At 57.4% G+C, this 113,234-nt stretch carries 108 protein-coding genes and 7 pseudogenes (2 of these 115 only partly in view); 64 read left to right on the top strand and 51 right to left on the bottom strand.

What is annotated here, in order from left to right:
• The 8 genes from dnaE to ispD all read left to right on the top strand — a co-directional run.
• A protein-coding gene (gene dnaE, locus KDB76_RS06610; RefSeq protein WP_038408817.1) for a DNA polymerase III subunit alpha crosses the window boundary here: on the top strand, positions 1–635 show its final stretch. 2,890 nt of this gene lie to the left of the window's left edge; 635 of the gene's 3,525 nt are visible here — the last part of the coding sequence; its start codon lies beyond the left edge, outside the window; it ends in the stop codon at positions 633–635.
• Positions 636–741: 106 nt separating this feature from the next.
• Entirely contained in the window at positions 742–1,689 is a 948-nt protein-coding gene (gene accA, locus KDB76_RS06615; protein WP_013971263.1) for an acetyl-CoA carboxylase carboxyl transferase subunit alpha, read from the top strand.
• 141 nt (positions 1,690–1,830) lie between these two features.
• Positions 1,831–3,114 (top strand): tRNA lysidine(34) synthetase TilS, encoded by a 1,284-nt coding sequence (gene tilS, locus KDB76_RS06620; protein ID WP_038408819.1) that lies wholly within the window; start codon positions 1,831–1,833, stop codon positions 3,112–3,114.
• Positions 3,115–3,383: 269 nt separating this feature from the next.
• The gene (locus KDB76_RS06625; protein WP_004375437.1) at positions 3,384–5,012 is read left to right on the top strand and encodes a CTP synthase; all 1,629 of its coding nucleotides are present in this window, start codon (positions 3,384–3,386) and stop codon (positions 5,010–5,012) included.
• A 3-nt stretch (positions 5,013–5,015) separates the two neighbouring features.
• Complete coding sequence (kdsA, locus tag KDB76_RS06630; protein WP_013971265.1) at positions 5,016–5,861, top strand: 3-deoxy-8-phosphooctulonate synthase; 846 nt, start codon at positions 5,016–5,018, stop codon at positions 5,859–5,861.
• 153 nt (positions 5,862–6,014) lie between these two features.
• Positions 6,015–7,304, top strand: coding sequence for a phosphopyruvate hydratase (eno, locus tag KDB76_RS06635; protein ID WP_013971266.1), 1,290 nt, complete (start codon positions 6,015–6,017; stop codon positions 7,302–7,304).
• A gap of 167 nt (positions 7,305–7,471) precedes the next feature.
• Entirely contained in the window at positions 7,472–7,753 is a 282-nt protein-coding gene (ftsB, locus tag KDB76_RS06640) for a cell division protein FtsB (protein WP_004375443.1), read from the top strand.
• Positions 7,750–8,457, top strand: coding sequence for a 2-C-methyl-D-erythritol 4-phosphate cytidylyltransferase (gene ispD / locus KDB76_RS06645; RefSeq protein ID WP_024086399.1), 708 nt, complete (start codon positions 7,750–7,752; stop codon positions 8,455–8,457). Before ftsB ends, ispD begins: the two co-directional genes overlap by 4 nt.
• A gap of 132 nt (positions 8,458–8,589) precedes the next feature.
• Here ispD and KDB76_RS06650 read toward each other — a convergent pair whose 3' ends face one another.
• Positions 8,590–9,486, bottom strand: a complete 897-nt coding sequence (locus KDB76_RS06650) for a LysR substrate-binding domain-containing protein (protein ID WP_013971269.1) — start codon at positions 9,484–9,486, stop codon at positions 8,590–8,592.
• A 107-nt stretch (positions 9,487–9,593) separates the two neighbouring features.
• On the opposite strand from KDB76_RS06650, the gene KDB76_RS06655 reads away from it, so the two are divergent.
• The 8 genes from KDB76_RS06655 to rpoS all read left to right on the top strand — a co-directional run bounded on the left by KDB76_RS06655 (position 9,594) and on the right by rpoS (position 16,864).
• Positions 9,594–10,706, top strand: a complete 1,113-nt coding sequence (locus tag KDB76_RS06655; RefSeq protein WP_013971270.1) for an S-(hydroxymethyl)glutathione dehydrogenase/class III alcohol dehydrogenase — start codon at positions 9,594–9,596, stop codon at positions 10,704–10,706.
• Positions 10,707–10,714: 8 nt separating this feature from the next.
• Positions 10,715–11,569, top strand: coding sequence for an S-formylglutathione hydrolase (fghA, locus tag KDB76_RS06660; RefSeq protein ID WP_013971271.1), 855 nt, complete (start codon positions 10,715–10,717; stop codon positions 11,567–11,569).
• A gap of 176 nt (positions 11,570–11,745) precedes the next feature.
• Positions 11,746–12,219, top strand: coding sequence for a 2-C-methyl-D-erythritol 2,4-cyclodiphosphate synthase (gene ispF, locus KDB76_RS06665; protein WP_013971272.1), 474 nt, complete (start codon positions 11,746–11,748; stop codon positions 12,217–12,219).
• Positions 12,216–13,274, top strand: a complete 1,059-nt coding sequence (gene truD / locus KDB76_RS06670) for a tRNA pseudouridine(13) synthase TruD (protein ID WP_038408822.1) — start codon at positions 12,216–12,218, stop codon at positions 13,272–13,274. The genes ispF and truD overlap by 4 nt, the downstream gene beginning before the upstream one ends.
• Positions 13,262–14,011 carry a 5'/3'-nucleotidase SurE gene (gene surE, locus KDB76_RS06675; protein ID WP_013971274.1) on the top strand — a complete coding sequence of 250 codons (750 nt, stop codon included), beginning with the start codon at positions 13,262–13,264 and terminating at the stop codon, positions 14,009–14,011. The genes truD and surE overlap by 13 nt, the downstream gene beginning before the upstream one ends.
• Positions 14,012–14,046: 35 nt before the next feature.
• Positions 14,047–14,685 (top strand): protein-L-isoaspartate(D-aspartate) O-methyltransferase, encoded by a 639-nt coding sequence (locus KDB76_RS06680; protein WP_015269209.1) that lies wholly within the window; start codon positions 14,047–14,049, stop codon positions 14,683–14,685.
• 217 nt (positions 14,686–14,902) lie between these two features.
• The gene (locus KDB76_RS06685) at positions 14,903–15,748 is read left to right on the top strand and encodes a peptidoglycan DD-metalloendopeptidase family protein (RefSeq protein WP_038408825.1); all 846 of its coding nucleotides are present in this window, start codon (positions 14,903–14,905) and stop codon (positions 15,746–15,748) included.
• A 108-nt stretch (positions 15,749–15,856) separates the two neighbouring features.
• Positions 15,857–16,864: an RNA polymerase sigma factor RpoS gene (rpoS, locus tag KDB76_RS06690; protein WP_013971277.1), complete on the top strand. Its 1,008-nt coding sequence runs from the start codon at positions 15,857–15,859 to the stop codon at positions 16,862–16,864.
• A gap of 616 nt (positions 16,865–17,480) precedes the next feature.
• Here the strand turns inward: rpoS and fdxA are convergent.
• Entirely contained in the window at positions 17,481–17,804 is a 324-nt protein-coding gene (gene fdxA, locus KDB76_RS06695) for a ferredoxin FdxA (RefSeq protein WP_004375459.1), read from the bottom strand.
• A 140-nt stretch (positions 17,805–17,944) separates the two neighbouring features.
• Positions 17,945–20,518, bottom strand: coding sequence for a DNA mismatch repair protein MutS (gene mutS / locus KDB76_RS06700; protein WP_024086401.1), 2,574 nt, complete (start codon positions 20,516–20,518; stop codon positions 17,945–17,947).
• Between the two features lie 271 nt (positions 20,519–20,789).
• Between mutS and KDB76_RS06705 the strand changes: the two genes are divergently transcribed.
• The 3 genes and pseudogenes from KDB76_RS06705 to recA all read left to right on the top strand — a co-directional run bounded on the left by KDB76_RS06705 (position 20,790) and on the right by recA (position 23,044).
• Positions 20,790–21,272 (top strand): CinA family protein, encoded by a 483-nt coding sequence (locus KDB76_RS06705; protein WP_013971338.1) that lies wholly within the window; start codon positions 20,790–20,792, stop codon positions 21,270–21,272.
• Positions 21,273–21,375: 103 nt separating this feature from the next.
• Positions 21,376–21,873, top strand: a pseudogene (locus KDB76_RS06710) (ATPase domain-containing protein); the annotation flags it as partial.
• A gap of 124 nt (positions 21,874–21,997) precedes the next feature.
• Positions 21,998–23,044: a recombinase RecA gene (gene recA, locus KDB76_RS06715; protein ID WP_038408827.1), complete on the top strand. Its 1,047-nt coding sequence runs from the start codon at positions 21,998–22,000 to the stop codon at positions 23,042–23,044.
• An 805-nt stretch (positions 23,045–23,849) separates the two neighbouring features.
• Here the strand turns inward: recA and KDB76_RS06720 are convergent.
• The 3 genes from KDB76_RS06720 to doeB form a co-directional block, all read right to left on the bottom strand.
• Complete coding sequence (locus tag KDB76_RS06720) at positions 23,850–25,241, bottom strand: aspartate aminotransferase family protein (RefSeq protein WP_010955129.1); 1,392 nt, start codon at positions 25,239–25,241, stop codon at positions 23,850–23,852.
• A 21-nt stretch (positions 25,242–25,262) separates the two neighbouring features.
• On the bottom strand, positions 25,263–26,735 hold the full coding sequence (locus KDB76_RS06725) for an NAD-dependent succinate-semialdehyde dehydrogenase (protein ID WP_038408829.1): 1,473 nt from the start codon (positions 26,733–26,735) through the stop codon (positions 25,263–25,265).
• A gap of 259 nt (positions 26,736–26,994) precedes the next feature.
• Positions 26,995–27,990 (bottom strand): N(2)-acetyl-L-2,4-diaminobutanoate deacetylase DoeB, encoded by a 996-nt coding sequence (gene doeB, locus KDB76_RS06730; RefSeq protein WP_038408831.1) that lies wholly within the window; start codon positions 27,988–27,990, stop codon positions 26,995–26,997.
• A gap of 202 nt (positions 27,991–28,192) precedes the next feature.
• Between doeB and KDB76_RS06735 the strand changes: the two genes are divergently transcribed.
• A complete protein-coding gene (locus tag KDB76_RS06735) occupies positions 28,193–28,660 on the top strand; it encodes an Lrp/AsnC family transcriptional regulator (protein ID WP_038408833.1) in 468 nt (155 codons plus the stop codon).
• 50 nt (positions 28,661–28,710) lie between these two features.
• Here KDB76_RS06735 and ehuA read toward each other — a convergent pair whose 3' ends face one another.
• The 4 genes from ehuA to ehuB all read right to left on the bottom strand — a co-directional run bounded on the left by ehuA (position 28,711) and on the right by ehuB (position 31,814).
• A complete protein-coding gene (gene ehuA, locus KDB76_RS06740) occupies positions 28,711–29,478 on the bottom strand; it encodes an ectoine/hydroxyectoine ABC transporter ATP-binding protein EhuA (protein WP_038408834.1) in 768 nt (255 codons plus the stop codon).
• A gap of 98 nt (positions 29,479–29,576) precedes the next feature.
• A complete protein-coding gene (gene ehuD, locus KDB76_RS06745) occupies positions 29,577–30,233 on the bottom strand; it encodes an ectoine/hydroxyectoine ABC transporter permease subunit EhuD (RefSeq protein WP_038408836.1) in 657 nt (218 codons plus the stop codon).
• Positions 30,233–30,889 carry an ectoine/hydroxyectoine ABC transporter permease subunit EhuC gene (ehuC, locus tag KDB76_RS06750; RefSeq protein ID WP_038408838.1) on the bottom strand — a complete coding sequence of 219 codons (657 nt, stop codon included), beginning with the start codon at positions 30,887–30,889 and terminating at the stop codon, positions 30,233–30,235. Before ehuC ends, ehuD begins: the two co-directional genes overlap by 1 nt.
• Before the next feature lie 70 nt (positions 30,890–30,959).
• Positions 30,960–31,814, bottom strand: coding sequence for an ectoine/hydroxyectoine ABC transporter substrate-binding protein EhuB (gene ehuB / locus KDB76_RS06755; RefSeq protein ID WP_049870801.1), 855 nt, complete (start codon positions 31,812–31,814; stop codon positions 30,960–30,962).
• Between the two features lie 246 nt (positions 31,815–32,060).
• Between ehuB and KDB76_RS06760 the strand changes: the two genes are divergently transcribed.
• From KDB76_RS06760 to KDB76_RS06805, 10 genes are all read left to right on the top strand, one after another.
• Positions 32,061–33,458: a PLP-dependent aminotransferase family protein gene (locus KDB76_RS06760; protein ID WP_038410349.1), complete on the top strand. Its 1,398-nt coding sequence runs from the start codon at positions 32,061–32,063 to the stop codon at positions 33,456–33,458.
• 106 nt (positions 33,459–33,564) lie between these two features.
• Positions 33,565–34,557 carry a hydroxyectoine utilization dehydratase EutB gene (gene eutB, locus KDB76_RS06765; protein WP_038408840.1) on the top strand — a complete coding sequence of 331 codons (993 nt, stop codon included), beginning with the start codon at positions 33,565–33,567 and terminating at the stop codon, positions 34,555–34,557.
• A gap of 11 nt (positions 34,558–34,568) precedes the next feature.
• Complete coding sequence (gene eutC, locus KDB76_RS06770; RefSeq protein WP_038408842.1) at positions 34,569–35,561, top strand: ectoine utilization protein EutC; 993 nt, start codon at positions 34,569–34,571, stop codon at positions 35,559–35,561.
• A gap of 49 nt (positions 35,562–35,610) precedes the next feature.
• Positions 35,611–36,801: an ectoine hydrolase DoeA gene (doeA, locus tag KDB76_RS06775; protein WP_038408844.1), complete on the top strand. Its 1,191-nt coding sequence runs from the start codon at positions 35,611–35,613 to the stop codon at positions 36,799–36,801.
• 503 nt (positions 36,802–37,304) lie between these two features.
• Positions 37,305–38,591, top strand: coding sequence for an MFS transporter (locus tag KDB76_RS06780; protein ID WP_196996910.1), 1,287 nt, complete (start codon positions 37,305–37,307; stop codon positions 38,589–38,591).
• Between the two features lie 462 nt (positions 38,592–39,053).
• Complete coding sequence (istA, locus tag KDB76_RS06785; protein WP_038408847.1) at positions 39,054–40,568, top strand: IS21 family transposase; 1,515 nt, start codon at positions 39,054–39,056, stop codon at positions 40,566–40,568.
• Between the two features lie 17 nt (positions 40,569–40,585).
• Positions 40,586–41,341: an IS21-like element helper ATPase IstB gene (gene istB / locus KDB76_RS06790; protein ID WP_038408850.1), complete on the top strand. Its 756-nt coding sequence runs from the start codon at positions 40,586–40,588 to the stop codon at positions 41,339–41,341.
• Between the two features lie 349 nt (positions 41,342–41,690).
• Complete coding sequence (locus tag KDB76_RS06795; RefSeq protein ID WP_038408852.1) at positions 41,691–42,989, top strand: D-amino acid dehydrogenase; 1,299 nt, start codon at positions 41,691–41,693, stop codon at positions 42,987–42,989.
• Positions 42,964–43,317, top strand: a complete 354-nt coding sequence (locus KDB76_RS06800) for a RidA family protein (protein ID WP_038408854.1) — start codon at positions 42,964–42,966, stop codon at positions 43,315–43,317. The genes KDB76_RS06795 and KDB76_RS06800 overlap by 26 nt, the downstream gene beginning before the upstream one ends.
• Before the next feature lie 93 nt (positions 43,318–43,410).
• A complete protein-coding gene (locus KDB76_RS06805) occupies positions 43,411–44,586 on the top strand; it encodes a M20 aminoacylase family protein (protein WP_038408856.1) in 1,176 nt (391 codons plus the stop codon).
• A 30-nt stretch (positions 44,587–44,616) separates the two neighbouring features.
• On the opposite strand, the gene KDB76_RS06810 is transcribed toward KDB76_RS06805, so the two are convergent.
• On the bottom strand, positions 44,617–45,141 hold the full coding sequence (locus KDB76_RS06810; RefSeq protein ID WP_038408858.1) for a GNAT family N-acetyltransferase: 525 nt from the start codon (positions 45,139–45,141) through the stop codon (positions 44,617–44,619).
• A 68-nt stretch (positions 45,142–45,209) separates the two neighbouring features.
• On the opposite strand from KDB76_RS06810, the gene KDB76_RS06815 reads away from it, so the two are divergent.
• Positions 45,210–45,770 (top strand): XRE family transcriptional regulator, encoded by a 561-nt coding sequence (locus tag KDB76_RS06815; RefSeq protein ID WP_038408860.1) that lies wholly within the window; start codon positions 45,210–45,212, stop codon positions 45,768–45,770.
• A gap of 427 nt (positions 45,771–46,197) precedes the next feature.
• Here KDB76_RS06815 and KDB76_RS06820 read toward each other — a convergent pair whose 3' ends face one another.
• From KDB76_RS06820 to KDB76_RS06845, 6 genes are all read right to left on the bottom strand, one after another.
• Positions 46,198–46,563 carry a histone-like nucleoid-structuring protein, MvaT/MvaU family gene (locus tag KDB76_RS06820; protein ID WP_038408862.1) on the bottom strand — a complete coding sequence of 122 codons (366 nt, stop codon included), beginning with the start codon at positions 46,561–46,563 and terminating at the stop codon, positions 46,198–46,200.
• 84 nt (positions 46,564–46,647) lie between these two features.
• Positions 46,648–47,520 (bottom strand): restriction endonuclease, encoded by an 873-nt coding sequence (locus tag KDB76_RS06825; protein ID WP_038408865.1) that lies wholly within the window; start codon positions 47,518–47,520, stop codon positions 46,648–46,650.
• 116 nt (positions 47,521–47,636) lie between these two features.
• Positions 47,637–48,029 carry a hypothetical protein gene (locus KDB76_RS06830; protein ID WP_132579041.1) on the bottom strand — a complete coding sequence of 131 codons (393 nt, stop codon included), beginning with the start codon at positions 48,027–48,029 and terminating at the stop codon, positions 47,637–47,639.
• Positions 48,030–48,261: 232 nt separating this feature from the next.
• Positions 48,262–48,648, bottom strand: a complete 387-nt coding sequence (locus tag KDB76_RS06835) for a hypothetical protein (RefSeq protein WP_038408869.1) — start codon at positions 48,646–48,648, stop codon at positions 48,262–48,264.
• Entirely contained in the window at positions 48,645–49,121 is a 477-nt protein-coding gene (locus KDB76_RS06840; protein WP_038408871.1) for a hypothetical protein, read from the bottom strand. The genes KDB76_RS06835 and KDB76_RS06840 overlap by 4 nt, the downstream gene beginning before the upstream one ends.
• Before the next feature lie 43 nt (positions 49,122–49,164).
• A complete protein-coding gene (locus KDB76_RS06845; protein WP_038408873.1) occupies positions 49,165–49,563 on the bottom strand; it encodes a hypothetical protein in 399 nt (132 codons plus the stop codon).
• A gap of 144 nt (positions 49,564–49,707) precedes the next feature.
• On the opposite strand from KDB76_RS06845, the gene KDB76_RS06850 reads away from it, so the two are divergent.
• Positions 49,708–50,169, top strand: coding sequence for a helix-turn-helix domain-containing protein (locus KDB76_RS06850; RefSeq protein ID WP_038408875.1), 462 nt, complete (start codon positions 49,708–49,710; stop codon positions 50,167–50,169).
• A gap of 310 nt (positions 50,170–50,479) precedes the next feature.
• Here KDB76_RS06850 and KDB76_RS06855 read toward each other — a convergent pair whose 3' ends face one another.
• Positions 50,480–51,460: an IS5-like element ISPa41 family transposase gene (locus KDB76_RS06855; RefSeq protein ID WP_212632244.1), complete on the bottom strand. Its 981-nt coding sequence runs from the start codon at positions 51,458–51,460 to the stop codon at positions 50,480–50,482.
• A gap of 262 nt (positions 51,461–51,722) precedes the next feature.
• Between KDB76_RS06855 and KDB76_RS06860 the strand changes: the two genes are divergently transcribed.
• Both KDB76_RS06860 and KDB76_RS06865 read left to right on the top strand, forming a co-directional pair.
• Entirely contained in the window at positions 51,723–52,577 is an 855-nt protein-coding gene (locus KDB76_RS06860) for an IS5 family transposase (protein ID WP_212632245.1), read from the top strand.
• A gap of 9 nt (positions 52,578–52,586) precedes the next feature.
• Positions 52,587–53,174: a hypothetical protein gene (locus tag KDB76_RS06865; RefSeq protein ID WP_038409943.1), complete on the top strand. Its 588-nt coding sequence runs from the start codon at positions 52,587–52,589 to the stop codon at positions 53,172–53,174.
• A gap of 58 nt (positions 53,175–53,232) precedes the next feature.
• Here the strand turns inward: KDB76_RS06865 and KDB76_RS06870 are convergent, their stop codons facing one another.
• Both KDB76_RS06870 and KDB76_RS06875 read right to left on the bottom strand, forming a co-directional pair.
• A complete protein-coding gene (locus tag KDB76_RS06870; RefSeq protein ID WP_038409944.1) occupies positions 53,233–54,651 on the bottom strand; it encodes a heavy metal sensor histidine kinase in 1,419 nt (472 codons plus the stop codon).
• Positions 54,648–55,322: pseudogene (locus tag KDB76_RS06875) on the bottom strand (heavy metal response regulator transcription factor). The gene KDB76_RS06870 and the pseudogene KDB76_RS06875 overlap by 4 nt, the downstream one beginning before the upstream one ends.
• 689 nt (positions 55,323–56,011) lie before the next feature.
• Between KDB76_RS06875 and KDB76_RS29695 the strand changes: the two are divergent.
• The 3 genes and pseudogenes from KDB76_RS29695 to KDB76_RS06885 all read left to right on the top strand — a co-directional run.
• Positions 56,012–56,122: pseudogene (locus tag KDB76_RS29695) on the top strand (DUF2790 domain-containing protein); the annotation flags it as partial.
• Positions 56,123–56,180: 58 nt separating this feature from the next.
• Positions 56,181–57,161: an IS5-like element ISPa41 family transposase gene (locus KDB76_RS06880; RefSeq protein WP_004576175.1), complete on the top strand. Its 981-nt coding sequence runs from the start codon at positions 56,181–56,183 to the stop codon at positions 57,159–57,161.
• Positions 57,162–57,273: 112 nt separating this feature from the next.
• A complete protein-coding gene (locus KDB76_RS06885; RefSeq protein WP_212632279.1) occupies positions 57,274–58,575 on the top strand; it encodes an IS4 family transposase in 1,302 nt (433 codons plus the stop codon).
• A 176-nt stretch (positions 58,576–58,751) separates the two neighbouring features.
• Here the strand turns inward: KDB76_RS06885 and KDB76_RS06890 are convergent, their stop codons facing one another.
• The 3 genes from KDB76_RS06890 to KDB76_RS06900 all read right to left on the bottom strand — a co-directional run bounded on the left by KDB76_RS06890 (position 58,752) and on the right by KDB76_RS06900 (position 60,556).
• Complete coding sequence (locus KDB76_RS06890; protein WP_093257678.1) at positions 58,752–59,102, bottom strand: DUF3147 family protein; 351 nt, start codon at positions 59,100–59,102, stop codon at positions 58,752–58,754.
• Positions 59,103–59,257: 155 nt separating this feature from the next.
• Positions 59,258–60,163, bottom strand: a complete 906-nt coding sequence (locus KDB76_RS06895) for a cation diffusion facilitator family transporter (protein ID WP_093257676.1) — start codon at positions 60,161–60,163, stop codon at positions 59,258–59,260.
• 54 nt (positions 60,164–60,217) lie between these two features.
• Complete coding sequence (locus KDB76_RS06900) at positions 60,218–60,556, bottom strand: zinc ribbon domain-containing protein (protein ID WP_093257674.1); 339 nt, start codon at positions 60,554–60,556, stop codon at positions 60,218–60,220.
• A gap of 488 nt (positions 60,557–61,044) precedes the next feature.
• On the opposite strand from KDB76_RS06900, the gene KDB76_RS06905 reads away from it, so the two are divergent.
• Positions 61,045–62,742, top strand: a complete 1,698-nt coding sequence (locus KDB76_RS06905) for a phosphoethanolamine--lipid A transferase (RefSeq protein ID WP_093257672.1) — start codon at positions 61,045–61,047, stop codon at positions 62,740–62,742.
• Between the two features lie 26 nt (positions 62,743–62,768).
• Positions 62,769–63,776: pseudogene (locus KDB76_RS06910) on the top strand (CocE/NonD family hydrolase); the annotation flags it as partial.
• A gap of 524 nt (positions 63,777–64,300) precedes the next feature.
• On the opposite strand, the gene KDB76_RS06915 reads toward KDB76_RS06910, so the two are convergent.
• Positions 64,301–65,281, bottom strand: a complete 981-nt coding sequence (locus tag KDB76_RS06915; RefSeq protein WP_102690291.1) for an IS5 family transposase — start codon at positions 65,279–65,281, stop codon at positions 64,301–64,303.
• Between the two features lie 129 nt (positions 65,282–65,410).
• Between KDB76_RS06915 and KDB76_RS06920 the strand changes: the two genes are divergently transcribed.
• From KDB76_RS06920 to KDB76_RS06945, 6 genes are all read left to right on the top strand, one after another.
• Positions 65,411–66,391, top strand: a complete 981-nt coding sequence (locus KDB76_RS06920; protein ID WP_004576175.1) for an IS5-like element ISPa41 family transposase — start codon at positions 65,411–65,413, stop codon at positions 66,389–66,391.
• Between the two features lie 164 nt (positions 66,392–66,555).
• Complete coding sequence (locus KDB76_RS06925) at positions 66,556–66,909, top strand: co-regulatory protein PtrA N-terminal domain-containing protein (RefSeq protein WP_004575497.1); 354 nt, start codon at positions 66,556–66,558, stop codon at positions 66,907–66,909.
• A 166-nt stretch (positions 66,910–67,075) separates the two neighbouring features.
• Positions 67,076–67,612, top strand: a complete 537-nt coding sequence (locus tag KDB76_RS06930; RefSeq protein WP_004575498.1) for a plastocyanin/azurin family copper-binding protein — start codon at positions 67,076–67,078, stop codon at positions 67,610–67,612.
• A 93-nt stretch (positions 67,613–67,705) separates the two neighbouring features.
• The gene (locus tag KDB76_RS06935) at positions 67,706–67,951 is read left to right on the top strand and encodes a DUF2933 domain-containing protein (protein WP_004575499.1); all 246 of its coding nucleotides are present in this window, start codon (positions 67,706–67,708) and stop codon (positions 67,949–67,951) included.
• An 89-nt stretch (positions 67,952–68,040) separates the two neighbouring features.
• Positions 68,041–70,311: a heavy metal translocating P-type ATPase gene (locus tag KDB76_RS06940; RefSeq protein ID WP_233456943.1), complete on the top strand. Its 2,271-nt coding sequence runs from the start codon at positions 68,041–68,043 to the stop codon at positions 70,309–70,311.
• Between the two features lie 111 nt (positions 70,312–70,422).
• Positions 70,423–70,623, top strand: coding sequence for a heavy-metal-associated domain-containing protein (locus KDB76_RS06945; protein WP_080708182.1), 201 nt, complete (start codon positions 70,423–70,425; stop codon positions 70,621–70,623).
• 30 nt (positions 70,624–70,653) lie between these two features.
• On the opposite strand, the gene flgB is transcribed toward KDB76_RS06945, so the two are convergent.
• Complete coding sequence (flgB, locus tag KDB76_RS06950; protein ID WP_004575502.1) at positions 70,654–71,067, bottom strand: flagellar basal body rod protein FlgB; 414 nt, start codon at positions 71,065–71,067, stop codon at positions 70,654–70,656.
• A gap of 438 nt (positions 71,068–71,505) precedes the next feature.
• Between flgB and KDB76_RS06955 the strand changes: the two genes are divergently transcribed.
• Positions 71,506–72,444 carry a copper resistance protein B gene (locus KDB76_RS06955; RefSeq protein WP_080708181.1) on the top strand — a complete coding sequence of 313 codons (939 nt, stop codon included), beginning with the start codon at positions 71,506–71,508 and terminating at the stop codon, positions 72,442–72,444.
• 295 nt (positions 72,445–72,739) lie between these two features.
• Here KDB76_RS06955 and KDB76_RS06960 read toward each other — a convergent pair.
• The 4 genes and pseudogenes from KDB76_RS06960 to KDB76_RS06975 form a co-directional block, all read right to left on the bottom strand.
• Positions 72,740–73,087 (bottom strand): annotated as a pseudogene (locus tag KDB76_RS06960) (transposase); the annotation flags it as partial.
• 45 nt (positions 73,088–73,132) lie between these two features.
• Positions 73,133–74,665 (bottom strand): IS66-like element ISPpu15 family transposase, encoded by a 1,533-nt coding sequence (locus KDB76_RS06965; protein WP_013971142.1) that lies wholly within the window; start codon positions 74,663–74,665, stop codon positions 73,133–73,135.
• A gap of 18 nt (positions 74,666–74,683) precedes the next feature.
• On the bottom strand, positions 74,684–75,043 hold the full coding sequence (tnpB, locus tag KDB76_RS06970; protein ID WP_009687920.1) for an IS66 family insertion sequence element accessory protein TnpB: 360 nt from the start codon (positions 75,041–75,043) through the stop codon (positions 74,684–74,686).
• 87 nt (positions 75,044–75,130) lie between these two features.
• A pseudogene (locus tag KDB76_RS06975) lies at positions 75,131–75,769 on the bottom strand (IS5-like element ISPa41 family transposase); the annotation flags it as partial.
• 320 nt (positions 75,770–76,089) lie between these two features.
• On the opposite strand from KDB76_RS06975, the gene KDB76_RS06980 reads away from it, so the two are divergent.
• Genes KDB76_RS06980 through KDB76_RS06990 form a run of 3 tightly spaced genes read left to right on the top strand, consistent with a single transcriptional unit; the run spans position 76,090 to position 78,906 of the window.
• Positions 76,090–76,509, top strand: a complete 420-nt coding sequence (locus KDB76_RS06980; protein WP_212632246.1) for a GtrA family protein — start codon at positions 76,090–76,092, stop codon at positions 76,507–76,509.
• Complete coding sequence (locus KDB76_RS06985; protein ID WP_024718166.1) at positions 76,475–77,458, top strand: glycosyltransferase family 2 protein; 984 nt, start codon at positions 76,475–76,477, stop codon at positions 77,456–77,458. The genes KDB76_RS06980 and KDB76_RS06985 overlap by 35 nt, the downstream gene beginning before the upstream one ends.
• Positions 77,452–78,906 (top strand): glycosyltransferase family 39 protein, encoded by a 1,455-nt coding sequence (locus tag KDB76_RS06990; RefSeq protein WP_182363822.1) that lies wholly within the window; start codon positions 77,452–77,454, stop codon positions 78,904–78,906. Before KDB76_RS06985 ends, KDB76_RS06990 begins: the two co-directional genes overlap by 7 nt.
• 83 nt (positions 78,907–78,989) lie before the next feature.
• Here the strand turns inward: KDB76_RS06990 and KDB76_RS06995 are convergent, their stop codons facing one another.
• From KDB76_RS06995 to KDB76_RS07040, 10 genes are all read right to left on the bottom strand, one after another.
• Entirely contained in the window at positions 78,990–79,211 is a 222-nt protein-coding gene (locus KDB76_RS06995) for a hypothetical protein (RefSeq protein WP_182363824.1), read from the bottom strand.
• 253 nt (positions 79,212–79,464) lie between these two features.
• Positions 79,465–80,318, bottom strand: a protein-coding gene (locus tag KDB76_RS07000; RefSeq protein WP_212632247.1) for an IS5 family transposase whose coding sequence is annotated in 2 segments (ribosomal slippage) — positions 79,465–79,962 and positions 79,965–80,318 — 852 coding nt in all. Because the reading frame shifts where the segments join, the coding sequence is not laid out codon by codon here.
• An 80-nt stretch (positions 80,319–80,398) separates the two neighbouring features.
• Positions 80,399–80,668, bottom strand: a complete 270-nt coding sequence (locus tag KDB76_RS07005) for a hypothetical protein (protein WP_012274344.1) — start codon at positions 80,666–80,668, stop codon at positions 80,399–80,401.
• Positions 80,669–80,902: 234 nt separating this feature from the next.
• Positions 80,903–82,609: an EAL domain-containing protein gene (locus KDB76_RS07010; RefSeq protein ID WP_212632248.1), complete on the bottom strand. Its 1,707-nt coding sequence runs from the start codon at positions 82,607–82,609 to the stop codon at positions 80,903–80,905.
• 36 nt (positions 82,610–82,645) lie between these two features.
• Positions 82,646–84,211 carry a PAS domain-containing methyl-accepting chemotaxis protein gene (locus tag KDB76_RS07015; protein ID WP_038410470.1) on the bottom strand — a complete coding sequence of 522 codons (1,566 nt, stop codon included), beginning with the start codon at positions 84,209–84,211 and terminating at the stop codon, positions 82,646–82,648.
• Positions 84,212–84,375: 164 nt separating this feature from the next.
• A complete protein-coding gene (locus KDB76_RS07020) occupies positions 84,376–85,356 on the bottom strand; it encodes an IS5-like element ISPa41 family transposase (protein ID WP_003117291.1) in 981 nt (326 codons plus the stop codon).
• Between the two features lie 229 nt (positions 85,357–85,585).
• Positions 85,586–86,872 (bottom strand): site-specific integrase, encoded by a 1,287-nt coding sequence (locus KDB76_RS07025; RefSeq protein WP_038408877.1) that lies wholly within the window; start codon positions 86,870–86,872, stop codon positions 85,586–85,588.
• The gene (locus KDB76_RS07030; protein WP_038408878.1) at positions 86,869–87,408 is read right to left on the bottom strand and encodes a hypothetical protein; all 540 of its coding nucleotides are present in this window, start codon (positions 87,406–87,408) and stop codon (positions 86,869–86,871) included. Before KDB76_RS07030 ends, KDB76_RS07025 begins: the two co-directional genes overlap by 4 nt.
• A gap of 1 nt (position 87,409) precedes the next feature.
• Positions 87,410–89,269 carry a hypothetical protein gene (locus KDB76_RS07035; protein WP_144241747.1) on the bottom strand — a complete coding sequence of 620 codons (1,860 nt, stop codon included), beginning with the start codon at positions 89,267–89,269 and terminating at the stop codon, positions 87,410–87,412.
• Positions 89,262–91,001, bottom strand: coding sequence for a hypothetical protein (locus tag KDB76_RS07040; RefSeq protein ID WP_038408881.1), 1,740 nt, complete (start codon positions 90,999–91,001; stop codon positions 89,262–89,264). Before KDB76_RS07040 ends, KDB76_RS07035 begins: the two co-directional genes overlap by 8 nt.
• A gap of 146 nt (positions 91,002–91,147) precedes the next feature.
• Here KDB76_RS07040 and KDB76_RS07045 point away from each other — a divergent pair.
• Together KDB76_RS07045 and recX are read left to right on the top strand one after the other, a co-directional pair.
• A pseudogene (locus KDB76_RS07045) lies at positions 91,148–91,723 on the top strand (DNA recombination/repair protein RecA); the annotation flags it as partial.
• A gap of 21 nt (positions 91,724–91,744) precedes the next feature.
• Positions 91,745–92,215, top strand: coding sequence for a recombination regulator RecX (gene recX / locus KDB76_RS07050; protein WP_015269215.1), 471 nt, complete (start codon positions 91,745–91,747; stop codon positions 92,213–92,215).
• A 49-nt stretch (positions 92,216–92,264) separates the two neighbouring features.
• On the opposite strand, the gene KDB76_RS07055 is transcribed toward recX, so the two are convergent.
• A complete protein-coding gene (locus KDB76_RS07055; protein WP_015269216.1) occupies positions 92,265–93,383 on the bottom strand; it encodes an LOG family protein in 1,119 nt (372 codons plus the stop codon).
• 162 nt (positions 93,384–93,545) lie between these two features.
• Between KDB76_RS07055 and KDB76_RS07060 the strand changes: the two genes are divergently transcribed.
• Complete coding sequence (locus KDB76_RS07060; protein WP_013971342.1) at positions 93,546–93,755, top strand: hypothetical protein; 210 nt, start codon at positions 93,546–93,548, stop codon at positions 93,753–93,755.
• Positions 93,756–93,768: 13 nt separating this feature from the next.
• On the opposite strand, the gene KDB76_RS07065 is transcribed toward KDB76_RS07060, so the two are convergent.
• The gene (locus tag KDB76_RS07065; protein WP_013971343.1) at positions 93,769–94,188 is read right to left on the bottom strand and encodes a quorum-sensing-regulated virulence factor family protein; all 420 of its coding nucleotides are present in this window, start codon (positions 94,186–94,188) and stop codon (positions 93,769–93,771) included.
• A gap of 221 nt (positions 94,189–94,409) precedes the next feature.
• Here KDB76_RS07065 and KDB76_RS07070 point away from each other — a divergent pair, with 221 nt between their 5' ends.
• From KDB76_RS07070 to KDB76_RS07080, 3 genes are all read left to right on the top strand, one after another.
• Complete coding sequence (locus KDB76_RS07070; RefSeq protein ID WP_013971344.1) at positions 94,410–95,120, top strand: tRNA-uridine aminocarboxypropyltransferase; 711 nt, start codon at positions 94,410–94,412, stop codon at positions 95,118–95,120.
• A 78-nt stretch (positions 95,121–95,198) separates the two neighbouring features.
• The gene (gene erdR, locus KDB76_RS07075) at positions 95,199–95,849 is read left to right on the top strand and encodes a response regulator transcription factor ErdR (RefSeq protein WP_013971345.1); all 651 of its coding nucleotides are present in this window, start codon (positions 95,199–95,201) and stop codon (positions 95,847–95,849) included.
• Between the two features lie 73 nt (positions 95,850–95,922).
• Positions 95,923–96,288: a diacylglycerol kinase gene (locus KDB76_RS07080; RefSeq protein WP_004375479.1), complete on the top strand. Its 366-nt coding sequence runs from the start codon at positions 95,923–95,925 to the stop codon at positions 96,286–96,288.
• Here the strand turns inward: KDB76_RS07080 and finR are convergent.
• Positions 96,285–97,211 (bottom strand): LysR family transcriptional regulator FinR, encoded by a 927-nt coding sequence (gene finR / locus KDB76_RS07085; protein ID WP_004375481.1) that lies wholly within the window; start codon positions 97,209–97,211, stop codon positions 96,285–96,287. The two genes, KDB76_RS07080 and finR, sit on opposite strands and share 4 nt — an antisense overlap.
• Positions 97,212–97,332: 121 nt before the next feature.
• Between finR and fpr the strand changes: the two genes are divergently transcribed.
• Positions 97,333–98,112, top strand: coding sequence for a ferredoxin-NADP reductase (gene fpr, locus KDB76_RS07090; RefSeq protein ID WP_004375483.1), 780 nt, complete (start codon positions 97,333–97,335; stop codon positions 98,110–98,112).
• Between the two features lie 170 nt (positions 98,113–98,282).
• Here the strand turns inward: fpr and KDB76_RS07095 are convergent, their stop codons facing one another.
• Together KDB76_RS07095 and KDB76_RS07100 are read right to left on the bottom strand one after the other, a co-directional pair.
• A complete protein-coding gene (locus KDB76_RS07095; RefSeq protein WP_013971347.1) occupies positions 98,283–98,777 on the bottom strand; it encodes a SprT family zinc-dependent metalloprotease in 495 nt (164 codons plus the stop codon).
• Between the two features lie 132 nt (positions 98,778–98,909).
• The gene (locus KDB76_RS07100) at positions 98,910–99,509 is read right to left on the bottom strand and encodes a Yip1 family protein (RefSeq protein ID WP_003252385.1); all 600 of its coding nucleotides are present in this window, start codon (positions 99,507–99,509) and stop codon (positions 98,910–98,912) included.
• Between the two features lie 262 nt (positions 99,510–99,771).
• Here KDB76_RS07100 and ttcA point away from each other — a divergent pair, with 262 nt between their 5' ends.
• Together ttcA and KDB76_RS07110 are read left to right on the top strand one after the other, a co-directional pair.
• Positions 99,772–100,596 carry a tRNA 2-thiocytidine(32) synthetase TtcA gene (gene ttcA / locus KDB76_RS07105; protein ID WP_012270926.1) on the top strand — a complete coding sequence of 275 codons (825 nt, stop codon included), beginning with the start codon at positions 99,772–99,774 and terminating at the stop codon, positions 100,594–100,596.
• A 4-nt stretch (positions 100,597–100,600) separates the two neighbouring features.
• Positions 100,601–101,272 carry a DNA-3-methyladenine glycosylase I gene (locus KDB76_RS07110; RefSeq protein ID WP_004375485.1) on the top strand — a complete coding sequence of 224 codons (672 nt, stop codon included), beginning with the start codon at positions 100,601–100,603 and terminating at the stop codon, positions 101,270–101,272.
• 102 nt (positions 101,273–101,374) lie between these two features.
• Here KDB76_RS07110 and KDB76_RS07115 read toward each other — a convergent pair whose 3' ends face one another.
• From KDB76_RS07115 to arsC, 3 genes are read right to left on the bottom strand one after another with little or no spacing between them, the layout of a single operon-like run.
• On the bottom strand, positions 101,375–101,788 hold the full coding sequence (locus KDB76_RS07115; RefSeq protein WP_013971349.1) for a DUF2069 domain-containing protein: 414 nt from the start codon (positions 101,786–101,788) through the stop codon (positions 101,375–101,377).
• On the bottom strand, positions 101,781–102,386 hold the full coding sequence (gene wrbA / locus KDB76_RS07120) for an NAD(P)H:quinone oxidoreductase (protein WP_038408883.1): 606 nt from the start codon (positions 102,384–102,386) through the stop codon (positions 101,781–101,783). Before wrbA ends, KDB76_RS07115 begins: the two co-directional genes overlap by 8 nt.
• Positions 102,383–102,736 (bottom strand): arsenate reductase (glutaredoxin), encoded by a 354-nt coding sequence (arsC, locus tag KDB76_RS07125; RefSeq protein WP_013971351.1) that lies wholly within the window; start codon positions 102,734–102,736, stop codon positions 102,383–102,385. Before arsC ends, wrbA begins: the two co-directional genes overlap by 4 nt.
• An 85-nt stretch (positions 102,737–102,821) precedes the next feature.
• Between arsC and KDB76_RS07130 the strand changes: the two genes are divergently transcribed.
• Positions 102,822–103,286: a TlpA disulfide reductase family protein gene (locus tag KDB76_RS07130; protein ID WP_013971352.1), complete on the top strand. Its 465-nt coding sequence runs from the start codon at positions 102,822–102,824 to the stop codon at positions 103,284–103,286.
• A gap of 118 nt (positions 103,287–103,404) precedes the next feature.
• On the opposite strand, the gene KDB76_RS07135 is transcribed toward KDB76_RS07130, so the two are convergent.
• The 4 genes from KDB76_RS07135 to KDB76_RS07150 form a co-directional block, all read right to left on the bottom strand.
• Positions 103,405–103,809 carry an META domain-containing protein gene (locus tag KDB76_RS07135; protein ID WP_212632249.1) on the bottom strand — a complete coding sequence of 135 codons (405 nt, stop codon included), beginning with the start codon at positions 103,807–103,809 and terminating at the stop codon, positions 103,405–103,407.
• Positions 103,806–104,243, bottom strand: coding sequence for a hypothetical protein (locus tag KDB76_RS07140; RefSeq protein WP_013971353.1), 438 nt, complete (start codon positions 104,241–104,243; stop codon positions 103,806–103,808). Before KDB76_RS07140 ends, KDB76_RS07135 begins: the two co-directional genes overlap by 4 nt.
• Positions 104,244–104,274: 31 nt before the next feature.
• Positions 104,275–105,264 carry a 2-hydroxyacid dehydrogenase gene (locus tag KDB76_RS07145; RefSeq protein WP_038408885.1) on the bottom strand — a complete coding sequence of 330 codons (990 nt, stop codon included), beginning with the start codon at positions 105,262–105,264 and terminating at the stop codon, positions 104,275–104,277.
• 153 nt (positions 105,265–105,417) lie between these two features.
• Entirely contained in the window at positions 105,418–108,174 is a 2,757-nt protein-coding gene (locus KDB76_RS07150) for a response regulator (RefSeq protein ID WP_212632250.1), read from the bottom strand.
• A 193-nt stretch (positions 108,175–108,367) separates the two neighbouring features.
• Between KDB76_RS07150 and KDB76_RS07155 the strand changes: the two genes are divergently transcribed.
• From KDB76_RS07155 to relA, 5 genes are all read left to right on the top strand, one after another.
• Complete coding sequence (locus KDB76_RS07155) at positions 108,368–109,087, top strand: response regulator transcription factor (protein ID WP_024086407.1); 720 nt, start codon at positions 108,368–108,370, stop codon at positions 109,085–109,087.
• A gap of 3 nt (positions 109,088–109,090) precedes the next feature.
• Positions 109,091–110,482, top strand: coding sequence for a sensor histidine kinase (locus tag KDB76_RS07160; protein ID WP_023662462.1), 1,392 nt, complete (start codon positions 109,091–109,093; stop codon positions 110,480–110,482).
• Positions 110,483–110,641: 159 nt separating this feature from the next.
• Positions 110,642–111,541 carry a cysteine synthase CysM gene (cysM, locus tag KDB76_RS07165; protein WP_023662461.1) on the top strand — a complete coding sequence of 300 codons (900 nt, stop codon included), beginning with the start codon at positions 110,642–110,644 and terminating at the stop codon, positions 111,539–111,541.
• Positions 111,542–112,900 (top strand): 23S rRNA (uracil(1939)-C(5))-methyltransferase RlmD, encoded by a 1,359-nt coding sequence (gene rlmD, locus KDB76_RS07170; RefSeq protein ID WP_013971359.1) that lies wholly within the window; start codon positions 111,542–111,544, stop codon positions 112,898–112,900. It begins immediately after the preceding gene.
• A 96-nt stretch (positions 112,901–112,996) separates the two neighbouring features.
• A protein-coding gene (gene relA / locus KDB76_RS07175) for a GTP diphosphokinase (protein ID WP_015269231.1) crosses the window boundary here: on the top strand, positions 112,997–113,234 show its 5' end (the start). It continues 2,003 nt past the right edge of the window; the window shows 238 of its 2,241 coding nt (coding positions 1–238); its start codon is at positions 112,997–112,999; its stop codon lies beyond the right edge, outside the window.

The following is a 113,234-nucleotide window of genomic DNA, read 5'->3' on the forward strand; positions in this document are numbered from 1 at the left end:
TCAAGGAACGCCTGAAGGGCGAAAAGGACACCCTTGGCCTGTACCTCACCGGCCACCCGATCGACGAGTACGAGACCGAGATCCGCCGCTTCGCCCGCCAGCGCATCATCGACCTCAAGCCGTCACGCGATACCCAGACTATCGCCGGCATGATCATTGCCCTGCGGGTGATGAAGAACAAGAAGGGTGACAAGATGGGCTTCGTCACCCTGGATGACCGCTCCGGGCGCATCGAAGCATCGCTGTTTGCCGATGCCTTCATGGCGGCACAGTCCTTGCTGCAGACCGATGCCATGGTGGTTGTCGAAGGCGAGGTCAGCAACGACGATTTCTCCGGTGGCCTGCGCCTGCGGGTGAAGCAGGTGATGACCATGGAGGATGCGCGCACCAAGCTGGCCGAGAGCCTGCGCCTGAAGGTGGCACACGAAGCGCTCAAGGGCGACCGGCTGAAGTGGCTGGGCGAGTTGATTACCCGCCATCGCGGCGCTTGCCCGATCACCCTCGAATACACCGGCAGCGACGCCAAGGCCATGCTGCAGTTCGGCGAGCAGTGGGCTATCGACCCTGCCGATGGGCTGATTCAGGCGCTGCGTGACCAGTTCGGGCGTGAGAACGTCTTCCTGCAATATCGTTGAACCGACAAAAATTTAATCTCGACCTGAATGCGCCTGATCCCTTAAGGTAGGGCGCCAAACGGATCAACCGGCCGGCCGCCTGGCCGTAGACCCAAGACGGATGACTATGAACCCGAATTTTCTCGATTTCGAACAGCCGATTGCCGACCTGCAAGCCAAGATCGAAGGCCTGCGCCTGGTAGGCAACGACAACTCGCTGAACATCAGCGATGAAATTGCCCGTCTGCAAGACAAGAGCAACACCCTGACCGAAAGCATCTTCGGCAACCTGACCAGCTGGCAGATCGCCCGCCTGGCTCGTCATCCGCGTCGTCCTTACACCCTGGACTACCTGGAGCACATCTTCACCGAGTTCGAAGAGCTGCACGGCGACCGCCATTTCTCCGACGACGCTGCCATCGTCGGCGGTACTGCGCGCCTGGACGGCAAGCCGGTCATGGTCATCGGTCACCAGAAGGGCCGCGAAGTGCGCGAGAAGGTACGCCGCAACTTCGGCATGCCGCGCCCTGAAGGCTACCGCAAGGCCTGCCGCCTGATGGAAATGGCCGAGCGCTTCAAGATGCCGATCCTGACCTTCATCGACACCCCGGGCGCCTACCCGGGCATCGACGCCGAAGAGCGCAACCAGAGCGAGGCCATCGCCTGGAACCTCCGCGTGATGGCGCGCCTGAAAACCCCGATCATCGCCACCGTGATCGGTGAGGGTGGTTCCGGCGGTGCGCTGGCCATCGGTGTGTGCGACCAGTTGAACATGCTGCAGTACTCCACCTACTCGGTGATCTCGCCGGAAGGCTGCGCCTCGATCCTGTGGAAGACTGCCGACAAGGCAGCCGACGCAGCCGAAGCCATGGGCATCACCGCCGAGCGCCTGAAGAGCCTGAACATCGTCGACAAGGTCATCCAGGAGCCGCTGGGCGGCGCCCACCGTGACCCGGCGAAGATGTCGGAAAGCATCCGTGCCGACCTGGTACAGCAGCTGGACATGCTCGGCAAGCTCGACCATGACGCGCTGCTGGCCCGCCGTTACGATCGCCTGATGAGCTACGGTATCTGATAGCGAGATGAATGGCACCGGCTTCGCCGGTGTTCGCGGGTGAACCCGCTCCCACAGGTACTGCGCAGCCCTCTGAAACGGCGCGATCCCTGTGGGAGCGGGTTCACCCGCGAATGCATTCTCGAATTGAGTGCGGGTTCGATGATCAACCTCACCCCTTGGCTCAACGCCCCAGCCTGGTACATCGCCTTCTCCGGCGGCCTCGATTCCACCGTCCTCCTGCACCTGCTGGCCGACTACGCCCGCAATCACGCATCCCCTCCATTGCGCGCCATCCACGTCCACCACGGGCTGCAGCCCGCCGCCGATGCCTGGCCCGCCCACTGCCAAACCGTCTGCGACAATCTCGGCATCGAACTCCAGGTCATCCACGTCCAGGTCACCCCCGGCGCCAGCCTCGAACAGGCCGCCCGCGACGCCCGCTATGCTGCCTTCAGGCAAGCCCTCGGCCCAGGCGACATCCTGTTCACCGGCCAGCACCGCGACGACCAGGCCGAAACCCTGCTGTTCCGCCTGCTGCGCGGCGCAGGCCTGCGTGGCATGGCTGCAATGCCGGGGCAGCGGACGCTAGGGCAGGGCAGCCTGGTCAGGCCATTGCTGGGCTGTTCCCGCCAGCAACTGCAGGACCACGCCCAGGCCAATGGGCTGGCCTGGATCGAAGATCCGTCAAATGTCGACACACAATTTGCCCGCAACTACCTGCGCAGCGAAGTGTTTCCGCTGCTTCAGCAACGTTGGCCGCAGGCCAGCCAGAACCTGGCCCGCGCCGCCGAGCACCTGAGCGAAGCCCAAGGCCTGCTGGACGAGCTTGCCCAGGACGACCTGGCGCTCGCCGGGGAGGGCGCGCCGCTGGCTTGGCCGGGGCTGGACTCCCTCGATCTGGCCAACCTGGTGGCACTGTCGCCGGCCCGTCAGCGCAATGCCCTGCAGTACTGGCTGAGCCACCGTACCCGCCTGCCCGACACCCGACACTGGGCCGGCTGGGCGGACCTGCGCGATGCCGCCGCCGATGCCCGGCCCGCCTGGCAGCTTGCCGATGGGCAGTTGCTGCGCAGTCATGGCCGCATCTGGTGGTTGAGTGGTGACTGGCTGCAGCTGCCCGTCGGCGAACTGCCCTGGGCCGATCCCGCCAAGCCTTTGCTGTTGCCGGGTAACGGCAGGGTGCGTCTTGTTGGCGCAGCGCCGCTGGACGGCTTGCGCATTGCCTACCGCCAGGGCGGTGAAGTGCTGGATGTCCCCGGCCGCGGCCGACGCGACCTCAAGCGCCTGTTAAACGAACTGCAGGTGCCGCTTTTCCTGCGCCCGCGCCTGCCACTGCTGTACCAGGGCGAACGCTTGCTGGCGGTGGCCAACCTGCCCGGGCTGGTGCAGGCTGATTGCCAGCTGTCCTGGCAGTTGCCGACGAACGCGCAAGGTTTGAGCTGAAGGGTACATTCGGGTAGACTACCCTCCCTTCTTGATACAGCTTCTGTGGGTTCCGCGAAAACACAGGAGTTGCCGATTACCAAGCAGTTTTTTGCTGGGCTGATTCTGGAAATGACGAGCGAGCTCCATGCCGGGGATACCCCTGGTCTGTACAGACGCGGCAGTTTTTCGAGATGCACTGTGATTGACGCAGGTGATCGGGGGCTTCGGCCTTCCTTCGCTTTCTCCGGCGGCGCTGGCCGCCTTAACGCAGACTTCTAGGGTTTTTCATGACGCGCTACATATTCGTCACGGGCGGTGTTGTTTCTTCATTGGGGAAAGGCATTGCCTCGGCTTCCCTGGCGGCCATCCTGGAAGCGCGGGGCCTGAAGGTCACCATGCTCAAGCTGGATCCGTACATCAACGTCGATCCGGGCACCATGAGCCCGTTCCAGCACGGTGAAGTGTTCGTCACCCACGATGGCGCCGAGACCGACCTCGACCTGGGCCACTACGAGCGGTTCATCCGCACCACCATGACCCAGAACAACAACTTCACCACCGGCCGCATCTACGAGCACGTACTGCGCAAGGAACGTCGTGGTGACTATCTGGGCGCGACCATCCAGGTCATCCCGCACATCACCGATGAAATCAAGCGTCGCATCATCAAGGGCGCCGGCGATGCCGACGTGGCCCTGGTGGAAATCGGCGGTACCGTGGGTGACATCGAGTCGCAGCCGTTCCTCGAAGCCATCCGCCAGCTGCGCGTCGAAGTGGGCTCCAAGCGCGCCATGCTGATGCACCTGACCCTGGTCCCGTATATCGCCACCGCTGGCGAGACCAAGACCAAGCCGACCCAACACTCGGTCAAGGAGCTGCGCTCTATCGGCCTGCAGCCTGACGTGCTGATCTGCCGCTCCGACCACCCGGTCGATGCCTCGTCGCGTCGCAAGATCGCGCTGTTCACCAACGTTGAAGAGCGTGCGGTGATTTCGCTGGAAGACGTCGACACCATCTACAAGATCCCGGGCGTGCTGCACGCACAGGGCCTGGATGACTTCGTCGTCGAGCGTTTCGGCCTGCAGTGCAATGGCGCCGACCTGTCCGAGTGGGACAAGGTGGTCGATGCCAAGCTAAACCCTGAGCACGAAGTGACCATCGCCATGGTCGGCAAGTACATGGAGCTGCTGGATGCGTACAAGTCGCTGATCGAAGCGATGAGCCACGCCGGCATTACCAACCGCACCAAGGTCAACCTGCGCTACATCGACTCGGAAGACATCGAGAACCAGGGCACCAGCCTGCTCGAAGGTGCCGATGCCATCCTGGTGCCGGGCGGTTTCGGCCTGCGCGGCGTGGAAGGCAAGATCACCGCGGTGCAATACGCCCGTGAGAACAAGGTGCCGTACCTGGGTATCTGCCTGGGCATGCAGGTGGCCGTGATCGAATTCGCCCGTAACGTGATGGGCTGGAAGGACGCCAACTCCACCGAGTTCGACCGCAACAGCGGCCACCCGGTAGTCGGCCTGATCACCGAGTGGGCCGATGCCACCGGTGCCGTCGAAACCCGCAGCGAAGCCTCCGACCTGGGTGGCACCATGCGCCTGGGCGCACAGGATTGCCAGCTGGCGGCCGGTTCCAAGGTGCACGATTGCTACGGCAAGGACGTGATCACCGAGCGTCACCGCCATCGCTACGAAGTGAACAACAACCTGTTGCCGCAACTGATCGATGCCGGCCTGGTGGTTTCCGGCCGCTCTGAAGACGGCGCGCTGGTGGAAGTGGTCGAGTCCAAGGACCACCCATGGTTCGTCGCCTGCCAGTTCCACCCGGAATTCACCTCGACCCCGCGTGACGGCCACCCGCTGTTCAGCGGTTTCGTCAAGGCAGCCCTGGCTCAGAAGAACAAGGCCTGATCAATGACCCAGAAGATCATTCGCGTCGGTAACATCGAGATCGCCAACGACAAGCCGTTCGTCTTGTTCGGCGGCATGAACGTCCTGGAGTCCCGTGACCTGGCAATGAAGGTCTGCGAAGAGTACGTGCGGGTGACCGAGAAGCTTGGTATCCCGTACGTGTTCAAGGCCAGCTTCGACAAGGCCAACCGTTCGTCGGTAACCTCCTACCGTGGCCCTGGCATGGAAGAGGGGCTGAAGATCTTCGAAGAGATCAAGCGCACCTTCAACGTGCCGGTCATCACCGACGTACACGAGCCTTATCAGGCCGAGCCTGTAGCCAAAGTGTGCGACATCATCCAGCTGCCGGCATTCCTGTCGCGCCAGACCGATCTGGTGGTGGCCATGGCCAAGACCGGCGTAGTGATCAACATCAAGAAGGCCCAGTTTCTCGCGCCTCAGGAAATGAAACACATCCTGACCAAGTGCGAAGAAGCCGGTAACGACCAGTTGATTCTCTGCGAGCGTGGTTCGAGCTTCGGCTACAACAACCTGGTGGTGGACATGCTCGGCTTCGGCATCATGAAGCAGTTCGAGTACCCGGTGTTCTTCGACGTGACCCACGCCCTGCAGATGCCGGGTGGTCGCGCCGATTCCGCCGGTGGTCGCCGCGCCCAGGTCACCGACCTGGCCAAGGCCGGCATGAGCCAAGGCCTGGCCGGTCTGTTCCTCGAAGCCCACCCCGATCCGGACAACGCCAAGTGCGATGGCCCATGTGCCCTGCGCCTGGACAAACTGGAGCCATTCCTGGCCCAGCTCAAGCAACTGGACGACCTGGTGAAAAGTTTTCCGACGGTAGAAACCGCGTAAAGCTCGATTCTCGGGTAAAGTACCGCCCGATCCACCCCTGACCAGTCGGTCAGGGGTTCCCTTCACCCGGCCTGCCCACTGCAAGTCCGCCCGGTGAACGGCTGGAATTTCCTAAGCTAAGTTGTTTTCGTCAATTCTGGAGTGCTTACAACAATGGCAAAAATCGTCGACATCAAAGGTCGTGAAGTTCTCGATTCGCGTGGCAACCCCACCGTGGAAGCCGATGTACTGCTCGACAACGGCATCATCGGCAGCGCCTGCGCGCCGTCCGGTGCTTCCACTGGCTCGCGCGAAGCGCTGGAGCTGCGTGATGGCGACAAGAGCCGTTACCTGGGCAAGGGCGTGCTGAAGGCTGTTGCCAACATCAATGGCCCGATTCGTGACCTGCTGCTGGGCAAGGACCCTGCCGACCAGAAGGCCCTGGACCGCGCCATGATCGAGCTGGACGGTACCGAGAACAAGGCCAAGCTGGGCGCCAATGCCATCCTGGCCGTTTCCCTGGCTGCCGCCAAGGCCGCTGCCCAGGACCAGGACCTGCCGCTGTACGCGCACATCGCCAACCTGAACGGCACCCCTGGCCAGTACTCGATGCCGGTACCGATGATGAACATCATCAACGGTGGCGAGCACGCCGACAACAACGTCGACATCCAGGAGTTCATGGTACAGCCGGTTGGCGCCAAGACCTTCTCCGACGGCCTGCGCATGGGTACCGAAATCTTCCACCACCTCAAAGCCGTGCTCAAGGCCCGTGGCCTGAACACCGCCGTTGGTGACGAAGGTGGTTTCGCCCCTAACCTGGCTTCCAACGAAGACGCTCTGGGCGCCATCGCCGAAGCCGTTGAGAAAGCCGGCTACAAGCTGGGCACCGACGTGACCCTGGCCTTGGACTGCGCGGCTTCCGAGTTCTACGAAGACGGCAAGTACAACCTGTCCGGCGAAGGCAAGTCGTTCGACGCTGAAGGCTTTGCCGAGTACCTGAAAGGCCTGACCGAGCGCTTCCCGATCATCTCGATCGAAGACGGCCTGGACGAGTCCGACTGGGCTGGCTGGAAGATCCTCACCGACAAGATCGGTGCCAAGGTGCAGCTGGTTGGCGACGACCTGTTCGTGACCAACACCAAGATCCTCAAGGAAGGCATCGAGAAGGGCATCGGTAACTCGATCCTGATCAAGTTCAACCAGATCGGTTCGCTGACCGAAACCCTGGAAGCCATCCAGATGGCCAAGGCTGCTGGCTACACCGCAGTGATTTCGCACCGCTCCGGTGAAACCGAAGACTCGACCATTGCCGACCTGGCCGTGGGTACTGCTGCCGGCCAGATCAAGACTGGCTCGCTGTGCCGTTCCGACCGCGTTTCCAAGTACAACCAACTGCTGCGCATCGAAGAGCAACTGGGTGCCAAAGCGGTTTACCGCGGTCGTGCCGAGTTTCGCGGTTAAGCAAGAGATGGTAAAAAGACAGCAGCCGGAGTTGTGGGAACGTTCGTACTGAACTTTCCTACATTTCAACGGGTTTCTGTCGACGAAGCCTGGCCTCGGCCAGGCTTCGTGCTATTCGAGGCCCGGAAGTAAAAATACCCGGCAGCCTTTTTAACCTGGATAACGTGATGCGCAGTCCCTATTGGTTGTTCCTCGTCCTGCTCCTGCTGCTGGGTGGCCTGCAGTACCGCCTGTGGGTGGGTAATGGCAGCCTGGCGCAAGTGACCGAGCTGAAGCAGCAGATTGCTGAGCAGCATGCCGAAAACGAGCGCTTGCTCGAGCGCAATCGCGTGCTCGATGCCGAAGTGCTGGAGCTGAAAAAAGGCATGGAGACCGTTGAAGAGCGGGCTCGCCACGAATTGGGAATGGTCAAAGAGGGCGAAACCCTCTTCCAGTTGCCACAGAAATGATCGAAACCTTACCGGCCTTCTGGGCCGTGATTCCTGCTGCGGGCGTAGGTGCCCGCATGGCTGCCGACCGCCCCAAGCAGTACCTGGAGCTGGCCGGGCAAACCATTATCGAGCACAGCCTCGACTGTTTTCTTGGCCACCCGATGCTCAAGGGCGTGGTGGTCAGCATTGCCGAAGATGACCCGTACTGGCCTCGCCTGCGCTGCGCCAGCGACCCGCGCATCCAGCGTGCCGCGGGTGGTCGAGAGCGTGCCGACTCGGTGCTCAATGCCTTGCTGGTGCTGCATGCTCACGGGGCTGCGGACAGTGATTGGGTGCTGGTACACGATGCTGCACGACCGAACCTGGCGCGCAGCGATCTGGACAAGCTATTGTCGGAGCTGGCGGACGACCCGGTGGGTGGCCTGCTGGCGGTGCCGGCGCGCGATACCCTCAAGCGGGCCGATGCTGATGGCCGGGTGGGCGCTACCGTAGACCGCAGTACCATCTGGCAGGCCTATACACCGCAGATGTTCCGCCTTGGGGCGTTGCATCAGGCGCTGGCCGAGTGTCTTGTGTCGGATGTGCTGGTGACCGACGAGTCCTCTGCCATCGAGTGGTCCGGCCAGGCGCCGCGGCTGGTCGAAGGGCGCAGTGACAACATCAAGGTGACCCGACCGGAAGATCTGGAGTGGTTGCGCCAGCGTTGGGCAGGGCGCCGCTGAATTTCTTGCTCCTGTGCCGGCCTCTTCGCGGGTAAACCCGCTCCCACAGGTATCGCACATCCCTTCAGGTTTGCGCTGTACCTGTGGGAGCGGGTTTACCCGCGAAGAGGCCAGAGCAGCCAGCACAAGGTTTCAGTTCAAGCGATACTCCGGCAACCCCGCCAACCCTTCTTTCAGGTAATCCACCAGCCGCCGTACCTTCGGCGACAGGTGCCGCTGCTGCGGATACAGCGCCCACACCGCGGTATTCGGTGGCTGGTGCGCCTCAAGCAACGACACCAGCGCACCACTGTTCAAGTGCTCCAGCACGTAGTAATCCGGCAACTGGCACAACCCCATCCCCTGCAGCGCTGCGTCCAGCACCGCCTGCCCGCTGTTGCAACGCCAGTTGCCCTGGACTCGCTGGCTGATCTCGCGGCCGTCCTGCTGTAGCGCCCACAAATCCGAACTGCCTACCAGGCAGTTGTGCCGCGCCAGTTCCGACAGGCTGTGCGGCCGACCATAACGTTCCAGGTAGTCCGGCGAAGCACACAGGTACATGCGCCGGGGCGCCAGGCGGGTTGCCACCAATCGCGAGTCGGCCAGCCGGCCCAGGCGGATGGCCAGGTCCATGCCTTCATGCACCAGGTCGAGGGTATGGTTGCTCAGTTCCACTTCCACCCGCAGCTGCGGGTACAGCGCCATGAACCGCGTCACCAGCGGCACGATGAAACGCTCGCCGTAGGCCACCGCGCAGGTCATGCGCAGCAGCCCCTTGGGCTCGCTGGCCAGATCGCCCATGGCGCGCAGGGCTTCCTCGCGGCCATCCTGCAAGCGCTGGCAGTGCTGCAGGAACGTCTGCCCGGCCTCGCTCAGGGTCACCCGCCGGGTGCTGCGGTACAGCAGGCGCGTCTGCAGCCGTTCCTCCAGTCGGGCGATCTGCCGGCTGATGTGCGACGAGGAAACCCCCAGACGCTCTGCGGCCGCGGTGAACTGGCCCGACTCGGCCACGGCGACGAACTCGTCGATGCCTTCCCAGCGGCTGCTCATTGATTATCCCTGTATGGCAATAATGTTTTGTCTTTGGCCTGATTATTCATCAAAAAGCGGTGAATTACACTGCCAGACTGAATCGACACTCTGTCTGGAGACCTTTGATGATCAAGTCCCGTGCTGCTGTAGCTTTCGAAGCTAAGAAACCCCTGGAAATCGTCGAAGTCGACGTGGCCATGCCCAAGGCCGGTGAAGTGCTGCTGCGCGTGGTCGCCAGCGGTGTCTGCCACACCGACGCCTACACCCTGTCGGGCGCCGACCCGGAGGGCATCTTCCCGTCGATCCTCGGTCACGAAGGTGGCGCGATCGTCGAGGCGGTAGGCGAGGGCGTCACCTCGGTCGCCGTCGGTGACCACGTCATTCCGCTGTACACCCCGGAATGCGGCAAGTGCAAGTTCTGCCTCTCGGGCAAGACCAACCTTTGCCAGGCCATCCGCGCCACCCAGGGCAAGGGCCTGATGCCGGACGGCACCACGCGCTTCTCCTACAAAGGCCAGCAACTGTTCCACTACATGGGTACCTCGACCTTCTCCGAGTACACCGTGCTGCCGGAAATCTCCGTGGCCAAGATCCAGAAAGAAGCGCCGCTGGAAAAGGTCTGCCTGCTGGGTTGCGGCGTCACCACCGGTATCGGCGCGGTGCTCAACACCGCCAAGGTCAAGGCGGGTGACACCGTGGCCATCTTCGGTCTGGGCGGCATCGGCCTGTCGGCAGTGATCGGTGCGGTCAAGGCCAAGGCGTCGCGCATCATTGCCATCGATATCAACCCGGCCAAGTTCGAGATCGCCCGTCAGCTGGGTGCTACCGACTGCATCAACCCGAAAGACTACGACCGCCCGATCCAGGAAGTGATCGTCGATCTCACCGACGGCGGCGTGGACTTCTCGTTCGAGTGCATCGGCAACGTGCAGCTGATGCGTGCTGCGCTGGAATGCTGCCACAAGGGCTGGGGTGAGTCGGTGATCATCGGCGTGGCCGGTGCCGGCCAGGAAATCGCCACCCGTCCGTTCCAGCTGGTTACCGGTCGCGTATGGCGTGGTTCGGCGTTCGGTGGCGTGCGTGGTCGTAGCGAGCTGCCGAGCTACGTGGAAATGTCCGAGAAGGGCGAGATCCCGCTGGATACCTTCATCACCCACACCATGGGCCTGGAAGACATCAACAAGGCCTTCGACCTGATGCATGAAGGCAAGAGCATCCGCAGCGTCATCCACTTCTGAGGTTTGCCATGAGCCTGGATAACATCTCCTGCCAGAAGAGCTTCGGCGGCTGGCACAAGCGTTACCGGCATCACTCCAAGGTGCTGGGTTGCGACATGGTGTTCGCCGTCTACCTGCCGCCGCAGGCCGAACAGGGCGAGAAGCTGCCGGTGCTGTACTGGCTCAGCGGCCTCACCTGCACCGACGAGAACTTCATGCAGAAAGCCGGCGCCCAGCGCCTGGCTGCGGAGCTTGGGTTGATCATCGTAGCCCCCGACACCAGCCCGCGTGGTGAGCAGGTGCCGAGCGACCCGGACGGTGCCTGGGACTTCGGCCTGGGTGCCGGGTTCTACCTCAATGCCACTCAGCAGCCCTGGGCCCAGCACTACCGCATGCACGACTATGTGGTGGAGGAATTGCCCGCGTTGATCGAGGCGCACTTCCCGGCTTCGGGCGAGCGCAGCATCAGTGGCCACTCCATGGGTGGGCATGGCGCGCTGGTGTGCGCCTTGCGCAACCCGGGGCGCTACCGCTCGGTGTCGGCGTTCTCGCCGATCAGCAACCCGATGGATTGCCCGTGGGGCGAGAAAGCCTTCAGCCGCTACCTGGGTGAAGACCGGGCGCGCTGGCGCGAGTGGGATGCCAGCGTGCTGCTGGCCGAGGCTCCGGCCGGCGAATGCCCGCCGTTGCTGGTGGACCAGGGCGACCGCGACGACTTCCTCGAGAAGCAGCTTAAGCCTGAAGCCTTGGAGCAGGCGGCACGCAAAGGTGGGCATGAACTGACCCTGCGCCTGCAGCCTGGCTATGACCACAGCTACTACTTCATCGCCAGCTTCATCGAGGAGCACCTGCGTCATCATGCGGTGGCCTTGGGGCGGGTGTAAGGCGTAGCTGTGGTGCTTGCTTCATCGCTGGCAAGCCAGCTCCCACCTCGACTGCATGGCCCTCGGGCCCTGTGCCATACCTGTGGGAGCTGGCATGCCGGCGATGGGCTGCGAAGCAGCCCCAATGCCTCAAAAGCAGGTAGAATCACGCCCTGACTCATTCAGGGCGTTTTTCTATGCGTATTGGCCACGGCTACGATGTGCACCGTTTCTGCGACGGTGATTTCATTACCCTGGGCGGGGTGCGTATCCCCCACAAATACGGCCTCCTGGCCCACTCCGATGGCGACGTGCTGCTGCACGCCCTGAGCGATGCCTTGCTTGGCGCGGCAGCGCTGGGTGACATCGGCAAGCATTTCCCCGACACCGACCCGCAGTTCAAAGGCGCCAACAGCCGTGTTCTGCTGCGCCATGTGGTCGGCATCGTCCAGGCCAAGGGCTGGAAGGTCGGCAACATCGACGCCACCATCGTCGCCCAGGCGCCGAAGATGGCACCGCACATCGAAACCATGCGCAAACTGATCGCCGAAGACCTGCAGGTCGAACTCGACCAGGTCAATGTCAAGGCTACCACCACCGAGAAGCTCGGCTTCACCGGCCGCGAGGAGGGCATCGCCGTGCATTCGGTAGCCCTGTTGCTGCCAGCATGACCGAACTGGAACTGTTGGGCCCGCGTGCATCGGGCGAACCACTGGGTACCGCCGTTCTCAAGGCAGTGGCCGAAGATTTCCAAGTCGACGAAGTGCTGGACATCCCGCTGTCGGGACAGGGCGAGCACTTGTGGCTGTGGGTCGAAAAGCGTGACCTGAACACCGAGGAGGCGGCCCGCCGCCTGGCCCGTGCCGCAGGGGTGCCGGTGCGCACGATCAGCTACGCCGGCCTCAAGGACCGCCAGGCCCTGACCCGCCAGTGGTTCAGCCTGCACCTGCCCGGCAAGGCCGACCCGGACCTGTCGCGTGCCGAGGATGCCAGCCTGCGTGTGCTCAAGCAGGTGCGCCACCAGCGCAAGCTGCAGCGCGGTGCGCATTCGGCCAATGGCTTCACGCTGCGCCTGACTGCCCTGGCTGCCGATCACCAAGCGGTGGATGCGCGCCTGGAACAGCTCAAGCAGTACGGTGTGCCGAATTATTTCGGCACCCAGCGCTTCGGCCACGGTGGCGGCAACGTTCACGACGCTCTTGATTGGGCCGCACGCAATGCCCTGCCCGAACAGCGCAACGTGCGTTCGCGGTTGCTCTCGGCCGGGCGCAGCTACCTGTTCAACCAGGTGCTGGCAGCCCGTGTTGCCGACGGCAGCTGGGCGCGTGCGCAGGTGGGCGACCTGTTGGCGTTCACCACGAGTCGTAGCTTCTTTCCTGCTGGGGAGTCGGAATGTTCCGATCCTCGGCTGGCGATTCTTGACCTGCATCCGACCGGCCCGCTGTGGGGGGCAGGCGATTCGCCGGTTACGGGGAGTACCGCGCAACAAGAGGATGCGATCGCCGCACGGCAGCCGGCACTTTGCCAGTGGCTGGCCCTGGCGGGCATGGATCACGAACGACGCATTCTGCGGCTCCCTATTGGCGGTCTTACGTGGCATTATCCCGAGCCTGATATCCTGCAACTGGAATTCGTCCTTCCGGCCGGATGTTTCGCCACCGTGGTGGTGCGCGAAATCGTGGATCTGGTGTCGGCGGGGCAGACGGACAGCTCATGCGTATTCTGATTTCGAACGACGACGGTGTTACCGCACCCGGCATCGCCGCGCTGCATGCTGCGCTGGTGGATTACGCCGAGTGCGTGGTTATTGCCCCGGATCAAGACAAGAGCGGCGCCAGCAGTTCGCTGACGCTGGACCGGCCACTGCACCCGCAGACCTTGGCCAATGGCTTCATCAGCCTCAACGGCACGCCGACCGACTGCGTGCATCTGGGGCTCAATGGGCTGTTGCCACAGGCGCCGGACATGGTTGTGTCGGGGATCAACCTCGGTGCCAACCTGGGTGACGACGTGCTCTATTCGGGCACGGTCGCGGCCGCGTTGGAAGGCCGTTTCCTCGGCGGTACCTCGCTGGCGTTTTCGCTGTTGTCGCGCCAGCCGGACAACCTGCCCACCGCGGCCCACATCGCCCGCCGCCTGGTCGAGGCTCAGTCGCGCCTGGCCTTGCCACCGCGCACCGTGCTCAACGTCAATATCCCCAACCTGCCGCTGGAGCACATTCGTGGCATCCAGCTCACCCGCCTCGGTCACCGGGCGCGGGCGGCGGCGCCGACCAAGGTGGTCAACCCACGCGGCAAGGAAGGCTACTGGATCGCTGTCGCCGGGGATGCCGAGGACGGTGGCCCGGGGACCGACTTCCACGCGGTGATGCAAGGCTATGTATCGATCACTCCGCTGCAGCTCGACCGCACCTTCAGTGATGCCTTCGAGCAGCTCGACGGTTGGCTGGAGGGCCTGCTCTGATGCGTGAGGACGATATGCTGCGGCGTGGCATCGGCATGACCTCCCAGCGCACCCGGGAGCGGCTGATCCAGCGCCTGTGCGAGGAGGGCGTTTCGAACACCAAGGTGCTCGACGTCATCCGTCGTACCCCGCGCCACCTGTTCGTCGACGAGGCGCTGGCGCATCGCGCCTACGAAGACACCGCGCTGCCGATCGGCCACAACCAGACGATCTCGCAACCGTTCATGGTTGCCCACATGAGTGAACTGCTGCTCGAGGCCGGGCCGCTGGACAAGGTGCTCGAGATCGGCACCGGCTCGGGCTACCAGACGGCAATCCTGGCTCAGTTGGTCGAGCGGGTGTTCTCGGTGGAACGCATCAAGGTGTTGCAGGACCGGGCCAAGGAGCGCCTGGTGGAGCTGAACCTGCGCAACGTGGTGTTCCGCTGGGGGGATGGTTGCGAAGGCTGGCCGGCGCTGGCGCCGTACAACGGCATCATCGTCACCGCCGTAGCGCCGGAAGTGCCGCAGGCACTGCTCGACCAGCTTGCGCCGGGTGGCCGTATGGTGATCCCGGTGGGCCCAGCCGGCGAAACCCAGCAGCTGATGCTGATCGTGCGCGAGGAGCATGGATTCTCCCGCCGCGTGCTGGGGGCCGTGCGCTTCGTACCGCTGCTCAACGGCCCGCTGGCCTGAACACTGCTGGTTCGAGTCGCGCGATATTTTTGCGCCAGCACCGAATTCTTGCTGCAACGCCCTGTCTATCTGGCGGGGTGAAGCGCTAGCGCACAGCGTGTTGCAAGGCTTTGCAGCAGTCTTTCACCAACCCTGCCAATGCGGGCGGGCTTGGTTATAATTGCAATAATATTGCATTTGTTGTCATTTCGTTTTCGGCACCATGAGGGGAGCGCGGGTGGGTCACACAGTCATTCGGCAGCGCAAGGACGGGTCGGGTTTCACGCTTCTGGTGATTGCACTGGCCATGGGCACGCTACTGGTAGGTTGCTCGAGCACCAGCAGCAACAGCGCGCGGGTGGTCGACCGCAACAACACCGTGCCCAAGCGCCCGGCAGTAACCACCGGGCAGTACATCGTCAAACCTGGCGATACGCTGTTCTCCATCGCCTTCCGTTATGGCTGGGACTACAAGGAGCTGGCTGCGCGCAACGGTATCGCGGCGCCCTACACCATTCGCCCGGGGCAAGCGATTCGTTTCAGCAGCGGCTCTACCGGCAGCACCACGGTGGTGTCCAGCCCGTCGTCGTCGAGCAAGACCACGGTCATCCGGCGGCCTGTGGGAAGCACCAGCACACCTCCTGGCAACACCAGCAAACCGGCCACGCCGGCAGCCTCCAGCAGCGCCACGGTGCCTGCCGCGGAGCGTGCGGTAGGTGGCTGGACCTGGCCCGCCAACGGCGTGCTGATTGGAAAATTCGCTTCAAACGGTAGTTTGAATAAAGGCATTGATATCGCCGGTGATTTGGGACAGCCTGTTTTTGCTGCGTCTGATGGTGCAGTGGTGTACGCCGGGAGTGGCTTGAGGGGCTACGGCGAACTGATCATCATCAAGCACAGCGATACCTACGTCAGTGCCTACGGCCATAACCGCAGGCTGTTGGTTCGGGAGGGGCAGCAGGTCAAGGCAGGGCAGTCGATTGCTGAAATGGGGTCCACGGGCACAGATCGGGTGAAGCTGCATTTCGAGATTCGCCGCCAGGGCAAACCCGTCGATCCGCTCCAGTTCCTGCCACGTCGTTGACCGTTGTACCCGGCCTGTTCCTGTGATGTAGAGGGGACAGGCTCCAGCGCTGCCAAGGAGATAGGTGCCGCTCGAGTCTGAGTTCGAACTCAGCAAAGGACTATAACAATGGCTCTCAGTAAAGAAGTGCCGGAGTTTGACATCGACGATGACCTGCTTCTGATGGAGACGGGTATCGTTTTGGAAACGGATGTGGTGTCAGACGAACCTGCTGTATCTTCGGTTCGGACGAGGGCCAAGTCGGGCTCTTCGCTCAAGCAACACAAGTACATCGATTACAGCCGGGCGCTCGATGCCACCCAGTTGTATCTCAACGAGATAGGATTCTCGCCTCTGCTTTCGCCGGAAGAGGAAGTGCACTTTGCGCGCCTGTCGCAAAAGGGCGACCCTGCCGGCCGCAAGCGCATGATCGAAAGCAACCTGCGCCTGGTTGTAAAAATTGCCCGTCGTTACGTGAACCGCGGCCTGTCGCTGCTCGACCTGATCGAGGAGGGCAACCTTGGGCTGATCCGTGCGGTCGAGAAGTTCGACCCGGAGCGTGGTTTCCGGTTCTCGACTTATGCGACCTGGTGGATTCGCCAGACCATCGAACGGGCGATCATGAACCAGACCCGCACCATTCGCCTGCCGATCCACGTGGTCAAGGAACTGAACGTCTACCTGCGCGCTGCGCGCGAGCTGACCCAGAAACTGGACCACGAACCCTCGCCAGAAGAAATAGCCACGCTGCTGGAGAAGCCGGTCGCCGAGGTCAAGCGTATGCTGGGCCTGAACGAGCGGGTGTCTTCGGTGGATGTGTCGCTCGGCCCAGACTCGGACAAGACCCTGCTCGATACCTTGACCGACGACCGCCCGACCGACCCATGCGAACTGCTGCAGGATGATGACCTGTCGCAGAGTATCGACCAGTGGCTGGGCGAGTTGACCGACAAGCAGCGTGAAGTGGTGGTGCGCCGCTTTGGCTTGCGCGGGCATGAAAGCAGCACCCTGGAAGATGTTGGACTGGAGATTGGCCTGACCCGCGAACGGGTGCGGCAGATCCAGGTCGAGGGGCTCAAGCGTTTGCGTGAGATTCTCGAGAAGAACGGCCTGTCCAGTGAGTCGTTGTTCCAGTAGCGGAAGTCTGTAACACAAAGCGCCCCGATGATTTCGGGGCGTTTTTGTATGTGGCGATCAGAGGTGTCCCATTCAAAATTGCGGGGGCGCTTTGCGCCCCTTTCGCGACACAAGGCCGCTCCCACAGGTATTTCATCGCCTTTGAATGCACCACTATCCTGTGGGAGCGGCCTTGTGTCGCGAAAGGGCTGCAAAGCAGCCCCAAGACATTATGTACTGCGCTACCCCAATAACATCGCGTGTAAGCCTTTGCTTACTTGTTCTGTAAGCCTTTTATGCACGCTTCAGTAAATCATTGTCGTATCCAGATCCTGCGTTTTCCCAACTCATTGAAAATCCGGACTTATTCAGCTGTGAGGAGATGTGTCACCTGCAACACCCTGTGAGGTTTCGCGGTTGCCGGCCAGGCTCAAGTCGCTAGTATTCGAACTGTGCACAGGGACATGCACAGGCTTTCAGGAGGAAAGCCAGGGACATCGCAAGACGCGATTTCATCAGGATGATGTTTGGGACAAACAGGGACTACGGAAAAAATGTGGGCGGGTCAAACCGCCCCTTTTTTTGCCCGCAGAAAACAAAAAAGGCCCCAAAGGGCCTTTTTAGTGTCCGGACGCTATCAGCGCTCCAGATCGGCAATCTTGCCAGTCTTGCCATCCCATTCCTCAGCGTCCGGCAGGGCGTCCTTACGCTCGGTGATGTTCGGCCAGATTTCCGCCAGTTCGGCGTTCAGCTCGATGAAGTTTTCCATGCCCGCAGGCACTTCGTCTTCCGAGAAGATGGCTTGCGCTGGGCATTCCGGCTCGCACAGGGCACAGTCGATGCACTCGTCCGGGTGGATGACCAGGAAGTTCGGGCCTTCGTAGAAGCAGTCCACCGGACAGACTTCCACGCAGTCGGTGTATTTGCATTTGATGCAGTTGTCGGTGACGACGAAGGTCATTTCTAATTCTCTCCTCAGGCGACGGCGGCGGCCCTTCCTCTCAGGGCCGCGCGGTTTACGGGTATGTGGCTGCAGGCCAGGCTAATAACCTGCAGCACCAGCAAACCGCGGCGGATTCTACCAGCTTGTAGTGGGCGCCGTTATAACAGGTTCTTTAGTTGATATAGCATTTCGATAGCTTGACGCGGTGTCATTTCGTCCAGCTGCAGCTTGCCCAGCTTCTCTATGGCCGGGTGTGGCAGGCTGGCGAACAGGTCGCTCTGGTGCGGGACCTGTGGCACGTCCTTGGCCTTTTGGGCCGTGGGTTGTTCATGCGGCAGGCTGGTGGTTTCCAGCCTCGCCAAGTGTTCACGGGCACGCTGGATGACGGCCGTCGGCACGCCGGCCAGCTGCGCCACGGCCAGACCGTAGCTCTGGCTGGCAGGACCAGGCAGCACGTGGTGCAGGAATACGATGCGTTCGTTGTGTTCGGTGGCGTTCAGGTGCACGTTGGCCACCAGTGGCTCGCTTTCCGGCAGCACGGTGAGTTCGAAGTAGTGCGTGGCGAACAGCGTGTAGGCGCGCAGCTGGGCCAGGCGCTCTGCGGCGGCCCAGGCCAGCGACAGGCCGTCGAAGGTACTGGTGCCGCGGCCCACTTCATCCATCAGCACCAGGCTGCGGTCGGTGGCGTTGTGCAGGATGTTGGCGGTTTCGCTCATCTCGACCATGAAGGTCGAGCGGCCACCGGCCAGGTCGTCGCTGGAGCCGATGCGGGTGAAGATGCGGTCGACCAGCGACAGCTCGCAGCTGGCAGCCGGCACGAAGCTGCCGATATGCGCCAGCAGCACGATCAGGGCGGTCTGGCGCATGTAGGTGGACTTACCGCCCATGTTCGGGCCGGTGATGATCAGCATGCGCGTGCTGTTGTCCAAGCCCAGGTCGTTGGCCACGAAGGGTGTGGTCAGTACCTGTTCCACCACTGGGTGACGGCCCTGCTCGATGCGCAGGCACGGCTCGTCTACGAAGCGTGGGCAGTTCAGGTCGAGGTTCAGTGCTCGTTCGGCCAGGTTGCTGAGCACGTCCAGTTCGGCCAGGGCGGCGGCGCTGTCCTGCAGCGGTGCCAGGTGGCTGATCAGGGTTTCCAGCAGGGCATCGTAGAGCATCTTCTCGCGTGCCAGGGCGCGGCTCTTGGCCGACAGTGCCTTGTCCTCGAACGCCTTCAGCTCCGGGGTGATGAAGCGCTCGGCGCCCTTTAGGGTCTGACGGCGGATGTAGTCACCCGGGGCCTGCTCGGCCTGCTTGGTCGGTAGTTCGATGAAGTAGCCGTGCACCCGGTTGTAGCCGACCTTGAGGTTGGCAAGGCCAGTACGGGCCTTTTCCCGCGCTTCCAGATCGATCAGGAATTGGCCGGCGTTTTCGCTGATCGCCAGCAACTCGTCCAGTTCGTTGTCATAGCCGGCCTTGAGCACGCCGCCATCGCGGATCACCGCCGGCGGGTTGTCTATGATCGCCCGCTCCAGCAGGCTAGCCAGTTCGGGATAGGTGCCGGTAATGGCGGCCAGACGCGCCAGGTGCGGTGCCTCCAGCTCGGCCATGGCATTCTGCAACTCGGGCAGCGCCCCAAGTGCATCGCGCAGGCGTGCCAGATCGCGTGGGCGGGCATTGCGCAGGCCGATACGGGCGAGAATCCGCTCGATATCGCCAATTTCCTTGAGCTGCGGCTGCAGCTTCTCGAAGCGGTAGCCGTCGAGCAGGCAGCGGATCGAGTCCTGGCGCGCCTGCAGCACCTTGAGATCGCGCAACGGGCGGTTCAACCAGCGGCTCAGCAAACGGCTGGCCATGGCGGTCTGGCAGCGGTCGATCACCGACTGCAGGGTGTTGTCTCGGCCGCCGGCCAGGTTGATGTCCAGCTCCAGGTTGCGGCGGCTGGCACCGTCGAGAATGACCGTGTCGTCCAGGCGTTCGTGGCGCAGGCTGCGCAGGTGTGGCAGGGCGGTGCGCTGGGTTTCCTTGGCATAGATCAGCAGGCAACCGGCGGCACCGATGGCCAGGGTCAGCTTGTCGCAGCCAAAGCCCTTGAGGTCCTTGGTCGCGAACTGCTGGCACAGGGCCTTGCGCGCCGAGTCGCGGTCGAAGTCCCATGGCGCACGGCGACGGGCGCCCGGTCGTTTCTCGGCCGGCAGGTCGCGCGGCCAGTCGTCGGGGATCAACAGCTCGACCGGGTTGAGGCGCTCGAGCTCGGCCAGCAGGTTTTCCCAGCCCTTGATCTCCTGCACGCTGAAGTTGCCACTGGTGATGTCCAGTACGGCCAGGCCGAACAGGCGCTCGTCCCCGAGCAGCGCGGCAATCAGGTTGTCGCGACGCTCGTCGAGCAGGGCCTCGTCGCTGACCGTACCCGGGGTGATGATGCGCACAACCTGACGTTCCACCGGGCCCTTGCTGGTGGCAGGGTCGCCAATCTGCTCGCAGATCACCACCGATTCGCCGAGCTTGACCAGCTTGGCCAGGTAGCCTTCCAGCGAATGGAACGGAATCCCGCACATTGGGATGGACTGGCCGGCCGACTGACCGCGCGCGGTCAGGGTGATGTCCAGCAGTTTCGCGGCTTTTTTCGCATCTTCGTAGAAGATCTCGTAGAAGTCGCCCATGCGGTAGAACATCAGCTGGTCCGGGTGCTGGTTCTTCAGCTTCCAGTACTGCTGCATCATTGGGGTGTGTGCGGAAAAATCGGAAATTGCTTTATTCATCAAAGGCTTACAAAGTAGGTCTCAATATTGTGGGGCAAATTGGGGCGTTCTGTGTTGCATGCGCGACGCCGAGACCCACCGGATTTTCAAGCCGCATAGGTTAACACGGCTACCCGGCGGGCTGTACCTGCGATATTCCGCCCGGCGCCCCTGCCGTGGCCGGTAGTGGCCTGGAACAAGTGATGTGCGAGACCGAAGCGGGCGCCCATCCCACCTCACCAAGATGCTAGGGTAGAAGCCTGCCTCCAAGGAGCCCGACATGGACCCGATCACTACGCTTGCCACCCGCCTGGGTGAACACCTGCGCCGCTTCAACGCGCAGGTGACCACCGCCGAATCCTGCACCGGTGGCGGCATCGCCGAGGCCATCACCCGCGTGCCCGGCAGCTCGGCCTGGTTCGAGGCTGGGTACGTGACCTATTCCAACATCCAGAAAACCCGTCAGCTGGGAGTGCCCGCAGCGTTGTTCGGCCAGGTTGGCGCGGTCAGCCAGGAAGTGGTCGAAGCCATGGTCCGCGGCGCCCAGGCCGCCAGCGGCGCGCGCTTTGCCGTGGCGGTGAGCGGCGTGGCCGGGCCGGACGGTGGTTCGCCGGCCAAACCGGTGGGCACCGTGTGGCTGGCCTGGGCCGATGGCAACCATGTATTCAGCGAGCGGCGCCAGTTCGACGGCGACCGCGAGGCGGTGCGTCGACAGACGGTGATCGCCGCGTTAGACGGCTTGTTACAGCTTGGTGCCGAGTAAATCGACGACAGGGGTTTGCGCGGGCGCCTGCCTGTGGAATAATACTGGCTACTTATACAGGTATTCCGGCCGTCAGGGCCAAGTCGAACACGTGAGGATTTCAATGGACGACAACAAGAAGCGCGCCTTGGCTGCGGCCCTGGGTCAGATCGAACGCCAATTCGGCAAGGGCGCCGTCATGCGCATGGGCGACCACGAGCGCCAGGCTATCCCTGCCATCTCCACCGGCTCGCTGGGCCTGGACATCGCCCTGGGCATCGGCGGCCTGCCAAAAGGCCGTATCGTCGAGATCTACGGCCCGGAGTCGTCGGGTAAGACCACGCTGACCCTGTCGGTCATCGCCGAAGCCCAGAAAAACGGCGCCACCTGTGCCTTCGTCGACGCCGAACACGCCCTCGACCCGGAGTACGCCGGCAAGCTGGGCGTCAACGTCGACGACCTGCTGGTTTCGCAGCCGGACACCGGCGAACAGGCCCTGGAAATCACCGACATGCTGGTGCGTTCCAACGCCGTTGACGTGATCATCGTCGACTCCGTGGCCGCCCTGGTACCGAAGGCCGAGATCGAAGGCGAGATGGGTGACATGCACGTGGGTCTGCAGGATGCAGTATTCGGAATCGCAGCATAGTTTTGGTTCACTTAGGAGGTCTCCCTTCCCTCACAAGGGATACGCCCTAAGCTAATCAGCAATATTCGATTAATCCTAATTTGAGTGGTCGGCGAGAATGGATCAGGCAAAAAACAAAGCGTTGGAAATGGCTCTTTCTCAGATCGAGAAGCAGTTTGGTAAGGGTGCCATCATGCGGCTCGGCTCCGACCGCACAATGGACATCGATGTTGTTTCGACCGGTTCTCTTGGTCTGGACATCGCTCTGGGCGTGGGTGGTCTGCCACGTGGTCGTATCGTTGAAATCTACGGCCCTGAGTCCTCTGGTAAAACTACCCTGACTCTTTCTGTAATTGCCGAAGCTCAGCGTCAAGGTTTGACCTGCGCATTCGTCGATGCCGAACACGCACTTGATCCAATCTACGCCGCCAAACTCGGCGTAAACATCGATGATCTTCTGTGCTCGCAGCCAGACACTGGCGAACAGGCACTTGAGATCGTAGACATTCTGACTCGTTCGGGTGCGGTTAACGTTATTGTTGTCGACTCCGTTGCTGCACTTGTACCGAAGGCTGAGATTGAAGGCGAGATCGGGGACTCCCATGTTGGCCTTGCCGCCCGAATGATGTCTCAGGCGATGCGGAAGATCACTGGTAACCTGAAGAACTCCAACACTATGTGTATCTTCATTAACCAGATCCGTATGAAGATCGGTGTCATGTTCGGCAGCCCGGAAACCACCACTGGTGGTAACGCCCTGAAGTTTTACGCCTCGGTACGTCTGGACATTCGCCGTATTGGCGCGGTCAAGGAAGGCGACGAGGTGGTTGGTAGCGAAACCCGCGTTAAAGTGGTCAAGAACAAAGTTGCTGCTCCTTTCAGGCAGGCAGAGTTCCAGATCGTTTACGGTCAGGGTATCAGCAAGGCTGGCGAGATCGTTGACCTGGCTGTCTCCAACAACTTCGTTGAGAAGTCCGGTGCTTGGTACTCCTTCGAAGGTAACAAGATTGGCCAAGGTAAGGCCAATACCATGAAGTGGCTGCTGGAAAACAAGCCTGCCATGGACAAGCTGGAAGGTATGATTCGCGAGAAGCTGATGTCGAAGCCTCAAGCTGAAGCAGCTACCAACCAGTCCGCAATTGAAGAGCCGGCTGACGACTATTGATCTTGCAGTGGCCTGAGGTCACTCATAGTAGTCGCTAGTTAAGATGCTGTTCCCCATAAAGCCTAGCTCCCCAGCTAGGCTTTTTATTTCGTGTAAAAATCAATACCTCCCCCTTCAAGGTGAACTACCGTTCGCCTCTCGCCCAGCTTGACTCTAAAAAATCCCCATCGAATTCTTTTGTGATCAAAAACAGCTTTCTGACCCACCGCCTGCGCCGGTAAATATGGCGTATACATTTGCGGATCCTGCTACGCTCTCCAGCGTAGAAAGATTGGCGCGAATCAGAGCATCCGAGTTCCAAGGGGTGGTTGAGGTGGAAGGGAACGACACGCTAACCCGCTGCTCGGGATCCAAGAGTTTACTTTCAACTTGGGACAGAAATTCTTCCAAAGACGAGATTTGTTCGTAGCGCATGACGAGTCTGAAGCCCCGGAGTTCGAATTAACAATCTAGCGGGCAAGCGAAGGGTCTCCCGCATGGCAGCTTTGAACTATTTGCGGCCACATGTCAAACGTAGCCCATGTGTACAGGTTAGCCCTTCACGGGCTCTAGCTGCATAGACATTGGCCACAAACAGCCCGGACTTGGATTGGAGCAGGTTTTTGAAGGTTTGACACTGCTCACCAACCCGCGAAGGCCTGCTATAGCGAGGTGGTCACGATGCTTCCAACGGTGTTCATACCTGAGCAAAGAAGCTCCAATACGCTTTCGACCGCCCATACCCTTGAAACAAAAAAAGCCCGCTTGAAGGCGGGCTTAAAACGAAGAGGGTAATTCAGCTGGCATCATTGCCAACGTTGATGGCTCAGACCTTCAGCTCATCAAGGACGCTCAGCACAGCTTCGTGTGCGATGCTGATGATGCGATCCACTTCCTGTTCGGTCGTGACCAGAGGAGGAGCAAAGCCCAGGATTTCACCGTGAGGCATAGCACGAGCGATCAAGTTGCGATCACGGGCTGCTTTCGAGATCCGTGCACCAACCTTGAGGGCTGGGTCAAAACGCTTCTTGGTGGCCGGATCCGCTACGAACTCAATGGCGGCCATCATGCCCACACCACGCACTTCGCCGACGATTGGCAGCGAGGAGAAGGTCTCCTGCATCGACTTTTGGAAATACTGACCAACCTTGTCGACGTGCGCTGGAATGTTCTCACCCTCGACGATGTCGAGCACAGCGTTTGCTGCCGCGACACCGATAGGGTGGCCCGAGTAGGTGTAGCCGTGGGAGAAGGCACCAACGCGATCAGCGCCTTCCTCCATCACCTTGTACACCTTCTCACCAACAATCGAAGCCGACAGCGGTGCGTAGGCAGAAGTCAGGCCTTTAGCTACGGTGATCAGATCAGGCTCGATACCGTACTTGTCGCAGCCGAACATGGCACCAGTACGGCCAAAGCCGGTGATCACTTCGTCAGCGATCAGCAGGATGTCGTACTTTTTCAATACAGGCTGAACAGCAGCCCAGTAGCCTTCTGGCGGAGGGGTAATACCACCGGTTCCGAGCACAGGCTCAGCAATGAATGCGCCGATGGTGTCTGGGCCTTCACGCAGGATGAGCTCTTCGAGTTCACGTGCACGGCGGGCAGAGAATTCCAGCTCAGTCTCACCTGGCTCGGCGCCCCAGTAGTAGTGAGGAGCACCAGTACGCAGGATGCCTGCAATCGGCAGATCCATGTGGTCATGGTAGAACGACATGCCGGTCATGGAACCAGAAACTACGGAGCAACCGTGGTAGCCGCGCTCACGAGCAATGATCTTCTTCTTGTTCGGCTTACCGCGCAGGTTGTTGTAGTACCAGACCAGTTTGGCTTGGGTCTCGTTGGCATCCGAACCGGACATGCCGTAGAAGACCTTGCTCATTTTGCCCGGAGCCATCTTCACCAGGCGGTCAGACAGGCGAGCGAGCTCTTCCGTGGTGTGCGCAGCATAGGTGTGGTAGTACGCCAGCTTGTGGGCTTGCTTGGAGATCGCCTCGGCGACTTCGGTACGGCCATAGCCGACGTTCATGCAGTACAGGCCAGCGAAGCCATCGATGTACTCACGCCCAGTCGCGTCAGTGATAGTGATCCCTTTCGCGGTTTCGATGATTGTTGGATCACCTGCCTTGCCAGAGGCAAAGTCTTTCAGCTGGGTGAACGGGTGGAGCACTGCACCGCGATCTTGTTGGGAGATCAAATCTTGCTTTTGCTTATCCATTTTTCAATCCTCTTGTGATTTTTACAGACCGCCGATGCAGACGTATTTCAGTTCCATGTACTCAGCCAAACCGTGCTTCGAGCCTTCACGGCCCAAGCCCGATTGCTTCCAGCCGCCAAACGGGATTGGTGCGCCGGTGAACTTCGGAGTGTTGAGTGCGACCATGCCGTACTCGAGTCGGTCAGATACTCGGCAGGCACGACGAAGGTCGTTGGTGTACACGTAGGCAGCGAGGCCGAACTCGGTGTTGTTGGCCCTGGTCACTACTTCATCTTCGGAATCGAAGGGCAGGATTGCCGCCACGGGGCCGAAGGTCTCTTCGAAAGCGATGTCCATTTTGTCCGTGACGTCAGCCAGAACAGTCGGAAGGACGAAGCTGCTACCCAAGTGATTGTCGATACCGCCGCAGGTGAGTTTTGCACCCAGCGAGAGAGCATTCGAAATCTGCTCTCGGCACTTGTTGGCAACCGTTACCCTAGTCATTGGGCCGATATCGACGCCCTCTTCAAGGCCATGGCCAACGCGTAACTTCTCGGTGGCCTTGGTGAATTCCTCTACGAATTGACCGTAGATGTTGCGATGCACATAGATGCGATTCGCGCCCAGGCAATCTTGACCTGAGGTTGCGAACTTGGCGCCAATGCAGCCTTCGACAGCTTCAGCAATCGAGGCATCGTCGAACACAATGAACGGAGCATGGCCACCCAGTTCAAGGGATACTTTCTTGACCGTATCCGCAGACTGACGCAGCAGAATCCGACCAACCTCTGTGGAACCGGTGAAACTGAACGCACGGACTGCGGAGGCGGCCAAGAGACGAGCCGACATCTTCGGTGCATCCCCGGTCAGCACCTGGAACACACCAGCAGGAATACCAGCCTCTTCAGCCAACCGTGCTAGAGCCAGGGCAGACAGCGGAGTTTCAGGCGCCGGCTTGACGATCATCGGGCATCCAGCCGCCAGTGCAGCAGCAGCCTTGCGGGTGATCATGGCGCTGGGGAAGTTCCAGGGCGTGATGGCCACGGTTACACCAATCGGCTGCAGCTTAGTGACCAACTGGCTGTTCGGGAGATGGCTTGGAATTGTCTCGCCGTAGCAACGCTCACCCTCTGCCGCAAACCACTCGACAAAGTTCGCGCCGTAATTGATCTCTCCGCGTGATTCGCTGAGCGGCTTACCTTGCTCGCAGGTCATGATGATCGCCAAGTCTTCTTGGTTCTCACGCATCAGTGCTGCCCATTTACGAAGGACTGCACCGCGCTGTGCCGGCAAGGTGTTCCGCCAACCATCGAAGGCACGCGAAGCGGCTTCGACGGCCAGATCTACCCAGGACTCGTCGCAATGGGCTACCTGCGCGATCACCTGGTCATTAGCTGGATCAGTGACGTCGAGCGAGCCCTCGCCAGTAACCCAGCGCCCATCAATGTAGGCCCGAGTTTCAAGCAGGTCATTACGACGAAGCTTATTGAGGGCGGAGGGCGCAAGATCTTTCATTTTTATATGCCTCGAAGAGATAAAGCTGATGTTCGACGAGGATCATTCTATGTCTGGCTTGGCGCTGGAAATGTGAGTATTCCAACCCGTGCGCGCAGTAATGCTGTGATGTTTTCACATTCGCGCAGCTTTCCTGCGTCATTTCTCAGAGATGCGATTTCAGGTCTGTAGGTGCATATAAAACGGTTGGAACAAAACCAATTCTGTGTAGAAAAACAAAAAAGGCTGCACTTGGCAGCCTTGTTGGAGGGGCAAATGTTTAAGAAATTTTCTCAGCCAGAACTGCGATTGTGTCACCGCACTGCACGAGCCCCGGGAAGTGACGGCAGGCAAGGAGGCCGTCACGTTGGGCCTTGTATTCGGTAGGTGCCACACCTGTTCTTGTGACGTCGTACACTCGAGCAATCACATCGCCTTTGGAGACCTGATCGCCCAGATTGAAGCAGTATTCAATGAGCCCGGCATGCTCGCTCGCAATGAAGCAATTGTCGTCAGGCATATCCAGGAAGATGCTGTCCTGAGCAATATCAAGATCACCCATAACCGCGCCTGCATGAATCAGGAAGTTTCGTACCCCACGCTCTGCAATTTGAATAGTGGTGGCGCTAGCCGTGCCCCCACCACCAAGCTCGGTTGTAACAAAAATTTTGCCAGCTTCTTCGACAGCCGTATCAAACATGCCCACGCTATCGATCTCCAGCATTTTCATGCTGTAAGGTGCCGCGAAAGCATCCATTGCGCGTTCGCCTTTCTGCTGCTGCAGCTTGTCCGGCAGAATATGAACAGCGGCAAATGGAATGAAATCCAGAGTCTTGCCGCCAGAGTGGATATCAAGGACGTAATCCGCCAATGGCAGCAAGTGTCGCTGGATATAGTCAGCAATTTTTTCCGTAACTGTCCCGTCAGCCTTACCTGGGAAGGTACGATTCAGGTTCCCGCGATCAATCGGAGAGGTTCTGGAGGCGTTTTTAAAAGCAGGATAGTTCATGAAGGGCAAAATAATGATTCGCCCTCTGACTGTCTCAATGTCCAATTGATTAGCCAGCTTGGTGAGTGCAATCGGGCCTTCATACTCGTCGCCATGATTGCCGCCAGTGAGGAGCACAGTCGGGCCGATCCCGTTTTTCATGACGGTGATAGGAATCATGATCGCGCCCCACGCAGAGTCATCACGTGAGTAAGGCAGCTTCAAGAACCCGTGCGACACCCCTTGTTGGTCGAAGTCGATAGTTGGCTTGATGGGACTAGGTTTCATTGCATATTCCTTATTTGTTTGTCGTTCAAGTAGGCTAAGGCTCAGCGCAGCGGCTATGACTCGACCCAACAGGTGTAACCAGTGCGTAGGGGTGGTGCACTACTCGCATTGGCATTTAGCTTTGTTGGCTGACGTATCTGATGTACACTCAGCTAACGCAACTGACTCATTTTCATCAAGTATTAGTAGGGGTGAGAAACTCATGGAGCTTGATAGGATTGACTTACGAATTTTAAGTGCCTTGCAAGTCAACAACAGGCTCACCTCTGAAGAGCTTGGTGATTTGGTCGGTTTATCTTCCACGGCCTGCCAGCGCAGGCTTAAGCGCCTGCGCAGCGAAGGGGTCATCGAGAGCGACGTCTCCATCATCAACCCTAAAGCGGTTGGAAGACATGTCACCATGCTGGTGCTGGTCACTTTGGAACGAGAGCGCTCAGACATTATCGATAAGTTCAAGCAGGCCATTAAAAATACCCCTGAGGTCATGAGCGGATCCTATGTCACGGGTGATGCTGACTTTGTACTCCTCGTAACCTCAAAGGATATGGAGGACTACGAGAACTTCACCCGAAGGTTCTTCTACGAAAACAATGACATCAAGAGTTTCAAAACAATGGTCGTGATGGATCGGGTAAAGGCCGGATTCACACTTCCAATTGATGATGCTTAGCACCTCTTGGCTCTTCAGGAGGGCTACTCCTGAAGAGCCAGCAGAAATTCTTAATTTGCTTCTCTAACGGCGCTCAGAAAACTGCGGGTACGCTCTTCCTGGGGGTTCTCGAACAGTTGGCCTGGAGCACCTTGTTCATGAATTCGACCCTTGTAGAAGAAGCAAACGCGATCCGCAAACTCCCGAGCAAAGCCCATTTGGTGAGTAACCATAAGCATGGTCAGCTTATGCTCGCTTCCAAGTCGACGGATGACGTTAAGGACTTCACCGCAGAGTTCCGGGTCGAGCGCCGAGGTGACCTCGTCGAAAAGCATGACCTTTGGTCTCATGGCTAGGGCCCGTGCTATCGCGACCCGCTGCTGCTGGCCACCAGACAGTTGCGAAGGGTAATGATCGAGCTTGGCGCCCAGTCCAACCATTTCAAGCAACTGCACGGCGCGATCCCTGGCTTCAGCTGGTTTTACACCCAGGACATGGACGGGGGCCTCAGTGACGTTTTCCAGCGCAGTACGGTGGGGAAAGAGGTTGAACCCTTGGAATACCATTCCTATTTTGCCCCGGACAGCACGCACGTGCTTCGCGTCGGCTGGAACCAGCTTTCCATTCCTTCCTTGCATGTGAGTCAGCGACTCGCCTTCGACCAGGATGCTTCCCTCATCGATTCCCTCAAGGGTCATCAGCACTCGGAGCAGCGTCGACTTACCTGACCCGCTGGGGCCAATGATGGCGACTTTTTCGCCTGCCGAAACATCCAGTTCCAGGCCGTCCAAGACAGTGAAGTTGCCATATCGCTTGGTTACGTTTCGGAAGCTAACCATGGGCTTGTCAATGGCCGGTGACGAAGTTGCACCTGAACTGACACCTGTCAAAATTTCGCTTGGAGCTATCTGAATGGTGGAAACAGGAGAAGTGGTCATTATTTTTGCTCCAAGCGCGCTTCAACGCGGCGTACCATATAAGCTAGAACAATACTCAGAACAAGGAAGAACACGCCTACCATGGTGATGGGCTCAAGATATCGGAATGTCTCAGAGCCGATGTTCTTTGCTTGCTGCATGATCTCAACGACAGTGATAGCTGAAAGCACAGGTGTATCTTTCAGCATCGCAACCAGGTAGTTGCCAACCGGTGGTAAAATCGGGCGAAGAGCTTGGGGTAAAATGATGTTTCGATAGGCAAGCGAAGGACTCATGTTGAGTGCTGTCACTGCCTCCCATTGCCCTCGTGGAACCGAATCGAGTCCGCTTCGATATACCTCTGCCAGATAGCAGGCGTAGTGTAGACCAATGCCTAGCACGCCTACTTGCATTGCTGTCAGGCTAACGCCGTAGTTAGGCAGAACATAATAAAGAAAATAAACTTGGATCAGTAAAGGTGTACTGCGGATAAATTCGATCACCCCACCTATTGGCCAAGAGATCCATATTCTTGCGCTGCGTCTGCCAATGGCGAGGAACAGCCCAAGAACGATAGCGATTGCAAAACCCAGCAATGTGACGCCGATTGTGTTAAGAGCTGCCCGGAACAATTCGGGCAAGAGCTGTATTGCATAGTTCCAGTCGAAGAAATTCATCACAGGCTCCCTTGGACACGACCACGGGCCAGATGTCGCTCTAAACGCCGCATTGCCAAGTTAATCGCTTGGGCCATTACGAAGTACATGAGCAGCGCAAGGGCGAAGACCTTGAGAGTCTCAAATGTAGCCTGATCGAGTTGGCGCGCCCTGAAGCTCAAATCTGCAAGCGTTATAAGGGAAACAAGGGATGTGTTTTTCAACAGCTCGATCAGCAGATTAGTTCCAGGCCCCATCGCTGCGAGCAGGGCTTGCGGAAAGATGATGCGACGAAAGCGTGTGAATGGGCCAAAGTTAAGTGCTGTGCAAGCTTCATATTGACCTTTAGCTACCGAATTAATCGCGCCGCGCATTATCTCTGCACCATAAGCGCCGATATGTAGCCCAAGGCCAACGATTGCGACGGTATAGGGGCTAAGCTCGAGGTTGAATGGAGGAAGCGGAAGGACGAAGAAAAGCCAGAACAGCTGAACGAGCAGCGACGTACCCCGGAATATCTCAATGTAGACGACGCAAAACCAGCGCAGCGGCCTCCATGTCGACATTTTGCCGAGTGCCGCCAGGGTCGCTGCAACGATGGCCAGGAGAGATCCGAAGAAGGTGACCTGCAGGGTAACCCATGCGCCCTGGAGCATAAGTGGTAGTAAATCTGCCATTTGACTCTACCTCACGTTAAATCAGCCAAAGGCGCGGCAGTGGATTTGACGCGCCGATTTGGATGCAGGGTTACTGCCCGCAGAGCTCCGCAGCTGTTTTCGTAGTGAGGTTGCTCTTGTCGAATCCGAATGGCGCCACTGTTTTCAGGTGTTCTTCACTACCGAGCCATTTCTTGAGCTGGGCATTGACCTGGTCACGAAGCTCCTTGTCTTCCGGTCTGAAGGCCAAGGCACCGTAGCCGATATGGGAAGGGTCATCTTTGAAGTCGGTCATGGCCTCTACCGAATCACCGCCTTTGGCCGCGAGCCCTTTCATCGTGAGCTGTGTGCCTACAGCAGCATCTGCCCGCTTGGCACGAACTGCCTGCAGCTGAGCCGTGGTATCTGGAACCTGGAGGATTTGTTCGTCTTTCACGCCAGAGTCACGGGCGTACTGGAGCTCCACGGTGCCCGCCATAATGGCCAGCTTCACCTCTGGGTTCTTTGCGACATCTTCGTAGCTGAACAGCTTCTTGGGATTGCCTTTCGGCACCAGGAGCGCGTCAGGGAGCTGGTAGTGAGGGTCGGTGAACAAGACCTGCTTGCAGCGGGCTGGAGTGATGTACATGCCGGCTGCGATAGCATCGAAACGACCAGCTCGCAGGCCAGGAATCAGCGATCCCCATTCGGTGAGTACACCATTGACGTCCTTGATCCCCAACTGCTTGAAAATCGCGGTGGCGATTTCAGGCGACTCGCCCGTGACTTTTCCATCGGTTCCGGTATAGGCGAAAGGCGTTTCGTTGGCATAGCCAATCCGAACACTGCCCTGCTCTTTGAGAGAGTCGAGGGTTGTAGCTGCGTGTGCGGATACGGCGATGCTCGCAATGGCACACGCCAGGGTCAGGCGTTGAGCGACTGCGGAAAGCGAAGTGACCAAGTTCATCAAAAATCTCCCTCTATTGTAATTGGCCCGCGTGGCGCGGAGTTTTGGGCAGATAGAAGATCACGCTGCAGCGCCGCTATTTTTGGAATTGATAGCGGTAGCTTGAAGAAGACCCAAGCCTTCCTCGGAAGCGTGAGATGAGCATACAAAAGGCTTTCCGTGACGAGCATTGCACTAGGACAATTGATCTCAACATGTTGTAACGTCCATGCTGTAGGCCGTGGCTTAGGAGCAAGCATAGCGATGATGGAAAAATGGCGGGAAGCGGTTGAGCACGCCCGTGGCGGCGAGTCCAAGTACAAGATTCTTGTCCAAGCGATCAGCTCGGACATCGAACAGCATAAGCTGGCGGATGATCAGCGCCTGCCACCTCAACGGCAGGTTGCCGATGCCTTGGGGATAAGTGTCCAAACCGTGACCAACGCCTACAAGGAACTCGAGCGCCAAGGGCTAGTAAGGTGCGAAGTGGGTCGCGGGAGTTTCGTTTCTCGGCGAATGAGTGACCGTGTAGCAAGCTACATTCTCGATGCTCCCGAGCGCGCACTCGTCGATCTATCCACCGCCCGAATCATTCACACCCCAGAGCATGACAGGTACTGGCGAGAAACATGTGCCGAGCTTGCTAATGAGGTCGATCAAAGCTGGATCCGGCTGTGCCGACCTGTAGCGGGGTTCGATGCTCATCGTGATGCCGCCTGCCATTGGCTTGGGCGCCTTGGCTTGGCGGGGCTGGCTCGAGAAGATGTGTTGATCACAAATGGGGCAGCTCACGGTCTATTTCTGGCGCTGGCCTCCCTTGCAGGCCCTGATGACCTGGTGCTCTGTGAAGGCATGACCGATCACGGTGTTATTGGGAACTCTCAAGTCCTCGGTTTCAATCTGAAAGGCCTAGACACTGATCGTGACGGGATCGATCCCGAGCACTTTGAGGACATATGCAGCAACGAGCGCGTTACGGCCCTGGTATGCACGCCGAACCTTAATAACCCGACCAGCGCGTTGATGCCCAATAGCCGTAGGAAAGAGATAGCCTCCATCGCTCGTCGCTTCGGTGTCCACATCATTGAGGATGACGTCTATGGCCCCCTACTTAACCAGTACGAAGGCCCTCCAATCAGCTCATATGCCCCCGAGCTCTCGTTTTACTGCACCAGCATGACGAAGTCAGTTCTGACAGGGCTACGCATTGGGTTCCTTAAAGTACCTAAACGACTGGCGCTGCGAACAGAAAGCATCCTCCGCGTGACGAGCTGGATGGCTGCCCCCATGCTTGCCGAGGTCGCCGCACGGTGGATTATGGATGGGAGGGCGGACACATTGATCCAATTGCAGCGAAGGCTCCTGGAGACACGCCAGAAGCTGGTAGCAGATGAGATGGGGGACTACCTCTATTGCCATCGCCCTCATTCGTTAAACGCTTGGCTGAATGTGCCAGCACATTGGGACGTTTCCAGCCTGGTGCGCACGCTTCGACAACAGCATATTGCGGTTACGTCACCGGAGCCGTTCACCGTTCGGGGGGTGACCCCAGCACGCGGCATCCGGCTTTGCATCGGCGCTGAAACGAGTGAAAGCGAGCTATCCCAGGCCCTGAAAACCATGCGGATGACTTTTGAACAATACCCAGGAGTCCATGACTTCTGACCGTTTGACACAAATCTGAAAAAACGCCACCGGATTGCCCTAGTACATTCATTATGACAATCAGCGGCTCGTAGACTCCGAAAAAACAATCGTTCGGTGGTCTACCATGCCGGCAGTGACAGTTCGAGAGGCCCTCATCGCCCGGGAGCGCATTAAGCACCTGGTGCGCGAAACGCGAATGGAGCTCTCTCCAAGCCTCTCCGACTTCATGAGAGTGCCCGTGTACCTCAAGCTGGAATGCCACCAGGCGACTGGTAGCTTCAAGCTGAGAGGGGCCACGAACGCGATTGCGGGCCTTACCTCTCAACAGCGTGCTCTGGGAGTAGTCACCGCTTCTACGGGCAATCATGGTCGTGCCCTTTCCTATGCCGCAGCTGCCGCCGGCGTTCGCGCTACCGTGTGCCTTTCAAGACTTGTCCCTTCTAACAAGGTGGCTGCGATTCGTGCGCTGGGCGCCGCTGTCCAGGTGGTTGGTAACTCTCAAGACGATGCTCAGTTCGAAGCTGCCCGTCTCGCTCAAGAAGAGGGCCTTACCTTCATCCCTCCTTTCGATCACCAGGATGTAATTGCAGGCCAAGCCACTTTGGGCCTGGAGATCGCTGAGCAGCTTCCTTCCGTTTCGCAGGTACTCATACCTCTGTCGGGTGGAGGACTTTTCTCCGGCGTGTCCTTGGCTCTTAAGGCACTACTTCCCCAGGTGAAAACACATGGTGTGAGCATGAGGCTTGGCGCAGCAATGGCACAGAGCCTCGAGGCTGGAAAGCCCGTGAATGTTGAAGAAGTAGCCACGCTGGCCGACTCGCTCGGTGGCGGAGTTGGACTGCGAAACCAGTACACATTTGAGCTCACCCGTCGACTCATCGACCGCGTGATTTTGCTCAATGAAGGCTCAATCGCGGATGCGATGCTCCATGCCTACTTAGAAGAACGGCTCGTCATTGAGGGAGCAGGAGCGGTAGGTATTGCAGCTCTGCTTACCAGGCAGGTTGAAGCTCAAGGGCCAATCGTGATCGTCGTGAGCGGTGGGAATGTCGACATGGCCCAACACCAACGCATCATCCTGGAAGCTGTGCGCGACCGCCGCCCAGCACGTGCTTGAAGAGGTGCCACGTGAGCGAAGTCCTTCTGCTTAACCAACGCGAAATTCGTGAGTGCGTAACGCTCGATACAGACAGTATCGATGTAGTGGAAAACGCATTTGCATCGCTGGCCAGAGGCAAGGTGGTCATGCCGCCAATCCTCCGGTTAGACATCTCCGAGCACAATGGTGAGGTGGACGTCAAAACCGCTTACCTGCCAGACCTTGAGAATTTCGCTATCAAGGTCAGTCCAGGCTTCTTCAACAATCCTGGTCTAGGCCTACCAAGTCTGAACGGCATGATGATGCTGCTCTCTGGACGCACTGGACTTCTCCAAGCGCTCCTACTCGACAACGGATACCTCACTGCCGTTAGGACAGCAGCTGCTGGGGCTGTGGCTGCACGTTGGCTCGCCCGCCAGGACAGTGAAGAGGTTGCCCTTCTTGGTGCAGGTGAACAGGCCGAGCTTCAACTCAAAGCGCTGCTTCTTGTACGGGATATCAAGCGAGTACGGGTATGGGCTAGGAGTGCCGCAAAAGCGCAGCAATTGGCCTTGCAGCTATCGAGCGTCTACGGCCTGGAAGCCACTGCCGCAGAGTCGGTCGATGAAGCAATGTCGAGCGCTGACATTGCAGTCACCTGCACGCCGAGCAATCAGCCAATTTTACATCGCAGGCACTTGCGGCCTGGTCTCCATATCACGGCTATGGGGGCAGACACCGAACACAAAAACGAGGTTGCTCCTGAGGTAATAGCAGCAGTCGATCACTACGTTGCGGATCGAGTCAGCCAGACGGCAACACTCGGAGAACTCCATCACGCGATCAACGCTGGTGTTGCACAAGACCCTCGTGTGTACGCCGAACTGGGTCAGGTGATCCTTGGAGATCGTGTCGGAAGGTTGACTCCAACCGACGTAACTCTTTGCGATCTCACCGGCACAGGCGTTCAGGACACAGCGATTGCCAACCTGGCTTTTTCCAGAGCAATCAGCACAGGCAAAGGCTTGCTCTACAACAACTGAATCACCAGGCAACACAATAAAACCATACCCCAATCATGAGGGATCGATCATGTCTGAAATTGTTGTGAACCTTCCGTTTACACGGGAGGAGTACGCCCAGCGTATCGCCAAAGTCCGTGCAGAAATGCAGGCTAGGAACATCGAGCTGCTGCTGGTTACTGACCCTTCGAACATGGCTTGGCTGACCGGCTACGACGGTTGGTCGTTCTACGTCCACCAGTGCGTACTGCTGGCCATGGAAGGTGAGCCTGTTTGGTATGGCCGTAACCAGGACGCTAACGGCGCTCGACGTACAGTCTTCATGAAGCAAGACAATATTGTCGGCTACCCCGATATCTACGTTCAGTCGACTGAACGTCACCCAATGGACTACCTCTGCAAAGAGGTGATCCAGGCGCGTGGCTGGGATTCGCTCACTATCGGCGTTGAGCTGGACAACTACTACTTCAGCGCTGCGGCATACTTGGCACTGCAGCAGCATCTGCCAAAGGCCAAGTTCCTTAACGCGAACGCGCTCGTAAACTGGCAGCGTGCGGTGAAGTCCCAGCAAGAAATTTCCTACATGCGTGTGGCTGCCCGAATCGTCGAGAAGATGCATGACCGCATCTTGGAGCGTATTGAGCCCGGCATGCGGAAGAACGAGCTGGTTGCAGATATCTATGCCAGTGGCATTCTCGGTGTCGATGGCTATGGCGGGGACTACCCGGCCATCGTGCCGCTACTTCCTACCGGAGCAGACGCCAGCGCCCCACACCTGACCTGGGATGACTCTCCATTCAAGGTCGGCGCCGGCACCTTCTTCGAAATCGCCGGCTGCTACAAGCGCTATCACTGCCCGCTGTCCCGAACTGTTTACCTGGGCAAGCCACCGCAGCATTTCATCGACGGTGAGAAAGCAGTCGTCGAAGGTATCGCTGCCGGCCTCGAGGCCGCCAAGCCTGGCAACACCACTGGTGATATCGCACGTGCCTTCTTCGGCGTGCTTGAGAAGTTCGATATCCACAAGGACAGCCGTTGCGGTTACCCAATCGGTATCAGCTATCCACCAGATTGGGGCGAGCGCACCATGAGCCTGCGCCCGAGCGACAACAGCGTGCTCAAACCTGGTATGACCTTCCACTTCATGCCTGGCCTATGGATGGATGATTGGGGGCTCGAGATCACCGAGAGCATCCTGATCACTGATACTGGGGTCGAGACGTTCTGCTCAACTCCTCGCAAACTCTTCGTCAAGGACTGACGAAAAGTTTGCAAGTCGCTGGAGCTATAGTGCCACGGCTATTTTCAGCGACAATGTGATGGTGCTTTAAAAGCACCATCACTCCAGCCACTTCTATGTTTACAAAAAAGCACACAACCTTAAAGAGGTTGAAAATTGATTGTTCCCCAGGAACGAGCACAACCTGTGCCTAACGCCTGAAATTTATCAAGGACGACGTTGGATAAGAGTAGTACACCATACTGGGCTGGTGGCGTAGACCTCCTGCTCAAGCGCTAAAAGACAGATAACAAAAAAAGGTGACAACATGCCCCGCAGCGACTTCTTGCATAACTGCCAACTATTATCGAAATCAAAGAGCGGCTTCGCGATAAAGCGCAGATCAGCAGTTGGTCATTTGGCCATGTGCATTCAAGCCTGACTAGCCAGTTCGTCTTACCTAAGAAAAGTGGTAAATTATGTCTATTAGTACGCATCCAGCTTCAACCATTTCTTCGAGCACATTAAAAAGTTCGAGCACGAGCATGCCTCGCAAAGCCGTGGTCGCCGCTGCATTAGGCAACGCAACGGAATGGTTCGATTACGGAATCTATGCTTACGGGCTCACCTTCATCTCAGCTGCCTTGTTTCCTGGCTCTCAATCTGAAGCCCTTTACTTCGGCCTAGCAACATTCGCTATCTCGTTCCTCATTCGACCCCTTGGCGGGATGTTTTGGGGGCCACTAGGTGACCGAATTGGCCGCAAGCGCGTGCTGGCCATGACTGTCCTCATGATGTCTGTAGCAACATTTATTATTGGCATCCTGCCTACTTATCAATCGGTAGGCTGGATAGCACCTGTAGCGCTTATCGCGCTGAGGCTCATCCAAGGTTTCTCAACTGGCGGTGAGTACGGTGGAGCAGCTACTTTTCTAGCGGAATACGCGCCTGACAAGCGGCGAGGTTTTTACGGTAGCTTCCTGGAGTTTGGCTCCCTCGCTGGTTTTTCACTCGGCGCTTTGGTGACCTTGAGCGTATCGGTCGCCATTGGAGATGCCGCCATGTACGAGTGGGGGTGGCGCGTTCCATTCCTGATCGCAGCTCCACTGGGCGTCATCGCAGTCTATTTGCGCACCAGGATCGAAGACACCCCTGTGTTTCTAGAACTCGAAAAGAAGATGGCAAGCGAGCCTGCTCGACCCAAAACTTCTATTTCTGAAATTTTCGGGAAGTACAAGAAGGCAGCATTGTCGCTAGGTGTACTGGTAGCAGCACTCAACATCACTTATTACATTCTGCTGGCATACATGCCTACTTATATGCACAAGGAAGTCGGAGCAAGCGAAAACATGTCATTGCTTGCACCCCTGGTTGGCATGTTGGTTATGATGATGTTCGTACCATTGGCGGGGCGAATCTCAGATGTGGTTGGCTTCAAAAAGATGTGGTTCTTCTCGCTTATAGGCCTATTCATTTTAGCGATTCCCATGTTCAAGCTAATGTCCACAGGGCTGACGGGGTCAGTGATAGGATTTGCAGTGCTAGGAGCGTTTTTTGTCCCTCAGCTTGCCACCATTTCCGCTATGTTCCCGGCAATGTTTCCAACGCAAATCCGGTATGCGGCGCTGGCCATTGTTTACAATATTTCGGCGTCTATTTTTGGCGGTACAACACCACTGGTATGCGATCAAATTATTAAATTCCTCGGCTCACCTGACGCACCTGCCTACTACATTATGGTTGCATCAGCACTTGGGATTATTGCATTGTTCTTTGTGATCGAGACAAAAGGCTGCTCGATTCGCGGGGATGGAATCCCTGGGGCAAAGTAACCTAATAGGTAGATGATATAGAGCCTGGGTGCAAATCTGCACCTAGGCTGTTGCGAAGCTACAATCCTCCGGGCAAGCCGACTGGCTACGTCCACCTAAGCAGCAGCGCGCCACCCTTCCTTTTTATTCTTATCACGCCGCTTGGCATTTGGCCCTGATAGCAGGTGTATTCGTTATCTCTTGCCCTAATCGAAGTCGTGCGGTATTTCGCAGTTTATCAACGAAAAAAGTTCAAAGCGCGCAGGAATTGAATACTGCTTGCGGATTCCACGCTGACTCGGACACCCATTCCACGCACATCCGGACAGTGATTCCACGCTGATCCGGACACTCATTCCACGAGCATCCGGACACCGATTCCACGGCCATCCGGACACTTTCCAGGCAGGCAGCTACGCAGGATTTATTCACTACCATCGACCTCTTTTTCGAAGCAGAGAGGTCGTCGTGGAGCGTTTGTCCATGCGTAAAATCCGTGAGGTGTTGCGCCTCAAGTTCGATTGCGGGCTGTCTGTCCGTAAGATCTCCCGCAGTCTGGGCATAGGCCACAGCAGTGCCGGTGATTACCTCTGTCGCTTTGCCGCCAGCGGTCTAGCCTGGCCCTGCTCGTTGTCCGATTCCGAACTGGAACAGCAACTGTTCCCACTGGCCCCTGCGGTGCCCAGTGAGCAGCGGCCACTGCCTGATTGGTCTTGGGTGCACGCCGAGCTGCGTCGCCCCGGCGTGACCCTGGCGCTGCTCTGGCAGGAGTATCGCCTGAGCCAGCCGCAGGGTTTTCAGTACAGCTGGTTCTGCGAGCACTACCGGGCCTGGCAGGGCAAGCTGGACGTGGTGATGCGCCAGGAACATCGCGTCGGCGAGAAGTTGTTCGTCGACTACGCCGGGCAGACGGTGCCGGTGATCGACCGGCACAGCGGCGAGATCCGCCAGGCGCAGGTGTTCGTCGCGGTGCTCGGCGCCTCCAGCTACACCTTCGCCGAAGCCACCTGGTCGCAGCAGCTGCCGGACTGGCTGGGCTCGCATACCCGCTGCTTCGCCTTCCTCGGGGGCGTGCCGGAGATCGTGGTGCCGGACAACCTGCGCAGCGCGGTGAGTAAGAGCCATCGCTACGAGCCGGACATCAACCCGAGCTACCGCGATCTGGCCGAGCACTATGGCGTGGCGGTGGTGCCGGCGCGGGCGCGTAAGCCGCGCGACAAGGCTAAGGCCGAGGTCGGCGTGCAGGTGGTCGAGCGCTGGATCCTCGCCGCGCTGAGGAACCGCCAGTTCTTCTCCTTGAACGAACTCAACAGCGCCATCGCCTTATTGCTGGAGCGCCTCAACCGACGACCGTTTCGCAAGCTGCCGGGCTCCCGGCACTCGGCCTTCGAAGCCCTGGATCGTCCGGTGCTGCGGCCGCTGCCGGAGCAACCCTACGTGTATGCCGAGTGGAAGAAGGCGCGTGTGCACATCGACTACCACGTCGAGGTTGATGGGCACTACTACTCGGTGCCGTACCAACTGGTGAAGAAACAACTGGAAGTACGCCTGACAGCGCGCACGGTGGAGTGCTTCCACGCCAATCAGCGGGTGGCCAGCCATCTTCGCTCACCGCACAAGGGCCGGCACAGCACACAGGCCGAGCACATGCCCAAGAGCCATCGCGAGCACGCCGAGTGGACGCCACAACGGCTGATCCGCTGGGCTGAGCAGACCGGGCCGAACACGGCCGGCGTGATCAGCCACATCCTCGAACGGCGCATCCACCCAACCCAAGGCTACCGGGCCTGCCTGGGCATCCTGCGCCTGGGCAAGACCCATGGCGAAGTGCGCTTGGAGTTGGCCTGCCGTCGCGCCCTCAGCCTCGGTGCGTGCAGCTACAAGAGCCTCGAATCGATCCTGCGCCAGGGTTTGGAAAGCCTGCCGTTGGCTCAAGCCAACCTGCCCCTGCTGCCGGACGACCACGCCAATCTGCGCGGCCCCGGCTACTACCACTGAACACAAGGAATCCCACCATGCTGCCCCATCCGACCCTGGACAAGCTCCAGACCCTGCGCCTGACCGGCATGCTCAAGGCACTCGCCGAGCAACTGAAAACCCCCGACATCGACAGCCTGAGCTTCGTGGAACGCCTCGGCCTGCTGGTCGACCGCGAACTGACCGAACGCGACGACAAGCGCCTCAGCAGCCGCCTGCGTCAGGCCCGGCTCAAGCACAACGCCTGCCTCGAAGACATCGACTACCGCAGCCCGCGCGGACTCGACAAGGCGCTGATCCTCCAGCTGAGCAGCGGTCAGTGGTTACGCGACGGACTCAACCTGATCATCAACGGGCCCACCGGCGTGGGTAAAACCTGGCTGGCCTGCGCCCTGGCACACCAGGCCTGCCGAGAGGGTTACAGCGTGCGTTACCTGCGCTTGCCGCGCCTGTTGGAAGAGTTGGGCCTAGCCCATGGCGACGGGCGCTTCGCCAAGCTGATGAGCGGCTATGCCAAGACCGACCTGCTGATCCTTGATGACTGGGGCCTGGCCCCGTTCACCGCCGAACAGCGCCGCGACATGCTGGAGCTACTGGACGACCGCTACGGCCAGCGCTCGACCCTCGTGACCAGCCAAATGCCCGTGGACAACTGGCACGAACTGATCGGCGATCCAACCCTGGCCGATGCCATCCTCGACCGCCTGGTGCACAACGCCTACCGGATCAACCTCAAGGGCGAGTCGATGAGAAAGCGGGTGAAGAAATTGACGGCGCCGGGCGCCTCAGACTAACAATGCAACCCCTGCGTCGCTGCGCTCCGACTGCCTGTCCGAATGATCGTGGAACAGGTGTCCGGATCAGCGTGGGCTGAGTGTCCGAATGGCGTGGAATCCGCATACTGCTGTCATCTCTTGCGCGTCATAACGCAGTATTTAATCAATCACATAGCTACCAGCAACACAATCCACTGGAGTGACGAAAAATCATCCGAAATATTGCCTATGCTCTTCAGCGGTTTTAAGATTTTTATCTGAGCTACGTTATTTTTTCAGCGAAATTCACTTCTGGCATCTGGTTACACTGGCCGTATCGCGCACTGCGAGAAGAACAAAGAATTTCTAAATTACGAGGTGCCTGGAAATGCGTGTACTGATACTCGGTAGCGGCGTCGTCGGAACTGTCAGTGCCTACTATCTCGCTCGAGAGGGTTTTGAAGTCGTCGTGGTAGATCGCCAGGACGGCCCCGCGATGGAAACAAGCTTCGCAAACGCAGGGCAGGTTTCTCCGGGGTATGCCTCACCTTGGGCAGCACCTGGAGTGCCATTGAAGGCCATTAAATGGATGCTTCAGCAACACGCACCTTTAGCGATCAAACCTACGTCTAGCCTGGATCAGTATCGTTGGATGATCCAGATGTTGCGCAACTGTAATCCGGCAAGCTATGCAGTTAACAAAGAGCGGATGGTTCGGATTTCCGAATATAGCCGAGACTGCTTGGATGAACTCAGGGCTGAGACTGGTATATCTTACGAGGCTCGCCAGCTCGGTACTACGCAACTGTTCCGCACTCAAGCTCAAGTAGATAATGCTGCTAAGGATATAGCTATCCTGAAACAGTCAGGCGTGCCTTTCGAGTTACTTGATCGCGACGGAATTGCTAAAGCTGAGCCGGCGCTCGCAAGTGTGCGCGATAAGCTAGCAGGGGCTCTTCGCTTGCCAAATGATCAAACCGGTGACTGCCAGATGTTCACGCGGAAGTTGGCAAAGATGGCCGAAGAGCTTGGTGTGGAGTTTCGTTTTGGATGTAATATTGACCGCCTCGAATGCTCTGGAGATACTATTTCCGGCGTATGGATCGACGGAAAACTCGAAGTAGCCGACCAATATGTGCTGGCGCTGGGAAGTTACAGCCCCCAGATGTTAAAGCCGCTGGGCATCCAAGCACCTATCTACCCCCTTAAGGGATACTCCCTTACGATTCCCATCACCGATGCAAGCATGGCTCCCTCATCAACCATTCTTGATGAAACCTACAAGGTCGCTATCACACGCTTCGATGATCGAATCCGTGTTGGTGGCATGGCTGAAATAGCAGGCTTCGATCTGTCACTGAACGCTCGCCGCCGAGACACGCTTGAGCTTGTTGTAGGCGACCTTTATCCAAAAGGTGGGGATCTCACCAAAGCTACGTTTTGGACAGGGCTACGGCCAGCAACGCCTGACGGTACTCCGATTGTAGGTAAAACAAAATACCGCAACCTGTTCCTCAATACCGGCCACGGGACTCTAGGCTGGACGATGTCTTGCGGCTCAGGTCGATTGCTGGCCGATTTGATGGCAGGAAAAAAGCCAAAGATCAGCGCCAAAGGCCTTGATATCTCCCGTTACTCCAACCAAAAGGAAGCCCATAATCATGGCAATCCAGCGACTGCACTCTAATGAGCGCCTGAGCAACACCGTTATTCACAATGGCATCGTCTATCTCGCAGGCCAGTTGGCGAACAACCACGATGCCGACATTCGCACTCAAACTGCCGAGACCCTGGCGAACATCGACAGGCTTCTTGAGGAGGCCGGTAGTCACAAGTCGAAAATCCTCACAGTGACTATCTATCTGAAAGACATCACCACCGACTTCGCTGCCATGAACGAGGTTTGGGAAGAGTGGGTCGCGGAAGGTCAGGCTCCTGCGCGAGCCTGTGTTGAGGCCGCTATGTTCAAGCCAAGCCTGCTCGTTGAGATGTCCGTAGTAGCAGCAATCGCCTGACGCTTACAAGCGCACCCGGCAGGCGCCCATCCAGCCTGGTAACAGGTCAGAGGCGCTCGCCGGGCACCGCTAAATCGATCCAGGAACAAACTCATGAACCACGTGCTTGCCGACATTAAAGAGTTTCAACAAGAGCTCATCGCTATCAGGCGCGACATCCACAAACATCCTGAAACCGCTTTCGAAGAACATCGCACCTCACAGCTGGTCGCCGACCGGCTCACTCAGTGGGGCTTGGAGATTCACCGTGGACTGGCAAAAACCGGGGTCGTTGGAACGCTCGTTGGACGCTCGCCAGGAATCACCATCGGCCTGCGTGCCGATCTCGATGCACTCAACATCGAGGAGCACTCCCTGCGTGGCCACAAATCAATTCACGAAGGGAAAATGCATGCGTGCGGGCATGATGGCCACACTGCAATGCTCCTAGGGGCGGCACGCTACTTTTCTCTGAATCGGGATTTTCCAGGCATCATCCATTTCATCTTCCAACCCGCCGAGGAGGGCCAGGGGGGCGGACGAGTGATGATAGAAGAAGGCCTATTCAAGCTTTTCCCCTGCGATATGGTGTTCGGCATGCATAACATGCCTGGCATTGCTGCTGGCGACTTTGCGATCTGCCCAGGCCCCATGATGGCTGCCAGCGACACATGGACGGTTACCTTCTCAGGTTCAGGTGGCCATGGCTCTATGCCGCACCTGGCCACCGATGCAACGCTCGCAGGAGCGAACTTCATCACCGGCATCCAGTCGATCATCTCTCGCAATGTGGCTCCATCCGACTCTGCCGTGCTCAGCGTCGGATACGTGTACGGCGGCCACTACAACTCAGCGAACGTGATTCCATCGTCGGTTGTTGTCCGAGGTACTGCTCGAAGCTTTTTGCCAGAAACCCGTGACCTGATTGAGAGACGTATGACCGAGATCTCTCAGGCATGTGCAGCAGCGAACGGGTGCGAAGTCGAATTTGAGTACCTGCGGCGATATCCGCCCGTGATCAATGCAGCAGTTCAAACCGAGCTGGCTGTCAGTGCGGCAGGCCTAACTGTTGGCGAGGGGCGTGTGAACACTGAACTTAAGCCACTGACTGCAGGCGAGGATTTTTCCTTCATGCTTCATGAGGTGCCAGGGGCCTACATTTTGATCGGGAATGGCCGAGATGATGGGTACGCTGCCAACATTCACACGCCTGAATTCGACTTCAACGACTCGATTCTGGCAACTGGCTCGGCCTACTGGGTCAACCTGGTCAAGGTTGCTAATGGCTAAGCAGTTCATCACATGTCTTGAAGCCAGGATTTAGTCCTCGGTTGGTGAAGCTGGTGTTTCCAAGATCCTTTGGTAAAAACCCAGATCCAGCCACTGACCGAACTTGAAAGCAGCCTGCTTGATCACCCCAGCCTCAACGAAGCCGAGCCGTTCATGCAGTATGATGCTGCCTCGGTTGGTGGTATCGATCCCTCCTATCATCGTGTGAACGTCACGTGCGATAGCCTCGTCTATGAGCTTCTGCATTAGAAGCTTCCCTAGCCCTTTGCCACGGGATTCATGGTGGATGTAGACCGAGTGCTCGACGCTGTATTTGTAGGCGGGCCAGGCGCGGAACGTCCCATAACTGGCGAAACCGAGAAGCTTCCCGGCATCGTCTTCAACGCCAACCACCGGGAAGTCGTTGCGTCGCTTTACCTCAAACCACCCGATCATGGATTCGGCAGTCCTAGGCTTGTAATCGTACAGGGCCGTGGAGGTCAAAATCGCGTGGTTGAAAATCTCCAGTATCGCGGCTGAATGCCGCTCTTCGGTACAACGCACCAGGTTGTTCATATGCTCTCCAGAAATCCACTATATGATACGATTCGTATCGCATAGGTGATTTGCGCAGAAGAGAAGACATGAAGACGATTGATCAGATCATCGCAAAACAGCTTTCATCGCTCCGTCAGGAACAGCGCCTGAGCTTGGCCGAACTTGGCGAGAAGGCAGGCGTGAGCAAGGCCATGATCTCGAAAATCGAACGACTTGAAAGCAGTCCAACAGCTGCAGTTCTGGGTCGACTGGCAGCGGGCTTAGGGGTTTCGCTGACCGAGCTACTCACAGAGGAAACTGCGCTTCCTTACTCAATTCTGCGACGTCAGGCAGACCAGCCAACCTGGCAGGACAGCCAAAGCGGCTACATCCGTAGGCAGGTCGCGGAACGGAAGGAGTCTAGCAGTAGCGAGCTGATCGAAATCGACCTGCCACCGGCTACTCGAGTCGATTACCCTCAATGGCACAGCAATCCCTACCATCAGCGAGTTTGGTTGCTCGAGGGGGCGCTAGAGGTGCTGTACGGTGACGAGAGATACTCGATGCAGCCTGGTGATGTGCTTGAATTTGCGGTCGACAGGCCGGTGAGTTACATCTCTGGCCAGGACGATGGCTGCCGCTACCTGCTGAACCTTTTATATCAATGAATGCAGGCTATACGGCCACACGGACGTAACGTCCAACGCCTATCGAGTGGGGACTGCTCGTAACTCATTACGCAGGCTGGTGATACTGCCCGCGTGTATGCGTCCGTCCAGCTCACGTTGCGTAAGTCAGGTCTGCACCCACTCATGCGGTAGCAGTTGGCCGATCTGACAGGCCCGCTTTGTCGGTAGGGGAAAGTGTGCCGGAGCTGATCGTACTCGAAACACCTCTGAGCCAAGCATCCAGGGTACTTACAGAAATAAAAAACCGCCTGGAGAGGCGGTTTTAAGGTCTTGCTCGGGGTCTCCGGCTCTCCACGACGGGGTTTAGGTTGCCGTTGAAGAGGTCTTTTCCTCTGAGAGGTTCTGGCGCCGGACACGTACTACATGAGGCTACCTACCAGGCATTCGCTGCGTCAAGAAGCGATGCTTACTGACGCCACGATTCCACAGTCTCGGCACCGTGTTCAGCTTTCCATGCCTTCAGAACAGCGTGGTTGCCGCCCTTGGTTTGCACGACTTCACTGTTGTGCGGGTTTTTGTATACCTTGACCTCGCGTGGCTTGCGAGTGGATTTCTCTTGAGTCTGAGGGGCTAGACGACGAGTGCCAGCTTGCGGATCCAGGATGTTAATCACTTCGCGGAGGCTGTAACCGTATTCGCCAAGCAAGGCACGGAGTTTGTTTTCAAACTCCATTTCGGCCTGGATGGCGCCATCGCTTTTCATCGCTTCCAATTCTGCGAGCTGCTGAGCGAGTTGCAGCTCAAGACGACGGAATTCTGCAAGACGAGACATTGTTAGCTTCCTACGTTGTTGGTGGGGCAAGAATACATTCAGTCCCTGCTCAACTGCTATCCCGGACTGAAGATAGCTCTCGATCTAAAACAGGGTTTTCACCTCAACGAACACCGATCCGGTCTCTGCGGCAGCTCGAACCTTGCGGTCGATGACTTCGGCGAACGGTATCTGTTTGTCGAGTGCGTCGTGGATGTCTTTGCCAGAAATACACACCAGGCTTTTCCCACGACCGAAGGCTTCTAGTCCAACATCCGTGAAACCGTAGTAGCTGATGAACACTCCGCGTGTCCATGCAGCCTTCTCGTTGATCTTGCCCTGTAGGATATGAAGCTCACCAGCTCCAACGGGGTTAGTTACCCACTTCGCTTCGACGAGGTAGATGTCACCGCGACAGAGGAAGCTCCCGTCGATCTGTTCCCCGGTATTCCGGAAAGGGGCACGTGGTTGGAGATTGGAGGCCTCAAACAACTGCTGCAGGAACGTCTCAAACGCATAACCACGTGCCTGAGGCGCGAGCTTATGGATATCAAGCAGGGCCTGCTTGAGCTTGGCCGCCTCATCAATGCTGACTTTGCGTACTGCGGCAAATGGATCGCCTGCAACGCCGCTACTGGAGGTGCCCGATTCCAAATCTTGGATCAGGGTTAGAAAACGCCCTTCGGCATTCGCAACTGGGTCATCTCGACCTTCATACAACAGGTGAGCCTGTCGATGTGCCCACACGGCCTTCAAGGCTCGTACACACGTCTGGGTATCTGCAAGGTTTAGGAAGCTGCGAAAGCGCTTGGCCTTGGACGTACCATCGGCGGTGAAGAGTTGATCATCAATATCGATCTCCAACTCCCCGAGGAAGAACCGGCTGAAGGTAGCGTTCGAAAAATCCAAAACGTACCCCCCTTCCATTTCGAAGAGGAGATCCAGGAGCTTCATATCAAACGGTTTTATCTTGGGCATGCCACGCGTCCTTGATCAAGCACAGCTAATCGAGCATACGACATCGCTGTGAAAGACCCAACGGGCTATCGAGCTCAGAGCCCACCATCCGAAACGATAGTAAGCCCGGGCTTCTTCTAAGAAGTCAGAGAAGCATTGCTGCTATGTGCGGAGCAGAGCGTACTGACCCAGGTCGTACCCACCTGCCTTGCAGGAGAGCCACAGTAGGAGCAAGTCTTCAGCGATAGCTCGGTGGCAACATCCACCGCTCCTCGGCAGTAGGCATCCCCGCCATCGTAGAAAAAGTGCAGCTCGCCGAATTTGGATTTGATCTGCGCGACGGTCACCGGGACAACATCAGGGTGGCGAGCCAGATGATCCCGCAGCGTATCGCACAGTGCGAGGAGGAGGTTTTTCCAGCCAGGCCCGCAGTAGATCAAATCGACGCCAGGATCAGAAAACAGCTGCGGATAGCGCTGACGGAACTCTCCAATGTCGATCTCGGGTAGAACTTCAGGCGGCGTCTTCATAGTGCTTAAGTTTCACTGTAGGGGTAGAGGCTCGGCCATGTGATTTGCGATCAAACCGCAAGCGGAGCGCGCCGGCCCACGACGGGCCATAGACGTGAGGATGGAAGCCCGCAGGGCCAGGCCGCACGAACGTGTGGCCTGGTTCACGACAGCCGCCCGCGCATGCGGCACGCCTCACAATCAGCGGTGCTGCTTGCTGAGCCTTGGGCACGCTCGCATGCCCAGTCTCAAACTAATGAATCAGTTCAGTGTTCGGGAAGCGGTTACCAACCAGTCGGCAAAAGTCCTTCAGGCTTCGACGCCCACCATCGCGCCGGAAGGTGGCAATCACATACCGGGAATGGATGGTAGTGATCACCCAGAATTTCCCTTCCTTCTTCATAGCCAGGATGTCGGAAGTCTGGATCAGGTGCCCATCGGCGAATCGACCATAAGGCTCCTGGCGGACATGGCCAAAAACTACGCCCACAGCGCTTAGTCTGTGAATATGGACGTTCACGAGAAACGCAGTGATCTCGTCCTCATACTGTTGGCCAACCGCTCGAGCAATCCGCAGCAGGTCGAAATCGCTATAGCGTTTGACGTGAAAGTCGACCGCTACCGTGTTGTCCTCTGTCACGCGTGAGCACTCCGATGTTCAGTCCCGGTGCTGGGTTTCGTGGCACGTCGACGGTAAAGCTCTTTCACGCCAATCAGAGAGCCGACATTAAGTTCAGGCTCATGCGTATCGAGGTATACCGCACCGCTCTCGACCTCAAGCACGCAAACGGGCACTTCAGCACGGTCGAACCCCATCGATAGAGAAGTCAGCTTTTCCATCTTCCAACTGCCATCCTTGTTCATCCAGCAGGGGGTGACCGCTTGGACTTCTTGGACAACCAGGCTCTCGTCCTGGGATACCAGCAGCTCCACAAGGCGCGCCTCGTCATTGATCATTTCCTGGGAGGCTACAAATCGATCCTCGAACCGGCGCTTGATGCTGACGTGGTACCAGTGAGTCGCTAGAGATCGGGAGACTGCATGAAAGTGGGCGAGGCCATCCCCAAACATACCTACCGGGCCAGCCTGGTCTTGCGTGCTAATGCGGAACATCGTGGATCTCATCTGGGCAAGTCCGCCTAGCGGAACCTGCGGGTCAAAATAATGCGAATATTGTCTTCAGCGAGGCGGTTTGCTCACGACCCTGGCCGATCAGCACGTACACCGTGTTTCGCGTCTCAAACATGCATACGCCGTCGTAGGTCTTGCACAGCGTGGAACGCACCCACCCTCCAGGCGGAAACCGTCCCTCGCTGTCGTAGATGACGCAATGGGAGTACAGGAACATCGGCTGCAGGCCTACAGAACGAACCCTTGCAAGCGATTCAGGCGGCTCATCCACATGGAAGAGGAGCCAGTCCTCAACGAGGCAGTACGTTCTACGAGGGAAGCGTTCGGCGAGCAGTGCCTCAACCTCAGGTCGAGACAGCAACGTGCCGGCGGAAGAGATTTGTCCTTCCCGGAGCAGCTCGTGCTCATCAGGGCTATCAGTCACCAAGTACCTCGGTATCCAAAACGACGAGGTGATGTGCGAACGGGAACGCAGCGGCAGATCGCCATTCGACTCACTCGAACCAATATATCTGTTTGAGCGAGTCGAGGCAAACGAGGCATACCGTCTCATTTTGCGGAGGCAGAAATGCCGCTACGCCACTCTCTCGCCGCTGTGCTCCAGTCACTGCGAACGCAGCAAGGCCTGTCTCAGCAGGAGATCTCTGGTCTTGTGCGTCAGCAAACAATCAGCGAATTGGAAGCGGCTCGCTTCACGGCCACCATCGATACCGTGAAGGATCTGGCCATTTCATTGAACATCAGCCCAGCGACCCTATTCGCCATGGTCATTGCTGCTGAAAATCAGCAGACGACACACCAGGTGCTGATCGATGCAATTGTGGAAGCAGAGGCCTTGGGCAAAGCCAACGAGATCATGGAGCGACGGCCTCGCGAGATTGAGCATCCGCGTGTGACGGCTGCAAGAGAGAAGTGGAAGGCAGTTCAGGCGCTGAAAAAAGACGGCCTTACCCAGGCTGAGGTGTCTCGTGCTCTGGGGTACTCGAAGGGCACTGTGTGGCGGCTTTGGGAGCGAGAGCCAGGCGTTTAAACCAGCATCGAGGTCGGATCGCGTCACTTGGCCACGAACGTGACCACGGTAGCAAACCTATGCTTCAGGTCTGCGGACAAATTCTTTCAGTCGCTCCCGTGACGCTAAGACCTGGTCTCGGATCTCTTCCGGGTCGATTGACATCCTTCCACCCTCACAGACATGGAGGGTCTTGAGGGAGTTAAGGATGCTCCGATCAACTTGTCGTGCAGCCGCGGCAAGTTGCAATTTTCCAGGCACCTACAGCGTCATTGGACGAAAAGTGACCGAAAAATCATGTACGGAGAGCTTTTTCGACCGGTTCTCCGTGTTAAACGCGAACCTCACCCATACCCATGAGCTGTTTTCGAACCCTCCACAGGTTTGCCAGGGCGAACAGCGTGGTCAACTGAGCCGTGTTTTTCATCAGCCCACGAAAACGTATTTTCACGTAACCAAACTGCCGCTTGATCACGCGAAACGGATGCTCGACCTTGGCCCGTGTCTGAGCCTTGCAGAACTCGATCTTGCGCTTGGCTTTGTACAGTACGCTGCGCTGGTTCAGCTTGGAATAGGTGCTGCGACGCGCTGCAATCTGCCAGATCACCCCCCGATTTTCATGCTCTTCGCGCCTTTCGACACCGGTGTAACCGGCATCTGCATACACGGCGTTTTCTTCGCCATGCAGCAGTTCAGCCACCTGCGTGACATCGGCCACATTGGCAGCGGTGCCATGGACGTGATGCACCAGGCCGGACTCGACATCGGCACCGATGTGCGCCTTCATCCCGAAGAAATACTGACCGCCTTTCTTGGTCTGGTGCATCTCGGGATCACGCTTGCCTTCTTTATTTTTGGTCGAGCTGGGGGCATGAATAATGGTGGCATCGACGATGGTGCCTTGGCGCAGCGACAGGCCTTTTTCCTGCAGATAACCATTGATGACCGCAAGGATTGCCGGTGCGAGCTGATGCTTCTCCAGCGAGTGCCGGAAGTTCATGATCGTGGTGTCTTCGGGGATTGGCGCGCTCAGCGTCAGGCGTGCGAACTGGCGCATGGGCGTGATTTCGTAGAGCGCTTCTTCCATGGCCGGGTCGCTCAGGGAGAACCAGTTCTGCAACAGATGGATGCGCAGCATGGTTTCCAGAGGATAGGGTTTTCTACCGCCGCCGGCCTTGGGGTAGAACGGTTCGATCAGCTCCAGCAGGCCTGCCCAGGGCACCACCTGATCCATTTCGGCGAGGAAGCGCTCTCGGCGGGTTTGCTTGCGCTTGCCGGCGTACTCAAAGTCGGAAAAGCTCATCTGGCTCATGGGCGGCTCGGATCAGGTGTTGCGGGGATTCTCGCATAACTGAAGGCTTGTTCGGAGATTCCTAAAGCGTGACTAACGGGTCATGCGAAATAAAGGGAAATCACAGAGCACTGAGATGTTTGTACGCTAAGCCATGGTTCTCAGCTGCAACCATTATCTGACACTGGTGACTTCGGTTGAAGTCCCCCTGCCAGTGCGAATTAGGTTTTGTACGAAAAGTCGTTGTGGCTAAAATTGCCGCCATGACCGGTTGGAGGCCCGTATGGCAAGGCGTTACGAACTTTCTGATGCGTCATGGGAGCTGATCAAGGATTTGGTTTCTCCAGAACAGAAAATGGGCCGTCCTCGCAACGATGATCGTCAGGTTCTCCACGGAATTCTGTGGATCCTGTGCTCGGGCGCTCCCTGGCGCGACCTGCCTGAACGCTTTGGGCCTTGGTCAACGGTGTATCAGCGTTTTCGTGACTGGCGCGACGACGGCACATTCGAGCGAGTACTGGAGCGTCTGCATATTCGGCTGAACCGGGAAGGACTGATCGACTTGGACACCTGGATGATCGACTCCACCGCAGTACGAGCAACCCGAGCCTCTTCAGGCGCCGGGGAAAAGGGGGGGCCTGAAGAACCGTTAGACCATGCCTTCGGGCGCAGTCGAGGCGGTCTGACCACCAAGATTCACATGGTGTGCGATGCCAATGGCGTGCCATTGCATTTCAGGCTTTCACCAGGACAAGCCAGTGATGTCTCCCACGCTCAGCCGCTGCTGGATGCTGTAAGAATTGCTGGCAAGCCAGGACGACCGCGTAAACGTAGCCGGTGGTTGCTGGCTGACAAGGGATACGATGCCGAGCACCTGCGCCAGTACTGCGACCGTTACCGAATGCAGCCGGTAATCCCATTGCGCGCTATGCCGCGCAAACCTCGACCTGGCTTGCCCCGACTGTTTGACCGGCCTAAATACCGGCAACGGAACATCATTGAGCGGATGTTTGGCTGGCTGAAAGAAAATCGCAGGATCGGCACTCGCTATGACAAGCTGGCCAAGAGCTTTGCAGCCATGGTCACCTTGGCCTGCAGCCTACGTTGCATGCGGCAATACTTTTCGTACAAAGCCTAGGAGATAGCCATGAATGATATAGAACCCTGGGCAATTGCTATCAGTGACTTTCGCCACTGCACTGAAAAACTCACTGTCCAACTCGATGAGCTGACCTCGCAAACGCTCACCTCAAGCGCTGTTCTGGAGAGGTCGAACGAACTGGTGGAGCAGGTGGACGCTGTCGGCCGGCAGATTCAGGAGGAGGTGCGAAAGGCAGAGAAGGCTTGGTCGAATGCGGAAGAGGTTGCCTTGCGCGCCGCTGCAGCAGCGTATTCAGCCGCATGCCGCGGAGTTGACACCGCCATCCAGCCACTGATCTCGGAGCTTACAGTAGCTACAAAGGCCGCGGACGCCTCTATGCAGGAGCTCAAGCGTGCACCGGTGCTGGCCAAGCGTTATGTGATGGTGGTCGCCACGGCGTTCTTCATCCTGGCGCTGATCTGTGTCTACTCGACCATGCGCCTGATCGATGCCGCCGGCAGCGTAAGTGCCCAAGAGAAAGTGAATGCTCAGTACTTCTCCCACCTGTGGAAGAACGCCAGTCCTGACGAACAGAAGATTATTAAGTCAGTGATTCTGCGGTCGCCCATGGACACTGTGGTCCTCCGGCACTGATGCATTGAGGCAAACTAAAAGGCCCGTCGATTGACGGGCCTAATCATGTCTGCGCGGTTCAAGCGGCGTTCATTGCCGGCTGCAGTTGCTGGGCTGCGGGAAAGTGAAGGTGGAACCAGGTGAAGTTTTCTTCGGTCACCTCGACGCTCGCCGACCCCTGGTGCAGGCTCATGATCGACTGAACGATGGCCAAGCCAAGACCGGTACCGCCTTCGCTCCGTGCTCGGCTCTTGTCCACACGGTAGAACCGCTCAAACAAGTGCGCGTGGTGTTCCTTGGCAATACCGCGGCCGGGGTTGCCGACACTCAACGTCGTACCGCTCGCACTATGCTGCACCTTCACGAAGACCGTGCGGCCGCGAGGGCAGTATCGGATCGCATTTGACACGAGGTTCGAGACGGCTCGTTGAACCATCAGACGGTTCCCGCGTACCACATCATCACTGCCAGAGATCTGCAGCTGGATCTCGCCTTCCTCTGCCGAAATGCTGAAGAGGTCGCACACGCGCTGGACCTCGTCGACCAAGGAGACGGGTTCGAACTCCACCATGGATGCTGGATGACTGACCTGGGCCAAGAACAGCATGTCGGAAACCATGCGGCTCATGCGGTCCAGCTCTTCTGTGCACGACTCCAGAACCTCCCGGTATTCGGAAAGCGATCGTTCTCTGGTCAAGGCAACCTGAGCCTTGCCCATTAGGTTGGAGAGCGGTGCCCGAAGTTCGTGAGCAAGGTCGTCAGAGAACTGCGATAGCTGCTGAACCCCATCATCCAGGCGAGCCAGCATGATGTTAATGCCGTCGGCGAGCATTTTGAGTTCTGCCGGCATCCCATCAGTTGGAAGGCGATGGTCGAGGCTCTCGGTTGAGATTTTCGACGCGATCTTGAGGAACTTGGTCAGTGGCAGCAGGCCTCTGCGCACAGTCCACCAGCCAATGGCCAGGATCAGTGCGAGGATGACGGGGGACATCATCAGGGCCCAGGTCAGCAACGCATCGAGCAGCGCCTCACTGGATGACTGGTCCATGGTCATGTAGACGCTGACCTCTGTTCCATCGCCCAAGCGCATGATTCGAGAAGCACTCAGCAGAGGACGGTCCTGCGTATCACGCCATTCGTGCTCTTTGGGCTGGGCCGCCGGCTGAAACTTGTGCACCTCCAGATTGACCTGTTTCGAGCCAATCGAGAGCAGGGGAGTATGATTCTGTGAGGTATCGAATATGCTCACATACAGGTTGTTGTGGCCCATGACCAAATCGACAAGCTGATGCGCATCCGCGTTGACGCCGGAGATGTCCGGGATGGTGGACAGGTTGTGAGCCATCCCCGCCATCTTTACTTCCAGGTCCGCTCTGGTATTTCTTTCCAGAGCCTTGCCTACCATCATATAGCCGAAGGTGGCGAACAGAAGCAGCAACGCTGCGCTCATCAACCCAACTTTTAACCCCAGCTTTGCAGCCAGGCTGAATGGCCTCATGCGCGTTCCTCAAAAACGTACCCAACGCCACGAAGCGTGTGAATGAGCTTGGTTTCAAACGGGTCATCGATCTTCGACCGCTAGCGCCGTATGGCTACATCGATGACATTGGTGTCGCAATCGAAATTCATATCCCAGACCAACGAGATGATCTGAGAGCGAGTCAGCGCTTCGCCCGTTCGGCTCATGAGCAGGTGCAGAAGCGCAAATTCCTTGGTGGTGAGATCGATGCGTGTGCCACCGCGGAAGACGCGATGGCGGACGGAGTCGAGTTCCAGATCGGCAATTTTCAGCGAGCTCTTCTCGACTAACTCATCACCACGGCGTTGCAGCGAACGGATGCGAGCAAGCAGTTCAGGGAATTCGAATGGCTTCACAAGGTAGTCATCCGCGCCGCCGTCCAAGCCCTTGAGCTTGTCATTGATGCGTCCGCGGGCGGTCAGCATGATGATGCGGACCCGGCTGGTCTTACGGATGGTTTCCAGCAGGTCCCAGCCGTCGATACCCGGGAGGTTCACGTCCAGAAGGACCAACGAATAGACATTAGTGTTGAACAAGTGCAGGGCATCTACACCGTTGTGCACGATATCTACGACATACCCGCTTTCGGATAGGCCCTGCTGAAGATATTCGGCAGTTTTAATTTCGTCTTCCACAACTAGAACGCGCATAACTTATCTCAAGGTGTGAGGAAGGAGTTGGCCATAATCCGCCAAGATTATGGTTGCAGGCTGTTCGAAAGTTTGGCTGAGGGTATGGCATGTGGTAGTCGCTACCTCTGTCCATACGCCGGGTCACCTGAGGACGCTTGAATCTTAACGCGAAGAAGCTGGCCGCGGCGAAATCCTACAAATTTGTAATGTAGCCGCAAGATTTCTGACAGTCATGCAGGCTCCACCACTAAGCATAGTGGATTCTGGGGCCTGCGGCGGTGTCCGACAGATTCGCCTGGCAGGTGGAATCGGTCAGGACAGGCAGCATTTCGGTCGTCAGCTTGCAGGGCTCGTACCGGCCTTGGATAGAGAGCGCCACGCAGGCAGTACCCATGCTCGGCATCAAACTGCTGCGCCTTTCTGCGAATTAGTTCACGTGGCGGCTCAGTATTCCCTCGAATAATTACCTTACAATCTATTACATGTCCAAATTGTAATTGCGCGATCATCTTGGTGTTAGCCTCCTTTGCTAGTTTAAGGGCAGCGGAAGAGGCATCGCTGCTTTGGAAATTGTCTCATTTCAAAGCAGCTTGGCAAGAGCAACGGGCAGTTGTTCGCGTCAGTGCATTCACCTGTAAACCATACGCTCCTTTGGTAGGTGAATTTTAGCGCCCCCCTACGGGCGCTTTTTTATTAAGGGACTTTTTATGAACACTACTGTATCAGCGATCGCCGTGTTTATGCTCTTCACATCACTAACAGCCAATGCACAAAGCGGTATGGAAATAAACCAACGCATTGAGCGCTCTGCTAGGGAATCTCCGAACAAGCCTTCAGTTATGCGAGAATCCCCGCAACACCTGATCCGAGCCGCCCATGAGCCAGATGAGCTTTTCCGACTTTGAGTACGCCGGCAAGCGCAAGCAAACCCGCCGAGAGCGCTTCCTCGCCGAAATGGATCAGGTGGTGCCCTGGGCAGGCCTGCTGGAGCTGATCGAACCGTTCTACCCCAAGGCCGGCGGCGGTAGAAAACCCTATCCTCTGGAAACCATGCTGCGCATCCATCTGTTGCAGAACTGGTTCTCCCTGAGCGACCCGGCCATGGAAGAAGCGCTCTACGAAATCACGCCCATGCGCCAGTTCGCACTCCTGACGCTGAGCGCGCCAATCCCCGAAGACACCACGATCATGAACTTCCGGCACTTGCTGGAGAAGCATCAGCTCGCACCGGCAATCCTTGCGGTCATCAATGGTTATCTGCAGGAAAAAGGCCTGTCGCTGCGCCAAGGCACCATCGTCGATGCCACCATTATTCATGCCCCCAGCTCGACCAAAAATAAAGAAGGCAAGCGTGATCCCGAGATGCACCAGACCAAGAAAGGCGGTCAGTATTTCTTCGGGATGAAGGCGCACATCGGTGCCGATGTCGAGTCCGGCCTGGTGCATCACGTCCATGGCACCGCTGCCAATGTGGCCGATGTCACGCAGGTGGCTGAACTGCTGCATGGCGAAGAAAACGCCGTGTATGCAGATGCCGGTTACACCGGTGTCGAAAGGCGCGAAGAGCATGAAAATCGGGGGGTGATCTGGCAGATTGCAGCGCGTCGCAGCACCTATTCCAAGCTGAACCAGCGCAGCGTACTGTACAAAGCCAAGCGCAAGATCGAGTTCTGCAAGGCTCAGACACGGGCCAAGGTCGAGCATCCGTTTCGCGTGATCAAGCGGCAGTTTGGTTACGTGAAAGTACGTTTTCGTGGGCTGATGAAAAACACGGCTCAGTTGACCACGCTGTTCGCCCTGGCAAACCTGTGGAGGGTTCGAAAACAGCTCATGGGTATGGGTGAGGTTCGCGTTTAACACCATCCCTTTCAAGGTCTTCGGTAGAATTCGCTGAAATCCAGTCAGGAAGACCCGAGCAATGTGGGCTGATGTACTAGCGCGATTCGAGAAAAAAGCACCCGCCAGCGTAATGGCCAAACTTGCGTTGGAGCAGGCCATTGCGCCGGAGTGGGTCGATCAGGTTTTCGAGGAGCACCGGCAGCGGCAGTATTCTCGCGAGCTGCTGTTCTCGACCATCATCAAGTTGATGTCGCTTGTTTCATTAGGCTTGAAGCCATCGCTGCATGCTGCGGCAAGACAACTGGACGACCTTCCCGTCAGCCTGGCAGCCCTGTACGACAAGATCAGTCGAACTGAACCTGCCCTGTTGCGTGCCCTGGTAACAGGCTGCGCGCAGCGCTTGGCGCCGACAATTCATGAGTTGGGCTGCTCAGCCATGCTTCCTGATTGGCAAGTTCGGGTGGTCGATGGCAGCCACTTGGCTTCTACCGAAAAGCGTCTTGGCGCACTGCGCCAAGAGCGCGGGGCGGCTCGCCCCGGGTTTTCGGTGGTGGTTTACGACCCCGATCTGGATCAGGTGATTGATCTCCAACCGTGCGAAGACGCCTACGCAAGTGAGCGAGTCTGTGTCTTGCCATTGCTGGCTGAGGCAAAGGCCAATCAGGTTTGGATCGCTGACCGTCTCTACTGCACGCTGCCTGTAATGGAGGCGTGCGAACAGGTGCACACATCGTTTGTCATTCGCCAGCAGGCCAAGCATCCACGCTTGATCCAGGAAGGTGAGTGGCAAGCACCGATGCCGGTCGCCACAGGCACTGTGCGCGAGCAATCCATCGAAGTAAAAGGCGGGCACCGCTGGCGACGTGTCGAGTTAACGCTTCATTCACCAAACGACTCAGGTGATAACAGCTTGATGTTCTGGAGCAACCTGCCCGAGAGCATCAGTGCGCAACAGATCGCAGACTTCTACCGGCGCCGCTGGAGCATTGAAGGGATGTTCCAGCGGTTGGAAGCAATTCTGGAAAGTGAAATTGAAACTCTCGGCAGCCCGCGAGCCGCCTTGCTTGGATTCACCACTGCCGTGCTGGCATACAACGTTCTGGCCTTGCTCAAGCGAAGTGTTGAACAGGCTCACCGCGATGCCTTACCCGAGAATTGGGAGGCGTCGACCTATCACTTAGCGGTTCAGATCAGAGGTGGATATGAGGGCATGCAAATTGCCCTCCCATCCGAATACATGCCGGTTGTCTCTATGGAAGACCTGGCCCAGCGGCTACTTGAACTGGCCAGAAACATCCAGCCCAAGCAAGTCGCTAAAAGCCCCCGAGGCCCCAAGGTGCCCAAGCCCAAAGCCTGGGTGCAAGGGACTGCTGTACATGCCCACGTTTCGACGGATCGGGTCATCAAGGCTGCCAAAATCAAAAGACCTTGAAAGGGATGGCGTTTAACACGGAGAACCGGTCGAAAAAGCTCTCCGTACATGATTTTTCGGTCACTTTTCGTCCAATGACGCTGTAGGTGCCTGGAAAATTGCAACTTGCCGCGGCTGCACGACAAGTTGATCGGAGCATCCTTAAGACTCATCAAGATGATGCTGCGGTCAAAGGATCATAGAAGCTGAATGCCGAACCGGCGCAGCAGTATGGCGAAGCATCCGAAACTGGCCATTGTGATGAGGATGCTGCTGATAAGTGTCGGCCAGAAGCCGAGCTTAGGTAGCAGCAACGGGAACGCGATAAACATCGGCAGTGTCGGAAGCACGTACCAGAACGTGTACCAAGCATGATTGGAAATCTTCTCCATGCTCTGGTTCTCCAAATAAAGCCAGACCAGCGTCAAAACAGTGACCAGGGGTAGGGCGGCGACCAGGCCGCCCAGCTTGTCACTGCGTTTCGCCAGCTCTGATACGAGAATCACTATTCCGGCAGTGAGTAGGTACTTCGTGATGATCCAAACCATCGCTGAACCTTCTGGAGATAGTGGACGGGGGGGCAAGACATTCTCCAACCCCTCTCGAAGTGCTCCTGCCGTTTACGCCATCCTTCACCGCATTTTTTCTACGACATCCCCCTCAGCCAGGAGGGGGATGTGTTTGCAGGGTGTTTACCGATCGATCAGTGCGAGGGCGAGGGAACGCTCTCGTGGAAAGCTGCCCGCTCGATCTGGATAGTGCAGTGATGGATTTCAAATCCATCGCTGACAGCGTCCACAACGGCCGCCAGCACCGTATCCCCATCTGCAGAATCCCGTACCACTACGTGCGACGTCATCACGTTGCTGCCACTGCTGACGGCCCAGACGTGCAAGTCATGAACGTCCTTGACGCCATCCACGCCGAGGATGGTGGCCTCGATTGCCGTAACGTCGAGCCCCCTCGGAACACCCTCCATGAGGATCCCCAGGCTTTCGCGAAGCAACTGCCACGTCCGCGGCAGAACCCAAAGGCCGATTGCCACAGCGACAATCGTGTCGACCCAGGACCAGCCGGTGAAGCGGATGATGAGTGCCGCGATGATTACGCCTAGCGAGCCGAGCATGTCGCTCCAAACTTCGAGGTAGGCGCCTTTGACGTTAAGGCTCTCGTTGCTCGCAGATGCCAGAAGGCGCATCGAGATTAGGTTGATGATCAGGCCGGCGATTGCGATCCACATCATCGCTCCGGTAGCGATCTCCGCCGGCATGAAGAAGCGCTGGTAGGCCTCGTACAAGATGTACATCGCCACCAGGAAGAGCAGCACGGCGTTGAAGGTCGAAGCCAGAATCTCCAGGCGCGCATAGCCGAAGGTTCTTTTCTGATCCGCCGGCCGCTTGGCTATCTGAAGTGCAATCAGTGAGATCGCCAAGGCGGCAGTATCTGTGAACATGTGAGATGCGTCCGACAGCAGCGCCAGGCTGCCGGTAATCCACGCACCGATCACTTCTGCAATCATGAAGCTGCCAGTCAAGGCGAGTGCCATGATTAGCTTCTTCTGATGCCCCTCGCGTACTGCAGCGCTGCCATGGTCATGATTTGAACCCACGTATTTCTCCTTGCGCAGGGTTGTGGTCTCGTTGGCCTTCCTATCTGCCTATCGTTAGAGCGTCGCTTGGCCACACTGACTGCAGAATTTTGCTCCTGCGCTCAGCAACGAGCCACAGGCGGTGCAACCACTCGATAGTGGTGTTCCGCAGTTTAGACAAAAGCGTGCTGACGGATCGTTTGCCGTCCGGCACTGCCTGCAGCCCTGCAGATCTTTGATGGGGGCTGGAGTGGCAGGGCGCCCGCCGTCATACACCTGGTTGCCGCCGTCGCAGCCCTGCTGCCGGCCATGGCGATCATATTGCTCGGCCCCATGTCCTCCGCTGTGGTGCTTGCCTCCGCCGTGTTTTCCACGGCCATGGTGCCCGCCCAGGATATTTTTGAAAAAGCTCATGGTATTTGCCCCTCATTGATAGGTGACATATTAACGAGCAAAAGTTGAAAAGAATGTTCTGCTCGCGAGAAAGACTTGTAAGCTAAAGTGAAAGTTCAAAATCAGCCTACGTCAAAACGAAACCGTTTTGTTTGTGAAATTAAATTTATCTAGCTGAGCGGCGCTCTGCGTTTAATGGATGGTGTAGCCCTAATTTTGATCATAGCCCGGTCGATGGCAATTAAAACAGCAGTTATTGCATTTCTGTCAGCATTGTAATCACGAGGTCATCGTGTCGTTATCAGGCGCCGGAAATAATGCGCTCAGCGAGATTTGTTTCTCTTTTGTCCCTATGCCTCACACATTCTAAGCGTCTCCAACGCCTAGGGTCTAAGGCCCCTGGCGCTCCGCACATTGCGCAATCGCTCAGCATCTGTCGAAGGTTTGCCAAGCAGCTCCCGCTAACTCCACAGCTAACGCATGGATAAGCAGCCTCTCAGAGTTTGATAATGACACCTTCAAAATCCATTGTTCACACCCTGTTAAGTAAATGGATCTTTGCTATTCGCACTGCCCGACAGGAAGGAATCAGCACTAATCTGCTCATTGGGCTGGTAACTCTTTGGTTGCTGCTATTCGCGAATGCTGAGCTCTGGAGCGTGCTCTGGAAGCTGGTATTCAAAACCGATGAAGTGAACTGGCTGCTAGCAGCTAGCCTCCCAGTCATAGTATTCGCATGGGTGTTTACCGTTCTGAGCTTGCTGTCATGGGCGCGGCTGACCAAACCTTTGCTATGTCTCGTACTGATCAGCGCGGCTTTTGCGAGTTACTTCATGAATGCCTATGGCATCGTGATCGATTACACAATGTTCACCAACGTTGTGGAGACAGACGTCGCTGAGGCAACCGAGCTGCTGAATTGGAAGCTCGGTCTGTGGGTCGCAATGGTTGGGGTGTTGCCCGTCTACCTGATCTCCCGGGTTCCCCTCCGGCGCAAGCCTTGGGCCAGAGCTTTGGTCAGCAGGGTCATTGCTCTGTCGCTCGCTCTGTTGACCTTGTCTGGCATCGTGCTGAGTCAATACCAGTCATATGCCTCCTTGCTGCGCAACAATCGGGAGATCCGACTGATCCTGGTACCCACCAACTTGTTTGCGGCTGGCCATGGTTACCTGAAGCGCCAGCTGGCCACACCTAAAACGCTGACGGCCATTGGAACTGATGCGGTAGTTAATCGACAGGGGGCGGCCCGTAAACCTAGGCTGCTGGTACTGGCTGTAGGAGAGACCGCCCGCTCCGCCAACTTCTCCCTCAATGGCTACACCCGTGAAACGAACCCGGAGCTGGAAAAACGCAACGTCATCAGCTTCTCCAACGTCAGCTCCTGCGGCACCGCCACCGCAGTTTCGTTGCCATGCATGTTCCTGGATGTGGGTAAGGCCGAGTACAAAGATGGCTTGGCCAAGAGCCGAGAAGGGCTGCTCGACGTGCTTCAACGCGCAGGCATTAGTGTCATGTGGACTGACAACAACTCGGGGTGCAAAGGGGTCTGCGACAGGGTTCCCAACCACAAGGCTGCCTCTCACGCGGATCCCCAACTTTGCACCAGCGAGGAGTGTAAGGACGGGGTGCTGCTCTCGGAGATGCAAGACTTCATCAAGCGTCAGGAAGGCGATGCTGTCCTGGTGCTCCACTACAAAGGTAGCCATGGCCCGGCCTACTACAAGCGCTACCCCGCGCAATTCAAGAAATTCACGCCGGTGTGCGAGACCAACGAGCTCGACAAATGTAAGCAGCAGGAAGTGCTCAATGCCTACGATAACTCGATCCTTTACACCGACTACGTTACAGCCGGGCTGATCGACATCCTGGCAGCGAACACCAAATTCGACACTGGGCTCCTGTACGTTTCTGACCACGGAGAATCACTGGGTGAGGGTGGGCTCTACCTGCATGGGCTGCCTTATGCGATGGCTCCTGAAGAGCAAACCAAGGTGCCATTGGTGCTTTGGATGTCCGATTCTCTTGCGAAGAGTGAAAGGCTCAACGTCGGCTGTTTGAAAGCTCAAGCAAGCTCACCTCTTAGCCACGACAACCTGTTTCACACAGTGCTCGGGATGATGAATGTCCAGACGTCCTCGTACCGCTCAGCCTTGGATTTCACTGCCCCGTGCAAGCCCTTGCCAGGAGGCTCTTACTCAGGCCTCTAAGACACGAAGTAGGATGGCCCCTCACCGCGAACGGTAAGGCACCACAACGACTCGTAATGGGCCCTTGGCTGCATGGTGACCGCAACATTAGCCACAGCGGTGATGCCGAGTTTGGCCCAGCCGCTGCCTTCGATGGGCAAGTGGCGCAGGATTGGCTGTCCTGTCGTATTGAGTGGTTTGTAAGCCATCTGCAGCTACAGATCATTGCACCAGCCCAACAAGTGCAGGTATTCATGATGGGCGGTGGTAGTGGTCGCAAGCTTCAGGACACGCGAATAGATCATGGTGGTAAGTGGCTTGATGCTGAGCAGTGGCCATTGCCTGGCAGCCAGCAGTTGGATCTTTATCTTCATCCTGACGGTCAGTTGAGCAAAGGGGAGCCACCGGCAACTGATGCTGCTTGCCACTTCCTCGCCGATCCATCTAATCCAGTACCGACCATCGGCGGCGCGCTGACTTCCGGCGCTCCTGTCTTCGAAGGCGGAGCGTTTGATCAGCGAGAAACACCACGCTTTTTCGGCGCGCGCGGAGATGGCAGTGCCATCTGCCAGCGCAGCGATGTGCTGTGTTTCGAAACTGAGCCGCTGGAAGCTGACCTTGCTGTCGCCGGTCCGATAACGATCCAGCTGTGGGTCGAGACCGACGGCTTAGACACTGACTTTACCGCTAAGGTGGTCGACGTCTATCCGCCAAGCGATGACTTCCCAGAGGGGTATGCCATGAACATTACAGACGGCATCATTCGTTGCCGTTACCGGGACAGCTGGAACGATCCGAAGCCGACGGTACCTGGGGAATGTTTCAAGGTGCAGATCGAACCGTTTGCAACCTGCAACTTGTTCAAGCGCGGTCACAGCTTGCGCCTTGAGATTGCCGGCAGCAATTTCCCACGGTTCGACGTAAACCCCAACAGCGGTGAGCCGGAAGGCTGCGCGAACAAAAAAAGGACTGCTCGAAATACCGTACATATGGGGGCTAAGCGGCCCTCCAGGATTCAGCTAACGGTCGTCCAAGCACCAGCTGGTAGCTGGTAGCTGATAGCGGTATAGCGGTATAGCGCTATCGCTTGGCAGCAGTTCTGGACAGCTGCCGAGCGCTGTCCCTGTAAACCAGTTTTTTACCTGTTAGCCACTGTAGTTAACAGGTAAAAAAATAGGTTTACACGATGCTACGCAGCGATCAATCGAATGGACAGGTCAGTAAGAGGGGGAGTGATCCAGTGAAGCACGAGCGCAGTCAGAAGGCTTGCGATGGTGTTAACTGAGATTGAGACGAGAGCGTTACGCATTTTGGAGAGTCCATTTTTGAAGTGGACCTCTATTTAATGCGCATAAACTGTGTGGTACGCACCTGATAACTGTGGAGGAAGAGACATCTCTGCTATCAGGGCGCCCCAACGGCCTATTTACGCTAAGGATGGTCTGAAATAGCCGGAAATTTTCCGGCTATCGAGCAGCCAACACATCAAAAAACGACGTACGTTGAAACCTGACCAACATTCTCTGTTTTTCGGGCCCATCGATCACTGCAAGGTGCTTCGCAGCAGCCATTTCCTGCATTACGCGCGCACCTCTCCTGCGCACGCCAACAAATGTCGGCGTGCCATCCACAGGTTCGACAAAGCGAATAGCGTCAGCATCTGCGCGGTGTTCTTGGCCAATCCTCGAAAGCGTACTTTCGTATAGCCGAACTGGCGCTTGATCACCCGAAACGGGTGCTCGACCTTGGCTCGCACCTGGGCCTTGGCCTTCTCGATCTTGCGGGTCGCTTCATACAAGGCGCTGCGCTTGCCATGCTTCTTATACGTGCTGCGCCGGGCTGCAATCTGCCAAATAACTTCACGCCCAGTGTGCTCTTCGCGCTTTTCGACACCGGTGTAACCGGCATCGGCACAGACCACGTTTTCCTTACCGTGCAGCAATTTGTCGACCTGAGTGACGTCGGCAACGTTGGCTGCCGTGACCACAACGCTGTGCACCAGACCCGACTCATCATCGACGCCGATGTGGGCTTTGGCGCCGAAGTAAAACTGATTGCCCTTCTTCGTCTGATGCATCTCGGGATCGCGCTTGCCGTCCTTGTTTTTGGTCGAACTGGGCGCGTGAATCAAGGTGGCATCGACGATGGTGCCCTGACGCAACGATAAGCCACGATCCCCCAGATACTCATTGATGACACCGAGAATCTCACCCGCCAACTCATGCTTCTCCAGTAGACGTCGGAAGTTGAGAATGGTGGTTTCGTCCGGGATTCGTTCCAGGCTCAGTCCAGAAAACTGGCGCAGGATCGTCGTTTCATACAGCGCCTCTTCCATTGCCGGGTCGCTGTAGCCAAACCAGTTCTGCAGCAGATGTACGCGCAGCATCGCCATCAACGGATAGGCCGGTCGACCGCCTTCGCCCTTTGGATAATGTGGCTCGATCAGGGCGATCAAGCCTTTCCACGGCACCACCTGATCCATCTCGATCAGGAACAGCTCTCTACGGGTCTGCTTACGCTTGCCGGCGTACTCGGCATCGGCGAAGGTCATCTGCTTCATCAGGCGTCTCGGCGGTTGAGATCAGACATTCTGCCAAATCTGGAAGTCCTCTTCAGAGTTTCCCTAGGGAATCTCCGAACAAGCCTTCAGTTATGCGAGAATCCCCGCAACACCTGATCCGAGCCGCCCATGAGCCAGATGAGCTTTTCCGACTTTGAGTACGCCGGCAAGCGCAAGCAAACCCGCCGAGAGCGCTTCCTCGCCGAAATGGATCAGGTGGTGCCCTGGGCAGGCCTGCTGGAGCTGATCGAACCGTTCTACCCCAAGGCCGGCGGCGGTAGAAAACCCTATCCTCTGGAAACCATGCTGCGCATCCATCTGTTGCAGAACTGGTTCTCCCTGAGCGACCCGGCCATGGAAGAAGCGCTCTACGAAATCACGCCCATGCGCCAGTTCGCACTCCTGACGCTGAGCGCGCCAATCCCCGAAGACACCACGATCATGAACTTCCGGCACTTGCTGGAGAAGCATCAGCTCGCACCGGCAATCCTTGCGGTCATCAATGGTTATCTGCAGGAAAAAGGCCTGTCGCTGCGCCAAGGCACCATCGTCGATGCCACCATTATTCATGCCCCCAGCTCGACCAAAAATAAAGAAGGCAAGCGTGATCCCGAGATGCACCAGACCAAGAAAGGCGGTCAGTATTTCTTCGGGATGAAGGCGCACATCGGTGCCGATGTCGAGTCCGGCCTGGTGCATCACGTCCATGGCACCGCTGCCAATGTGGCCGATGTCACGCAGGTGGCTGAACTGCTGCATGGCGAAGAAAACGCCGTGTATGCAGATGCCGGTTACACCGGTGTCGAAAGGCGCGAAGAGCATGAAAATCGGGGGGTGATCTGGCAGATTGCAGCGCGTCGCAGCACCTATTCCAAGCTGAACCAGCGCAGCGTACTGTACAAAGCCAAGCGCAAGATCGAGTTCTGCAAGGCTCAGACACGGGCCAAGGTCGAGCATCCGTTTCGCGTGATCAAGCGGCAGTTTGGTTACGTGAAAGTACGTTTTCGTGGGCTGATGAAAAACACGGCTCAGTTGACCACGCTGTTCGCCCTGGCAAACCTGTGGAGGGTTCGAAAACAGCTCATGGGTATGGGTGAGGTTCGCGTTTAACACGGAGAACCGGTCGAAAAAGCTCTCCGTACATGATTTTTCGGTCACTTTTCGTCCAATGACGCTGTAGGTGCCTGGAAAATTGCAACTTGCCGCGGCTGCACGACAAGTTGATCGGAGCATCCCTAAGGGAGCCGGAAAGTAAATCCATAAGGAGCTGTCCTATGAATCGCCTAAAAGTCCTTTTCTTTGTGAGCTCGATATTTGTCTCGTCTTTTGCGTTGGCTGAAGGTGGCGCAGACCGGATCGCGGAGCGTATGGAGAGCCTGCGCGACAAAGCAGAAGCAACCTTGGTACAAGCTGAAAAAGCCCCTGAAGGACAGCGCCATGTACACATGGCCGAGCATATGAAAATGCTGGGCGAAATCATGAGCCAGCTCCATCAAGATCACCCAAACGCATCAATGTCACCTCAGCAGCACCTCGCCTGGATGGAAAAACACGACGCCATGGTTGATGACGTTTTGAACCAAATGCAGCGCGAGCACAAACTGATGCTTTCTGAGAACCATCAGTAACCGAATACCTCCGACGGGGCTCTTTGAACCGCTCCGCTAGACACGGCGTCATCTGGGCGCCGTGTTTTCTCAGGAAAACTGACAGAAATGTAGTGTTCAAGTCAGTTAACGGGCAGCTCTATCCCTTTAGCATAGCTAGTGTTTTCCACTTGCTCTCGAGGTCACCATGAAAACTAAGCTCATTAGTCCAGTTATTGCGGCAATCACCCTACTCCTCGGCGCTACGGCGATGGCCAGCGTAGGTCATGGGAAAGAGGATATCGGTCAGCCTGGAGTCGCCTCAGAGGTCACTCGCACGGTTGATGTGGAGATGGGTGATATTTTCTTCAAAACTAAAAGCGTCGACGTAAAGCCCGGTGAAACGGTTCGCTTTGTACTTCACAACAAAGGGGCGTTGCTGCACGAGTTCAATATCGGCCAAGCCGCTGCTCACGCGGCGCACCAAAAAGAAATGGCGAGCATGTTCCAGAATGGAACGCTTACACCCACCGGAACTGGAAAAATGTCGGGCAATATGGGCCATAGCATGGGAGGCATGAAGATGGTTGGAATGGAACACAACGACCCGAATAGCGTGCTGATCGAGCCAGGGGCAACCAAGGAGTTGATCTGGACCTTCAACAACACAACTGGACTTCAATTTGCCTGCAACGTGCCAGGTCATTACCAGTCGGGGATGGTCGGTCAATTTGACTTGAAGTAAGCCTGAACCGACCGTTAAAACCGCGTCGACGCAAGAGTTCGCTATGCTCTGAGGCAGAGATCAGAGCAACACGCTCACAAACGGGTCTAGATCATGGATAACCATCAGCATCCGGCTGGAGGCACCTCCCCACCATTTTGGAGGCGCAAAACAGGCGTTGTACTGATCATGCTCGTTGCGATCGGTGCCTTTTACGGGGTGCGGGAACATTTCACCCACGTTTATCCGTATTTGCCCTACCTCATCCTGTTGATCTGTCCATTGATGCATTTTTTTGGGCATGGACATGGCGGACATGCCCATGGCGATCAGGCAGGAACCAACAAGGAAGAGAAATAGCTATGCCCACTACACCGAGCCACCACGATCACGGTCCCGCCCACGCTGCCTCGCCCCATGACGGTGATCTACGTGACCCGGTGTGCGGTATGGCGGTTACACCTCCAAGTAAATTTGGCGAGTCTTACCAAGGACAGACGTATCAATTTTGTAGCCAGAAATGCCAAGAGAAATTTCGGGCAGATCCAGAACGCTACATTGGTAATCATCCCAGCGCTGAACCCAGCAGCGCCGCTATAGAGCCCGCGCTACAGGTAGCCACTGAGTTTACCTGTCCTATGCACCCGGAAATAAGACAGCCAGGGCCCGGCAATTGCCCTAAATGTGGCATGACATTAGAGCCGGTCATGCCCGCGCTTGATGACGATGACAAAACCGAGCTCCGTGATTTCACGCGCCGCTTTTGGTGGTCTCTGCCTTTAACCGTGATAGTGACCGTTCTAGCCATGGCGGGCCATTCATTACAACTCTTCCATGGTTCGGTTCAAAACTGGATCGAGTTTGCTCTTGCGACGCCGGTCACCTTATGGGCAGGTTGGCCCTTTTTTGTAAGGGCCATAGCAGCTGTTAGAAATCGCAGTCCAAATATGTGGACACTGATAGGTTTGGGTACTGCCGCAGCGTATCTTTACAGCATCGCGGCAACCCTATTTCCCCAAAGTTTTCCCACCACCTTCATGCAAGATGGACGCATCGGCGTCTACTTCGAAGCCGCTGCGGTCATCATCTCGCTCACCTTGCTTGGGCAAATTCTTGAGCTCAAAGCACGTTCACAAACCTCCGCCGCCATTAAGTCCCTTCTAGGCCTTTCTCCCAAAACTGCACGCAAGATCAACGCTGATGGTCAGGAGGAAGACATTCCTCTTACCCATGTTCACTTGGGAGACCATTTGCGGGTCAGACCTGGTGAAAAAGTGCCAGTTGATGGCTCTGTACTCGAGGGAGAAAGTGCGGTGGATGAATCCATGCTCACTGGTGAACCTGTGCCGGTAATGAAAAGAGCAGGGGATAGTTTGATCGGCGCCACGCTTAATACTCATGGAAGCTTGGTGATGAAGGCGCAAAAGGTCGGCGCCGACACCATGCTGTCGCAGATAGTACAAATGGTCGCTCTAGCCCAACGCTCCAAGGCGCCAATGCAACGAATGGCCGACTCGATTGCCGGCTACTTTGTGATGGGGGTTATCGCGATTGCGTTGCTGACACTCTTAGGCTGGGGGCTATTCGGTCCGGAACCCAGCTGGGTCTTCGGCCTGATAAACGCTGTTGCCGTACTTATCATCGCTTGCCCCTGTGCACTGGGTCTCGCAACGCCCATGTCGATCATGGTTTCGACAGGTAAAGCCGCCAGTATGGGTGTGCTGTTCAGGGATGCCAGTGCCATTGAAAACCTTTGCAAGATCGACACACTGATTGTCGATAAAACGGGGACCCTGACAGAGGGACGGCCGGTATTTCACAGTGTGGAGGCCACACCCGATTTCAACTCACACGATGTGCTTCAACTGGCCGCTAGCCTTGATCAAGGCAGCGAACATCCTTTAGCTCATGCCATCGTCGATCACGCCCGAACTGAAAATGTTGCGCTCACCAAGCCTGAATCGTTTGAGTCCGGATCAGGGATCGGAGTCAGTGGCCTCGTTGATGGCAAGAAAGTACAGCTGGGCAACACTGCACTGATGGAAGCTGCCGGCGTGAGCACAAAGGTCTTACAAGACCGTGCAGAGTTGTTGCGCCTTGAAGGCATCAGCATCATCTATCTAGCAGTTGACGGGGTCTTGGCAGGATTACTGGCGGTCTCAGACCCGATAAAACCGACCTCTAAAGAAGCAGTCACCAAGCTTAAGGCTGATAACGTAAAAATCATCATGGCCACGGGAGACGGGCTCACCACCGCACGTGCTGTCGCCAAGGAGATGGGTATTGAAGAGGTTCATGGTGAAGTGAAACCTCAGGACAAGGAGCGCCTGGTGGCGGACCTCCAGCAATCCGGTCGAAAGGTTGCCATGGCCGGCGACGGTATCAACGACGCACCGGCCTTGGCGCGAGCAGATGTGGGCATTGCCATGGGTACAGGGACTGACGTCGCGATGAATAGCGCGCAGCTCACGCTGGTAAAAGGCGACCTGATGGGGATTTTACGGGCACGGGCACTTTCGGTTGCAACGGTAAAAAACATGCGGCAAAACTTGGGGTTCGCCTTCCTTTACAACTCAATGGGTATTCCCCTCGCCGCAGGCCTGCTCTATCCACTGACGGGGCACCTTCTGTCTCCAATGATTGCTGCGTTAGCCATGAGCGTCAGTTCTGCGTCTGTAGTTTTCAATGCTTTGAGGCTGAGGAATACCCGAATTGATTGAGCGTAACCGATGCTCGCAGCCCGCTATACATAACTCTTGACCTTACCGTCGTGTCAACGTTGATCCTGTTGTTGCGGTGAAAATAGACCGCTCAGCACAAGAGGAATAACCATGTTCGTCTTAAACGTATCAGGCATTGGTTGCGGTAGCTGCGTCAGCAAAATCACCAAAGCAATTCAGTCACTGGACAGCGAGGCTATGATTTCCGTGGATCGCGCGGCAGGTAAGGTAAGCGTTGAAAGCAGCGAAAAACCAGAGCAGGTCCGTAAAACTGTCGAAGCACCCGGTTTCCCTTCCCAAATCAGCGCCTGAGGCGCTGATTCCCTCGCTGGGTAAAGTTTATTATTCACCTCGCAGAGCTTTAAGTAGCCCCTTAAATGCTCCATTTAATCTAGTAAAGGCGGTTTCGAAATGAATTTCATTTTCCGTATACTTTGCGACCTCGACCTGTTGATCCACAGTATTTTGATCAATGGAAGGTTGGTTCGGCGTACTGTAAAGCAAAGCACCGCCGTGAATATCACTTACTAATTCGTTTACGGCAATATGTTTTGGGTTTGTTGTTTTTAAAGAGAACGGAGTAGCCAAACCTCCTTTTGTTTGGCTAGCCAGTACAGCAGAAAAGTCCAAGTCTCTGGCCTTAAAGTTAGGAGTGTCGGCATTAGCGATATTATTGCTAAGTACCTCAGCTCGTTGGCTGCGAAAAAGTAATGCTCTTTCTGCGGAGCCAAGCGCTTTTTCAAAATTAATACTCACCGGTGGCCACCTATAGTTACGCTGCCATTTAATTCCCACCTATCGAACACTCAAGTGCTTAACGTAGTGCGTCCGAGTCGATGTATGATTTCAGCGAAAACTCAAAAAACGCCACGCCATCGTGCAGTGACCGGAAACTTACAACACCGCACAGGTAAATTTTAGATGGTGGATGGAGGTTATGTGTCGTTGGATAGCTTAGACCTTACGGACTAATCACTCTGTATGTCAAGAGAAATATCGCAACCTGACACAACTGTAATATTGGCCTAAGCTTCCTGACAGGGGATGAGTCTTATAGTCCTATTGAGCCTCAAGCTCACCCCCCAAGAGTCAACGATTGATGTGGATTCAGGGGTTACCAATAATCATCCGAGGTCCCCCAAATGAACCCTATCAAAACCTTGTTCGTCATCGCGGCTCTGAGCCGCTGAAGAGATGGATCCGTCGATGGCGATGCCATCAAGTGCGGACGCAAAGTCTTCAACTGCACAAAAATCCAAACCAGCCAAAACGAAAGATGCCGCGATGGATCACTCCAAGGACCACGGCTCAATGGGAGCCATGGACCATAGCAAGATGGGGGCTATGGATCACAGCAAGATGAGCATGGATAACGGGCAAATGGACGGTATGGAAAGCATGGATGGAGGGGCGACTACCACAAGCCGAACCCCGATCCCCGTACTTACCGACGCTGACCGGGCCGCCGCTTTTCCAGACTTCCCAGGCCATGGTGTGCACGATAAAAAAATTAACTCGTTCATCCTCCTGGATAAATTTGAGTACCAAGACGCTGACAACGGTAGTGCGCTGGCTTGGGATGCAAAAGGGTGGATCGGCGGTGACGTCGATCGCCTATGGTTGCGTTCGGAAGGTGAACGTACCAATGGCGTAACCGAAAACGCTGAACTTCAGGCTCTGTGGGGACACGCCATCGGTCCTTGGTGGGATGTCGTCACCGGCATCCGACAAGACTTCAAACCTGGATCACCTCAAACATGGGGAGCGCTCGGTATTCAGGGCATGGCCCTCTATAACTTTGAAGCTGAAGCGACTGCTTATATTGGTGAGAACGGTCAAACCGCAGCTCGGTTTGAAGGCGATTACGACATCCTGTTGACCAATCGCCTGATCTTGCAGCCGACCGCCGAAGTAAACTTGTACGGGAAAAATGATCCTCAGCGCGGCATAGGATCTGGATTGGCCAACACCGAACTAGGCCTGCGGTTGCGCTACGAAATTACTCGTCAATTCGCACCCTACATTGGTGTTAGCTGGAATCGCTCATATGGTAAGACGGCTGACCTGGCTAGCGATGAAGGGGAAAAGACAAACGAGGCCCGGTTTGTAGCTGGTATTCGGATGTGGTTCTGAGCGATTTGAGCACTAGCCCTACGAATTCAAATGATAGGGGAGTTGGCTCCCCGACTCTAAAGTAGATCCTTCAATGTAACCTTTGCTCAAACGTCAGCTACTACTCTGATCTGAATGCATCCCGGCTACAGAGCGCAAAGACCAACTAGCGTCCCGAGGCACAGAGCTGAGGATGCTCCGATCAACTTGTCGTGCAGCCGCGGCAAGTTGCAATTTTCCAGGCACCTACAGCGTCATTGGACGAAAAGTGACCGAAAAATCATGTACGGAGAGCTTTTTCGACCGGTTCTCCGTGTTAAACGCGAACCTCACCCATACCCATGAGCTGTTTTCGAACCCTCCACAGGTTTGCCAGGGCGAACAGCGTGGTCAACTGAGCCGTGTTTTTCATCAGCCCACGAAAACGTACTTTCACGTAACCAAACTGCCGCTTGATCACGCGAAACGGATGCTCGACCTTGGCCCGTGTCTGAGCCTTGCAGAACTCGATCTTGCGCTTGGCTTTGTACAGTACGCTGCGCTGGTTCAGCTTGGAATAGGTGCTGCGACGCGCTGCAATCTGCCAGATCACCCCCCGATTTTCATGCTCTTCGCGCCTTTCGACACCGGTGTAACCGGCATCTGCATACACGGCGTTTTCTTCGTAACCGATCCATAAACCCCACCTACCACAAGGTGGAAGCCAAGGTTACCGTGGCATCTCTGGCGAACAGTTCCATGGCAGCAGCGCTTCGTAGGCTGCTACCGATGAGGCGTGCGGCAGTCGCTCCAGGACGTGGCGCAGCCACGTATAGGGCTCTTGGCCGTTGACCTTGGCGGTTTCGACCAAGCTGTAGATCTGCGCGCTAGCCGTGGCTCCCTTGGGCGTGTCACTGAACAGCCAAGCTTTGCGCCCGATCACAAACGGCTTTATGGCCCGCTCTGCCAGGTTGTTGTCGATCGGCAGGTGGCCCGCCTCGACATACCGCTCCAAGCGGTTCCAGTTGTTTGCCAGGTAAAGCACCGCCTTGCCCAGTACGCTTTGCGGTGTCACCTGTGAGTGCGTCTTGTCGAGCCAACTTTTCAACTGCTCAAGGATCGGCAGGCTTCGTTCCTGACGACCGATGAATCGCTGTTCATCGCTGGCATCCTTGAGGTCGCGTTCGATGCCATACAGTTTGTTGATCATCGTCAGCGCAACATCGGCGCGACCGGTCTTGCCCTTAGGCTGCACCTTCTGCGCTTCGACGAATTTACGCCGGACATGCGCCATGCACGCCAGTCGTTCAACGCCCGGCTGTAGCGCCAACGCGTTGTAACCGGCGTAATCATCGGTCATCACGTAACCGCGATAGCCCTCCAGCAGGCGCAGCGGCACCTCCTGCGCGCGGCTGGTGGTGTAATCGAACAGCACGACTTGTCGATCAGGCGGGCCACTGGCCTGCACCCACATCCAGGATTGACTGGTCGGATCACGATCCGGCTCTTTGAGCACCTGCACGCGAGTTTCATCGCAATGGATCACCGGGCTTTCCAGCAGGCGGTCACGCATCAGGTTCAGCAGTGGCTGAAAGTGTTCGCTGCACTGGATGACCCAGCGGGCCAGGGTTTGCCGGGGGATCTCGATACCATGTCGGTTCAGCACCGTTTCGAAGCGGTGCAGCGGCAGGCCATCGACGTACTTGGTGGTTAGCAACATCGCCAGCACGCTGGGACTGGCCATGCTCTTTTCAATCAATTGGGCCGGCTTGTCAGCGGTGACCGGCGCGGTTTCGCAGCCACGGCAGCCATAGATTTTGCGTACGTGTTTAAGCACACGGATCTGCATCGGCACGATGTCGAGTTGTTCGCTGGTTTGCTCGCCAACCACGTGTTTGCGGCAACCACAGGCGCAAGTCAGTTCGTGCTCGGGCAAGTCATGAATGACTTCAATGCGTGGCAGGTCAGCCGACAGTGGCTTGCGTTTGCCGCGCTGCTTGCTTGGCGCAACAACTTCTTCGTCGGCATCATCAGCGGTAGGTACCCACTGACTTTCGGGTTCATTGAACAACGCCAGTTGGGGCGTGTTGGACTCGACGGTTTGCTCGGACTTGCGATTGAATAATCGGTCACGCAGCAGCTTGACCTGTTCTTTAAGGTCGACGATCTGACCTTTGTCGACCGTGCGCTCGGCCAACAACTGCGCAAGCAGTAGTTTGAGCGCGGCAGGGTCGTCAGGAAGGTTATCGGGCACTGAAATCATGGCCCGGATTATACCCGGTCAGGCGACGAAACGAGGAGTCAAAACCTGATGCGGACGGTTGCGCCAGAGATCGAAACCGTCGAGTAGCCAATTCAGTTCCTGGACGGTCAGTACGATAGCTTCGTCGGTCGCGTCGGGTGAAGTTTTGAAACGCTCGGCTTCGAGGCGCTTGAGCCAAAGGCAGAAGCCGTTGCGCTCCCAATACAACACCTTGATGCGGTTACGGGCTTTATTGAGGAAGACGAAAAGTACCGGGTCGAACACGGCGACCTTGATGTCCAGTTCGACCAGGGCAGTGAGGCCGTCGATGGACTTTCGAAAGTCCACGGGCTTGGGGTAGAGGTAGACTTTTTCGACTTTGCTGTCGGGGCGCATCATGGCGGGCTGGCTCCAGAAAGAAATCGGGAGCACAGCATCGGGAATCAGGTGGACGGTTGGAATGTGGGGATGATGGATCCCTTACTTTTCTTCGCCATGCAGCAGTTCAGCCACCTGCGTGACATCGGCCACATTGGCAGCGGTGCCATGGACGTGATGCACCAGGCCGGACTCGACATCGGCACCGATGTGCGCCTTCATCCCGAAGAAATACTGACCGCCTTTCTTGGTCTGGTGCATCTCGGGATCACGCTTGCCTTCTTTATTTTTGGTCGAGCTGGGGGCATGAATAATGGTGGCATCGACGATGGTGCCTTGGCGCAGCGACAGGCCTTTTTCCTGCAGATAACCATTGATGACCGCAAGGATTGCCGGTGCGAGCTGATGCTTCTCCAGCAAGTGCCGGAAGTTCATGATCGTGGTGTCTTCGGGGATTGGCGCGCTCAGCGTCAGGAGTGCGAACTGGCGCATGGGCGTGATTTCGTAGAGCGCTTCTTCCATGGCCGGGTCGCTCAGGGAGAACCAGTTCTGCAACAGATGGATGCGCAGCATGGTTTCCAGAGGATAGGGTTTTCTACCGCCGCCGGCCTTGGGGTAGAACGGTTCGATCAGCTCCAGCAGGCCTGCCCAGGGCACCACCTGATCCATTTCGGCGAGGAAGCGCTCTCGGCGGGTTTGCTTGCGCTTGCCGGCGTACTCAAAGTCGGAAAAGCTCATCTGGCTCATGGGCGGCTCGGATCAGGTGTTGCGGGGATTCTCGCATAACTGAAGGCTTGTTCGGAGATTCCTTAAGTCCCCCTTAATTCGGGGAATCTATCTCAATGATGCCCAGCATTTCCTTATGCTTTCAACATTGTAATCCACAGGTCATGCATACGTTATTGGAAGCCTTTTATTTCGAAAGCGTAATTTTCAAGTAATCCCTTTGATATTGTGCCGTGCTATCGTAGTGCGCCACTTTATTTCTTGCCATATATGGATCCAGCTAATTGCGCATTTACATTTATTTCACTATTTTTTCACCTTTGCCTCCATAAGCTTTGGCAATGGACAATCAAACCAAACCTCTTATTAACTTACTGATTCGTTATCTGGGAATCGGCTTCATAGCAACGGGATTCCATTATGCGGTGTTCCTGGTGCTGGTTACGACAGAGTTCGCTACTCCGTTGCTGGCCAGTATCTGTGGCGGCATGGTTGGAGCCATTGCAAGCTTTATTGGAAATCGGGCGCTCTGTTTTGTGGCAGATGGCTCTCGTAAGTTTCAGCCTGTCAGGTTTGCACTGGTCGTGTTAGCCACAAACTTCGGCAATGGCGTGGGTATGTGGGGCCTCATCAAGTCGAATCTGTCACCTCTCATCTCCCAAATCGTAGTGACCTTAAGCCTCACTGCACTTGGATTCATTGCACATCGTTTTTGGACATTCAATCATGCAGACATTACATCGCTTTCCCGAGCGCCCTGATCCGTTGTTAACCATTGTGGTCCCTTGCTTCGAGGAAGAGGAAACCATCCCCGAGTTCCACCAGCGCATCACCCGCGTGGTGAAGCGATTATCCGTCTCCTGCGAAATCCTCTATGTCGACGACGGCAGTAAAGACCGGACGGCCGACATTCTTCGCCACTATCAGGATGGGTCATCTGTACGTTACCTGTCTCTGAGTCGCAACTTCGGCAAAGAGGCTGCACTGAGCGCCGGGATAGACCATGCCCGTGGCAGTGCGCTGATCTTCATTGATGTCGACCTGCAGGACCCACCAGAGCTCATCGCGGCCATGGTGGACTACTGGCAACGCGGCTACGACGTGGTGAACATGCAGCGTAACCTGAGAATCGGTGATTCGTGGTTTAAGCGCATGAGTGCCCGGGCATACTACTGGGTCATGCATCGCCTGGTGGAGAAGGTGGACATGCCGACCGATGTCAGTGATTTCCGATTGATTGGACCTGCTCCGCTGGCAGCACTGCGGGCGCTGGACGAGCGCTCCAGGATTCTCAAAGGCATGATTGGCTGGGTAGGCTTTCGTACCATCGAACTACCCTACAATCGTACTGTTCGCCATGCCGGAAGCACCAAGTGGAATGCAGCTGGCCTGTTCAATCTGGCCATCGAGAGTATCGTCAGCTTCTCTCGCAAACCGCTGCGCATCTTCAGCCTCATCAGTTTCGGACTTTTCGTCTCCAGCATCTGCTACATGCTTGCGTCGCTCGTGGCTGGCAGTTTCGACATCCATCACCTGCTCGTCGGAATGGCTTCATTCATGTGCGTCGGTGTCGCCATGGTGGGGGAGTACCTTGGCGTGACACTCGCGGAAGTGAAGCGCCGGCCTCTCTATTTCCTGAAGCACAGCAGCAAGGCGGATCCAGTGTCACTCCACCCTTCGATGGCTTCGATCGAGGGTAAGAAATGCTGAGCCTGAAGAACGAGAGGACGCTGTGGTGGGTCCTGGGTTCGATACTGCTATTGCGTTTGGTGGGGCTGGGCATCTACCCATTGATGGACACATCGGAGGCTCGCTACGCTGAAATGGCTCGCAAGATGGTCGAGTTGAATGACTGGATCACGCCTATGTTCGATTACGGGGTACCGTTCTGGGGCAAGCCACCGCTGTCCTTCTGGACCCAGGCCGCGAGCATGACGGTCTTCGGCGTTAACGAGTTCGCTGCGCGTTTCCCAGCGTGGCTACTGCACTTGGCAAGCTGTTTCATCATCATCAAACTCGGCACGCAGCAGATTTCTCGTAACGCCGGAATCTGGGCTGCCATTATCTTTTCCAGCACCACCCTTGGCCTGGTCTCCAGCGGTGTTGTGCTGACTGACCCTGTTTTGTCGTTCTCGATTCTGCTGGCCAGCTACGGTTTCTGGCGTTGGATGAAGTGCGCCAGCAAGGCGGATGCCTACCTGATGTTCGCAGGTCTCGGGCTGGGCTTGCTTGCCAAAGGGCCGCTGACCCTGGTGCTTATGGGGGCGCCGGCATTCGCCTGGTTCGTTATCTACAAGGAATGGGGACGGGTACTGAAGCTTCCCTGGATCAGCGGCCTTGTGCTTATGTTCGGTATATCCGTGCCTTGGTATGTCGCGGCCGAGATGAAAACGCCCGGCTTCATGGAGTACTTCTTCGTTGGTGAGCACTGGAGCCGCTACGTCGTCAGTAACTGGGCGGGCGACCTGTATGGCAGTGCTCATGCAAAGCCATATGGCACCATCTGGATCCAGCTCGGATTGTCGCTCCTTCCATGGGCCTTGTTCCTACCACTGCTGATCCGCAAGCGTGGAGCGATGCAGCGCTTCGAAGCCTACCTATGGCTCTGGGCCTTGGCGACACCGGTCTTCTTCACATTCGCTGGCAACATTCTGTGGACCTACCTGCTACCTGCACTGCCAGCTTGGGCATTGCTGCTGTCCGCACGGATCAGCGAAGTTGGCCCGAAGACCACCTGGGCTTCCGCTGCGAGCGCTTTAGTGTTGCCAATCATCGGTGCGGGCATCATCTACGCCGGAGTACTAGAAGAGCGACCACAGAATCAGCGAGATGTGGTTCAAGCGTGGCTGAATGTGCAGACCGCTCACTCTGCTCCCCTGATCTATCCTGGCCGCCGCTCATACTCATCGGAGTTTTACAGCAGCGGGAAGTCCGAGAACATCAAGGATCCTGCCCAGTGGCCGCAGGATGGCTCGTTCTATCTGTCCAGACGCTTGCGAGACAGCAAGGATGGTCTGCCCGCTGATCTGGCTTGCACCCCGATCACCGAAGCGAACGCCAGCCAGCTCCTGCTTTGCCATTGGAAACGTACCGTACAAGGTGCCGAGGGTCTGGCTGGAGAAAGCAATGCGGGAACGCCTCGCAAGAACGAAGGCTAAATTCCATGCACAAAAAAGCCAGGTTTTTACCCTGGCTTTTTTGTCGATTACTTTCGTCATTTGAAGTCCTATATAACCGCCGATTAATTGTCGGCTTGCTCCTTACCATCCTTGCTTTCTTTCTTTTTCTCTTGAGCGACTTGTTGTTTGTTCTGGTCCGAAGAGTCATCGCTCCATAGGCGAGCCTGTTCGGTTCGGAAGTTCTCGTTGAACTGTTTCGCTCGCTCGAAGCCGCCTTCAGCGTAAGCGGTACCCATGAGACCCAGCAGCAGGCTGCCAATAGCGATAGATTTGACAAATTTCATTTTGAACCTCGGTTCATACTAGACCTGCCTGATTAGCGGCCTTTGTTGGTTTGTAGTTTAGGAACGCGAAGCTAACGACAAGGTGAGTCAATAATTACAATTCCGTAATTTTGGCAGCGGATAGGGTGCGTTAAATCTTAAAATCTGGAAGGATCATGTCTATCTCAACACTGTCGAGGGCGACTAAGAACCTTCTCTAAAATTACAATTTTGATATCTAGCGCGTTAATTCCGCGCGGCGTTGTTGGCCGCCCTAGGCTTTGTACGAAAAGTATTGCCGCATGCAACGTAGGCTGCAGGCCAAGGTGACCATGGCTGCAAAGCTCTTGGCCAGCTTGTCATAGCGAGTGCCGATCCTGCGATTTTCTTTCAGCCAGCCAAACATCCACTCAATGATGTTCCGTTGCCGGTATTTGGGCCGGTCAAACAGTCGGGGCAAGCCAGGTCGAGGTTTGCGCGGCATAGCGCGCAATGGGATTACCGGCTGCATTCGGTAACGGTCGCAGTACTGGCGCAGGTGCTCGGCATCGTATCCCTTGTCAGCCAGCAACCACCGGCTACGTTTACGCGGTCGTCCTGGCTTGCCAGCAATTCTTACAGCATCCAGCAGCGGCTGAGCGTGGGAGACATCACTGGCTTGTCCTGGTGAAAGCCTGAAATGCAATGGCACGCCATTGGCATCGCACACCATGTGAATCTTGGTGGTCAGACCGCCTCGACTGCGCCCGAAGGCATGGTCTAACGGTTCTTCAGGCCCCCCTTTTTCCCGGCGCCTGAAGAGGCTCGGGTTGCTCGTACTGCGGTGGAGTCGATCATCCAGGTGTCCAAGTCGATCAGTCCTTCCCGGTTCAGCCGAATATGCAGACGCTCCAGTACTCGCTCGAATGTGCCGTCGTCGCGCCAGTCACGAAAACGCTGATACACCGTTGACCAAGGCCCAAAGCGTTCAGGCAGGTCGCGCCAGGGAGCGCCCGAGCACAGGATCCACAGAATTCCGTGGAGAACCTGACGATCATCGTTGCGAGGACGGCCCATTTTCTGTTCTGGAGAAACCAAATCCTTGATCAGCTCCCATGACGCATCAGAAAGTTCGTAACGCCTTGCCATACGGGCCTCCAACCGGTCATGGCGGCAATTTTAGCCACAACGACTTTTCGTACAAAACCTAATTCGCCCAGTCTAGGGGGCTATAGATCGCCAGTCATCAGTAGCTCTCTCAGTATGCTGAGATTTTTCCTGATTTCAGCTTCTACCTTTCCAGAATAATCAAGTGCCTCAAGCGTATTCTTTGTCTGGTTCATTGCCTCTGCTATTATATCAATGGCAGTTTTTCTTGATGCTGCCATATTTTCTAGAGTCTGTTCCCCTGCATTTAGCATTGTTACGATATCTTGTTTGCTTAACTTATCATAATTCACGTTACGGAGTTGCTCTAGTATTAACTCTTGATCCGACATATATGATCCTCTTTATTATTATCGATTTGTTGTTTATGATAATATTAATTATTTCATTGTTCCAGAAAAAAACAGCTGGGATAGTGTATCATAAAAAATATATTTCGAGCGAATGGGGAAAGTCGGTCGAGCCATGCGCATAACCAATCCATGGCATTGGACGCACAGTATATCGTTACCGGTGGATAAATGAATTAACCGCTCAATCCACTAGGTTGCGACGACGCAATCAGTTCATGGACGGTGCGGTTTATCTATTACCCCTCTAGATAAATGAGCAGGGACAAACTTCGCCACCCAAGATGGCACTTGTTCTACCGGCATGGGTTTCGCAATACCATAGCCTTGCGCTACATCACAACCTAGGTTCATCAGCAACACTCCGTGCTCAACCGTTTCCACCCCTTCAGCAATAACCTCGCGGTTTAACGATTTCGCTAGGCCGATGATCGCCTTAGTCAGCCCCAAGCTGTCTTTATCGATGAGTATGTCGCGTATAAAAGATTTGTCTATCTTGATTGACTGCGTGGGCAGTTGTTTAAGGTAGCTCAGCGATGAATACCCGGTTCCAAAGTCGTCCAACGAAAATGTCACACCCAGATCCTGGCAAGCAATGAGGCACTGAGTGACATGTGATAAGTGTTCTATCACCACTGATTCGGTAATCTCAATATCCAACATCTGCGGCAAAACATTAGGGTGGCTGTCCAGCAAAAACTTTAGGGACTTTACAAAGTTTTCTTTTTTCAAATGTAATGCTGCAATGTTTACACTCACAGACCACGAATGACCCAAGTCCGCCCATTGTTCTATTTGACTGAGCGCCTGATCTATGACCCACTCGCCGATCTCCACGATCAGATCGCTCTGCTCAATCAACGGTATAAAATACTGCGGTAATATAAGTCCATCTCGCGGATGCTGCCAACGCAATAGTGCTTCAAAACCAATCACTGCCCCACTGCTCAAACTTATTTTTGGTTGATAATGCAAGTATAACTCACCATCATGTAACGCTTGGCGAACCCGTATTACGGAATCAAAAGCTGATTTAATCAGCTTATCTTTTGATACATCAAACAAATAGAAACAGTTACGGCCACTTTGTTTGGCCTTATACATAGCCTGATCGGCATGACGCAGCAGTGTATCGGCATTCTCATTATCGTTTGGATAGAGCGTCACACCGATACTGGCGGAAATATTAATGCCTATGCCATCGATGACGTAGACGGCGGAAAGGGCAGCTAAAAGCCTCTGCAGGGCGCTTTCCAACACCTTGGGATCCCGCACACCCGAAATCAGCACGAACTCATCGCCTCCCAAACGGGCTACGGTATCTTCGATACGCATACTATGTTTCAGGCGATCAGCCACCGCCACTAACAGACGATCACCTATCTCGTGGCCATAGCGGTCGTTAATCTGCTTAAACCCATCGAGATCAAGCACGCCCACGGCAACCGTGCTGGACTGGCTCTTTGCTTTGACAATAGCCTGATCAAGCGCTTTGGACAGCAAAAAACGATTTGGAAGACCCGTCAGCTCGTCGTGCTCAGCCTGCCATTGCAAGGTTTCCAGAAACTTCCGCTTTTCGGTCACATCGAAACGAATGGAAACGTATTTCTGCACCCGCTGGCTGGCATCATCGTACATGGGTACAATCGTGCTCTCTACCCAATACAGGCTGCCATCCTTTTTACGGTTGCAAATTTCACCTTTCCATACCTGCCCACGTGAAACTTTTTTCCACATATCAATAAAGAACTCAGGGGGATGCTGCCCTGAGTTTAGTATGCGGTGGTTTTGCCCAATCAACTCCTGTGCGCTATAGCCAGAAATATCACAGAACTGTTCATTGACATAGGTGATTATTCCGGATCTATCGGTTTCCGAGAAAATAGCTGCCGCATCCACCGCTGCACGGTATCTTGCACTCATATATAAACCTAATTCACCAAAATAGTCATAAGGTCACTACCTGTTGAACCGTTCAACCAACGAGTTTAAACCACGGGATGTACTTTCAAGTTCGCGGCCACGAATCACGGCGGAGTTAGCATTCTTCGCTGTTCTCTCAACCGTTCCCGCTACGTTATTAATCTGCCGAGCAATATCTTCAGCGACACTAGCCTGCTCTTCTGAAGCGGCTGCCATTTGCTGGCTCATACCACTGATCCGTTCAACAGCATCGCGAATGCCTTGGAGAGCACACTGCGCCTCTATAACTTGCTGTACACCGTGGTCGGCCTCGCGAATACCGAGTTTGGCAATGCTCACAGCCTCATCTGCGCCTTTTTTAAGGGTTTCAATGACGTTTTGAATTTGTTGAGTCGATACGCGGGTTTTAGCAGCCAAGGCCCGGACTTCATCAGCTACTACCGCAAAACCACGACCCTGCTCACCAGCCCTAGCCGCTTCAATTGCAGCGTTGAGAGCGAGTAGGTTGGTTTGATCAGCAATGGCTTGAATCACCCCCGCAGCAGCCATAATTTGCTGGGTTTCATTGGCAAGGTAATCCACAGCAGTGCTGATATTCGTGACGGTACTGGCCAGCAACTGAATGGCCTCACGGGAAGTACCGGCGACTTTATCACCTTGTTCAGCCAGTTCATTTGCTGCTTGCGCTTCCATGGCGGTTCTTTGAACATGCCCTGCCACTTCGTTGATTGAGGCCGCCATCTCCGTCATGGCGGCTGCCGTCATGTCCGTTTCCGCTCGCTGCACCAGCAAGGCATTTTCAGTTTGGTTCGAGAGTAAGGAGGAATGCGCAGCGGCTTCAGCCACTTGGCTGGCCAGATCGCTTAGCCGAGTCAGTGCGGTTTTAAGGCGTGCATCCTCACTAATCAATATCATTTCCAACTGCGCTGAAGGGCCATACGTATCGCTGTAAGTGATGGCGCTAATCGGATCTGAAAAAGCGTCAGGGGCGCATTTCATGATATGACTCAACTGATGTTCCAGCCGCGTATAGGACCACCATCCTGTAACGAGAAAGAGCACGGCAGTTACCGCTTGTGCTGCCAGGCTTGGCAGCACGCTAGCCGCACCTATTGCCAACGCAGCCGCAGTTGCAGGTAAGACCATCCTCCTCATGAATGCCGCATAATGACGATTTTGGGGAATGGAATTTTTACCTGCACGCAACCGGTCATACAGCTTTTGTGCGCGATCAATTTGCTCCCGAGTCGGCTTGACTCTAACGGACTCGTAGCCTGTTAAGCGGCCATCTTCGAGAATAGGTGTCACATACGCACTGACCCAATAGAAGTCACCATTCTTGCAGCGATTCTTGATGATACCCATCCAGCTTTTGCCAGCCTTCAGATAGCCCCACATCAGCCCGAAAACAGCTGGAGGCATGTCGGGATGACGAACCAAATTGTGCGGACTGCCCAACAACTCTTCACGAGAATAGCCACTTATTCTCATAAACTCGTCATTCACATAGGAAATATTCCCATTCGTATCCGTAGCAGAGATCAATCGCTGCTGGACTGGAAATATTTGTTCAACGGTTGTGACAGGCAGGTTCGAGCGCAAGATGAGTCTCCATGAGCAATAATGTCATTATGCCATAAGGGATGCTCCGATCAACTTGTCGTGCAGCCGCGGCAAGTTGCAATTTTCCAGGCACCTACAGCGTCATTGGACGAAAAGTGACCGAAAAATCATGTACGGAGAGCTTTTTCGACCGGTTCTCCGTGTTAAACGCGAACCTCACCCATACCCATGAGCTGTTTTCGAACCCTCCACAGGTTTGCCAGGGCGAACAGCGTGGTCAACTGAGCCGTGTTTTTCATCAGCCCACGAAAACGTATTTTCACGTAACCAAACTGCCGCTTGATCACGCGAAACGGATGCTCGACCTTGGCCCGTGTCTGAGCCTTGCAGAACTCGATCTTGCGCTTGGCTTTGTACAGTACGCTGCGCTGGTTCAGCTTGGAATAGGTGCTGCGACGCGCTGCAATCTGCCAGATCACCCCCCGATTTTCATGTTCTTCGCGCCTTTCGACACCGGTGTAACCGGCATCTGCATACACGGCGTTTTCTTCGCCATGCAGCAGTTCAGCCACCTGCGTGACATCGGCCACATTGGCAGCGGTGCCATGGACGTGATGCACCAGGCCGGACTCGACATCGGCACCGATGTGCGCCTTCATCCCGAAGAAATACTGACCGCCTTTCTTGGTCTGGTGCATCTCGGGATCACGCTTGCCTTCTTTATTTTTGGTCGAGCTGGGGGCATGAATAATGGTGGCATCGACGATGGTGCCTTGGCGCAGCGACAGGCCTTTTTCCTGCAGATAACCATTGATGACCGCAAGGATTGCCGGTGCGAGCTGATGCTTCTCCAGCAAGTGCCGGAAGTTCATGATCGTGGTGTCTTCGGGGATTGGCGCGCTCAGCGTCAGGCGTGCGAACTGGCGCATGGGCGTGATTTCGTAGAGCGCTTCCTCCATGGCCGGGTCGCTCAGGGAGAACCAGTTCTGCAACAGATGGATGCGCAGCATGGTTTCCAGAGGATAGGGTTTTCTACCGCCGCCGGCCTTGGGGTAGAACGGTTCGATCAGCTCCAGCAGGCCTGCCCAGGGCACCACCTGATCCATTTCGGCGAGGAAGCGCTCTCGGCGGGTTTGCTTGCGCTTGCCGGCGTACTCAAAGTCGGAAAAGCTCATCTGGCTCATGGGCGGCTCGGATCAGGTGTTGCGGGGATTCTCGCATAACTGAAGGCTTGTTCGGAGATTCCTTAACGGCGGCTATAAAGTCTTGCTCTTGCTGCTGCACCCAGGCCGGGCGCTTATCAGGGAACAGCCGAAGCGATAGCTTTCTGACCCAGGACATCTGTACCTCCTTATGAGAAGTTCTCCCTGGCAGCCTTTATAGATCGCCAGGGAGGGTCGCCATCCTAGCATCTCAAGGAAACTTGGCATTCATCAAAGCCTCTATCGCCGCGAGCTTCTCGTCGGAAGATCTACCGTCCTTTGCATCGACAATGCTCTGGATCGACTGGAGGGTCGTGGACGCATTAGGTTCTGCTTTAAGGATTTCTTGAATTTCCGGATCTTGTGTCAGGTGAATGTAGGTGGAGAGTGTGTTCTTAGATGCATGATATGAGTCGTCGCGAGCAATGGACATCGCTACATCAAGTATATTGGCCTTCGACATTTTCGAAAGCTTACTGATGTTGTTAGCGACTAATATTGTGAAGTATCGGTGACGAAAATTATGATAAGAGATGCCTTTGAGGAGCTCTGCGTGTCTCGAAGCTTTGATGACTACACTGTAGTAGGAGTTAAAGGTGCTTCGAGCCAGGGGCTGCCCAGTATCTTCGCTCACAAAGATTTTGTCATGAAGCTCGCTGTGAGGATGGTTGGATCGAGTGAGTATTATGAATTTGTATATTTCTTGCAGCTCGACCCTCGGTATTAATACCTGGCGCAAGCATCCCTTATATTTACCTTTTAAGACGGGAATGTTTCTTACAAGGTTGTTATTTTTGTAGGCGTTAATAATGGAGCTTGCTGGGATGTTAATGGCTTCTTCTATGCGACTGCCAGCGTACTCAAGTAAAGTTGCAAGGGTGTACCATCTATCGATTATATATTGGTTGGAGGTGTAGTCGTGGATTGCCTCATGCCATGCATTCAGCTCATTATTTCGAATGAAGCTTACCGGCTCGGTCGGAGTGTCCCTTAGCTCATCAATACATGGGTGGGTTAGAAATCGCAGTGGCGTTCGCCTGTTAAGTTTGTAGTAGTCCTCTGTTGCGTTGATTTGAAAGTTGCGTGCGCTAGGGTCGATCGTAAGTAAGTTGTAGAGCTTGTTTTCTTTTTGTGTGTGCTCTAGTAGTGAAAGTATGCGTCTGATGGTTCTCTTGATGGTGGTCGAATTCGCTGTTCTAGAGACCTGGCTGTGCTTAACGAAATCGTACAGGGTTTCGTCAGTAACATCAAAGATAGTTAATTTTTTGCGTTCTATATATTCTTGGAAGACGTTTAGAGTATCAGCGTAGCTGAATACTGTTTTGACTGCTGGTCGGGCCCCGTAGCTGTTCGCGCCGCCGCCGAAAGCCGTAAGATAGCTATTGAGTTCCCAACAAAAATTTCCACAGGAGTCAAAAAGCATCGGAAGAGGCGGTGGTGTGACATGGCCGTGATTAAAAAGGAAGTCAAGGCGAGGAGCTTTGGCTACATGAATCATGGCTTCACCAGGGTAAGATGGGCCCTATCAAGTGCCTGGGTGTGGCTTTTTAAAACTTGCTGATATCTGAGGTCTTGGCGAGTCTGTTCGTCCACTCTCGCAGTGAGTTGCATGTAGGCCCTGTACATCTCACCTAATGTATTCGTTAAGTAGTCAATTTGATTTTTTAGAGTGGAGATTTCTTCTTGCTGTGATCGCTGGGTTGTTCGCTTCTGCGGTGGGGAGGGCTCAGTGGCGGGAGTTAGATTGTTGTATTCCTCCAAAGCGGCTGCGAGCTGGTCTGAGTATTCGATGTTGTAAGGCTCTCGCGATGTATTGTAAGAGCAGGAAGTAACTTCGAGGTCAGTGTCTGCCCAGGCGAGAGCTGCCTTGAAAGGTATGCCCCTTTTACTTTTAAGTGCGTCTAGTGAAGGAAGTCGCTGGCCTTCTTCGATTGCTTTTCTTATCAGCAGGATTTTGGCGAGCAAGCTTTGTGTTTTGGCCTGTTTCTCTTGGAGCTTGGCTGCTGAGGTCTCCCCCTTTGAATATCTGCTCATTTTATTTGCTCGCGTATATAAAGACTTTCTGATTGTTGATGATTTGAATTTTGATTTCCCGAAGGCTTGCCAGCTCTTGAAGGTGATCAGATAGCAAAGAGTGGTCGCCAAGTTTGACTTCAAGTTCGCGCTCGGCAAAATCTTTCTGCAGATCTTCGTCGACTAATACGTCTTTGCCGACATGACCCTCAAGGAAGTCTGTTAGGAATTCTAGTGTGTCTCGCTCCCAGTCAGGCTGATTTGCGATATTGGCGTAGTAAAGCGTCACGCTAGGTTCGATATGCCCCATCATCCACCGCAACGATTCAATTTCAGTGCTTCCGCTTAGGTAGAAGAAAAAGGCAGCGAAGAAACGCCTGAATTGATGGGGCCGCGCATACCACCTGGTTTCGCCCATCTTGGGTACTTGAATCCAATCAGAATACTGATCCAGTTTTTTACGAAGTGTCATCTCATTTCGGTCTTTCCCTTTATTAGCGCTGGAGGGCCAGATGGAGGTCATGTTTGGGTGGCGACCCTCCATAAATTCGATGTACTCGTAAATAAAATCCCAAATGACTTTAGGAATTGGGCGCTTGATGATTTCAAGCTCATGGCTGTTACTTGCTTTCGGGATCTTAAGCTTCAAATCCCATAAGCCGTCCAGTTTTGAAACTGTAAGGCAATTCGCATCAAGTAATGCAGCACTCAATACTCGGCAAGCAGAAAAAGTGTGAATAAGGATGCGTGTTGTGATGGCGTAGAAGTCTATTAGTTCGTCAGTGGAGATGTGGTCGCGCATGACCGAGTTGCATTCTATTCCACCCCTGGTGCTGCCGCATTTACCATACGTTTTAATATTGAGGTGTCGCAGTGCTTTGGGGACTGCTACGGCCTCAAGGGTTTGCTTCTTGAAGATGTGTACATTTGACCTTATGGTGCTTGCAGCATATTTTGCGACAATTTCCTTGTTGTAGTAGTCGTCGAGCTCTTGGATGTACTTTCGAATGTGTGGGGCGTAGTCTCGATGGAATACAATCGCGTTGCTGATGTAGTGAAATGCTATATTTGCAGGCATTAAGGGGGTTTGGTTTTTTTCGACAAAATTGTCGGAGACGCTACTAAGTGCATCCGAAATTAAATGTGCCCCCACCTCGAAGCGGTGAGTTTGATGCTCTTTTGTGGCGTGTAAATAGGTTAAGTTCGTGCACTTGTTTTGAATTGTGGAGATGCTGAGGTTATCTGTTTCATCTTCTTCATCGGCAGTATATGTGCAGGTGAATTCTCGGCAGTTGTCTGTATTGTTTTTAAGCTTTTGAATTAGAATCTTTTTTGTAATGGGTGGGATCTGCATTTCTGAGATTAGAGGAACAATATTCCTCAATCCTCTAGATGCTGGGCCTAGTTTTGAGTCAAGTTCCGCGATATTTATGCCCATGAGTGTTAAGTCGTGAGCTTCCAGGAAGGTTTTGATATCGTCCAGCGTGATGTCAGCCAAGGTGACGATCTTAGGGGCCTGATTTGAGCGATGCCTTGCCTCATATACATGGTCGGCAATTTCAAAGGCCGCTCTAACGAAGTGGACGAGAGCATGGGGTCGTCTTGATTTTGAGCTTTCAATCAGGGCGATAGCTGATGACTGTAAGTCCCGGATAAACAGATTCCACACAAGATCTGCTGTGGAGGACTCGTCGAATAACTCATAGTCGAAGCTGATTTTTGCATACTTTGTAGAACGTGGATCATCAGAGGCAGATACTTTTGTTCCGGTTTTTGGGACGTACCATTCCATTTTTGTTGAGGCAGGGTGAACCCAACTAGGAAGTGTATTTTGTGAGACTGCTGCCGATGGCGTGATTTTCTTGATTTTATTGTTAATCATTCGCGCTCACCTCAAGCAGGTCAAAATTGATTAGTTTTGGGGTGGTGTCCGCAAGTAGCTTGATCATCTTTCGACTACCTTCATCTTCGATCTTTGAGATGATCTTCTTGCAGGTGGAAATGAGCTCTTGTTTTGTTCCGTACTTTGCGTAAGAGACAATCAGCTCAATGCCTTCTGGTGAGCAAAGGAAGAGAAGTTTTTGATCTGAGTTGTTAGTTTCTGGTTTATGGTTGATGTTTCTTAGATGTTTTACAGCCTCAATTAACTGGCTCTTGGCGCACTCGTAATTCTGGCCTTTGTCATTGCTGGCAGGCGCTGTTAGCTCTTCTGTGATGAGTAGCTGGATGTTTTGATGGTCGCGGAGTCTCTTTCGGTAAACGAATTCTTGAATCGATGGTGGAATGTAGTTCCTTAATGCTGTTAGCAGAGAGTTACCTAGATAAATCGTGGATTCGAGTGTGTCGCCACCACTCTCAATCCATTTCAGCAGTCCGCGTGAGACTCTGATTTTTGGCATTGATGGCTCAGCCTTGGCCACCCACTCAGGCAGGGAATCAATGATGGCTTTGAAGGCAAGCTTTCTTCTGGTGTCCAAGATTCTATATATCTCTTCCTCTCCAGTTCGAGTTTTACTCGATCCGTCAAGTACAAATAAGTAGTTTGACTTCAGTGCCTGGGCGTGTCGCTCGCGCATTTGTAATAGCATGCATAGAACGGTGTTGGCATCCAGAGTATTCTCGCTATCTGGCTCTGCTTTAGGAGCGTGCCGCTCTATCAATTTATTAGCTCTGGGCTTGAGCGTCGTAATTGTAACGCCACCATCTTCCCTGATGGTTACGAACTGTCCTTCTTTTGTTTTTTTGACTTTGGCATTGGCGAGGTCAGAGACGTTAATGCCAAGTTCGTCAATGATGATGCACATTGCAGCGACCGCAAATTCGTCGGTTATTCCCAAGTGTGGCCTGATTTCATAAGCAGACCAGGAATTTACATGGTGAGCCCCAGGGAAAGAACGACGTGTATACAGCCCGTTCTGCTCTTCAGCCAGGTACGCAACCGTATTGATAAATCCTCTTGGGTGACTTTTCGAAAAGAAACTAATGCGCTGGCCACTTCTGAATGCTCTCTGTGTGGGGTCGAGATTGTCATCTGTCAATCGCATGGCGTTCAGGTCGCTACTTAGGATCATGTCCTGAGTCTGCTTAAACTTGGCATATCCTTCAATGACTATGCTTTGGCAGCGCGTCAAAATCACCGATCTGTGCTTTTCGATTTGGTCAGCGATGTCGTTCAAGGCAGCATCCATTGATGCGGCTTCAATGGCATGTTTTAGTGTCAAGTATCCGAGGATGTTGCATTCTTTTTCTGAGAATACATCTGTCGAATCTGGTATGGGCGGCAGGAGGGTGTTGCTCGGCAACCTTTTTGCTTTTTGAAGCTTGGCTAAGTACAGGTGTACCGCACTGTAATCAGAGATAACAGTTACTTCTTTTACAGGTTTCCCGGTCTTTTCAGAAGTGGCATTACGTCGGTTTGACAGGAATTGACGACAAGCATTTGTAATGACAACTGGCTTCCGGTGCCATTCTGGATCGAGTCCATGTGCAAGCATGAAGAAGTCGCGGATGTGCGGCGCCCGCCGACGCGGAGGATGCTTCTCTACGTAGGCGAGGATGTCCTTGGGGCAGCAGCTTCTGATACCATCAACGAAATTTTCTGATGTCCTGCTCATCTCGCGCCTATCTGAAATCGGTTCAGGTAGGGATCTTAGAGAGAAATCGGGCTTCCGCAAGGGTGAAAGGTATGAACGGCATGGCTTTGCAGCGCTTTGGTTTCGTAGGCACCAGCCTATATGAACCCCTGCCCGTACTGCTTCCCCTGCAGGCGCGCCTGATGTCCCAGGCGCTGCGCAAGATCACCGGTAACATCAAGAACGCCAACTGCCTGGTCATCTTCATCAACCAGATCCGTATGAAGATCGGTGTGATGTTCGGCAGCCCGGAAACCACCACCGGTGGTAACGCCCTGAAGTTCTACGCCTCGGTGCGTCTGGATATTCGCCGTACCGGTGCGGTCAAGGAAGGCGACGAGGTGGTCGGTAGCGAAACCCGCGTCAAGATCGTCAAGAACAAGGTTTCGCCGCCATTCCGTCAGGCTGAGTTCCAGATCCTCTACGGCAAGGGTATCTACCGTAACGGCGAGATCATTGACCTGGGTGTTTCCCAAGGCCTGGTCGAGAAATCCGGTGCCTGGTACGCCTACCAAGGCAACAAGATCGGTCAAGGCAAAGCAAACGCCGCGAAGTACCTTGCTGAGAACCCGGCTATTGGCGCCGAGATTGAGAAGCAGATTCGCGAGAAGCTGCTGACCGCTGGTGCTGTTGCGGCTGCTGGCAAGGCTGCTGCTGCCGAAGCCGATGCCGATGACATGGCCGACGCTGACGCCGGCTATTGATTGCGCGGTAGATAGCCGAACATGTCCGCCGTACTCGACACCCCCGTCGCCATCCGGCGGACAGCCATGGACCTGCTTGCGCGACGTGAGCACGGTCGCGTCGAGCTGACGCGCAAGTTGCGTCAGCGCGGCGCTTCGGACGAGTTGATTGGGCCTGAACTCGATCGGCTCGCCGAAGAAGGGTTGCTTAGCGAAGCCCGCTACCTCGAAAGTTTCATCCGGTACCGTTCAAGCTCCGGCTATGGCCCTGCGCGTATTCGCGAAGAGCTAGGCCAGCGCGGTTTGGCGCGTGCTGATATCGAGCAGGCGCTACGCGAGAGCGAGGTGGACTGGGGCGAGCGCATGCGTGACGTATGGCAGCGCAAGTTTGCCGGGCAGCGCCCGCAAGATCCCCGCGGCCGTGCCCAGCAGACCCGGTTTCTGGCTTACCGGGGTTTCCCCATGGACATGATCGGCCGGCTGCTCAGTGGGCGTGATCGCGACGATTACTGAGGGCTGGGGCCGTTTTGCAGTCCTTTGCGGGAGCGGACCTGTGTCACGATCAACTGACCTTCAACGCCTCCCTGGCCCGCTGCGTCGTATGCATGGGCTGCGGCTTGGCCCAGTTCTCCGGCAGGTTGATGAAATCCACCAGCTCGCGCAGCCTGCCCTGATCCCGGCCATTGAAGGCAAATGACAAGCGGGTCAGGTGGTTGAAGTTGCCCACTTCGTGCTCGGCGCTGCTGTCAGGTTGCTGGTGGTACTTGCCACTCAAACGCAAATCGGCAAAACCTTCCTGGATGTCATACAGCGCCGCTTCGCTGAGCGGGTGATGCATGCGGATCACGAACTGGCTCTTCAGCCAGCGGCTGGAGTGGTAGTTGCTGTAGAACTGGTTGATTTCCTCCACTGCCTCGTCAGCGCTGTGCACCAGGCGCAGCAGTTTCAGGTCGCTGGGCAAGATGTAGCGGTTTTCCTCCAGTTGGCGGCTGATGAAGTCCAGGCAGTCGCGCCAGAAGCTGCCACCTGGTGAGTCCAGCAGCACCACCGGTACCAGCGGGCTCTTGCCGGTCTGGATCAGGGTCAGCACCTCCAATGCTTCATCCAAAGTGCCGAAACCACCCGGGCACAGCACCAGGCCATCGGCCTCCTTGACGAAGAACAGCTTGCGGATGAAGAAGAAATGGAACGGCAGCAGCTTGTCGGTGCCATCTACCGTGGGGTTGGCGTGTTGTTCGAAGGGTAGGGTGATGTTGAATCCGAGGCTGTGGTCGCTGCCGGCGCCTTCGTGGGCGGCTGCCATGATGCCGCCGCCGGCACCGGTTATGACCATCAGGTCGGAGCGCGCCAGGGTTGCGCCCAGTTCGCGGGCCAGGGCGTACATCGGGTGTTCCAGCGGGGTGCGCGCCGAGCCGAACACGGTCACCTTGCGGCGGTCCTTGTAGCGTTCCAGGGTGCGGAACGAGTGGTCCAGTTCGCGCAGGGCCTGCAGGGTGATCTTGGCGCTCCAGCGGTCGGTGTCGTCATGGGCCATGCGCAGGATGGTCAGCATCATGTCTCGGTACAGCGCCAGGTTGGGGCTGTTCGGTGCCACCAGTTGCAGTTGTGCGTCGATGTTGCTCAGGTCGATGTTGTTGTCGCGGAAATGGCTGAACAGCAGTTCACTCGATTGGTAAGGCATGCAACGTCTCCTTCTGCACCTATACCTCTGACCTCAATCTAGACCCTTGCGCTCAATCCTGCCGGGGGTGTTCGCCACAGCCGCCCGTCGGCATGCAGCCACGGGGAATGCGGGTTTGGTTAACTGGGTAAAGCGAAACGTGTCGATGCAGGAGGTGGCGGTATGCATCGCTTGATCATCGAAGTTGACCGGCAGCTTTACCAGCAGCTGGAGAATGCGGCCCAGGTGCATCACCTGAGCCTGGAGGCCGAGTGTCGGCGCAGGCTGTCGGGGCTGGAATGCCAGTCGCGCTACCTGCAGGCGCTGCTGGCAGAGATGCGCGCCGATGCCGCTGAGGGGCGCTGGTGCGCCCGTGAAGACGAGAAGGCGTAGCGATCCGAGCTGGTTACTTCTTCTTGTTGCCGGCCACGCAGCTGGCGTTGTCGAATGCCTGGTCCATGATCGGTTGGTTGGTCTTGTATACCGTGAAGCGGTAGACCATCACCGCGCCTTTGGACATCAGGTTACGGAAACCGCTGTTACGGCAGACGCTATCACCCAGCTGGCTGCGGACCTGTTCGGGGTTGGCCTGCATGCGCGCGGCATGGTCCTGGCGCACGCTCAGGTGGTTGACCAGTGCCTTGCCTTCCACCGTGTAACCCTGATCGAGGATGTCCTCGTTGATGGCTCGCGGGGTGCCGACACTGCTCTCTTTGGCAACCTTCTGCAACATGTTGTTCAGGTCGTATTCCTGCTTGGAAGCCGCCTGGGCTGCCAGGGGCAGGGCGAGCAACAGGCTCAGGGCGGGGACGATACGGCGCAGCATGAATCTCTCCTGGTTCGATGACTGGCGCTTTGACATGCGCAGGTCGACGGCGTTCCCTGAAAATCGCGCAGGCGCGAGGCTGGGGTACGGTAAAAGCAGCGATTATAAGGACCGCGTCGCCACCTGCACAGCAATTGCCCCCTGTTCTGGTAGACTGGCGCCCTTAGTTTTCTCCGAGTCATCCTTGTGTCCATTCCCAACCTGTCCAGAGGCCTGCCGGCATGAGCCATGCGGTAGCGCGCCTGCGCGCCGAACGCCTGGCTCGCAGCAACAAGCCCTTCATCGCCCGTGGTTCACGTGCCGAACGCTGCCCCGATTGCCGGGTCATTGCCACTCATTGCCTGTGCGCCTGGAAGCCCCGGGTGCAGGCCGAGTCCGGCGTGTGCCTGCTGATGCATGACACCGAGCCGCTCAAGCCCACCAATACCGGTTGGCTGATTGCCGACCTGATCGAGGACACCTCGGCTTTCGGCTGGCTGCGCACTTCGGTAGACGAACGCTTGCTGGCGTTGCTTGACGACCCGCGTTGGCAGCCCTACATCGTCTTCCCCGGCGAATTCGTTGCCCAGGAGCGAGTGGTCAGCGAGGTAGTGCGTGAGCCCGGCAAGCGTCCGCTGTTCATCCTGCTGGATGCCACCTGGACCGAAGCGCGCAAGATGTTCCGCAAAAGCCCGTACCTTGATCGCTTCCCGGTGTTGAGCCTGCAGGCCGAGCAGATGTCCCGCTACCGCCTGCGCCGCTCCAAGCGCGATGATCACTTCTGTACCGCGGAAGTCGCGGCCATGTGCCTGGACCTTGCCGGCGATACCCAGGCCTCGCAGGCGCTGGACGCCTACCTGGATGTCTTCAGCCTGCATTACCTGAGCGGCAAGCGTCGTCTGCCGCTGGACGAGCAGGACGACACCCACCAGCGTTTGCATACCTTCCTATAGTCCAAGGGGCACAACCCCTGCTTTGGTTCATAATGACCCTTACCCGAGTGCCCGACACAGAACAGGATCCCCAGATCGATGGCCACTTACGAAATCCTGATTGCCGATGACCACCCGCTGTTTCGTGGCGCCTTGCGCCAGGCCGTTACCCTCGGCCTGGGCCCGGATGTACGCCTGGTAGAAGTTGCCAGCATTGCCGAACTGGAAACCCGTCTGAGCGAAAAAGACAACTGGGACCTGGTGTTGCTGGACTTGAACATGCCGGGTGCCTATGGTTTTTCCGGGCTGGTGCTGCTGCGCGGGCAATACCCGCAGATCCCCGTTGTGATGGTATCGGCGCAGGAAGAGGCTGCAGTGGTGGTCAAGTCCCGCGAATTTGGCGCCAGTGGCTTCATTCCCAAGTCCAGCACCCTGGAAGTGATCCAGGATGCAGTGCGCAAGGTGCTCGATGGTGAGGTCTGGTGGCCGCCGCAGGCGTTCGAAAGGGTCGATGTCTCGGCCGAAGCCAAGGCCGCCAGCGAAGGCCTTGCCAGCCTCACGCCGCAGCAGTTCCGGGTGCTGACCATGGTCTGCGAAGGGCTGCTGAACAAACAGATCGCCTATGAGCTGAACGTGTCGGAAGCAACCATCAAGGCTCACGTGACGGCGATCTTCCGCAAGCTGGGTGTGCGTACCCGCACCCAGGCGGCGTTGTTGCTGCAACAACTTGAATCGGTTGCCAGCAGCTGAGTGGGCGTGGCTTCACGCTTTTTTTACCCGTGCCGGTCTAGTCTGCTGGCCTTTCCGCTGTGAAGTGACTCACATGACATCGCCATTCAAGGGCCAGACTGGCCTCAAACGTATCTTCAACGCCGCCGGCTATTCGCTGGATGGGCTGCGCGCTGCCTTCAAGGGTGAGGCCGCGTTCCGCCAACTGGTGCTGCTCAACGTGCTGCTGGTCCCGATTGCCTTCTGGCTGCCGGTCAGCCGTGCAGAGCGTGCAATCATGATCGCCGTGTGCCTGTTGGGCTTGATCGTCGAATTGTTCAACTCGGCGGTGGAGGCAGCCATCGATCGTATTTCGCTGGAGCGCCACCCGCTGTCGAAAAACGCCAAGGACATGGGCAGCGCCGCGCAACTGGTGGCATTGACCATGGTGGCGCTGGTGTGGGGTGTGATCCTGCTTTAAGCGATCGGTGGCAACACGATCTCGTCACTGCGTGTGAAACCCGCGGTGAAGTTGCGGCACAGTTCGAGAAATTCGCGCATGGCCGAGGTCTGGTACTTCTGTTTGTGCCAGATGAAGTAGAACTGGCGCATCAGGTCCAGCTCCGGGGTTTCCACCGCTACCAGGCTGCCGCGGCGGAAGGCGTCACGCAGGGCAAGGCGCGAGATGCAGCCGATGCCCAGGCCCGATTCCACCGCGCGCTTGATGGCTTCGGTGTGTTCCAGCTCCAGGCGGATGTTGAGGTTGGTGCGGTGGTGGCGCATGGCCTGGTCGAAAGTCAGGCGTGTGCCTGAGCCCTGTTCGCGCAGGATCCACGCCTCCTGGGACAAGGTCTGTACATCGGCGCGTCCCAGTTTGGCCAGCGGATGCTGTGGCGCGCAGAACACCACAAGTTCGTCCTCGACCCAGGGCTGCACTTCCAGGTCCGGGTGGTTGCAATCGCCTTCGATCAGACCCAGATCAATTTCGTAATGCGCCACCTGTTGCACGATATGCGCGGTGTTCTGCACATGCAGCTTCACCTGGCTTTCCGGGTGCACCTGCATGAAGCTACCGATCAGCAGGGTGGCCAGGTAGTTGCCGATGGTCAGCGTGGCGCCGACTGCCAGCGAGCCGAAACCGGACTTGCCGTTGAGCAGGTCTTCGATTTCCTTGGCCTGGTCGAGCAGGGCCACTGCCTGCGGCAACAGTTGCTGGCCCAGGGCGTTGAGGCTCAGGCGCTTGCCGGCCCGGTCGAACAGCTGGCAGCTGGACTGTCGCTCAAGCTCGGTGATCGAGGTGCTGGCGGCCGACTGCGACAAGGCCAACACACTGGCGGCGCGGGAAACGCTCTGGTGCTGGGCCACGGCAACGAAGACTTGCAGTTGACGAAGTGTAAATCGCATATCGATATAACCGATAACACATATCTTGATAATCCAGTTAACAGATATTGTCGCTGCCCCTAAACTATCGCGCAACTGCGCGTCTTGCGCGCGCCGCGTCTTTCTTCAGGAGCCCCATTAAATGAGCAACATGAACCACGAACGTGTCCTCAGTGTGCACCACTGGAACGACACCCTGTTCAGCTTCAAGTGCACCCGCGACCCGGGCCTGCGCTTCGAGAACGGTCAGTTCGTGATGATCGGCCTGCAACAAGAAAGCGGCCGTCCGCTCATGCGCGCCTATTCCATCGCCTCGCCGAACTGGGAAGAGCACCTGGAGTTCTTCAGCATCAAGGTGCCGGACGGTCCGCTGACCTCGCAGCTGCAGCACCTGAAGGAAGGCGACGAGATCATCATCAGCAAGAAGCCTACCGGTACCCTGGTACTCGACGACCTGAACCCGGGCAAGCACTTGTACCTGCTGAGCACCGGCACTGGCCTGGCACCGTTCATGAGTGTCATCCAGGACCCGGAAACCTACGAGCGCTTCGAGAAAGTGATCCTGGTGCACGGCGTGCGCTACGTGAACGAAGTGGCCTACCGCGAGTTCATCACCGAGCACCTGCCGCAGAACGAGTTCTTCGGTGAGTCGGTTCGCGACAAGCTGATCTACTACCCGACCGTGACTCGTGAACCGTTCGAGAACCAGGGCCGCCTGACCGACCTGATGCGCAGCGGCAAGCTGTTCAGCGACATCGGCCTGCCACCGATCAACCCGCAGGACGACCGCGCGATGATCTGCGGCAGCCCGAGCATGCTCGACGAAACCAGCGAAGTGCTGGACAGCTTCGGTCTGAAGATTTCCCCGCGCATGCGCGAGCCGGGTGACTACCTGATCGAGCGAGCCTTCGTCGAGAAGTAAGGCGCAGGCTGATGCACAAGAAAGGCGACCCTGGGGTCGCCTTTCTTGTGCCTGTGATTCATATATCGCCAGCACTGGCCTCTTCGCGGGTAAACCCGCTCCCACAGGGCAGTGGTACCCCTGTGGGAGCGGGTTTACCCGCGAAGAGGCCGGAACAGGCAAGACACAATCTATTCGACGCGCGTCTCGCCGCTATACACCAATATCTCCCGACACCGCTTGCACAGGTAGCGCCGCCCTTGGCGCACCAGCTTGTGTCGTTGCGCGGTAAACGGGAAGTCGCTCTGCGGGCAGGGGCAGCGGTAGATGTAGCGGGTCACCACGCGCCTTTGCACTTCGTAGTTGTGGCAACGGTTGGGCGGCAGTTCATACACCCCGCGCATGATCAGCTGCCACTCTTCGCCATGGGCCTGGATTCGGTCGCCGAACAGATGGTGGGCCACCAGGTGCGCCACCTCATGGGCCACGGTCTGGCGCAGGAAGTCTTCCTGGTTTTCGCGGTAAAGCTGCAGGTTGAAGCGCAGCAGGTTCTCGTGCAGGTGGGCGACGCCGGCTTTTTGCCCGCGCAGCTTGAAGCTGATTTCCGGGCGTGGGAAGGGGCGTTTGAAGAAGGTTTCAGCTTGCTGGTAACAGGTTTCGACGCGTTGTCTGAGCAGCTCGGGCATGGCGGGGTGGTTCTCCTGACCGGACATTATGCCGCAACCCCGGGCAACCTGCCGAGCCACCGGTCAGCGCACAGCCAGAGGCCGCCTTGCGGCGGCCCCAGGTTTGATGCCCCAGTGTTGGTCGAGTCTGTTCTAGTTGGTGTAGACGGGCCCCACGCCCAGTCCCCAGATGATCACCGTGGCGGCCATGATCGCCACCAGTACCACAAGGCCTACCGCCAGCACCGAGCTGGAGAACAGGAAGCCTTCGTCGGACGGTATGTTCATGAACGTCGGCAAACCGACGTACAACAGGTACACGGTGTAACAGATGGCGGCCGTGCCGATCAGCATGCCCAGCCACAGGTGAGGGTACAGCGCCGCCAGGCCGCCGATGAACAACGGTGTGGCGGTGTAGGTGGCAAAGGCGATGCACTGAGCCATGGACGGGTTGGCATCATAGGTGCGGGCCATCCAGTGGATGAACGCCCCCATTACCGCCACCCCGGCAAGCATCGCCAGGTACGACATGATGCTCATCCAGATGGCGCTTTCCATGGTCAGCATCACCGCTGGCCGGTCGCCGATTACCCAGCCGACCTGGGTTGTACCGATGAACGCCGAAACGGCGGGGATCGCAGCCAGGATCAGGGTGTGCGTCAGGTACATGTGGCTGATGGTTTCTTCTTCGCCACGAATTTCCCGCCATTCCTGGTCGGGATGGGTAAACAGCCCCACAACGTGATGAATCATGCCGATCACTCCTCTCAATGTTGCCAAACGCCCCCCAGATGGAGCGCAAGCGGCCCTAGGCCCGAACACCGAAGCAAGCGGTAATGTGGCCTTATGTCGCAGTATAGGAAGCGGTTACCCGCATAAACCGTGCTTTTTAGAGCAAATTGCGCTGTAAGGCGCGCTGTTGATTACAATGAAGTCTTTATCGGAATGCCTACAGCGCCGCCGCGTTTGTGCGTAAAATGGTCGGCTTTTGTCACACCTCGCGGATCCAAGCGCTATGGGCACCCTCTCGGTCAACCAGAACAAACTGCAAAAACGCCTGCGTCGTCTCGCCGGCGAAGCCATCACCGACTACAACATGATCGAGGATGGCGACAAGGTCATGGTCTGCCTGTCCGGCGGCAAGGACAGCTACACCATGCTCGACGTTCTGTTGCACCTGCAGAAGGTGGCACCGATCAAGTTCGAGATCGTCGCGGTGAACATGGACCAGAAGCAGCCGGGGTTCCCCGAGCATGTGCTGCCGGCCTACCTGAAGGAACTGGGTGTCGAGTACCACATTGTCGAGAAGGACACCTATTCGGTGGTCAAGGAGCTTGTCCCCGAGGGCAAGACCACCTGCTCGCTGTGTTCGCGCCTGCGCCGTGGCACCCTGTACACCTTTGCCGACGAAATCGGCGCGACCAAGATGGCGCTGGGGCACCACCGCGACGATATCGTCGAAACCTTCTTCCTCAACATGTTCTTCAACGGCGCGCTCAAGGGTATGCCGCCGAAGCTGCGCGCCGACGATGGCCGCAATGTGGTGATCCGCCCGCTGGCCTACTGCAGCGAGAAGGATATCCAGGCCTACTCGGACATGAAGGAATTCCCGATCATCCCGTGCAACCTGTGCGGTTCGCAGGAAAACCTGCAGCGCCAGGTGGTCAAGGACATGCTGGTGGAGTGGGAGCGCAAGCACCCGGGGCGTACCGAGAGCATCTTCCGTGCCCTGCAGAACGTGGCACCGTCGCAGTTGGCCGACCGCAACCTGTTCGACTTCACCAGCCTGAAGATCGACGAGAATGCCACTCCGCGTTTCCTTGACGTGCTGAACATCTGAGCCCATGCGCGATTACCAGTGGTTGCACGAGTACTGCCTGAACCGCTTCGGCTCGGCTCAGGCCCTGGAGGCCTTCCTGCCGCAGCCGCGCACACCGGCGCAACTGCGTGATATCAGCGACGACCGCTACCTTTCGACCTTGGCCCTGCGCGTGTTCCGCGCCGGGCTCAAGCACAGCCTGGTGGATGCCAAGTGGCCGGCGTTCGAGCAGGTGTTCTTCGGCTTCGACCCGGAGAAGGTGGTATTGATGGGCGCCGAGCACCTCGAGCGGCTGATGCACGACGAGCGCATCATTCGCCACCTGGGCAAGCTCAAGAGCGTGCCGCGCAATGCGCAGATGGTTCTTGACGTGGCCAAGGAGAAGGGCAGTTTCGGCGCCTTCATCGCCGACTGGCCGGTGACCGACATCGTCGGTTTGTGGAAGTACCTGGCCAAGCACGGCAACCAGCTGGGCGGGTTGTCGGCACCGCGTTTCTTGCGCATGGTCGGCAAGGACACGTTCATCCCTACCGATGACATGGCTGCGGCGTTGATTGCGCAGAAGGTGGTCGACAAGCCGCCGACCAGCCAGCGGGACCTGGCCCTGGTGCAGCAGGCGTTCAACCAGTGGCATGCGGAGAGTGGGCGGCCGCTGTGCCAGTTGTCGGTGATGCTGGCGCATACCGTCAACCATTGAGAGTTGTGCTGGCCCCTTCGCGGGCATGCCCGCTCCCACAGGTACAGCGCCGACCTCAAGTGTGGCGCGAACCCTGTGGGAGCGGGCAAGCCCGCGAAGAATCTAACTGCCTTCGCCCGCCATGCGCCGCTCATGCTGGAACTTCCAGCGCACATACAGCAGCCCGGAAATGAACAGCCCCAGGCTCACCAGTACTTCAACCCAGCCAAATACCGCCCGCGCCGGGTCGAACGCCGCCAGCACGCCCTTGATGAAATAGATATTCACCACGAAGCAGCTCCAGGCATGTGCCCGGGCGCTGCCTGTCAGCATGCCCGGCAGCAACAGCAGCAACGGCACCAGTTCGATCGCCAGGATCACCTCGACCCGCGCCCCGTGCAGGTTGGCGAACCACAGGTTGTTCGCCACCAGCAGGGCGATCAGGCCGAAGAAGAATGCCAGGCTCAGCGCCCGAGTCAGGCGCAGGCGAGGCGCCAGCCACTCAAGCGGCGGCAATACCTTGGGCTTCTTAGCCACGTGCAGCCTCCAGGGCCTTTGCAGTGGTCGCCAGGCGTTGGCCAAGGGCGCGGCACAGGGCTATCTCGTGCTGGTCGAGCTCGCGCTTGCCATCGGCGCCAGCATGATGGCTGGCGCCATACGGGGTGCCGCCGCCACGGGTATCGAGCAATGCCGATTCGCTGTACGGCAGGCCCATCACCAGCATGCCGTGGTGCATCAGCGGCAGCATCATCGACAGCAGAGTGGTTTCCTGCCCGCCGTGCAGGCTGGCGGTAGAGGTGAACACGCCTGCCGGCTTGCCGACCAGTTCACCGCCCAGCCACAGGCTGCTGGTGCCATCCAGGAAGTACTTGAGCGGCGCCGCCATGTTGCCGAAGCGGGTCGGGCTGCCCAGTACCAGGCCGGCGCAGTGGCGCAGGTCATCCAGGGTGGCGTACAGCGCACCATTGGCAGGGATGTCCGGGGCCACTGCTTCGCACTCGGTGGAAATCGCCGGTACCGTGCGCAGGCGGGCTTCCATGCCGGCCAGCTCGATGCCGCGGGCGATGTGCCGGGCCATCTCGCTGGTCGACTCATGGCGGCTGTAATACAGCACCAGGATGTAGGGCTCGCTCACGGCAGGATCTCCAGTACTTTCTCGGGTGGTCGGCCGACTACGGCCTTGTCGCCAGCGATGAAGATCGGCCGCTCGATCAGTTTGGGGTGCCGGGCCATGGCGTCGATCAGTTGCGCGTCGGTAAGCGACGGGTCGGCCAGGTTCAGCTCCTCGTACTCGTCCTCGCCGGTACGCAGCAGCTGGCGCGGGGCGATGCCCAGCTTGCCGAGCAGAGACTTCAGGGTGGCCGCGTCGGGCGGGGTCTCGAGGTAGCGCACGATTGTCGGCGCCAGGCCGCGAGCTTCGAGCAGTTCCAGGGCGCCGCGGGATTTCGAGCAGCGCGGGTTATGATAGAGCGTGAGGTCGGTCATGTCGGGTCGCATCCAGCAGGGTGTGGCGGCTATTCTAACCGCAGCGACTGACCAATTTGCTTTAAAACTCGAGAAGGATTGACCCATGGCAAGGCGTCTGGCAGCAGTACTGGCCATCACCGCGAGCCTGTTGCTCGGTGGTTGCGGTGCCGATTATGGCGTGGACCAACACGGTAAGACGGTTAAGGCCGAACAAATCGACGGGCACTGGCTGGTGCTCAACTACTGGGCCGAATGGTGCGGGCCGTGCCGTACCGAAATCCCTGAACTGAACGCGGCAGCCAAGCAGTGGGCGGCCGATGGTATCAAGGTGGTGGGGGTGAACTTCGATGGCTTGCAAGGGCAGGAGCTGAAGCAGGCTGCCGAAACCCTGGGGATCGCTTTCACCGTATTGGCGCAGGACCCGGCCGAGCGCTATGACCTGCCGCGTAGCGAGGCATTGCCGGTGACCTATATCATCGATGACAAGGGCAAGGTGCGGGAACAATTGATGGGCGAGCAGACCCTGGAAGGGCTGCAGGCCAGGATCAAGGCACTGAAGGGCGCCTGATGCATTTTGGGGCTGCTTTGCAGCCCATCGCGACACAAGGCCGCTCCTACAGGGGGATGCGATCTCCTGTAGGAGCGGCCTTGTGTCGCGATGGGCCGCACAGCGGCCCCGGCAATATTCAGCCTTCCTCAGGCCAGAAGCGCAGTGGCTTGCCTTCGGCCGGCCAGAAACGCATCTGCTCGATAGGCGACACATCCCAGCGCTGCACTGTTTCCAGCGCCTGCAGGAAGCGTTTTTCCTGTTCCATCAACGCCGGCGCGCAGAGCTTGCGGGTCTTGCCGACCTTGCCGAAGCTAAGGTGCTCGCCGTCCAGTGTGTATGGCGCGAACAAGTGGTTGCAGCCGCCATTGCCATAGGCACGGCCATCGCTGGCCAAGGTCAGGGTCAGGTGGCTGTAGTCGATCAGCGGCCGTTCGCCAATCCACTCCAGCACATAGCTGCGCTCCTGCTGCAGCTTGGAAGGTTCTGCGGCGCAGCCGAGCAGGCCGGTGGCAATCAGCACGCCGGTCAGCAGATTTTTCACTCGGCGCTCTCCTGGCAACGCGGGCACAGGTGTTTTTCGCCACGGCTGGCCCAGCCCAGCTCGGCAATGCGTGCGCTGGCGGCAGGCTGGCGGGCTTTCTTGCCCAGCTTGGCGTCCACCGCGAACTCGAAGTCCAGCACGGCGTCGCAGCTGTCGCACGCGACCTGCCAGGTGAGGATTTCCAGCTCGTTGAACACCGGGCCGCTGGCCACGGCAACCCACTGGCCGCGCGGGTTGATCAGGTGGCGCACGCTCTCCACTGTCAGGCGCATGGACAAGTCCTTGCTGCCCTTGAGGGTGACCAGCAGGGTGTCACCTTTGTGCATCGAGCCGCCGTTGCCGGTGACCTGGTAGCGGCCCGGCACCAGGGCGCGGCACTCGATCAGGGTATGTTGCGGGTTGAAAAGGGTGTAGCGGAAATCGTGCTCGACCATGGGTCCTCCAGAAATGCCGCGTATCCTAGCACTAACCCATCACCAGATTCTGTGGATTGCCTGCCGCCCAGTGGTTGATGTTGTCCAGCGTGGTCGCGGCGATGGCATCCAGTGCCTCGCGGGTAAGGAACGCCTGGTGGGCAGTGATGATCACGTTTGGGAAGGTCAGCAGACGGGCCAGCACGTCGTCCTGCAGCGGCAGGTCGGAGCGGTCCTCGAAGAACAGCTGGGCTTCTTCTTCGTATACGTCCAGGCCCAGGTAGCCGAGCTGACCGCTCTTCAGCGCGTCGATCAGCGCCGGGGTGTCGACCAGCGCGCCGCGGCCGGTGTTGATCAGCATGGCGCCGGGCTGCAGCTGGGCCAGGCTTTGTGCATTGATAAGGTGCCGGGTGTGCTCGGTCAGCGGGCAGTGCAGGCTGATGACGCGCGCTTCACGCAGCAACTCGGGCAATGGCAGGTAGCGCGCGCCCAAGGCCAGCAGCTCGGGGTTGGGGTAAGGGTCATAGGCCAGCAACTGGCAGCCGAAACCGGCCATGATGCGGGCAAAGGCGGTGCCGATCTGGCCGGTACCGACCACGCCGACGGTCTTGTCGTGCAGGTCGAAGCCGGTCAGCCCGTGCAGGGTGAAGTCACCCTCGCGGGTGCGGTTGTAGGCCCGGTGCAGGCGCCGGTTCAGGGCCAGGATCAGCGCCACGGCGTGTTCGGCCACGGCGTGCGGCGAGTAGGCCGGCACTCGCACTACGGTCAGGCCCAGGCGCTGGGCGGCGGCCAGGTCGACATGGTTGTAGCCGGCCGAGCGCAGGGCGACCAGGCGCGTGCCGCCTGCGGCCAGGCGCTGCAGCACCTGGGCGTCGAGCTCGTCATTGATGAAGGCGCAGACCACCTCGTAGCCATCGGCCAGGGTAGCGGTATCGAGGGTCAGGCGGGCGGGCTGGAAGTGCAGGTCCAGTGTGGTGCCGCTGGCGGCACGGGTGAAGCTTTCCTGGTCGTAGTGCTGGCTGCTGAACAACAGGGCGCGCATGGTGGGTTCCTTTTCCAGTGCAGGAGGTACAGCATACCTTGAATATGGCGCGGGCCACTGTGGGAGCGGGCGTGCCCGCGAAGAAGACTTCGCGATGGATGGCACGGGCTTCGCCCATGTTCGCGGGCACGCCCGCTCCCACAGGGAACTGTGTCAGGCGCTCAGTCTGGCCTGCGCCGCCAGGCGGTTGATTGCCGCATCCAGTTCGTCCAGTGCCTGCTGTGCCAGCGGGTTTTCCTGCTTGAGCAAGGTTTCGCTGCGCTGGCACGCGGCCCGCAACTGCGGGACGCCGCAATAACGTGAGGCGCCGTTCAGGCGGTGCACCTGTTCGATCAGGCGGTTGCGGTCGTCGGCCTCGCGGGCGGCGCGTATGGCTTCGCGGTCGGCTTCCAGCGAGCCCAGCAGCATGCTTAGCATATCGGCCGCCAGGTCCGCTTTGCCGGCGGCCAGGCGCAGGCCTTCCTCAGGGTCCAGCACCTTCAGGTCATCACCGTTGGCCAGTTGCTCGGCCAGGCGTTCCTGCTCTGGCGCACCCAGGCTCAGGCCGGTCCATTTCATTACCACCTGGGCCAGCTGCCGTTCGCTGATTGGCTTGGTCAGGTAGTCGTCCATGCCTCCATGCAGCAACGCGCGTTTCTCGTTGGCCATGGCGTGGGCGGTGAGGGCGACGATCGGCAACGGGTCGCCGCTTTGGGTGTTTTCCCACAGGCGGATCTGCTCGGTGCAGGCGCGGCCGTCCATGCCGGGCATCTGCACGTCCATCAGCACCAGGTCGAACGGTTCGTTCTGTACCGCCTGTACTGCCGCATAGCCGTTGTCGACGGCCAGCACCTCGGCGCCCAGGTCTTCGAGCAGGGTCTGCACCAGCAGTAGGTTGGCGGGGTTGTCGTCGACGCAGAGAATCTTCGGCTGGCGCTGGCCGTTGATGCTGTTCACCTCGCCCTGCGGGCGGCGCGGTTGCACCAGTTCCAGCAACAGGCGGCGCAGTTTGCGCGTGCAGGTCGGCTTGGACAGCAACTGGCCATGGCCGTTGGGCAGGTACGGGTGGTACAGCGCCTGCTCGGTGGTCGGGCACAGCACCACGCACTGGCAATGGTAGCGCTCGAGCTGCTGATGGTAATGGCCCAGCTGCTCGGGCGACAGGTTGCCAAGGTTGGCCCCGAGCACGGCGAACTCGAACGGCAGGCCGGCCTGGCTGGCGGCTTGCACGCCCTGCAGCAGTTGGTCGAAGGAGGCGAACAGGCTGACGCTGAGGCCGAAGTCTTCCAGCTGGTGCTCCAACGCCTGGCGCGCCAGTTCGTGGCCATCGACGATGGCTGCGCGGCGGCCCAGCAGCGGTTGCAGCGGCAGCTCCTCGACACCATCGTGGGCCTTGGGCAGGTTGAGGCTGATCCAGAACTGCGAACCCTCGCCCGGGGTGCTGTCGACGCCGATTTCGCCGCCCATCTGCTCGATCAGGCGCTTGGAAATCACCAGCCCCAGGCCGGTGCCGCCAGGCTGGCGGGCCAGCGAGTTGTCGGCCTGGCTGAAGGCCTGGAACAGCGTACGCACATCCTGCGGCGACAAGCCGATGCCGGTGTCCTGCACGCTGATGCGCAGCTGCGCACTGTCCTCGTGCTCATCTTCGAGCATGGCGCGTACGACGATGGTGCCCTCGCGGGTGAACTTGATTGCGTTGCTGACCAGGTTGGTAAGGATCTGCTTGAGCCGCAACGGGTCGCCGATCAGCGACGACGGGGTATCGCGGTAGATCAGGCTGAGCAGTTCCAGCTGCTTGGCGTGGGCGGCCGGGGCGAGGATGGTCAGGGTGTCCTGGATCAGGTCGCGCAGGTTGAAGGGGATGCTGTCGAGCACCAGTTTGCCGGCCTCGATCTTGGAGAAGTCGAGGATCTCGTTGATGATCCCGAGCAGGTTGTCGGCAGACTTCTCGATGGTGCTCAGGTAGTCGAGCTGGCGCGGTGTCAGCTCGCTTTTTTGCAGCAGGTGGGTGAAACCGAGGATACCGTTGAGCGGGGTGCGGATTTCGTGGCTCATGTTGGCCAGGAACTCCGACTTGATGCGGCTGGCCTCCAGGGCTTCCTTGCGCGCCATGTCCAGCTCGATGTTCTGGATCTCGATGGTTTCCAGGTTCTGGCGTACGTCCTCGGTGGCCTGGTCGATGCTGTGCTGCAGTTCTTTGTGGGCGTTGTGAAGGGTTTCGGCCATGCGGTTGATGCCGCGCGCCAGCTCGTCCAGCTCATGGCTGCCCATGGCCGGCAGGCGTTCCTCGAGGTGGCCGTCCTTGAGCTGGTTGACCGCATGCTTGATGCGCTTGATCGGGTCGTTGATGGTGCGGCTCATGCGCAGTGCCAGCAGGCCGCTGAGCACCAGGCAGGCGAGAATCAGCAACAGGCTGGTGAACAGGTTGCGGTAGCCGCGCAGCAGGGTGCCGTCGTGGGACAGCTCGATCTCGACCCAGCCCAGCAGGCGTTCGGCTTCGGTCGGCACGGCATCGGTGGCCAGGTCGCGGTGGTGGCCGAACACTGGCATCAGATAGCGGGTGGCGTCATTGCCGCTGCGTTGCAGCAGCTGGGTGCCGGTGCCGCCGCTGGGCGGCTGGTTGAGCATGCTCGGGCCGGCATGGGCCAGGCGCGTGCGGTCCGGGGCCAGAAAGGCGACTGCGCGCACATCGGCCTGCTCCAGTGTTTGTGCGGCAATGCGCTCAAGTTGTGCCGGTGCCAGCTTGGCCATGGCGGGCGCGGCCAACGGCGCCAGCTGCTCGGCGATCATCTTGCCGCGTTGCAGCAGCTGGGTGCGCAGGTCGTTCTGTTGCAGCCAGGTGAAGTAACTACCCAGCACCAATGCCATCAGGCCGGCCGGCAGCAGGGCCAGCAGCAGGACCCGGCTGCGAATTCCCAAGCGATCGAGCACACTCGCCTCCTGTCATGTGCCTGGACACCGTCAAGCGATGACGGCCAAGCCGGGAAGTTACTCCGCCTGCCGTGCTATTGCACCTCTTTAGTACGTGTTTTGTGCCCTTGCAGCGGCATTGGTCGCAGGGCGGTTGCCTGGCAGGCGCTGGATACTCAATAATCACCCAATTGAGAATGCATGGCAGTTGCCAATGAATCCTGTAGCTATTCACAACTCCAATATCCTCGCCATCGAGGATGATCCGGTCCTCGGTGCCTATCTGCACGAAGAGCTGCAGCGCGGCGGCTTCCAGGTGACTTGGTGCCGCAACGGCCTGGAGGGCCTTGAAACGGCGGGACGCCATGCTTTCGACGTGGTGCTCATGGACATCCTGCTGCCCGGGCTAAACGGCCTGGATGCCCTGGCGCAGTTGCGCAAGCGCAGCGCCACGCCGGTGATCCTGATGTCGGCGCTAGGTGCCGAAGCCGACCGCATCAGCGGCTTCCAGCGTGGTGCCGACGACTACCTGCCCAAGCCGTTCAGCATGGCAGAGCTGCGGGTGCGCATCGAGGCTATCCTGCGCCGTGTGGCCCTCGAGCGGCGCCATCACGCCCCGCAGGTGCAGGAAGGCGGTGGCGAGTTGCAATATGACGAGGCGCTGTGCGACGTGCGCCTGGATGGCCACCTGGCCGGCCTGACACCCAGCGAATACCGCCTGCTCGACATTCTCAACCGCAACCTCGACGAAGTCCTGAGCAAGCCGTTCCTTTACCAGCAAGTGCTACAACGAGGCTATTCGCGGCATGACCGCAGCCTGGACATGCACGTCAGCCAGATACGCCGCAAGCTCAAGGGCATCGGCTATCACGAACGGCAGATCCGTACCGTGTGGGGCAAGGGCTACGTGCTCAGCGCCAGCGAGGCGGAGTAACCCATGCTCGACCGCCATTCGCTGTTCTGGAAGCTGGCGATCCTGCTGGTGGGCTTCTGCCTGCTGATGATCGGCCTCAGTTACACCTGGGGTCGGCACATGGAGACCCAGAACGCCTTCCTTTCGGAGCCGGCGCGGCAGGCTTTGCGTGGCTATGCCGCCGAGGCAGAGCAGGCATGGCGCAGTGGTGGGCGGGCAGGGCTGGACCGCTGGGTGGCGACGATGCACCAGCGCGAACGCGGCTGGGTTGGCGTGCTCGACCTGAACCTGCGGCCGCTCGACAGCGCCAGCCTCGACCCGCAGATCATGCAGCGGTTGACCCGCCTGCGCGGTGTCGACTGGCCGATGAGCCGGCGCAGTGTCGACCAGCCTTGGTTGCGCATACCGTTCCCGGGGGCACCGGAGCAGGGCATGTTGGTGATCGAACTGCCGCAGCGCTTCAACCCCGGCCAGTACCGGATGCTGTGGCGTATCGTCACCAACGGCATTATCCCGGGTCTGTTCACCCTGCTGTTGTGTGTTGGCCTTTATCGCATGCTGATCGTGCCGTTGAACCAATTGCGCGAGCAGGCCAATGCCTGGCGCGCCGACCAGTTGTCGGCTCGCCTGGACTCACGCACCATCGCCCGGCATGACGAGCTGGGTGAACTGGCCCGTGCCTTCGACCAGATGGCCGAGCGGCTGCAGGGCACGGTAGCCATGCAGCAGCAGTTGCTGCGTGATCTGTCTCACGAAATGCGTACGCCACTCAGCCGGCTGCGGGTGGCCTGCGATGGCGAAACCGACCTGCTGCGCCTGCGTGAACGCCTGACACGGGAGGTGGACTGCATGCAGCAGTTGGTCGAGGATACCCTGCAACTGGCCTGGCAGGACGCCGAACGTGCGCCGATGAACCTTGAGCCGATCGAGGTGCAGGCGCTGTGGGAGCTGCTGGCCGAGAATGCCAGGTACGAAAGCGGCTGGGCACCGGCGCGGCTGCGCTGCGAAGTGCCGGCGGACTGCTGGGTGCAGGGCAACCTGAACTACCTGGCCCAGGCGCTGGAGAACATGTTGCGCAATGCCATTCGTCACTCGCCGGCCGAGGGTGTGGTGCGCCTCGGTGGGCAGCGTGAAGGCGAGTATTGGCGGTTGTGGCTGGAAGACGAAGGCGGTGGCGTGGCTGAAGAAGACCTGGAGCGGATCTTTGCACCGTTCTCACGGCTGGACGGTTCGCGGCCCGGGGATGGTGGTTTCGGCCTGGGGCTGAGCATCGCCCGCAGTGCCATCCAGCGTCAGGGTGGCACCTTGTGGGCGCAGAATGGCAAACGCGGGCTGCGGTTGTGGATGCGCTTGCCAATACATGTCCCGGCCCCTTCGCGGGTGAACCCGCTCCCACAGGTTCATCACTACTCTTGAGGCTAGTGGAGTCCCTGTGGGAGCGGGTTCACCCGCGAAAGGGCCGGAACAGGCTATCGATATAGCTTGTAGCTATATTCATCACAGATTGCGTGATATGGCCGGGAAGGGTTTGCCGGTATGATAGGCACCCCTGCCGTCCGGATTGTGAAATACGCCATGACCTTGCAGTACCCAACCATCGCCGATTGCGTCGGCAATACGCCCCTGGTTCGCCTGCAGCGTATCGCTGGCGAAACCAGCAACACCCTCCTGCTCAAGCTCGAAGGTAACAATCCCGCCGGCTCGGTGAAGGACCGCCCGGCATTGTCGATGATCACCCGCGCCGAACTGCGCGGCCAGATCAAGCCCGGCGATACCCTGATCGAAGCCACCTCCGGCAACACCGGCATCGCCCTGGCGATGGCTGCGGCGATCAAGGGCTACAAGATGATCCTGATCATGCCTGACAATTCCACCGCCGAGCGCAAAGCCGCCATGACCGCCTACGGCGCCGAGCTGATCCTGGTGACCAAGGAAGAGGGTATGGAGGGCGCCCGTGACCTGGCCGAGAAGCTGCAGGCCGAAGGCCGCGGCCTGGTGCTGGACCAGTTCGCCAATGGCGACAACCCCATCGCCCACTACAACAGCACCGGCCCCGAGATTTGGCAGCAGACCCAGGGCACCATCACCCATTTCGTCAGCTCCATGGGTACCACCGGTACCATCATGGGCTGCTCGCAGTACCTCAAGGAACAAAACCCGGCGGTGCAGATCATTGGCCTGCAACCAATGGAGGGCTCGGCAATTCCGGGCATTCGCCGCTGGCCCGAGGAATACCTGCCGAAAATCTTCGACGCCAGCCGTGTCGACCGCGTGGTCGACATGTCGCAGCAGGAAGCCGAGGAAACCACCCGCCGCCTTGCCCGTGAAGAGGGCATTTTCTGCGGCGTGTCTTCCGGTGGTGCAGTCGCGGCCATGCTGCGCCTGTCCCGCGAGGTGGAAAATGCCACGATGGTCGCGATCATCTGCGACCGCGGCGACCGTTACCTGTCCACCGGCCTGTTCGACCCGAGCTAAATGTCAAAGAAAAAAAGCAACAGCGGCCTGCGCTTCCAGCCGGCTGGCGGCAACCGCAGCCCCCAGGTCCCGGTGGGCAAGAAGCAGCGCCTGGAAATCGAGCGCCTGGCCGGTGACGGCCGGGGCATTGCCTTCCACGAAGGGCGCACCTGGTTCGTCAGCGGCGCCCTGGCCGGTGAGGCCGTCGAGGCGCGGGTGCTCAATGCCCGTGGCAAAGTGGTCGAGGCCCGCCTGGAGCGCCTGCTGCAGGCCAGCCCCGAACGCCGTCAGGCACCGTGCCGGTATTACGAGCGTTGCGGAGGCTGCAACCTGCAGCACCTGCCGCACGAAGCGCAGCTGGCGCTCAAGCAGCGCACCCTGGCAGAGCAGCTTCAGCGGGTGGCCAGCGTGCAGCCCGAGGAATGGGCCGCACCGCTGAGTGGGCCGGAGTTCGGCTACCGGCGCCGCGCCCGCGTGGCCGTGCGCTGGGACGCCAAGGCGCGTCAGCTGGAGGTCGGCTTCCGTGCCGAAGCCAGCCAGGACATCATTGCCATCGACGATTGCGCGGTGCTGGTACAGCCCTTGCAGTCGATTCTGCGCCATTTACCGACCGTGCTGCGCTCGCTGAGCAAGCCGCAGGCGCTGGGCCATGTGGAACTGTTCAGCGGTACTGCCGAGGCGCTGCTGGTGCGCCATGTCGCGCCGTTGCCCGCCGAAGACCTGGCCAGGCTGCAGGCGTTCTGCGAACAGGCCAATGCCCAGTTGTGGCTGCAGGGCGAAGGGGAGCCGGCGCCAGTGGACCCGGCCGCGCAGCTGGGCTTTGCCTTGGCGCCTTGGCAGTTGGAACTGGCCTGGCGCCCAGGTGACTTCGTACAGGTGAATGCCCAGGTCAACACGGCAATGATAGAGCAGGCGCTGGCCTGGCTCGCACCGCAGGCCGACGAGCGCGTGCTGGACCTGTTCTGCGGCCTGGGCAACTTCGCCCTGCCACTGGCCCGGCAGGCGCGCGAGGTAGTGGCAGTGGAAGGAGTGCAGGCCATGGTCGATCGGGCCGCGGCCAATGCCCGGAACAACAATGTGCATAACGCACGGTTTTTTCAGGCCGATTTATCGCAGCCTTTGGCGGGTGCCGGATGGGCCGCCGAGGGCTTTTCTGCGGTACTCTTGGATCCACCGCGCGACGGTGCTTTCGAGGTGGTGCAAGGCATCGCCCGCCTCAAGGCCAGAAGGCTGGTCTATGTATCGTGCAACCCGGCCACGCTGGCGCGAGACGCGCAGGTGCTGGTCGGCCAGGGGTACCGGTTAAAAAGGGCCGGGATTCTCGACATGTTTCCTCAGACGGCGCATGTCGAGGCCATGGCGTTATTCGAAGCGGGCTAGCTGACTGGCCCCTTGGTGCGGCTTTCATGGAATGGTGGCCGCACGGTGATCGCCAGCGCACCCGTGTGGTGTGCTGTATGGAAAGGTAAAACAAAGATGGTACAGGTGAGAGTGCACCAGCCGGTCAACACCGACGGCAGTATCAATCTCGAAGCATGGTTGGACCATGTGGTAAGCGTCGATTCGGCACTGGATCGCGCAGCGCTGAAAGAGGCCTGCGAGTTTGCCCATGAAGTCGAGAAAAAGGGCAACCCGGCCAAGCATTCCTGGGCGGACGGTACGTCCAGCTTCCAGGCGGGCCTTGAGATCGCGGAAATCCTAGCCGACCTCAAGC

This window comes from Pseudomonas sp. JS425, assembly GCF_018223845.1.
Taxonomy (GTDB): Bacteria; Pseudomonadota; Gammaproteobacteria; order Pseudomonadales; family Pseudomonadaceae; genus Aquipseudomonas; species Aquipseudomonas asiatica.

Coding starts and splice junctions, on each gene's coding strand:
- finR (WP_004375481.1), bottom strand. CDS start 97,211: ATGCGATTTACACTTCGTCAACTGCAAGTCTTCGTTGCCGTGGCCCAG.
- KDB76_RS06900 (WP_093257674.1), bottom strand. CDS start 60,556: ATGAGCTTTTTCAAAAATATCCTGGGCGGGCACCATGGCCGTGGAAAA.
- KDB76_RS06810 (WP_038408858.1), bottom strand. CDS start 45,141: ATGAACAACCTGGTGCGTTGTACCGAAGAGCGGCATTCAGCCGCGATA.
- KDB76_RS06655 (WP_013971270.1), top strand. CDS start 9,594: ATGATCAAGTCCCGTGCTGCTGTAGCTTTCGAAGCTAAGAAACCCCTG.
- ehuB (WP_049870801.1), bottom strand. CDS start 31,814: ATGAACTTGGTCACTTCGCTTTCCGCAGTCGCTCAACGCCTGACCCTG.
- ftsB (WP_004375443.1), top strand. CDS start 7,472: ATGCGCAGTCCCTATTGGTTGTTCCTCGTCCTGCTCCTGCTGCTGGGT.
- KDB76_RS06880 (WP_004576175.1), top strand. CDS start 56,181: ATGAGCCAGATGAGCTTTTCCGACTTTGAGTACGCCGGCAAGCGCAAG.
- KDB76_RS06725 (WP_038408829.1), bottom strand. CDS start 26,735: ATGAAAGATCTTGCGCCCTCCGCCCTCAATAAGCTTCGTCGTAATGAC.
- KDB76_RS07055 (WP_015269216.1), bottom strand. CDS start 93,383: ATGCCTTACCAATCGAGTGAACTGCTGTTCAGCCATTTCCGCGACAAC.
- KDB76_RS07030 (WP_038408878.1), bottom strand. CDS start 87,408: ATGAGCAGATATTCAAAGGGGGAGACCTCAGCAGCCAAGCTCCAAGAG.
- KDB76_RS07130 (WP_013971352.1), top strand. CDS start 102,822: ATGGCAAGGCGTCTGGCAGCAGTACTGGCCATCACCGCGAGCCTGTTG.
- KDB76_RS06860 (WP_212632245.1), top strand. CDS start 51,723: ATGGCAAGGCGTTACGAACTTTCTGATGCGTCATGGGAGCTGATCAAG.
- KDB76_RS06905 (WP_093257672.1), top strand. CDS start 61,045: ATGACACCTTCAAAATCCATTGTTCACACCCTGTTAAGTAAATGGATC.
- KDB76_RS06920 (WP_004576175.1), top strand. CDS start 65,411: ATGAGCCAGATGAGCTTTTCCGACTTTGAGTACGCCGGCAAGCGCAAG.
- arsC (WP_013971351.1), bottom strand. CDS start 102,736: ATGACCGACCTCACGCTCTATCATAACCCGCGCTGCTCGAAATCCCGC.
- KDB76_RS06830 (WP_132579041.1), bottom strand. CDS start 48,029: ATGAAGACGCCGCCTGAAGTTCTACCCGAGATCGACATTGGAGAGTTC.
- recX (WP_015269215.1), top strand. CDS start 91,745: ATGTCCGCCGTACTCGACACCCCCGTCGCCATCCGGCGGACAGCCATG.
- KDB76_RS06825 (WP_038408865.1), bottom strand. CDS start 47,520: ATGCCCAAGATAAAACCGTTTGATATGAAGCTCCTGGATCTCCTCTTC.
- fdxA (WP_004375459.1), bottom strand. CDS start 17,804: ATGACCTTCGTCGTCACCGACAACTGCATCAAATGCAAATACACCGAC.
- KDB76_RS06735 (WP_038408833.1), top strand. CDS start 28,193: ATGGAGCTTGATAGGATTGACTTACGAATTTTAAGTGCCTTGCAAGTC.
- ehuD (WP_038408836.1), bottom strand. CDS start 30,233: ATGAATTTCTTCGACTGGAACTATGCAATACAGCTCTTGCCCGAATTG.
- KDB76_RS07010 (WP_212632248.1), bottom strand. CDS start 82,609: ATGAGTGCAAGATACCGTGCAGCGGTGGATGCGGCAGCTATTTTCTCG.
- ispD (WP_024086399.1), top strand. CDS start 7,750: ATGATCGAAACCTTACCGGCCTTCTGGGCCGTGATTCCTGCTGCGGGC.
- doeA (WP_038408844.1), top strand. CDS start 35,611: ATGTCTGAAATTGTTGTGAACCTTCCGTTTACACGGGAGGAGTACGCC.
- KDB76_RS06925 (WP_004575497.1), top strand. CDS start 66,556: ATGAATCGCCTAAAAGTCCTTTTCTTTGTGAGCTCGATATTTGTCTCG.
- KDB76_RS06995 (WP_182363824.1), bottom strand. CDS start 79,211: ATGAAATTTGTCAAATCTATCGCTATTGGCAGCCTGCTGCTGGGTCTC.
- fpr (WP_004375483.1), top strand. CDS start 97,333: ATGAGCAACATGAACCACGAACGTGTCCTCAGTGTGCACCACTGGAAC.
- KDB76_RS07035 (WP_144241747.1), bottom strand. CDS start 89,269: ATGATTAACAATAAAATCAAGAAAATCACGCCATCGGCAGCAGTCTCA.
- KDB76_RS06885 (WP_212632279.1), top strand. CDS start 57,274: ATGGCCAAACTTGCGTTGGAGCAGGCCATTGCGCCGGAGTGGGTCGAT.
- surE (WP_013971274.1), top strand. CDS start 13,262: ATGCGTATTCTGATTTCGAACGACGACGGTGTTACCGCACCCGGCATC.
- KDB76_RS06840 (WP_038408871.1), bottom strand. CDS start 49,121: ATGTTCCGCATTAGCACGCAAGACCAGGCTGGCCCGGTAGGTATGTTT.
- KDB76_RS06965 (WP_013971142.1), bottom strand. CDS start 74,665: ATGATTTCAGTGCCCGATAACCTTCCTGACGACCCTGCCGCGCTCAAA.
- rlmD (WP_013971359.1), top strand. CDS start 111,542: ATGTCAAAGAAAAAAAGCAACAGCGGCCTGCGCTTCCAGCCGGCTGGC.
- KDB76_RS06680 (WP_015269209.1), top strand. CDS start 14,047: ATGACCTCCCAGCGCACCCGGGAGCGGCTGATCCAGCGCCTGTGCGAG.
- KDB76_RS06815 (WP_038408860.1), top strand. CDS start 45,210: ATGAAGACGATTGATCAGATCATCGCAAAACAGCTTTCATCGCTCCGT.
- KDB76_RS07025 (WP_038408877.1), bottom strand. CDS start 86,872: ATGATTCATGTAGCCAAAGCTCCTCGCCTTGACTTCCTTTTTAATCAC.
- KDB76_RS06705 (WP_013971338.1), top strand. CDS start 20,790: ATGGACCCGATCACTACGCTTGCCACCCGCCTGGGTGAACACCTGCGC.
- KDB76_RS07100 (WP_003252385.1), bottom strand. CDS start 99,509: ATGATTCATCACGTTGTGGGGCTGTTTACCCATCCCGACCAGGAATGG.
- KDB76_RS06650 (WP_013971269.1), bottom strand. CDS start 9,486: ATGAGCAGCCGCTGGGAAGGCATCGACGAGTTCGTCGCCGTGGCCGAG.
- KDB76_RS07110 (WP_004375485.1), top strand. CDS start 100,601: ATGCGCGATTACCAGTGGTTGCACGAGTACTGCCTGAACCGCTTCGGC.
- KDB76_RS06940 (WP_233456943.1), top strand. CDS start 68,041: ATGGCGGTTACACCTCCAAGTAAATTTGGCGAGTCTTACCAAGGACAG.
- KDB76_RS07070 (WP_013971344.1), top strand. CDS start 94,410: ATGAGCCATGCGGTAGCGCGCCTGCGCGCCGAACGCCTGGCTCGCAGC.
- ttcA (WP_012270926.1), top strand. CDS start 99,772: ATGGGCACCCTCTCGGTCAACCAGAACAAACTGCAAAAACGCCTGCGT.
- KDB76_RS06800 (WP_038408854.1), top strand. CDS start 42,964: ATGGCAATCCAGCGACTGCACTCTAATGAGCGCCTGAGCAACACCGTT.
- KDB76_RS06625 (WP_004375437.1), top strand. CDS start 3,384: ATGACGCGCTACATATTCGTCACGGGCGGTGTTGTTTCTTCATTGGGG.
- fghA (WP_013971271.1), top strand. CDS start 10,715: ATGAGCCTGGATAACATCTCCTGCCAGAAGAGCTTCGGCGGCTGGCAC.
- KDB76_RS06980 (WP_212632246.1), top strand. CDS start 76,090: ATGGACAATCAAACCAAACCTCTTATTAACTTACTGATTCGTTATCTG.
- doeB (WP_038408831.1), bottom strand. CDS start 27,990: ATGAAACCTAGTCCCATCAAGCCAACTATCGACTTCGACCAACAAGGG.
- kdsA (WP_013971265.1), top strand. CDS start 5,016: ATGACCCAGAAGATCATTCGCGTCGGTAACATCGAGATCGCCAACGAC.
- KDB76_RS06890 (WP_093257678.1), bottom strand. CDS start 59,102: ATGGTTTGGATCATCACGAAGTACCTACTCACTGCCGGAATAGTGATT.
- ehuC (WP_038408838.1), bottom strand. CDS start 30,889: ATGGCAGATTTACTACCACTTATGCTCCAGGGCGCATGGGTTACCCTG.
- ispF (WP_013971272.1), top strand. CDS start 11,746: ATGCGTATTGGCCACGGCTACGATGTGCACCGTTTCTGCGACGGTGAT.
- KDB76_RS07140 (WP_013971353.1), bottom strand. CDS start 104,243: ATGGTCGAGCACGATTTCCGCTACACCCTTTTCAACCCGCAACATACC.
- KDB76_RS07065 (WP_013971343.1), bottom strand. CDS start 94,188: ATGCTGCGCCGTATCGTCCCCGCCCTGAGCCTGTTGCTCGCCCTGCCC.
- KDB76_RS06870 (WP_038409944.1), bottom strand. CDS start 54,651: ATGAGGCCATTCAGCCTGGCTGCAAAGCTGGGGTTAAAAGTTGGGTTG.
- recA (WP_038408827.1), top strand. CDS start 21,998: ATGGATCAGGCAAAAAACAAAGCGTTGGAAATGGCTCTTTCTCAGATC.
- KDB76_RS06985 (WP_024718166.1), top strand. CDS start 76,475: ATGCAGACATTACATCGCTTTCCCGAGCGCCCTGATCCGTTGTTAACC.
- eno (WP_013971266.1), top strand. CDS start 6,015: ATGGCAAAAATCGTCGACATCAAAGGTCGTGAAGTTCTCGATTCGCGT.
- KDB76_RS06780 (WP_196996910.1), top strand. CDS start 37,305: ATGCCTCGCAAAGCCGTGGTCGCCGCTGCATTAGGCAACGCAACGGAA.
- ehuA (WP_038408834.1), bottom strand. CDS start 29,478: ATGGTTAGCTTCCGAAACGTAACCAAGCGATATGGCAACTTCACTGTC.
- KDB76_RS07040 (WP_038408881.1), bottom strand. CDS start 91,001: ATGAGCAGGACATCAGAAAATTTCGTTGATGGTATCAGAAGCTGCTGC.
- KDB76_RS06930 (WP_004575498.1), top strand. CDS start 67,076: ATGAAAACTAAGCTCATTAGTCCAGTTATTGCGGCAATCACCCTACTC.
- eutB (WP_038408840.1), top strand. CDS start 33,565: ATGCCGGCAGTGACAGTTCGAGAGGCCCTCATCGCCCGGGAGCGCATT.
- KDB76_RS06935 (WP_004575499.1), top strand. CDS start 67,706: ATGGATAACCATCAGCATCCGGCTGGAGGCACCTCCCCACCATTTTGG.
- KDB76_RS07005 (WP_012274344.1), bottom strand. CDS start 80,668: ATGTCGGATCAAGAGTTAATACTAGAGCAACTCCGTAACGTGAATTAT.
- KDB76_RS07020 (WP_003117291.1), bottom strand. CDS start 85,356: ATGAGCCAGATGAGCTTTTCCGACTTTGAGTACGCCGGCAAGCGCAAG.
- KDB76_RS06720 (WP_010955129.1), bottom strand. CDS start 25,241: ATGGATAAGCAAAAGCAAGATTTGATCTCCCAACAAGATCGCGGTGCA.
- KDB76_RS06955 (WP_080708181.1), top strand. CDS start 71,506: ATGGATCCGTCGATGGCGATGCCATCAAGTGCGGACGCAAAGTCTTCA.
- KDB76_RS07145 (WP_038408885.1), bottom strand. CDS start 105,264: ATGCGCGCCCTGTTGTTCAGCAGCCAGCACTACGACCAGGAAAGCTTC.
- KDB76_RS07155 (WP_024086407.1), top strand. CDS start 108,368: ATGAATCCTGTAGCTATTCACAACTCCAATATCCTCGCCATCGAGGAT.
- KDB76_RS06855 (WP_212632244.1), bottom strand. CDS start 51,460: ATGAGCCAGATGAGCTTTTCCGACTTTGAGTACGCCGGCAAGCGCAAG.
- KDB76_RS06915 (WP_102690291.1), bottom strand. CDS start 65,281: ATGAAGCAGATGACCTTCGCCGATGCCGAGTACGCCGGCAAGCGTAAG.
- KDB76_RS06820 (WP_038408862.1), bottom strand. CDS start 46,563: ATGTCTCGTCTTGCAGAATTCCGTCGTCTTGAGCTGCAACTCGCTCAG.
- KDB76_RS06850 (WP_038408875.1), top strand. CDS start 49,708: ATGCCGCTACGCCACTCTCTCGCCGCTGTGCTCCAGTCACTGCGAACG.
- KDB76_RS06795 (WP_038408852.1), top strand. CDS start 41,691: ATGCGTGTACTGATACTCGGTAGCGGCGTCGTCGGAACTGTCAGTGCC.
- tilS (WP_038408819.1), top strand. CDS start 1,831: ATGATCAACCTCACCCCTTGGCTCAACGCCCCAGCCTGGTACATCGCC.
- KDB76_RS06945 (WP_080708182.1), top strand. CDS start 70,423: ATGTTCGTCTTAAACGTATCAGGCATTGGTTGCGGTAGCTGCGTCAGC.
- KDB76_RS06865 (WP_038409943.1), top strand. CDS start 52,587: ATGAATGATATAGAACCCTGGGCAATTGCTATCAGTGACTTTCGCCAC.
- KDB76_RS06760 (WP_038410349.1), top strand. CDS start 32,061: ATGGAAAAATGGCGGGAAGCGGTTGAGCACGCCCGTGGCGGCGAGTCC.
- KDB76_RS06805 (WP_038408856.1), top strand. CDS start 43,411: ATGAACCACGTGCTTGCCGACATTAAAGAGTTTCAACAAGAGCTCATC.
- KDB76_RS07160 (WP_023662462.1), top strand. CDS start 109,091: ATGCTCGACCGCCATTCGCTGTTCTGGAAGCTGGCGATCCTGCTGGTG.
- KDB76_RS07060 (WP_013971342.1), top strand. CDS start 93,546: ATGCATCGCTTGATCATCGAAGTTGACCGGCAGCTTTACCAGCAGCTG.
- istA (WP_038408847.1), top strand. CDS start 39,054: ATGCGTAAAATCCGTGAGGTGTTGCGCCTCAAGTTCGATTGCGGGCTG.
- erdR (WP_013971345.1), top strand. CDS start 95,199: ATGGCCACTTACGAAATCCTGATTGCCGATGACCACCCGCTGTTTCGT.
- rpoS (WP_013971277.1), top strand. CDS start 15,857: ATGGCTCTCAGTAAAGAAGTGCCGGAGTTTGACATCGACGATGACCTG.
- cysM (WP_023662461.1), top strand. CDS start 110,642: ATGACCTTGCAGTACCCAACCATCGCCGATTGCGTCGGCAATACGCCC.
- KDB76_RS06990 (WP_182363822.1), top strand. CDS start 77,452: ATGCTGAGCCTGAAGAACGAGAGGACGCTGTGGTGGGTCCTGGGTTCG.
- truD (WP_038408822.1), top strand. CDS start 12,216: ATGACCGAACTGGAACTGTTGGGCCCGCGTGCATCGGGCGAACCACTG.
- KDB76_RS07095 (WP_013971347.1), bottom strand. CDS start 98,777: ATGCCCGAGCTGCTCAGACAACGCGTCGAAACCTGTTACCAGCAAGCT.
- tnpB (WP_009687920.1), bottom strand. CDS start 75,043: ATGATGCGCCCCGACAGCAAAGTCGAAAAAGTCTACCTCTACCCCAAG.
- istB (WP_038408850.1), top strand. CDS start 40,586: ATGCTGCCCCATCCGACCCTGGACAAGCTCCAGACCCTGCGCCTGACC.
- KDB76_RS07080 (WP_004375479.1), top strand. CDS start 95,923: ATGACATCGCCATTCAAGGGCCAGACTGGCCTCAAACGTATCTTCAAC.
- accA (WP_013971263.1), top strand. CDS start 742: ATGAACCCGAATTTTCTCGATTTCGAACAGCCGATTGCCGACCTGCAA.